The organism is Pseudomonas sp. B21-028 (genome assembly GCF_024749045.1).
GTDB lineage: Bacteria > Pseudomonadota > Gammaproteobacteria > Pseudomonadales > Pseudomonadaceae > Aquipseudomonas.
This window is the reverse complement of record NZ_CP087184.1, coordinates 2,348,175-2,463,517: the sequence shown is the minus strand read 5'-3', so window position 1 is coordinate 2,463,517 and position 115,343 is coordinate 2,348,175. Positions and strand designations below refer to the sequence as shown.

General features: G+C 56.3%; 105 protein-coding genes, 1 tRNA gene and 1 pseudogene (2 of these 107 cut by a window edge). 68 read left to right on the top strand and 39 right to left on the bottom strand.

Annotation, left to right across the window (positions count from 1 at the left end; all coding sequences use genetic code 11):
• Positions 1 to 119, bottom strand: partial view of an amino acid permease gene (locus LOY35_RS11205; RefSeq protein WP_258632489.1) — the 5' end (the start) only. The gene continues 1,366 nt to the left of window position 1, outside the view; 119 of the gene's 1,485 nt are visible here — the first part of the coding sequence; it begins with the start codon at positions 117 to 119; its stop codon lies off the left edge, out of view.
• 391 nt (positions 120 to 510) lie between these two features.
• On the opposite strand from LOY35_RS11205, the gene metC reads away from it, so the two are divergent.
• The gene (gene metC, locus LOY35_RS11200) at positions 511 to 1,680 is read left to right on the top strand and encodes a cystathionine beta-lyase (protein WP_258632487.1); all 1,170 of its coding nucleotides are present in this window, start codon (positions 511 to 513) and stop codon (positions 1,678 to 1,680) included.
• A gap of 104 nt (positions 1,681 to 1,784) precedes the next feature.
• Here the strand turns inward: metC and LOY35_RS11195 are convergent, their stop codons facing one another.
• Complete coding sequence (locus LOY35_RS11195) at positions 1,785 to 3,101, bottom strand: sigma-54-dependent Fis family transcriptional regulator (protein WP_258632485.1); 1,317 nt, start codon at positions 3,099 to 3,101, stop codon at positions 1,785 to 1,787.
• Between the two features lie 194 nt (positions 3,102 to 3,295).
• On the opposite strand from LOY35_RS11195, the gene LOY35_RS11190 reads away from it, so the two are divergent.
• The 3 genes from LOY35_RS11190 to LOY35_RS11180 are packed head-to-tail and all read left to right on the top strand — an operon-like array spanning position 3,296 to position 6,735.
• Complete coding sequence (locus LOY35_RS11190) at positions 3,296 to 4,180, top strand: MBL fold metallo-hydrolase (protein ID WP_258632483.1); 885 nt, start codon at positions 3,296 to 3,298, stop codon at positions 4,178 to 4,180.
• Between the two features lie 44 nt (positions 4,181 to 4,224).
• A complete protein-coding gene (locus LOY35_RS11185) occupies positions 4,225 to 5,901 on the top strand; it encodes a bifunctional protein tyrosine phosphatase family protein/NAD(P)/FAD-dependent oxidoreductase (RefSeq protein ID WP_258632481.1) in 1,677 nt (558 codons plus the stop codon).
• Positions 5,902 to 5,904: 3 nt separating this feature from the next.
• Positions 5,905 to 6,735 carry a sulfite exporter TauE/SafE family protein gene (locus LOY35_RS11180; RefSeq protein WP_258632480.1) on the top strand — a complete coding sequence of 277 codons (831 nt, stop codon included), beginning with the start codon at positions 5,905 to 5,907 and terminating at the stop codon, positions 6,733 to 6,735.
• Positions 6,736 to 6,774: 39 nt separating this feature from the next.
• On the opposite strand, the gene LOY35_RS11175 is transcribed toward LOY35_RS11180, so the two are convergent.
• Complete coding sequence (locus LOY35_RS11175; protein WP_258633562.1) at positions 6,775 to 6,996, bottom strand: fumarylacetoacetate hydrolase family protein; 222 nt, start codon at positions 6,994 to 6,996, stop codon at positions 6,775 to 6,777.
• Between the two features lie 341 nt (positions 6,997 to 7,337).
• On the opposite strand from LOY35_RS11175, the gene LOY35_RS11170 reads away from it, so the two are divergent.
• From LOY35_RS11170 to LOY35_RS11150, 5 genes are all read left to right on the top strand, one after another.
• Complete coding sequence (locus LOY35_RS11170) at positions 7,338 to 8,477, top strand: succinylglutamate desuccinylase/aspartoacylase family protein (RefSeq protein ID WP_258632478.1); 1,140 nt, start codon at positions 7,338 to 7,340, stop codon at positions 8,475 to 8,477.
• A gap of 117 nt (positions 8,478 to 8,594) precedes the next feature.
• Positions 8,595 to 9,371: an ABC transporter substrate-binding protein gene (locus LOY35_RS11165; RefSeq protein WP_258632476.1), complete on the top strand. Its 777-nt coding sequence runs from the start codon at positions 8,595 to 8,597 to the stop codon at positions 9,369 to 9,371.
• 83 nt (positions 9,372 to 9,454) lie between these two features.
• Complete coding sequence (locus LOY35_RS11160) at positions 9,455 to 10,417, top strand: ornithine cyclodeaminase family protein (RefSeq protein WP_258632474.1); 963 nt, start codon at positions 9,455 to 9,457, stop codon at positions 10,415 to 10,417.
• A gap of 42 nt (positions 10,418 to 10,459) precedes the next feature.
• On the top strand, positions 10,460 to 11,578 hold the full coding sequence (locus LOY35_RS11155; protein ID WP_258632472.1) for an aminotransferase: 1,119 nt from the start codon (positions 10,460 to 10,462) through the stop codon (positions 11,576 to 11,578).
• Positions 11,579 to 11,720: 142 nt separating this feature from the next.
• Complete coding sequence (locus tag LOY35_RS11150) at positions 11,721 to 12,335, top strand: transcriptional regulator (RefSeq protein WP_258632470.1); 615 nt, start codon at positions 11,721 to 11,723, stop codon at positions 12,333 to 12,335.
• 74 nt (positions 12,336 to 12,409) lie between these two features.
• Here LOY35_RS11150 and LOY35_RS11145 read toward each other — a convergent pair whose 3' ends face one another.
• Entirely contained in the window at positions 12,410 to 14,041 is a 1,632-nt protein-coding gene (locus LOY35_RS11145; RefSeq protein WP_258632468.1) for a GMC family oxidoreductase, read from the bottom strand.
• Positions 14,042 to 14,370: 329 nt separating this feature from the next.
• On the opposite strand from LOY35_RS11145, the gene LOY35_RS11140 reads away from it, so the two are divergent.
• The 5 genes from LOY35_RS11140 to LOY35_RS11120 all read left to right on the top strand — a co-directional run bounded on the left by LOY35_RS11140 (position 14,371) and on the right by LOY35_RS11120 (position 19,534).
• Positions 14,371 to 14,886 (top strand): VOC family protein, encoded by a 516-nt coding sequence (locus LOY35_RS11140; protein WP_258632466.1) that lies wholly within the window; start codon positions 14,371 to 14,373, stop codon positions 14,884 to 14,886.
• Positions 14,887 to 14,959: 73 nt separating this feature from the next.
• Positions 14,960 to 15,739: a class II aldolase/adducin family protein gene (locus tag LOY35_RS11135; protein WP_258632465.1), complete on the top strand. Its 780-nt coding sequence runs from the start codon at positions 14,960 to 14,962 to the stop codon at positions 15,737 to 15,739.
• Positions 15,740 to 15,940: 201 nt separating this feature from the next.
• Complete coding sequence (locus LOY35_RS11130; RefSeq protein WP_258632463.1) at positions 15,941 to 16,696, top strand: class II aldolase/adducin family protein; 756 nt, start codon at positions 15,941 to 15,943, stop codon at positions 16,694 to 16,696.
• An 89-nt stretch (positions 16,697 to 16,785) separates the two neighbouring features.
• Positions 16,786 to 18,123 (top strand): D-serine ammonia-lyase, encoded by a 1,338-nt coding sequence (locus tag LOY35_RS11125; protein ID WP_258632461.1) that lies wholly within the window; start codon positions 16,786 to 16,788, stop codon positions 18,121 to 18,123.
• 34 nt (positions 18,124 to 18,157) lie between these two features.
• Entirely contained in the window at positions 18,158 to 19,534 is a 1,377-nt protein-coding gene (locus LOY35_RS11120) for an FAD-binding oxidoreductase (protein ID WP_258632459.1), read from the top strand.
• Positions 19,535 to 19,567: 33 nt separating this feature from the next.
• Here LOY35_RS11120 and LOY35_RS11115 read toward each other — a convergent pair whose 3' ends face one another.
• From LOY35_RS11115 to LOY35_RS11025, 19 genes are all read right to left on the bottom strand, one after another.
• Positions 19,568 to 20,977 (bottom strand): MFS transporter, encoded by a 1,410-nt coding sequence (locus LOY35_RS11115; RefSeq protein WP_258632457.1) that lies wholly within the window; start codon positions 20,975 to 20,977, stop codon positions 19,568 to 19,570.
• 200 nt (positions 20,978 to 21,177) lie between these two features.
• The gene (locus LOY35_RS11110) at positions 21,178 to 22,044 is read right to left on the bottom strand and encodes an alpha/beta fold hydrolase (protein ID WP_258632456.1); all 867 of its coding nucleotides are present in this window, start codon (positions 22,042 to 22,044) and stop codon (positions 21,178 to 21,180) included.
• Positions 22,045 to 22,143: 99 nt separating this feature from the next.
• A complete protein-coding gene (locus tag LOY35_RS11105) occupies positions 22,144 to 23,124 on the bottom strand; it encodes a YCF48-related protein (RefSeq protein WP_258632454.1) in 981 nt (326 codons plus the stop codon).
• A 16-nt stretch (positions 23,125 to 23,140) separates the two neighbouring features.
• Positions 23,141 to 25,540 (bottom strand): RND family transporter, encoded by a 2,400-nt coding sequence (locus LOY35_RS11100; RefSeq protein WP_258632452.1) that lies wholly within the window; start codon positions 25,538 to 25,540, stop codon positions 23,141 to 23,143.
• A gap of 8 nt (positions 25,541 to 25,548) precedes the next feature.
• Positions 25,549 to 27,159: a DUF1302 domain-containing protein gene (locus tag LOY35_RS11095; RefSeq protein WP_258633560.1), complete on the bottom strand. Its 1,611-nt coding sequence runs from the start codon at positions 27,157 to 27,159 to the stop codon at positions 25,549 to 25,551.
• 130 nt (positions 27,160 to 27,289) lie between these two features.
• A complete protein-coding gene (locus tag LOY35_RS11090; RefSeq protein WP_258632450.1) occupies positions 27,290 to 28,690 on the bottom strand; it encodes a DUF1329 domain-containing protein in 1,401 nt (466 codons plus the stop codon).
• A gap of 449 nt (positions 28,691 to 29,139) precedes the next feature.
• Positions 29,140 to 29,865: a hypothetical protein gene (locus LOY35_RS11085; RefSeq protein WP_258632449.1), complete on the bottom strand. Its 726-nt coding sequence runs from the start codon at positions 29,863 to 29,865 to the stop codon at positions 29,140 to 29,142.
• Between the two features lie 46 nt (positions 29,866 to 29,911).
• Entirely contained in the window at positions 29,912 to 31,213 is a 1,302-nt protein-coding gene (locus LOY35_RS11080) for an NAD(P)/FAD-dependent oxidoreductase (protein ID WP_258632448.1), read from the bottom strand.
• A gap of 106 nt (positions 31,214 to 31,319) precedes the next feature.
• Positions 31,320 to 32,864, bottom strand: a complete 1,545-nt coding sequence (locus LOY35_RS11075) for an acetolactate synthase large subunit (RefSeq protein ID WP_258632446.1) — start codon at positions 32,862 to 32,864, stop codon at positions 31,320 to 31,322.
• Positions 32,865 to 33,437: 573 nt separating this feature from the next.
• Positions 33,438 to 34,268 carry an NAD(+) diphosphatase gene (nudC, locus tag LOY35_RS11070; RefSeq protein ID WP_258632444.1) on the bottom strand — a complete coding sequence of 277 codons (831 nt, stop codon included), beginning with the start codon at positions 34,266 to 34,268 and terminating at the stop codon, positions 33,438 to 33,440.
• Positions 34,269 to 34,379: 111 nt separating this feature from the next.
• Positions 34,380 to 34,772 (bottom strand): ACT domain-containing protein, encoded by a 393-nt coding sequence (locus LOY35_RS11065; protein ID WP_258632443.1) that lies wholly within the window; start codon positions 34,770 to 34,772, stop codon positions 34,380 to 34,382.
• Positions 34,773 to 34,830: 58 nt separating this feature from the next.
• Positions 34,831 to 36,042 (bottom strand): M20 aminoacylase family protein, encoded by a 1,212-nt coding sequence (locus LOY35_RS11060; protein ID WP_258632441.1) that lies wholly within the window; start codon positions 36,040 to 36,042, stop codon positions 34,831 to 34,833.
• 29 nt (positions 36,043 to 36,071) lie between these two features.
• The gene (locus LOY35_RS11055; RefSeq protein WP_258632439.1) at positions 36,072 to 36,830 is read right to left on the bottom strand and encodes an ATP-binding cassette domain-containing protein; all 759 of its coding nucleotides are present in this window, start codon (positions 36,828 to 36,830) and stop codon (positions 36,072 to 36,074) included.
• The gene (hisM, locus tag LOY35_RS11050; RefSeq protein ID WP_258632437.1) at positions 36,827 to 37,591 is read right to left on the bottom strand and encodes a histidine ABC transporter permease HisM; all 765 of its coding nucleotides are present in this window, start codon (positions 37,589 to 37,591) and stop codon (positions 36,827 to 36,829) included. Before hisM ends, LOY35_RS11055 begins: the two co-directional genes overlap by 4 nt.
• Complete coding sequence (locus LOY35_RS11045) at positions 37,588 to 38,277, bottom strand: ABC transporter permease (protein WP_258632435.1); 690 nt, start codon at positions 38,275 to 38,277, stop codon at positions 37,588 to 37,590. The genes hisM and LOY35_RS11045 overlap by 4 nt, the downstream gene beginning before the upstream one ends.
• An 89-nt stretch (positions 38,278 to 38,366) precedes the next feature.
• Positions 38,367 to 39,140 carry an ABC transporter substrate-binding protein gene (locus tag LOY35_RS11040; protein WP_258632433.1) on the bottom strand — a complete coding sequence of 258 codons (774 nt, stop codon included), beginning with the start codon at positions 39,138 to 39,140 and terminating at the stop codon, positions 38,367 to 38,369.
• 97 nt (positions 39,141 to 39,237) lie between these two features.
• On the bottom strand, positions 39,238 to 40,764 hold the full coding sequence (gene hutH, locus LOY35_RS11035) for a histidine ammonia-lyase (protein WP_258632431.1): 1,527 nt from the start codon (positions 40,762 to 40,764) through the stop codon (positions 39,238 to 39,240).
• A 37-nt stretch (positions 40,765 to 40,801) separates the two neighbouring features.
• Entirely contained in the window at positions 40,802 to 42,310 is a 1,509-nt protein-coding gene (locus tag LOY35_RS11030; RefSeq protein ID WP_258632428.1) for an amidohydrolase family protein, read from the bottom strand.
• 27 nt (positions 42,311 to 42,337) lie between these two features.
• Positions 42,338 to 44,029 carry a urocanate hydratase gene (locus tag LOY35_RS11025; protein ID WP_258632426.1) on the bottom strand — a complete coding sequence of 564 codons (1,692 nt, stop codon included), beginning with the start codon at positions 44,027 to 44,029 and terminating at the stop codon, positions 42,338 to 42,340.
• Positions 44,030 to 44,225: 196 nt separating this feature from the next.
• Here LOY35_RS11025 and LOY35_RS11020 point away from each other — a divergent pair, with 196 nt between their 5' ends.
• The 3 genes from LOY35_RS11020 to LOY35_RS11010 all read left to right on the top strand — a co-directional run bounded on the left by LOY35_RS11020 (position 44,226) and on the right by LOY35_RS11010 (position 47,881).
• Positions 44,226 to 45,596, top strand: coding sequence for a dihydroorotase family protein (locus LOY35_RS11020; protein ID WP_258632425.1), 1,371 nt, complete (start codon positions 44,226 to 44,228; stop codon positions 45,594 to 45,596).
• Position 45,597: 1 nt separating this feature from the next.
• Positions 45,598 to 46,857 carry a Zn-dependent hydrolase gene (locus LOY35_RS11015; RefSeq protein WP_258632423.1) on the top strand — a complete coding sequence of 420 codons (1,260 nt, stop codon included), beginning with the start codon at positions 45,598 to 45,600 and terminating at the stop codon, positions 46,855 to 46,857.
• Positions 46,858 to 46,948: 91 nt separating this feature from the next.
• The gene (locus LOY35_RS11010) at positions 46,949 to 47,881 is read left to right on the top strand and encodes a LysR family transcriptional regulator (protein WP_258632422.1); all 933 of its coding nucleotides are present in this window, start codon (positions 46,949 to 46,951) and stop codon (positions 47,879 to 47,881) included.
• A 1,107-nt stretch (positions 47,882 to 48,988) separates the two neighbouring features.
• Here LOY35_RS11010 and LOY35_RS11005 read toward each other — a convergent pair.
• Positions 48,989 to 49,612 carry an alpha/beta fold hydrolase gene (locus tag LOY35_RS11005; protein WP_258633558.1) on the bottom strand — a complete coding sequence of 208 codons (624 nt, stop codon included), beginning with the start codon at positions 49,610 to 49,612 and terminating at the stop codon, positions 48,989 to 48,991.
• Between the two features lie 752 nt (positions 49,613 to 50,364).
• Between LOY35_RS11005 and LOY35_RS11000 the strand changes: the two genes are divergently transcribed.
• The 10 genes and pseudogenes from LOY35_RS11000 (at position 50,365) to LOY35_RS10955 (ending at position 60,294) form a co-directional block, all read left to right on the top strand.
• Positions 50,365 to 51,117, top strand: coding sequence for a hypothetical protein (locus LOY35_RS11000; RefSeq protein WP_258632420.1), 753 nt, complete (start codon positions 50,365 to 50,367; stop codon positions 51,115 to 51,117).
• A gap of 417 nt (positions 51,118 to 51,534) precedes the next feature.
• Positions 51,535 to 51,765 carry an AlpA family transcriptional regulator gene (locus LOY35_RS10995; protein ID WP_258632419.1) on the top strand — a complete coding sequence of 77 codons (231 nt, stop codon included), beginning with the start codon at positions 51,535 to 51,537 and terminating at the stop codon, positions 51,763 to 51,765.
• 4 nt (positions 51,766 to 51,769) lie between these two features.
• Positions 51,770 to 52,612 carry a ParA family protein gene (locus tag LOY35_RS10990; RefSeq protein ID WP_258632418.1) on the top strand — a complete coding sequence of 281 codons (843 nt, stop codon included), beginning with the start codon at positions 51,770 to 51,772 and terminating at the stop codon, positions 52,610 to 52,612.
• A 306-nt stretch (positions 52,613 to 52,918) separates the two neighbouring features.
• Positions 52,919 to 54,498: pseudogene (locus LOY35_RS10985) on the top strand (ParB family protein).
• Positions 54,495 to 55,043 (top strand): DUF2857 domain-containing protein, encoded by a 549-nt coding sequence (locus LOY35_RS10980; RefSeq protein WP_258632417.1) that lies wholly within the window; start codon positions 54,495 to 54,497, stop codon positions 55,041 to 55,043. Before LOY35_RS10985 ends, LOY35_RS10980 begins: the two are co-directional and overlap by 4 nt.
• Positions 55,040 to 56,227 (top strand): STY4528 family pathogenicity island replication protein, encoded by a 1,188-nt coding sequence (locus LOY35_RS10975; RefSeq protein ID WP_258632415.1) that lies wholly within the window; start codon positions 55,040 to 55,042, stop codon positions 56,225 to 56,227. Before LOY35_RS10980 ends, LOY35_RS10975 begins: the two co-directional genes overlap by 4 nt.
• A gap of 142 nt (positions 56,228 to 56,369) precedes the next feature.
• Complete coding sequence (locus LOY35_RS10970) at positions 56,370 to 57,125, top strand: PFL_4669 family integrating conjugative element protein (RefSeq protein WP_258633557.1); 756 nt, start codon at positions 56,370 to 56,372, stop codon at positions 57,123 to 57,125.
• Complete coding sequence (locus LOY35_RS10965; RefSeq protein WP_258632413.1) at positions 57,122 to 57,637, top strand: DUF3158 family protein; 516 nt, start codon at positions 57,122 to 57,124, stop codon at positions 57,635 to 57,637. The genes LOY35_RS10970 and LOY35_RS10965 overlap by 4 nt, the downstream gene beginning before the upstream one ends.
• Positions 57,637 to 58,107, top strand: coding sequence for a single-stranded DNA-binding protein (locus LOY35_RS10960; protein ID WP_258632412.1), 471 nt, complete (start codon positions 57,637 to 57,639; stop codon positions 58,105 to 58,107). Before LOY35_RS10965 ends, LOY35_RS10960 begins: the two co-directional genes overlap by 1 nt.
• Positions 58,108 to 58,326: 219 nt before the next feature.
• On the top strand, positions 58,327 to 60,294 hold the full coding sequence (locus LOY35_RS10955; protein WP_258632410.1) for a DNA topoisomerase III: 1,968 nt from the start codon (positions 58,327 to 58,329) through the stop codon (positions 60,292 to 60,294).
• A gap of 44 nt (positions 60,295 to 60,338) precedes the next feature.
• Here the strand turns inward: LOY35_RS10955 and LOY35_RS10950 are convergent, their stop codons facing one another.
• On the bottom strand, positions 60,339 to 60,596 hold the full coding sequence (locus LOY35_RS10950) for a FecR/PupR family sigma factor regulator (RefSeq protein WP_258632408.1): 258 nt from the start codon (positions 60,594 to 60,596) through the stop codon (positions 60,339 to 60,341).
• Positions 60,597 to 60,804: 208 nt separating this feature from the next.
• Here LOY35_RS10950 and LOY35_RS10945 point away from each other — a divergent pair, with 208 nt between their 5' ends.
• The 12 genes from LOY35_RS10945 (at position 60,805) to LOY35_RS10890 (ending at position 70,345) form a co-directional block, all read left to right on the top strand.
• A complete protein-coding gene (locus LOY35_RS10945; protein ID WP_027912505.1) occupies positions 60,805 to 61,146 on the top strand; it encodes a helix-turn-helix domain-containing protein in 342 nt (113 codons plus the stop codon).
• A gap of 869 nt (positions 61,147 to 62,015) precedes the next feature.
• Complete coding sequence (locus LOY35_RS10940; RefSeq protein ID WP_258632407.1) at positions 62,016 to 62,597, top strand: STY4534 family ICE replication protein; 582 nt, start codon at positions 62,016 to 62,018, stop codon at positions 62,595 to 62,597.
• Positions 62,598 to 62,669: 72 nt separating this feature from the next.
• Complete coding sequence (locus LOY35_RS10935; RefSeq protein WP_258632406.1) at positions 62,670 to 62,927, top strand: hypothetical protein; 258 nt, start codon at positions 62,670 to 62,672, stop codon at positions 62,925 to 62,927.
• A 99-nt stretch (positions 62,928 to 63,026) separates the two neighbouring features.
• A complete protein-coding gene (gene radC, locus LOY35_RS10930; RefSeq protein ID WP_161904295.1) occupies positions 63,027 to 63,521 on the top strand; it encodes a RadC family protein in 495 nt (164 codons plus the stop codon).
• Between the two features lie 55 nt (positions 63,522 to 63,576).
• The gene (locus tag LOY35_RS10925; RefSeq protein ID WP_258632403.1) at positions 63,577 to 64,341 is read left to right on the top strand and encodes an ABC transporter substrate-binding protein; all 765 of its coding nucleotides are present in this window, start codon (positions 63,577 to 63,579) and stop codon (positions 64,339 to 64,341) included.
• 89 nt (positions 64,342 to 64,430) lie between these two features.
• Positions 64,431 to 64,973, top strand: coding sequence for a PilL N-terminal domain-containing protein (locus LOY35_RS10920; RefSeq protein WP_258632402.1), 543 nt, complete (start codon positions 64,431 to 64,433; stop codon positions 64,971 to 64,973).
• Positions 64,970 to 65,641, top strand: a complete 672-nt coding sequence (locus tag LOY35_RS10915) for a chemotaxis protein (RefSeq protein ID WP_258632400.1) — start codon at positions 64,970 to 64,972, stop codon at positions 65,639 to 65,641. Before LOY35_RS10920 ends, LOY35_RS10915 begins: the two co-directional genes overlap by 4 nt.
• Positions 65,642 to 65,650: 9 nt before the next feature.
• Complete coding sequence (locus LOY35_RS10910) at positions 65,651 to 66,370, top strand: TIGR03759 family integrating conjugative element protein (RefSeq protein WP_258632399.1); 720 nt, start codon at positions 65,651 to 65,653, stop codon at positions 66,368 to 66,370.
• The gene (locus LOY35_RS10905) at positions 66,352 to 66,900 is read left to right on the top strand and encodes a lytic transglycosylase (protein ID WP_231808343.1); all 549 of its coding nucleotides are present in this window, start codon (positions 66,352 to 66,354) and stop codon (positions 66,898 to 66,900) included. The genes LOY35_RS10910 and LOY35_RS10905 overlap by 19 nt, the downstream gene beginning before the upstream one ends.
• On the top strand, positions 66,897 to 67,412 hold the full coding sequence (locus LOY35_RS10900) for an integrating conjugative element protein (RefSeq protein ID WP_258632397.1): 516 nt from the start codon (positions 66,897 to 66,899) through the stop codon (positions 67,410 to 67,412). The genes LOY35_RS10905 and LOY35_RS10900 overlap by 4 nt, the downstream gene beginning before the upstream one ends.
• A gap of 9 nt (positions 67,413 to 67,421) precedes the next feature.
• Positions 67,422 to 69,524: a type IV conjugative transfer system coupling protein TraD gene (traD, locus tag LOY35_RS10895; RefSeq protein ID WP_258632395.1), complete on the top strand. Its 2,103-nt coding sequence runs from the start codon at positions 67,422 to 67,424 to the stop codon at positions 69,522 to 69,524.
• A gap of 89 nt (positions 69,525 to 69,613) precedes the next feature.
• Entirely contained in the window at positions 69,614 to 70,345 is a 732-nt protein-coding gene (locus tag LOY35_RS10890; RefSeq protein WP_258632394.1) for a TIGR03747 family integrating conjugative element membrane protein, read from the top strand.
• A 94-nt stretch (positions 70,346 to 70,439) separates the two neighbouring features.
• On the opposite strand, the gene LOY35_RS10885 is transcribed toward LOY35_RS10890, so the two are convergent.
• Positions 70,440 to 70,811, bottom strand: coding sequence for a histone-like nucleoid-structuring protein, MvaT/MvaU family (locus tag LOY35_RS10885; RefSeq protein WP_258632393.1), 372 nt, complete (start codon positions 70,809 to 70,811; stop codon positions 70,440 to 70,442).
• A gap of 304 nt (positions 70,812 to 71,115) precedes the next feature.
• Here LOY35_RS10885 and LOY35_RS10880 point away from each other — a divergent pair, with 304 nt between their 5' ends.
• From LOY35_RS10880 to LOY35_RS10835, 10 genes are all read left to right on the top strand, one after another.
• Entirely contained in the window at positions 71,116 to 71,448 is a 333-nt protein-coding gene (locus LOY35_RS10880; RefSeq protein ID WP_258632392.1) for an RAQPRD family integrative conjugative element protein, read from the top strand.
• Positions 71,445 to 71,684 (top strand): TIGR03758 family integrating conjugative element protein, encoded by a 240-nt coding sequence (locus LOY35_RS10875; protein WP_258632391.1) that lies wholly within the window; start codon positions 71,445 to 71,447, stop codon positions 71,682 to 71,684. The genes LOY35_RS10880 and LOY35_RS10875 overlap by 4 nt, the downstream gene beginning before the upstream one ends.
• A 17-nt stretch (positions 71,685 to 71,701) precedes the next feature.
• Complete coding sequence (locus LOY35_RS10870) at positions 71,702 to 72,073, top strand: TIGR03745 family integrating conjugative element membrane protein (protein WP_060738069.1); 372 nt, start codon at positions 71,702 to 71,704, stop codon at positions 72,071 to 72,073.
• A 7-nt stretch (positions 72,074 to 72,080) separates the two neighbouring features.
• A complete protein-coding gene (locus LOY35_RS10865) occupies positions 72,081 to 72,494 on the top strand; it encodes a TIGR03750 family conjugal transfer protein (protein WP_258632390.1) in 414 nt (137 codons plus the stop codon).
• The gene (locus LOY35_RS10860; protein ID WP_258632388.1) at positions 72,491 to 73,132 is read left to right on the top strand and encodes a PFL_4703 family integrating conjugative element protein; all 642 of its coding nucleotides are present in this window, start codon (positions 72,491 to 72,493) and stop codon (positions 73,130 to 73,132) included. The genes LOY35_RS10865 and LOY35_RS10860 overlap by 4 nt, the downstream gene beginning before the upstream one ends.
• Complete coding sequence (locus LOY35_RS10855) at positions 73,129 to 73,941, top strand: TIGR03749 family integrating conjugative element protein (protein WP_258632386.1); 813 nt, start codon at positions 73,129 to 73,131, stop codon at positions 73,939 to 73,941. Before LOY35_RS10860 ends, LOY35_RS10855 begins: the two co-directional genes overlap by 4 nt.
• On the top strand, positions 73,931 to 75,448 hold the full coding sequence (locus LOY35_RS10850; RefSeq protein WP_258632385.1) for a TIGR03752 family integrating conjugative element protein: 1,518 nt from the start codon (positions 73,931 to 73,933) through the stop codon (positions 75,446 to 75,448). Before LOY35_RS10855 ends, LOY35_RS10850 begins: the two co-directional genes overlap by 11 nt.
• Positions 75,411 to 75,827, top strand: a complete 417-nt coding sequence (locus LOY35_RS10845; RefSeq protein WP_258632383.1) for a TIGR03751 family conjugal transfer lipoprotein — start codon at positions 75,411 to 75,413, stop codon at positions 75,825 to 75,827. Before LOY35_RS10850 ends, LOY35_RS10845 begins: the two co-directional genes overlap by 38 nt.
• Entirely contained in the window at positions 75,827 to 78,583 is a 2,757-nt protein-coding gene (locus tag LOY35_RS10840) for a conjugative transfer ATPase (RefSeq protein WP_258632381.1), read from the top strand. Before LOY35_RS10845 ends, LOY35_RS10840 begins: the two co-directional genes overlap by 1 nt.
• A 119-nt stretch (positions 78,584 to 78,702) precedes the next feature.
• Positions 78,703 to 78,975, top strand: a complete 273-nt coding sequence (locus LOY35_RS10835; protein ID WP_258632379.1) for an HU family DNA-binding protein — start codon at positions 78,703 to 78,705, stop codon at positions 78,973 to 78,975.
• 131 nt (positions 78,976 to 79,106) lie between these two features.
• Here the strand turns inward: LOY35_RS10835 and LOY35_RS10830 are convergent, their stop codons facing one another.
• On the bottom strand, positions 79,107 to 79,379 hold the full coding sequence (locus LOY35_RS10830; RefSeq protein WP_258632377.1) for a LasR-specific antiactivator QslA: 273 nt from the start codon (positions 79,377 to 79,379) through the stop codon (positions 79,107 to 79,109).
• A 168-nt stretch (positions 79,380 to 79,547) separates the two neighbouring features.
• Here LOY35_RS10830 and LOY35_RS10825 point away from each other — a divergent pair, with 168 nt between their 5' ends.
• The 5 genes from LOY35_RS10825 to LOY35_RS10805 all read left to right on the top strand — a co-directional run bounded on the left by LOY35_RS10825 (position 79,548) and on the right by LOY35_RS10805 (position 84,107).
• Positions 79,548 to 79,802, top strand: coding sequence for a helix-turn-helix domain-containing protein (locus tag LOY35_RS10825; protein WP_258632375.1), 255 nt, complete (start codon positions 79,548 to 79,550; stop codon positions 79,800 to 79,802).
• A gap of 105 nt (positions 79,803 to 79,907) precedes the next feature.
• Positions 79,908 to 80,864 (top strand): TIGR03756 family integrating conjugative element protein, encoded by a 957-nt coding sequence (locus LOY35_RS10820; protein ID WP_258632374.1) that lies wholly within the window; start codon positions 79,908 to 79,910, stop codon positions 80,862 to 80,864.
• Positions 80,861 to 82,243: an integrating conjugative element protein gene (locus LOY35_RS10815; protein ID WP_258632373.1), complete on the top strand. Its 1,383-nt coding sequence runs from the start codon at positions 80,861 to 80,863 to the stop codon at positions 82,241 to 82,243. The genes LOY35_RS10820 and LOY35_RS10815 overlap by 4 nt, the downstream gene beginning before the upstream one ends.
• A 3-nt stretch (positions 82,244 to 82,246) precedes the next feature.
• Positions 82,247 to 82,555: a hypothetical protein gene (locus LOY35_RS10810; RefSeq protein ID WP_258632371.1), complete on the top strand. Its 309-nt coding sequence runs from the start codon at positions 82,247 to 82,249 to the stop codon at positions 82,553 to 82,555.
• A 10-nt stretch (positions 82,556 to 82,565) separates the two neighbouring features.
• Entirely contained in the window at positions 82,566 to 84,107 is a 1,542-nt protein-coding gene (locus LOY35_RS10805; protein ID WP_258632369.1) for a conjugal transfer protein TraG N-terminal domain-containing protein, read from the top strand.
• On the opposite strand, the gene LOY35_RS10800 is transcribed toward LOY35_RS10805, so the two are convergent.
• Positions 84,096 to 84,494, bottom strand: coding sequence for a DUF3742 family protein (locus LOY35_RS10800; RefSeq protein ID WP_258632367.1), 399 nt, complete (start codon positions 84,492 to 84,494; stop codon positions 84,096 to 84,098). The genes LOY35_RS10805 and LOY35_RS10800 overlap by 12 nt on opposite strands.
• 449 nt (positions 84,495 to 84,943) lie before the next feature.
• On the opposite strand from LOY35_RS10800, the gene LOY35_RS10795 reads away from it, so the two are divergent.
• Both LOY35_RS10795 and LOY35_RS10790 read left to right on the top strand, forming a co-directional pair.
• Positions 84,944 to 85,273, top strand: a complete 330-nt coding sequence (locus tag LOY35_RS10795) for a hypothetical protein (protein ID WP_258632365.1) — start codon at positions 84,944 to 84,946, stop codon at positions 85,271 to 85,273.
• Positions 85,274 to 85,403: 130 nt separating this feature from the next.
• Positions 85,404 to 86,366, top strand: coding sequence for an ArdC family protein (locus LOY35_RS10790; protein WP_258632364.1), 963 nt, complete (start codon positions 85,404 to 85,406; stop codon positions 86,364 to 86,366).
• Positions 86,367 to 86,500: 134 nt separating this feature from the next.
• Here the strand turns inward: LOY35_RS10790 and LOY35_RS10785 are convergent, their stop codons facing one another.
• Entirely contained in the window at positions 86,501 to 86,695 is a 195-nt protein-coding gene (locus LOY35_RS10785; protein ID WP_025214500.1) for a hypothetical protein, read from the bottom strand.
• Between the two features lie 231 nt (positions 86,696 to 86,926).
• On the opposite strand from LOY35_RS10785, the gene mobH reads away from it, so the two are divergent.
• The gene (gene mobH, locus LOY35_RS10780; RefSeq protein WP_258633556.1) at positions 86,927 to 88,651 is read left to right on the top strand and encodes a MobH family relaxase; all 1,725 of its coding nucleotides are present in this window, start codon (positions 86,927 to 86,929) and stop codon (positions 88,649 to 88,651) included.
• A gap of 331 nt (positions 88,652 to 88,982) precedes the next feature.
• Here the strand turns inward: mobH and LOY35_RS10775 are convergent, their stop codons facing one another.
• Complete coding sequence (locus tag LOY35_RS10775; protein WP_258632362.1) at positions 88,983 to 90,293, bottom strand: FRG domain-containing protein; 1,311 nt, start codon at positions 90,291 to 90,293, stop codon at positions 88,983 to 88,985.
• Between the two features lie 828 nt (positions 90,294 to 91,121).
• Between LOY35_RS10775 and LOY35_RS10770 the strand changes: the two genes are divergently transcribed.
• The 4 genes from LOY35_RS10770 to LOY35_RS10755 all read left to right on the top strand — a co-directional run bounded on the left by LOY35_RS10770 (position 91,122) and on the right by LOY35_RS10755 (position 95,522).
• Positions 91,122 to 92,282 carry a dsDNA nuclease domain-containing protein gene (locus tag LOY35_RS10770; protein WP_214509120.1) on the top strand — a complete coding sequence of 387 codons (1,161 nt, stop codon included), beginning with the start codon at positions 91,122 to 91,124 and terminating at the stop codon, positions 92,280 to 92,282.
• Entirely contained in the window at positions 92,279 to 92,764 is a 486-nt protein-coding gene (locus LOY35_RS10765) for a hypothetical protein (protein ID WP_214509119.1), read from the top strand. Before LOY35_RS10770 ends, LOY35_RS10765 begins: the two co-directional genes overlap by 4 nt.
• Positions 92,754 to 94,544: an AAA family ATPase gene (locus LOY35_RS10760; protein ID WP_214509118.1), complete on the top strand. Its 1,791-nt coding sequence runs from the start codon at positions 92,754 to 92,756 to the stop codon at positions 94,542 to 94,544. The genes LOY35_RS10765 and LOY35_RS10760 overlap by 11 nt, the downstream gene beginning before the upstream one ends.
• Positions 94,545 to 94,634: 90 nt before the next feature.
• Positions 94,635 to 95,522 (top strand): abortive infection family protein, encoded by an 888-nt coding sequence (locus tag LOY35_RS10755; protein WP_258632359.1) that lies wholly within the window; start codon positions 94,635 to 94,637, stop codon positions 95,520 to 95,522.
• A gap of 231 nt (positions 95,523 to 95,753) precedes the next feature.
• Here the strand turns inward: LOY35_RS10755 and LOY35_RS10750 are convergent, their stop codons facing one another.
• The 6 genes from LOY35_RS10750 to LOY35_RS10725 form a co-directional block, all read right to left on the bottom strand.
• On the bottom strand, positions 95,754 to 97,592 hold the full coding sequence (locus LOY35_RS10750; protein WP_258632357.1) for an integrase arm-type DNA-binding domain-containing protein: 1,839 nt from the start codon (positions 97,590 to 97,592) through the stop codon (positions 95,754 to 95,756).
• A 222-nt stretch (positions 97,593 to 97,814) separates the two neighbouring features.
• Positions 97,815 to 97,890 (bottom strand) — tRNA-Gly (locus LOY35_RS10745).
• A gap of 63 nt (positions 97,891 to 97,953) precedes the next feature.
• Entirely contained in the window at positions 97,954 to 98,514 is a 561-nt protein-coding gene (gene pgsA / locus LOY35_RS10740; protein ID WP_047703598.1) for a CDP-diacylglycerol--glycerol-3-phosphate 3-phosphatidyltransferase, read from the bottom strand.
• A gap of 32 nt (positions 98,515 to 98,546) precedes the next feature.
• The gene (uvrC, locus tag LOY35_RS10735; protein WP_258632355.1) at positions 98,547 to 100,370 is read right to left on the bottom strand and encodes an excinuclease ABC subunit UvrC; all 1,824 of its coding nucleotides are present in this window, start codon (positions 100,368 to 100,370) and stop codon (positions 98,547 to 98,549) included.
• Between the two features lie 2 nt (positions 100,371 to 100,372).
• On the bottom strand, positions 100,373 to 101,014 hold the full coding sequence (uvrY, locus tag LOY35_RS10730; protein WP_024781217.1) for a UvrY/SirA/GacA family response regulator transcription factor: 642 nt from the start codon (positions 101,012 to 101,014) through the stop codon (positions 100,373 to 100,375).
• A gap of 127 nt (positions 101,015 to 101,141) precedes the next feature.
• Positions 101,142 to 101,576, bottom strand: coding sequence for an N-acetyltransferase (locus LOY35_RS10725; RefSeq protein WP_258632352.1), 435 nt, complete (start codon positions 101,574 to 101,576; stop codon positions 101,142 to 101,144).
• 743 nt (positions 101,577 to 102,319) lie between these two features.
• Between LOY35_RS10725 and LOY35_RS10720 the strand changes: the two genes are divergently transcribed.
• Positions 102,320 to 103,390, top strand: a complete 1,071-nt coding sequence (locus LOY35_RS10720; protein ID WP_258632350.1) for a 3-deoxy-7-phosphoheptulonate synthase — start codon at positions 102,320 to 102,322, stop codon at positions 103,388 to 103,390.
• Here LOY35_RS10720 and LOY35_RS10715 read toward each other — a convergent pair.
• Positions 103,369 to 104,472, bottom strand: a complete 1,104-nt coding sequence (locus LOY35_RS10715; RefSeq protein WP_258632348.1) for a hypothetical protein — start codon at positions 104,470 to 104,472, stop codon at positions 103,369 to 103,371. The genes LOY35_RS10720 and LOY35_RS10715 overlap by 22 nt on opposite strands.
• Before the next feature lie 323 nt (positions 104,473 to 104,795).
• Here LOY35_RS10715 and LOY35_RS10710 point away from each other — a divergent pair, with 323 nt between their 5' ends.
• Positions 104,796 to 105,674: a triacylglycerol lipase gene (locus tag LOY35_RS10710; protein ID WP_258632346.1), complete on the top strand. Its 879-nt coding sequence runs from the start codon at positions 104,796 to 104,798 to the stop codon at positions 105,672 to 105,674.
• Between the two features lie 18 nt (positions 105,675 to 105,692).
• On the opposite strand, the gene LOY35_RS10705 is transcribed toward LOY35_RS10710, so the two are convergent.
• Both LOY35_RS10705 and LOY35_RS10700 read right to left on the bottom strand, forming a co-directional pair.
• On the bottom strand, positions 105,693 to 106,361 hold the full coding sequence (locus LOY35_RS10705; RefSeq protein ID WP_258632344.1) for a GNAT family protein: 669 nt from the start codon (positions 106,359 to 106,361) through the stop codon (positions 105,693 to 105,695).
• Positions 106,358 to 108,916, bottom strand: a complete 2,559-nt coding sequence (locus LOY35_RS10700) for a pyridoxal-phosphate dependent enzyme (RefSeq protein WP_258632342.1) — start codon at positions 108,914 to 108,916, stop codon at positions 106,358 to 106,360. Before LOY35_RS10700 ends, LOY35_RS10705 begins: the two co-directional genes overlap by 4 nt.
• A 551-nt stretch (positions 108,917 to 109,467) precedes the next feature.
• On the opposite strand from LOY35_RS10700, the gene LOY35_RS10695 reads away from it, so the two are divergent.
• The 5 genes from LOY35_RS10695 to LOY35_RS10675 form a co-directional block, all read left to right on the top strand.
• Positions 109,468 to 109,749: a peptidylprolyl isomerase gene (locus LOY35_RS10695; RefSeq protein WP_258632340.1), complete on the top strand. Its 282-nt coding sequence runs from the start codon at positions 109,468 to 109,470 to the stop codon at positions 109,747 to 109,749.
• A 134-nt stretch (positions 109,750 to 109,883) separates the two neighbouring features.
• On the top strand, positions 109,884 to 111,752 hold the full coding sequence (locus LOY35_RS10690) for an extracellular solute-binding protein (RefSeq protein WP_258632338.1): 1,869 nt from the start codon (positions 109,884 to 109,886) through the stop codon (positions 111,750 to 111,752).
• On the top strand, positions 111,752 to 112,810 hold the full coding sequence (locus LOY35_RS10685; protein ID WP_258632336.1) for a microcin C ABC transporter permease YejB: 1,059 nt from the start codon (positions 111,752 to 111,754) through the stop codon (positions 112,808 to 112,810). The genes LOY35_RS10690 and LOY35_RS10685 overlap by 1 nt, the downstream gene beginning before the upstream one ends.
• Entirely contained in the window at positions 112,810 to 113,832 is a 1,023-nt protein-coding gene (locus LOY35_RS10680; protein ID WP_258632335.1) for an ABC transporter permease, read from the top strand. Before LOY35_RS10685 ends, LOY35_RS10680 begins: the two co-directional genes overlap by 1 nt.
• A gap of 7 nt (positions 113,833 to 113,839) precedes the next feature.
• Positions 113,840 to 115,343, top strand: the 5' portion of a protein-coding gene (locus tag LOY35_RS10675; RefSeq protein ID WP_258633553.1) for an ABC transporter ATP-binding protein. 77 nt of this gene lie beyond the right edge of the window; the window shows 1,504 of its 1,581 coding nt (coding positions 1–1,504); it begins with the start codon at positions 113,840 to 113,842; its stop codon lies beyond the right edge, outside the window.

Below are 115,343 nucleotides of genomic sequence, written 5' to 3'. Positions count from 1 at the left end.
TGACGTTTCTTTAAATGCTTTGAATATCCGCTTTCATGGGAATCAAGCCAGTTCGATTTATCTTTTAGTTCGTTGCCGCACTGAACTGCTGAGAGAGTTTGTATTTTTTGTTTTTTCATGTTCCACCCAAGCGATTAATTTGCAGTTTTTGTTCTTACCCCTTGCAAACTTAACTTTCTTCTTCCCATTCCAAGCGGGAAGTGCGAGAGAAGCCTTGAGCTCCCATGTCGTCAAAGACACTAAACCTCTCCTGCTCAACGCCACAGCACGCTCAGATCATCGCTTCTCGATCGACCAGGTAGCGAAACCCCAAGACACAAAAAACCTACCATTCACATGGTAGCCATGCAAACTCTATTTTTTAATTATTTACAATATGTTGTTTTTGAAAGGATTTTTGTTACACGCCAACCTTGTAGTAGACATTTAACAAAAATGGCACTTTAATCTGGAATCTGCGGTAGCTAGTGCGTAGCCAAATCTCACCAAACGCAAGGATTGGAAGCCGGTATGAAAAAATATAAAAACGTACAAACCCTACTCGCCCACGCTTCTATCGAGCCTGATCAGCATCATGGCTTCGTGAATACACCGGTTTACCGGGGTTCCACTGTGGCGTTCCCTACGTGTGAGTCGATGCGCGAGGGACGCCAAAAATATACGTATGGCCGTTGGAACAACCCTTCGACGGAAGCATTGACTCAGGCCCTCCAGCAGCTGGAGGGAGCGGAAGGCACGGTTCTTTGCCCCTCAGGGCTCTCCGCATGTACGACTGCCATACTGTCGGTGGTGGGAGCTGGGGATCACCTACTTATTGCCGACAACGTGTATTCGCCGATAAGGGCTTTTTGTGAGCAGGTGGGTCAACGCCTTGGAATCGAGGTCTCGTTTTACGACCCGACAATTGGTGCCGGTATCGTAGATTTCCTCAAACCAAACACTAAAGCCATCTATACCGAATCTCCTGGCTCCTTGACTCTGGAAATACAAGACATCCCTGCGATAGCCAAGGTTGCCCATGAGCATGACATCCTGGTTATTGCAGACAACACTTGGGGTACCCCGCTTTACTTTCCATCACTGGAACTCGGTGTCGATCTATCCATCATGGCCGCAACGAAATATATCGTCGGTCACTCGGATGCCGTTCTTGGCACCGTATCAGCCTCCAAGCGAGCGTGGGATAGCCTCAAGCAATTCCATTTCAACATGGGCCTGTTTGCTAGTCCAGATGACGTGACGCTGGCGCTTCGAGGGATGAGGACGCTAGATGTGCGACTGGAACGTCATTACAAAAACGCTACGATTGTCGCCAAGTGGCTGGAGACACGCGAGGAAGTGGAAGCAGTTTATTATCCTGCATTAGAGTCTCACCCTCAGCACCAGTTATGGAAAAGGGATTTTAAAGGAGCATCAGGTTTACTGTCCTTCGTGACCAAACCTTCCACACAAGCAGCGGCAGATGCACTCTTGGATAGCCTATCGTTGTTTTCAATTGGCTACTCTTGGGGCGGTTTTGAAAGCTTGGCGATGATCGCAGATCCCAAACCCGTCAGAACTGCGACGTCTTGGGAAATTGATGGGCACCTTGTGCGGCTGCATATTGGTCTTGAAGACCCATCTGATCTGATCGAAGACCTCGAACAGGGCTTTGCGAAATCCAATAGGTTACGCGGCTAATCTTCAAGCTAATTATGCACAGTCCTTAATTGGGCTGTGCTTGCTTGTCCGCCCGAAGGTATTATCTCAAGATAAACATCTTCGACACTGCTCGTCGATAAGACTCATCTATTTCCTTCTAACACTTGAATTCGACGATAAAGCGTTCGTTCACTAATCCCCAATTCTTTGGCTAAATCTGCTCGTGACCCCTCGAACCCATTAAGCACCTGGGCAAGGTTTTTTAGGAACTTGCTATTTTTATTAGTTTTTTTGTACTGGGAGACGTGACCAGTCACATTCGTAGGCAAATCTCTTTCCCGTATAATCCCGTCCTCACTGAACAGACGCGCCCGTTCAAGAATATTTTTTAGCTCCCTGATATTCCCCCGAAATGAATACAGCGAGAGGCGCTTCAATGCTTCCTCGTCAATCTCAGCCCGACTGCTAGGTGCAATTCGTTTTAGATGACTTTCTATCAGCAGCGGCAAATCGTCTATACGCTCTCTCAACGGCGGAAGCGTTATAGGGAAAGCACTGATTCTGTAGTAGAGGTCTTCGCGAAAAGTGCCAAGTTCAACCATATCCTTCAAAGGCTTATGAGTTGCAACAACGAGACGGAAATCGGAATGGATCGTCCGTAAACTACCCACAGGTCTAAAACTGCCCGATTCAATTAGACGCAACAATTTGACTTGCATGGAGAGAGGCACATCGCCTATTTCGTCCAGAAAAAGCGTACCGCCATGCGCAGCCTCTGCAAGCCCAATTTTCTTACTGAGCGCGCCTGTGAATGCTCCTTTTTCATGGCCAAATAATTCACTCTCGAACAGCGACTCTGAAAGGCCAGTGCAGTCGACTACAACCAGAGGTGCCTTTGAGCGCGGACTACCCATATGGAGTGCCCTAGCGAACAGCTCTTTACCGGTTCCCGACTCCCCCTGCAAAAGAACGGGGATCGGGGAAGGCGCCGCTCGCTGCAGCGCGCTCAACGCCTGTTTAAAAGACGGCGACACGCCCACTAGCCCCTGCTTTTGCGGCTGCGCAGACGCTATGTCTACGGTGATCAATCTTTCAACGTAAGCAACCACCTGGCCCTGGCGATCCAAAATGGGACGGAGCTCAACATCAACGTGTTCTGGCCCCCGGGGAGTGTGGTGAATATGCAGTACCCTTTCCGCAGCATGGCTATCAAAGGCCTTTCGCATTGGACAAAGCTCACCCGCCTGATCGCAGGGAACGGCATAGCCATGCGAAACCTTGAAGCATTTGGAGCCAACGTGTGGTTTTCCCTCAACACCAAAATGCCTTTGATAGGCCTTGTTGGAGGCAATGACGTTGTACTCGACATCCAGGACGATGGTGGGTCGATCGTCATGCTCAAGGTAAGAAATCAACGCTTGAACATCTACATTGCTCGAAGCGATTAGCCCACTACTCATAATCTTCTCCCGAACAGTATTCCTGCTGCCAGATACTGCCACAGACTGCCATATGACTGCCAAAATAAATGGCAGATATGAATCTCTGGATATCGGACACCCCGCAATCACACGGCTTAGAGCGGCTACCGAAAGCGCCTGTTTTGGCATAGATCTTGAGACTGCTGACATAGCAGCTATTCAGGAGCTATCTAATGTATTTCGGCGAAAAAATATTGGTCGAAGAATTCTTTGACGAAGCGACATCGACGTTCAGCTATCTGTTGCTTGACCGCTCAACCATGCAGTGTGCGCTCATCGATAGCGTGCTTGACTACGATCCGAAATCGGGCCGCACAAAAACTGAATCCGCCGACAGAATCGTTGCGCGCGTGACGGAGCTGGGCGCGTCCGTTGAATGGATCCTCGAGACTCATCTACATGCCGACCACCTCACTGCCGCACAATATTTGAAACAACGGCTAGGCGGCAAGATAGGCATTGGAATCAGAATAAAAGACGTTCAAAAAGTCTTTAGCCACTTGTTCCATACGGAAGAAGAACTCAGAAGCGGTTCCGACCAGTTTGATATTTTGTTTGATGACAACGATACATTTCATATCGGTAGTTTAACCGCCAAAGCGTTACATACACCTGGGCACACACCTGCCTGTATGACCTATCTTATCCAGGATGAACAAGCAGGTCTCGCGTTCGTGGGTGATACATTGTTCATGCCCGATTACGGCACAGCAAGGTGCGACTTCCCAGGAGGGGACGCCAGAACACTCTTTCGGTCAATACATAAAATTTTGGTGCTTCCTGAATCAACCAACATTTTCATGTGCCACGATTACCGTCCCAATGGTCGACCTCTTGCGTTTATTACCAGTGTGAAAGCACAAAAGCAGGAGAACATTCATGTTCGCGAAGGTACAAGCGAAGACACATTCGTGAGCATGCGAGAAAAACGAGATGCAACACTGGATATGCCAGTTCTTATATTGCCATCCGTCCAAATTAATATGCGAGGCGGAAACATGCCAGAACCAGAGACGAATGGCATCCGCTATCTGAAAATACCACTCAACACGCTTTAACGCTTTAACGCTTTAACCTTGCGTAGTTATCAACGGAAAATAATATGAATACTTATAACTTAAGTTCGGATTTTTCTATTGCGCCGCAACTCACCGTGGTCGATGTGAAGCAACTGGCTGAGCTCGGAGTTCGTACTCTCATCTGCAACAGGCCGGATGGCGAGACACCCGATCAGCCAACACATGTAACGATCCGCCAAGCAGCCGAAGCAGAAGGCATGACGTTTCACTACCTGCCCACCCAAGCATCGGCCATCGCTGATGAAACGGTAGATTCCTTCGTCGAAATTTTAAAGGAAGCGCCAAGACCTGTGGTTGCCTACTGTAGAACTGGCACCCGGGCGGCGATGCTGTGGGCGCTCTCTGAAGCAGGCAAGCAGAGTCTGTCCGTCATACTCGCAAGAACCAAAAGCGCACAGGTGGATGTTTCTTCAATTATGCGCAGAATCAGCAATGGTGGACGCACCATCAATGCAATGGCTACAACTCACCACCAAATCGTCATTGTTGGTGCCGGTTCTGCAGGCGTTGCCACCGCAGCCAGCCTGAAGTCACGAGAACCGAATCTGGATATCGCACTAATCGACCCTGCTGACGCGCACTACTATCAACCTGGGTGGACTATGGTCGGCGGAGGCATCTTCGAGGCTGAATCTACTGTAAGGACGATGGCTTCTGTCATGCCTCGAGGTGTGACGTGGATCAAAGCAGCGGTAACTGCGTTCGACCCACAGGCCAATGCAGTCGTCCTCGATGGAGGGAGAGTTATTCAGTACGACCAGCTTGTCGTCTGCCCTGGCTTGAAGCTCGATTGGTCAGCTATCAAAGGACTGACTGAGACATTAGGCTCCAATGGCGTAACCTCTAATTATCGCTACGATCTTGCGCCTTATACCTGGAAACTTGTCCAGGAACTCAAATCAGGCAAGGCCCTCTTTACGCAGCCGCCAATGCCAATCAAGTGTGCGGGTGCGCCTCAGAAAGCGCTCTATCTCTCATGCGATCACTGGTTGAAAAACGATCGCCAAGCGCAGATAAAGACGCAGTTTTTCAATGCCGGCGGCGTGCTATTCGGCGTGGCCGACTACGTCCCTGCCCTCATGTCGTACATGGAAAAATATTCCGTCGCCTTGAAATTCAGCCACAAGCTGGTCGCCGTGGATGGCCCCAACAAACGGGCAACTTTCGAATGCACCGATAAAGATGGCAACACCCAGACCGTGATTGAGTCGTTTGACATGCTCCACGTCGTGCCCCCGCAGGTTGCTCCTGACTTTATTCGCTCAAGCCCGCTAGTGGATGAAGCGGGATGGGTCGACGTTGATCCAACGACCTTGGCTCACCGCAAATTTTCCAATGTTTGGGCATTGGGAGATGTGGTGAATACCACAAACGCGAAAACCATGGCGGCTGCACGTAAACAAGCGCCGGTCGTAGCGAACAATGTCCTGGTTAGCCTGGGGATGAAGCAGGCTCAAGCTACGTATAACGGCTATGGCTCCTGCCCTCTGACGGTTGAGCGTGGAAAAGTTGTCCTGGCCGAGTTTCTCTATGGCGGAAAGCTGGCGCCGACGTTTGCTACCTGGTTTGTGGATGGGCGCAAACCCTCTCGTTTGAGTTGGTTTCTTAAAGAGAGAATTCTCCCGCCGTTCTACTGGCACTGCATGCTGAAAGGACGTGAATGGTTCGCTGACTCGCAAGTAAGTCAGACGGAGCGTTAAAAGATGGATGAGCACAGCATGCTGGCCGTCGTTCTTGGCGCGGTCATTGGAGGTGTTCTGGCCATGACCGGCGCAGGCGGAGGAATCCTCGCCATTCCGGTATTAGTTTTCGGACTCGGTTTATCCATGACTCAGGCGGCCCCGGTCGGGTTGTTAGCTGTAGCGTTGGCGGCGAGCGTGGGTGCCGTGCTGGGATTGAAGCAGGGAGTGGTTCGCTATAAGGCAGCCGCTTTCATCTCGTCGATTGGTATCGTCGCTGCACCCATAGGTTTACACCTTGCGCAGCGCGTTCCCAATAAGCCACTCGCGTTGGTATTTTCGATAGTGTTGGTATACGCAAGCGTGCGCATGCTACGCAATGCAACCCGGGAAATCCGTAATGGCGGCGCAGCTCCGCGAGGCGAGGTATTGCCCTGCGTGCTGAATCCGGCAAAGGGACGGTTACGCTGGACTTTACCCTGCGCTCGGGTATTGGCGTTAACCGGGTTTGTGTCAGGTTTATTGTCAGGCTTATTAGGCGTCGGAGGGGGATTCGTTATTATTCCCGCCTTGATGCGATACACCAATCTCGAAATGAAAAGTGTTGTCGCAACGTCTCTTGCGGTCATTGCCTTGGTTTCAATCGGTGGAGTAACTGCGGCGGCGATTAGCGGCGTCATGTATTGGCAGGCAGCGGTACCGTTTGCCGTCGGTGCGGTTTTAGGGCTGGTCGCCGGAAGGCAGATAGCTCATAAGTTAGCCGTTCCTCGTTTACAACAAGCGTTCTCGATCGTCGGAATTGTTGCTGCCATCATGCTGGGAGCCAGTGTCTTCGGTTTAGGTTTGCGATCATGACAATCCAAAGTAACTCTAATCTCAGCAAGGCGGATTTCGTCACCAAGACATGGCGGCTGCGGCTGCGGCTTCATTCCCACACGGCGGCGCACCTATGCAAATCACATCACCGAGCTGCGATGTCATGTAACAGCTCCAACATATGACGATTTGAGCGACCGAGAAAATCATGGTTCGCGAGTTGCCGATCTGGCGCCGCAAGCAATTGAGCTCCAGCCACACGTTCAAATTTTTCGGATCAAGGACCTCACCCCGGGTCACCAGCCAAGGGCCGGTCGGGTCGAAAAATGTCACAGCCCTTGCCTTTATCCCGCCCCAATCCAGCACGGGTCAGCCAGACCCTTGGTGTGAGTGCAGAACCGGCGGCACGCTCATTGGGAAGTCGACAGCTGGCGTCCTTGCCTGCTGCGCTCACCCGACAAGCTTCTGCCTGTCAGTCTACGCAGGGCAGCGATGAAGCGCCTAAGTGGCTATTGATTTCGACCAATTGTCGTACATACGCCGATCCTTGGCTGATATGCGACGGCACACCACAAGCCGCTTGCGACTAATAGACAATAAGTCCATTGTAGACTTAAATAATATGATCAGGCAGCACAGTCATGGCCGATACCGCAGCAATTACCCTGCCCTCCCAAACTCCCGGCGTGGTGCACACGCTCTACAAGCACACGTTCAGCGGCGGCCAGGGTCAGCGCAGTGCCTATATCCAGGCCGGACTGCACGCCGACGAACACCCTGGGCTGTTGGTGATCCAGCATCTTCTGGTACAGCTCCATCAACTGGAGCTGGAAGGTCGGTTGAACGGCCGTATCGTCATCCGCCCCTTCGCCAATCCCGTAGGTCTGGGCCAACAGGTATTCGGCCAATTGCCAGGGCGTTTCAATCTGGCCAATGGCGAAAACTTCAACCGCAACTTTCCCAACATCAGCACCAGGCTTGAAAGTGTGCTGGCCACAGCACGTCCTGCACACAACGACACCGAAGCGATGAAGTCCTTGCTGCTCAGTGCACTGGGCAATGCAGTGCCTGCCGAAACAGTAGCCGCCAACAAGCATCTGCTGTTGCACGAAGCGCTGCACCACGATCTGTTCATCGACCTACATTGCGACACATCCAGCATTCTGCATATTTACGCCAATCTCATTCAGCGTGAACGCGCCATACGTCTCGCTACCAGCATGGGTGTCGAAGCCGTGTTCCTTGAGGAGGATGCCGGCGGCTTTCCCCTGGATGAAGCCTACTCCAAAGCCTGGAAAGCCTTGTATGGCAAAGCGCTGGTAGACGCCGAGCACCTGGGATTCTCCGCCACCGTCGAGCTACGCGGCCAAAGCGATGTAGAAGACGAAATCGCCTGGCAGGACGCTCAGGGTCTACTCCTCTTCCTGCGTTCGGAAGGCTTGATTCTGGCCGGTAACGAGGCGCAGCCGCCTATCAACGCCGACACGGTCACTGTTTATCCGCTGGAAGGTGTTGCTCATCTAGAAGCAAGCGCCACCGGCGTTATCGCCTGGAAAACGACCCTTGGTTCAAGCGTGACGCGCGGTGAAGTCATCGCCGAAATACTGCCGCTGGACCAGCAGTTGGGTACACCGCGCGTACCAGTGTTGAGCCCTGTGCAGGGAATTCTGGTGGCTAGGCACCACATCAGGCTGGTGCGCGCAGGACAGCGTATCGGTATGGCCGCCGGCACTGCCCCTCTCCCCGGTCGCATTACTGGGCAGTTGATGAAGGATTTCTAAAAAACAGGCGCGCACACCTGTCGACAAAACCACCACCATTCACTTCGAAACTGCCTTGGCAAGCAGCGCTGTGTCGCTTACCCAATAACACCAACAATCAATCAGAGGCACGAAAAAATGAGCATGCATTTCCTGTACGGCGCCCTGGCATTGGCCCTGGGCCTGTCCACCGCCCAGGCTGCTGACCAGCCGTTGAAAATCGGCATCGAAGCGGCCTACCCGCCCTTTGCATCCAAATCTCCCACTGGCGAAATTACCGGCTTTGACTACGACATTGGCAACGCGCTATGTGTCGAAATGCAGATCAAATGCGTATGGGTCGAACAGGAGTACGACGGGCTGATTCCTGCTCTCAAAGTAAAAAAAGTAGACGCAATCCTCTCTTCAATGTCGATCACGCAAGAGCGCAAGAAATCGGTCGATTTCACCGATAAGTATTACCAGAGCCCCGCGCGGCTGGCGATGAAAAAAGGTGTAGCGATAGACGACGATCTCTCCGGCTTGCAGGGCAAGCGCATCGGCGTGCAACGTTCGAGTATCCATGATCGCTTCGCCACCGACGTGCTGGCGCCAAAAGGTGTCGAGATCGTGCGCTACACCTCGCAAAACGAGATCTATCTGGACATGAACGCCGGCCGTCTGGATGGCACCGTGGCTGATCAGATCATCCTTAGCGAATCGTTCCTCAAACTCCCTACAGGCCAAGCATTTGCCTTCGCCGGGCCGCAATTGACCGACCCTAATTATTTCGGAGACGGCATCGGCATCGCGTTGCGCAAAGGCGATGCGTTACGGGTCGAGCGTTTCAATGAGGCGATCAAGTCGATCCGAGCCAAAGGTATCTATCAAGCTATCAATGCCAAGTATTTCGACTTCGACGTGTATGGGAAATAGCTGACTTCCCATCAATCACCCTTTTTCAACGCCCATCCTGACATCGCGTTCACTTGCTGTGAACGCCTTGGAGAGCAGCACTTATGTCGCGAATTCCTGATACGCCTTTCATTCTTCAAGCACCTGACGTGAAGGGAATGCTGACCCAGTTGGACATTACGGCTGCGATGCGCAGCCTGTTTGAATCACTGGCGGCAGGCACCGCCGTACAGCCCCCGCAACAACAAGTGGATTTTCCCAATGGCCAAGGTGATTTCATCAATTACCTAGGTGTCATGAGTGATCAAAAGGTTTACGGCATCAAAACATCGCCCTACATCAAAACCGAGGGCAAACCGCTCGTCACGGCCTGGTCGATACTGATGTCCATGGAGACCGGTGCGCCGTTGCTGATTGCCGACGCGGGCCTGCTCACCACCTTGCGCACCGCAGCCACCACCGCACTGGCCATTGACTACCTCGCCCCCAAAGGCTGCAAGCGACTGGCGGTGATCGGTAGCGGCCCGATCGCACTTGCGCACATTGAAGCAGTGAAACACTTGAGGCCATGGGAGAAAATTTCCATCTATTCCCTAGGCATAGCTTCCCTAGAGGATAAGCAACGCGAGGCGATCCTGGCACTCGACCCGCGCATCAGCGTGTGCGAACTGCAATCGCAGGCCCTGTCCAACGCGGACGTAGTGATGCTCTGCACATCCTCGCCCAAGCCCGTATTGAACATCGATACGCTTGGCCAGCCGACCCTGATCACCTCAATTAGCACCAACGCCTTGCGCGCCCATGAAATTGATCCCGGTGCACTGGCCAAAATGGATGTGTACTGCGACTACCGACAGACAACACCCCAGGCCGCCGGTGAGATGGTGATCGCCGCGGAGCGCAAACTATGGTCGGCACTAGATCTGGCCGGTGACTTGGCTGAGTTGTCAAACTCGACAGCTCCCTTGCCTGCCTATGCACGTCATGTCTTCTTTCGCTCCATCGGACTGGGCCTGGAAGACGTTGCCGTTGCACTGCAACTGTACAAAACGCTGACGCAACGTTAAGCGCCATTCAAAACCAACCCTCCTCAAACCGCAGGCTCCGATATGAAAATCAAAGAATTTGGCGTTGAAATATGGATGAACGCCTACGAAACAAAATGCGCCTACAACCTGGCGGAAACCTGCGTCGAGTCATTGACCCTAGAGCAACTGCTGGAGATGGCAGGGAAGAAAGACAGCATTCTCGCCGAACTGCTACCGATGAAAATGACGTACGGAGCCATCGAAGGCTCCGATCGCCTGCGCGATAACGTGGCGGCGCTGTATACGCGCCAAAGCAAGGACAACGTCATTATTACCCACGGTGCCATCGGGGCAAATGCGTTGGTGTACGAAACCCTCGTTGAACCGGGTGATCACGTGATTTCCGTCGCTCCGACCTACCAGCAGCATTATTCGATTCCCGAAAGCTACGGCGCCGACGTCTCGATTCTTAATCTGCGCGAAGAAAACGCGTTTCTGCCCGACCTGGAGGAATTTCGCGCACTGGTGCGGCCAAACACCAAAGTGATCGCCATCAACAACCCCAACAACCCCACCGGGGCACTGATGGACCGAGCCATGCTCGAACGGATCGTGACGATTGCCCGATCGGTCGGTGCCTATCTCCTCAGCGACGAGGTGTATCGCGGTATTGATCAGCACGGCGACGGTGTCACGGTCTCCGTAGCCGACCTGTACGAAAAAGGCATCAGCACGGCGAGCATGTCAAAAGCCTTCTCCCTGGCAGGGTTGCGGCTGGGCTGGATCGTCGGTCCCGTCGAGCTGATTCACCGTGTTTCCATCCATCGCGACTACAACACCATCAGCGTAGGGATGCTCAATGATTACTTCGCCTGCATCGCACTGGAAAACAAAGACAAGATTCTGACACGCAATCAGGCAATCACCCGCACTAATCTGGCGTACCTGGATCAATGGGTGGCGAAAGAGCCCAAGGTTTCCTATATCAAGCCAAACTCGGGCACCACGGCCTTACTCAAGATTGACGTCGACTTGTCCTCTCGCGACTTGTGCGTCCAATTGCTGGAAAGCAAAGGAGTGATGTTCACGCCGGGCAGCGCGTTGGATATCGAGGGGTATGTGCGCATTGGTTACGCCAATAACCTCAGCGTATTGAAGGAAGGCCTGGACAAGGTCTCGGAGTTCCTCGCCAGGATGTGACTGCGTATACACTCTGCCTGCGCATCCGGCGCAGGCAGGGCTCGCTGCGAAAGCTCCCCCAGGCTTTACGCGTCACGGCTCGTAGTCACTGCGGGCAACTGCTACATTCCCCCTTTAAACGGATATCTTGCGATCGCCCAGCATGAAAAAACTCGCCAATTACAAAGCCATTGCCGACGGCATCGCGATGCTCTACTTCCCTCATGCGGAAGTGATCATCCATGACATAAAAACGCAGACCATCGTCCACATCGCCAACAACATTTCCAAACGACAGCTTGGAGACGATTCCGCACTGCACGAACTACCGGGCGATTTCGAGGCGCTTGATAACCTCGGCCCTTACGAAAAGCTCAATTGGAATGGACAGCGTATCCGCTCCATCACGAGCGTCCTGAGAGATGACGCTGGTGAGCCGGAAGCGCTTTTATGCATCAACATGAACTTCAGCGTGCTCGAAATGGCCCGCGACGCCTTGAATAATTTCTTCGAGCCTGGCCGGCTGATACCGCAACCCGAGGCCTTGTTTCGTGACGATTGGCAGGAGCGGATCAATACCTTCCTCCACACCTGGCTTAAAGACCGTAACCTGTCCCTGCAAGGACTGACGCGCAACGATAAGCGCCTACTGGTCGAAGCCTTGTTCGCTGAAGGCGCTTTCGAAGGCCGCAGCGCCAGCGACTACATCGCCAATGTCCTGTCGATGGGTAGGGCCACTGTTTATAAGTATTTGAAGCGCTTGCGTGATGGACCATGATGGACGCATAAATGAAGTAGCCTTAAGCAGACGCAATTCAGCCGGATGGATTGCCTGAGAAAAGCTACGGACGCCTAAAGAGAGAACTCTTTCTTTACGCTCATCCACATCGCTGCCACCTTGGCCGCAATCATCATGATCGGTACGCTGGGATTGCCTGAGATCAGTGTTGGCATGACCGACCCGTCCACTACGCTGAGCCCTTCCAGCCCTCGCACGCTCAGATCCGAATTGACCACCGCTCGTTCATCATTGCCCATCCGGCAGGTACCGGCGGGATGGTATTGCTGAAACGCCTGATCCCGAATGAACGCATCAATCTCAGCATCATCATTGAGCGCACGATCCGGTAAAAGACGCTGGCTGCGATACATTTTCAACTCGTCCGTACTCAACAGCGCACAGGCCCGCTTGAAGCCTTCACGCATCACTTCGATATCCGCCGGCGCGGACAATGAATTATATGAAATGCGCGGGCGATCATTCGGGTCCAGCGACCTGAGAGTGACTTCGCCCCGACTCTGAGGACTCATCAATTGGACCTTGACCAGCAGGCAGTCCTGATAAGGCTTCTTCCATCCTGGAAACCAGGCATCCGCTTCCGGCGGCGGGAGCTGGATATAAAGTTGCAAATCAGGCTGCTTCAGCGATGCACGGGACTTGATGAACCCAATGATCACACCAGGCAACGAGGACGACGGGCCGCTTCGAAACGCAATCGCGCGGATCATATTGATCAGTGCTCGATCAAGCCTCAACGAACGATGGAGCGCACCAGGTTTTTTTCGCGCCCACATGACCGAGAATGCCAGGTGATCCTGCAGGTTTTTCCCGACGGGGAGATCGACGACAACTGGAATGCCCATCGAGCGTAAGTGCTCTGCCGGCCCCACTCCCGAAAGCATCAGTAACTGAGGGGTATTGATTGCGCCGAGGCATAACACTGTCTGGGCGGCAAGCACGACACAACACCGACCTTGTGAAAGATACTCCACGCCGATGACGCGCTTACCGTCGAACAGCAATCGGCTCGCCATCGCGCCGGTTCGCACGGTCAAATTGGGGCGTGCGAGTACCGGGTGTAAAAAAGCTTTGGCCGCCGAGGACCGCTGGCCATTCTTGATGCTGTACTGCAGCACGCCCATGCCTTCAGGCTTCTCACCATTGTAGTCGCTGGTTATCGGGTAACCGAGCGCTCGACAGGAGGCAAACCAGGCGTCATACACAGGGTCATCAAGCTTGCCGGCGATCACGCCCAACTCGCCCGCGTCACCCCGCCAAGCATCTCCACCGCCCACCCAGGCTTCACATTCCTTGAAAAAGGGCAACACCTCGCTGTAGCTCCACCCTGTTGCCCCGTTCGCAGCCCAACTATCGTAGTCGGAGGGATGGCAGCGTGTGTGAGCCATATAGTTGATCGATGATCCGCCCCCGATCACCTTGCCATGGGGAACGTAATTCCTGCGGCCATTGAGGCCGGCATCCGGCTCCGACATGTCGTTCCAACGATGCAACTGCTTGGCGGTCATAGGCTGTATGCCCACGGGCACACCGATCATGGGGTCTTTATCCCAACCACCGGCCTCCAGAAGGAGGACCCGATTGGCGGGATCGCGGCTGAGCCGATTGGCCAAAACGCAGCCCGCCGATCCCGCGCCGACAATGACATAGTCAAACTTCTCCAGCCCCTGCTGATCTTGGCTCACTTGGCACGCTCCCGGCTCATAGTGTTTGTGATTGTTCTTATGAGTGATGAAAACTTTGGTGGGCTGAAAACGTCAGCACCAGGCAGCCACCCGTCGTCAACAGACTGCCGCAATAATTAGACATTAGTCAACTATAAGGCATTAAAACAACCCTTATGCTAACCGAGCCATACCGCTTTCCCAAGCATAAAACCCAAACAAGCACCAATTTAAGCACCATAACCCTCTCGAACGGCGTGTTATCTGCACGCTTGCCCAGGCAATCACATTCTGGTAAAACCTGACTAACAACCGTTTTCACACACAACGAAGACATGGGAGTTAACAAGGTGAACAGAATCGGTCCAGTGATGCAGATCGCATACGTGGTAGAGGACATCGACAGCGCCGTGGCGCATTGGAACAAGCTGGGCGTAGGCCCTTTTTTTATCACGCGTCACCCGAAGTACGCGCAGCAGACGTACCGAGGCACCCCTACCGATTGCGATATCAGCGCGGCCTTTGCGTTCACGGGTGAGTTGCAAATTGAACTGGTGCAGCAACACAACGACGCCCCCTCGCCGTTCAAGGAGTACGTGGACGCGCAGGGTTTCGGCATGCAACACATGGGTGTGCTGACTGAGGATCTCGAGGCGGATACCGCCACGCTGACAAGCCAGGGTTTTTCCCCATTTCACCGGATGATTTCGGCAATAGGCGTTGAAACCGTGTTTTTCAATAGCGATCAGGCCGGCGGTACTGTTCTGGAACTGATCAAACAAACCCCCGAGGTACAGGCCGGTTTTTCATACATGAAATCCCAAGCACACGCCTGGAACGGCGAGCCCGCCTCAATTGAGTTTTGACCCCTCCAACCCTCACACCTGGCGAGCGCCGGACCGGAACTCGTCGAATCATAAATCTTCGGAGAATAAGAAAATGATGCTGACAATCGGTGATACCTCCTACCCCTCCCTAAAAGGGAAGGTGTCTGACGAGGAATGGGACATCCGTGTGCAAACGGCTGCGCTTTATCGACTTATCCCATTGATGGGATGGGATGACTTGTCGATGCAACTGGTCTCGTCAAGAGTTGGCGAGCACTTTCTGTTTAGCCCGGCCGGCCCTCTCTACGAAGAAATAACCGCTTCGAGTCTGGTCAAAATCAACCTTCAGGGCGAGATCGTTTCCGACACACCCTTCCAGATCGTTCCCACTACGTGGTACCCAATGCGGGGCATTCACGAAGTACGCCCGGACGCCAATTTCATCATACATACCCATGACGATTTGATCGCCGCCGTGGCCTGCAATGCCGAAGGCCTACTGCCGATCTCTCAATCGGCAGCTTTCGCAATGGCCGATGGTCTCGGCTATCACTCGTACGAAGGGGTGGAAACCTACGAGGACAAAATCCCGTCGCTGCAGCGTGCGCTGGGCGAAACCAATAACGCGTTGATTTTGCGAAATCATGGTCTGGTCACCCTGGGTCCCCTAGCGAAAATGGCATTTTTGCGCCATTACAACGTACGCAAGGCTTGCCGCGTTCAATTACTGGCGAGCAGCGCGAATAACGGCGAGTTGATCAAGTTCTCTGAACCCATGCTGGAAAGTTTCCGGTACGAGCTTTTCCGTATCAGCCAGGGGGAAGGAACAACCGATCCATGGGACGGCTTGCTTCGTAAACTGGTCAAACTTGACCCGAGTTTCATGGACTGACGGCGTCTCCTTCAGAGCAAATCCTGGCTTCACGGCGGGTGGCCATAACACTGCCCGCTTTGAAACACCCCGCCATCGACTTGCTTCTAATTCACTATAAAAGCGCTCAGTGATGTCAAAGCGGACACCGTCCCAGCTACCTGTCGGGTACACGGTGTTTGACCGAAAGCGTTCAGGGCCGACCGTTGCAGGAATACCCAGATGCAAATTCAATCACTCAAAGACCGCGTAAGTCCTGAAGAGTGGGCGCTGCGCTGCGATCTCGCGGCCTGCTACCGGCTCGTGGCGCTCTATGGCTGGACAGACCTGGTCTTCACCCATATCAGCGCCCGCCTCCCCGGGACCGCGCACGAGTTTCTGATAAATCCCTATGGGCTGATGTTTGAGGAAATCACCGCGTCCTCGTTGATCCGTATAGATCAAGACGGCAACAAGATTGGTCAATCGCCATTTGAAGTGAATCGAGCAGGTTTTGTAATCCATAGTGCTGTTCACGCCGCGCGCGACGACGCTCAGTGCGTCTTGCATACCCATACCCGTGCAGGGATTGCCGTCAGTGCCCAGCAATGCGGCCTACTCCCTATTTCACAACAGTCAACGTTCGTCCTCGGCTCGCTGGGTTATCACGCCTATGAAGGGGTAGCGCTACATGATGAAGAGAAACCACGACTGCAAACCGACTTGGGAAACAATCAATTCCTGATCCTTCGCAATCACGGTTTGCTCACGGTGGGCGCCAGCATCGCCGATGCATTCATGCACATGTATGTAATGGAAACCGCTTGCCAGATTCAACTGTCGGCGCAGGCCGGCGGTGCATTGATCATGATCCCGCAATCCATTGAAAACACCGCGATGGCAGCCGCCAAAACCCAAACCTCGGGCTTGGGCGGAAAATTCGTGTGGCCCGCCCTTCTGCGAAAAATAAACGCGGCGAACCCTGGTTACGATGCCTGAAGCGAAGCCGCAACTATGTTGGGGTAATTGACCAGCCACGCCTGATGGGTACAAGCCAATCAGGCACCGGGCGTTTTTTGGATAACGGTATGAACGACTTCTCAGCAGACGATGCAACTGCACTTGATGCCATACGCGATAAGCAACCACAGCTGTGGACTAACGGAAATAGAGGCGCGCTCGGCTTACCAGGCGATACCTGGGGCGGGCGCGCCATCGGCATGGACGATATCCAGCAGGCAGTGGATCGTTTCACACGTTTTCGCCCGGTCCTGCTGTCACTGTTCCCCGAGCTTGTAGTGTCTGGCGGGGTTATCGAATCACCTCTGCTGCTGACACCCGGGTTGCAGGCGGCTCTCAAGTCCCCACGTTCAGGGCAACTGTATGTGAAGGCTGACCACGGCCTTCCCGTGGCGGGCTCCATCAAGGCCCGTGGCGGTATTCATGAAGTGATTGAATACGCCGAACGGTTGGCCCTTGAGCATGGATTTATCACACCCGACGATGCCACAGGCATCACCACGGCGGCCGCACGAAAACTGTTCAGTGAACACCAGATTGCGGTCGGTTCTACCGGCAATCTGGGCTTAAGCATCGGCGTCATTGCTTCCGCACTGGGGTTTAGGGCGACGGTGCATATGTCCGCCGACGCCAAGGAATGGAAAAAACAGCGTCTGCGAACACGCAACGTCACGGTTGTAGAACATGAAGGCGATTACGCAATGGCGGTAGCGGCAGGACGCCGCGAAGCGCTCAACGATGAAAAATGCCATTTTGTGGATGACGAGTCCTCCCTTTCGTTATTTATCGGTTACAGCGCCGCAGCCCTGGCGCTGAAAGCACAGCTGGATGCGCACGGGGTGGTGGTGGATGAACAACACCCACTTTTCGTTTATCTGCCCTGTGGTGTAGGCGGAGCGCCTGCTGGTATCGCCTTCGGCTTGGCCCATGTGTTTGGCCCGAACGCGCACTGCTTTTTCGCCGAACCCATCGCCTCATCCTGTTTTCTGGTATCGATGCTGGATAAAAACGGCCAGTACCCAAGTGTTTATTCGTTTGGATTGGACAACCGCACGGAAGCTGACGGGCTGGCGGTGCCTCGCGCGTCCGAGCACGCGGTAGACATCATGCGCCCCGTTGTTTCAGGGATATTCACGGTAAAGGACGACGATTTATTCAAGCATTTGTATACCGTCGCGCAGGTTTCACTGCGCATTGAACCTTCCGCCGCTGCAGGATTTGACGGGCCGAACTGGCTTGAGTCATCACGACAAGGGCAAGCTTACTGCGCACGTCATCATCTCTCTGATTATCTGGAACACGCCTGTCATATCGTGTGGACAACCGGAGGGCTTTATGTACCGGAAGAGGAATATCAGGCCTTTGTCGAGCGCGGCGCCAGGTTGACGATGAAAGTGTCAGCTTAACAATTATTAAAGAGTGACTCAGGACGCCAAGATCATGCATGGCAATCTATCTTATTGGTTTAATTCAGCTGAACCCTATGTACCCAACGAAGCGCTGAGCACATGTATAACGGCCGATGTTTGCATAATCGGTGGTGGCGTGACCGGACTCTCCAGCGCTTATCACCTGCGTAAAAAAGATCCGCACGTCTCGGTCGCGCTATTGGAAGGGCACGTCATCGGCTACGGAGCCAGCGGCCGCAACGCAGGCCAAATGATTGTGGCCGTCGGGGATAACAATTTCAGGGCACAGCTTAAACGCTATGGTGCGGATAAACTTCGCGAGCTCCATACCTATACACATGAGGGCATCGACGTCATCGAAACCATGACGCGCGAGCACAACATAGCCTGTGATTTCAGCGCCAGCGGCTATCTGTTGATGGGGCTTGAATCTGAGGGCGATGAAAACCTGAATAGCTATATGAAGTTCAGTCAGAGCATCGGTCAAGACCGGTTTCTTGAGTCAATTTCAGCACGTGATATCGCCGCTGAATTTAACAGCGCGCATTTTGGCTCAGCGATATTTGATCGGCGTGGCGGGCAATTTAACCCGCTAAAATTCATTCGCGGTTTAAAACAGGCCGCTATGACGCTGGGCGCCAATATTTATGAGCACAGCCCGGTCGCGAGTATTGAGCGCAACGTCTCGCATATCACCGTGCGTACGGGGCGCGGCGTTGTCCGTTGCAGTAAGTTGGTGATTGCGACCAATGCCTACTCACATCTTTTGGATGGGCTGAAGGACTTTGCATTTGAACGCAATCAAACGCCAATCATGGTCTACGCGAACGTGACGGCACCGTTATCGCCAAGTCAATGGCAGCAATTGGGTTGGGCAAGACGCTGCGGCGTTAATGTGTTGTCGGACTTGTTTTTTTCGTTTGCCCCCACCGCGGACGGCCGCCTTTTGTACGTGGGCGGTTACTACACCCATGCGCCATCCGGCAATGAAATGTCGCCGGAAATCAGCACTGGCTTTATGAACAACGGCCCGAAACAGCTGGCGGCGTTCTTTCCGAACCTGGCCGGCGTGCCCACCACGCAAAGTTGGGGCGGGCCTATCTCGGTTACCCGGGATTATATTCCGCACATAGGCGTGCTTTCTGACCCGAGGATATCGTATGCCAATGGCTGCTGGGGGCACGGGATGCCATTGGGCGCACGTAATGGACAGACACTGGCAGACCTGGCATTAGATCGGCAAAGCGCGGACACACAGGCTTGGCTCATCCGTCGCGACAAGTCCAATTGGCCGCCACGCGCGATGACTCCCTTCATCGTCCAAAGCGTCTCATCCGTACTGCGTTACGGCGTCCGAAGAAAAGCCGCAAAATTAGGTATGGGGTTCGATCCCGAAGAATCTGTATAACTTTTCAATCGAGGGGACGCCCCCTCGATATCGTCATGCCGATGGCCGTGTCGCGGAACAGCCCGCGACATCCCCCCCAAACTCTTCTATTCGTAGGTCGCTTTCTGCGGCGCTCGCTGCGACACGCCGGTCAAATCCCCGGTAGAACCACAGCATGACCAGTGACAGCGCGTTCAAACCCGCCGGTATCAGCGAAGCGGCCAAAGTAATTGCCAGCACTGCCGAGTCTGGCTGCCTGGTAACGCCTTCCTGCGTCTCGATCAAGCCGGTGAACGCCAATAGCCCACCGGTGACCAAGGCCCCGAGCGTTAAGCCAAGACGCTCCATCGCGATGAAGATGCCGCTCAGCAGCGCCTCGGGGGCCTGCTTGTCAGCTCGGCTATCGCCCTGCCTGATGCAGTCGGTCAACATTGAATAGGAAAAGACCTGGTTGCCCCCTTCACTCATCCCCGCAAGTATCACCACGCTTAATACGATAGCCACCGGCGTTGAAGCATCAAGCAGAATATAACCGCACCCGGCAATGGTCGACACGAAGAGTGCGGTCGAGAACGCACCATACTTGCTCACCCGTTTTCCCAAGTAGAGAAACAGGGGTATGGCCAGCACCGAGGAGCCAAATGAGAGAAGGAACACCAATGAAAGAAACTCCACGCCCTGGTTCAACACATACGTCACGTAGTAAGCCAGAGCGGCCGTGACCACACCGGCCCCCAACATGTGCAACAGCCAAACCGAGCACAAGATCAGGAATGGGGGGTTATGGGTAAGCGCGAACCACAACTGCGACGTGTCTAATTTCTCCGTCACAGATTTGCGAACGGGCTCTTTCGACGAAAAAAAGGTAACCAGAATACACAGAGACATAATGGCGCCCATGATAGCGCCCATCGCAAGATAACCGGCTTTCCCACCGTTGAATAATTCAACAATCAACGGGGCTCCCGCACCAGCCAACAGGCACCCCAACATTGAATACACGCCTCGATAAGAGGTGAGCGCAGTACCCTCCTGATAGGTCGCAGCAATTTCGGTATTGAGGGCGCAATAGGGAACGAGAAAGGTCGCGAAGCAAAATGAGCATAGGCTGAACATCAAAGCCACAAAGATGGCCGACACCAACGGCGAGCTTGTGGGAGCCGCCCAGATCAGAAAGAACGTCGGCAGCAAGGTCAGGCCGGCGAATAAAATGAAGGGACGGCGACGCCCCAGGCGCGTGCAGGTGCGATCTGACATGCCGCCGACCAGCGGGCTCGCGAGCAAGTCGACCAGTTTTGGCAGAACCGTAGCGGCGGTAGCGATGCCAACGGAAATGCCCAGGATATTGGTCATGTAAAACATCAGAAGAATGCCCGGCGCGACGGCATAAATGCCGCTGGATAAATCACCGAGGGTATAAAAAAGATAATTGACGGGACGCGACAGCTTGGTTCTTTTATTCATCTTATTAACGCTCCGCAGAAGTAACCACTGAACGACGCAGCTCGACTGATGCGCATCGCCCAGGCACAAATTCGGACGACACCCCCATCGAATCCATCGATTACGTGCTCCGTAACCGATGAAACACCGCCGTGTCGTCCTGACGAATGTAGTGCCCCTGGCAGGCCGCGGCCGGTTGCCCGGTCAGCGCCGGCACCGGGTTAACGCGATGAAGCGCGTTCCAACAAGGCTTTAATCGCCGCCAGGGCTTCAGGTTCATCCATGAGAGGCGGATGACCACGCCCTTTGACCGTGGTCAGCGTGGCGTTGGGGTGTGAATCCAGCATCCGTTCTGCACAATCAGCGGCAAAATACTCGGACAGTTCCCCTCTCAGTATGGCCGTCGGTACGTCGCGCGTAGCCCGAAACTGTGGCCAGTTGTCTGGACGCTCGGCCTTGAGACGCGGGACATCGGCCAGGGAAAGCGGGTCCACGTCGCGAGCGAATTTACCGGGTTCGATCTCCCGGTAGGCGCGCAGGGTCAAGTCCTGCCAACGCTCGTGCGTGAGGCCCGGATAGGTGTCGCCGAAGTGCAGCTGCATGCGGCTGACAGCTTCCTCGAATGAATAGGCATGAGTGTCGAAGTTACCGGACATTTTGTTGCTGGCGCTTTGGTTGATTTCCGTGCCCTGGTCGTTCAATACCACGCCCTTGATCCGTGCCGGGTTTTCAACGGCCATGTCCATTGCCAGCAGCGCGCCCAGTGCAATGCCGAGCACCGCGACTTTGTCGATGCTCAGGTGGTCGAGCAGATCCCATACATCTTGTTTGATGAGATCGTAGTGGTAGTCGGCCGCCGAAGCGAATGTCGCCGACAGGCCACGACCGCGCAAGTCAGGCACGATCACCCGAATGCCCTGGGCCGAAAGGACGCGGCCGAGCTCAGAGAAGTCCCTGGAGGACCGCAGGAAACCGTGCAGGCACAAAAGCGGCACCGTGGTTGCGCCCTCAATAGGTCCAAAATCCCGATAGAACAAATCCGCCCCTTTCGACGATATGAAACGACCCTCTTGATAGCGCTCAGACATCACTTAACTCCGGTGGTGTTATTAGTTTTAACGGATGATTGACTGCAAGACCGCCGTGTCGCTCAGCTTCATGTTCCACGACACGTTTCAAGCCATAAACTATTCAGCCCCGGATATAAGCCCGTGGCGTGAAAACAGTGCCCACTTTCCCGTGGGCGTCGCTAGCGCGGCGGTCAGTGATTCGTGAGCATCCTCAGTGACCGCGACGAACGTTCGACCACCGTCGCTGCTGCGTCTTTGCAGGCCGTCCAACCCCACTACCAGTACGTCAACGCCATCGCTGACTATGGAGGTTATTGAGCTGGTGGTATCAAGATTCAAACGTTTCCACGTCAGTCCAGCATCTTCACTGCGCAGCAGTGTTCCACGCTGTCCGCCCGCAAGCAGCGTCTGGTTGTCCAGAGAAAGCCCGCACCACAGCGACCCTGCGTATCCGGTATCCAAGTAACGCCACGAGCTTCCCTGGTCGGTGGAATACAACAGGCGCCCCTGTTCGGCAGTGGCATAAACGCCGCCGCTTTTATCCGCAAACAAACTGGTCAGATTAAGGTCCGCAAGGCCTTTTACGTCAGGATTTGTTGCCTGCTCGACCCACGTCATTCCAGCGTCCTGAGTCACCAGTACGAGCGACCACAAACCCACCGCAACGCCGTGCCGCGCATCGAAGAAATGTACCGCGAACAGCGGTCGATCCTCTTCCGTGACCAATCGTTGGACCTGCCAACGCCGCCCTCCATCGACGGTTGCCAGAATGGCGCCCCAGTGCCCGACGGCCCAACCATGGTTGGCGTCGACAAAGCTCACGTCGGTCAAAGTAGAGCTAACCGGCACGTCATCCGCCTGGTGAAAAGAGCGAGTCTGATCATCCGAAAGCAATACAACCCCATCCGAGCCCACGGCCACCGCTCGCGCACCTGCCCATGTCGCCGCCAGAATGGGCGAGCGCAGTGCCTGGAGCGAATGCGCGGCGGGCGATGGTTGAAGCGGCCCCACCGCCTCAGCTGCAACGACACATGCAACCTGCAGCCCGATAGCAGCCGTGACGAACGCGCAGAATGAATACCTTGATAGTGCTTTCATGAATGCTGCTCCGTGTTCAATGCGAGAGAAGCCCAAGGGCACGGACGGGACGCTTGCGTGGGAACCACCGCTCAAGCCATACCGCAAACGCGGGAAGCACAGTCATGGCCATAATCATGTTCACCAGGAACATGAACGCGAGCAATTTCCCCATATCGGCTTGAAACTTGAGCTCTGAAAATGACCATGTCGCTACGCCTACCGCCAGGGTTATCGCGGTAAATATCGTGGCGGTCCCCACTTCCAGAATCGAGTGTTCCAAGGCACTGACGATAGGAATGCCGTTAGCCATATGAAGCTGCAGGCGATTGTAGATGTAGAAGGCGTAATCCACGCCGATGCCTACGGCAAGTACCATGACCGGTAACGTCGCCACCGTAAGCCCGATTTGCAGCTCCTTCATGAACCAATAACCAATGAAGGTACCAATGGTTAAAGGCAAGCAACACGCCAGCACCGCGCGCAGGTCTCGATAGGTCAAAAACACCAGAAAAATTATCGTGGTGTACACATAGAGCATCATCGGAAATTCGCTGTGCTCGATCTCCTCGTTCACCGCAGCCAGCACACCGGCATTTCCTGATGCCAAGCGGATGGTCACGCCCGGCAACGTGTCATTGGCACGAAATGTCTTCACTGCGTCAATCACGCGGTTAATCGTGGTTGCCTTATGATCCGCCAGATAGATGTGCACGGCCGTCATGCTGCAATCCTTGCGCATGATGCCGGGCAGCCGGCCTATCTCAACACCCAGGGCGGCATAGTTGGCCGAGTCGATCGGGACCACCGACATCTTCGGATTGCCCTCGTTATAGCCTTCGTTGTACTGACGAATCAGCGACGCAAACGAGAGAATCGACATGACGCCTTCGACCGGTTGGATAGCGAAATCGAAGCGGTCCTGATAAACCCCAATCTGAACCTTGTCACAAGACCCAGGCGGCGCTTCGAATACAACTGTCAACCAGTCGAGCCCCAGGTCGTAACTGGAGGCAATCGACACCGCGTCTTTATTGAACCTGGCGTCCGGGCGCAGTTCGGGAGCCCCCGCCTGCAGCGTTCCTACCACGCGATCCTTGCTCTGCCAGATCGCGGCGACCGAAATGACCATTGCCACGCAAAGCACCAGGGCTGCGTTGCGCGGCTCGGCGACCCGCGCCAGTGTCCTTAACCAGCGTGCTCGTTGTGCGGCTTTCAGCTCGACACCTTTTGCGTAACCCTGCCCCATCCGTAGCAGGGACGCCGCCAGCGGGAGCATGATCAAGTTGGTGACTATTTTAAACGCAACCCCCAGCGCCGCCGTGATAGCAAGCTCCCTTACCATGGGAATAGGCATCAGAATAAGCGTCACAAACGAAACAAACGCGGTGACCAAGGCCAGTGATCCCGGTATGAATAAACCGCTGAAACTGGATCGCGCGGCGGCTTCCATAGTCTTGCCGTGCGCCAGTTCACGTACGATAAAATTCAGTTGCTGCACGCCGTGTGAAACACCAATAGCGAACACCAGAAAAGGCACAAGCACGCCCAACGGATCCAGCCCGAAACCCAGCAAGTGCAACGCGCCGAATTGCCAGACCAGGGATACCAGCGAGCAGGCCAGGGGCAAAAGCGTGAGCTTGATTGACCGGCAATACCAATACACAGCCAAGGCGGTCAGGATCAGCGCGATCACACAGAAATGCAGAACGGAGGCAGCGCCCTCGGAAATATCTCCAATCTGTTTGGCGAACCCGATTATCTGTATTTCGTAGTCATCGTCCTCGAACTTGGAGCGGATGTCCGCCTCAATTCCACGGTCGAACGCCGCATAATCAATGTGCTGGCCCTGGGCATTGATTTCGTCCAGATCGGCAGTGATCATCGCACTGGATTGATCCCGCGCGACCAGATTGCCGATAAAACCACCCTGCATGACCGACTGAGAGATCGCTCCGATACTGTCGGCGTTCAGGTTCTCCGGCGTGATGGTGCCCGGGATGATCGGCTCCGCCCTGAAGCCCTCCTCGGTAATTTCCGTGACAAAGGTATTGGGCGTCCACAGTGACTGAACTGAACCACTTGCGACATTAGGCAGGAACGTGAGGGCTTGGGTTACGTCGTACAGTTTTCTCAAACCCTGCGGCGTCCAAATCGTCCCGTGCCTGGCCTTGACGACTACCGTCAGCCGATTAGCTCCCAACAGATCAGCGCGGTATTGCTTAAACGTCGCGACATACTCATGACCTATCGGAAGTTGCTTTTCAAAACCTGCGTCCATCCGGAGCTGGGCGGCAAACCAAGCCATCACCAGCGTAAACAGAACCAGCCCTCCAAGCACCGCGCACCGATGACCGAATAACCCATTTTCGAGCAACTTCAATACCCGAACCAACACGCCCGCGCGTGCCGGTTCGATTTTAGACGGGACGTTCATGGGCGACCTCAGAAGTTACGAGACACGTTCAGGCCAATAAAGTCACGATCACGTAACGGGTTCGTCAAAGCATCGGAAGGTCCGAAGAACGACGTGTAATTGAGCCCAACTTGCCAATCCGCCGGGTTTTGTATGAAGTTCACATACAGGTTTACCGATGTCACACCTTCCATGAACTGTTCATTGATATTAGGTGTGTAACCAAACATGCCACGGCGCACGTACATGCCGGGAATCACCTGCCATCCGCTGATCAGCGAGCCGTCATAAACCCAGTTGAAATCGACGTCGATCCCTCCTGAATACTTCGTGCCCTTGGCATCGCCAGGGCTGTTGAACGCGCCCGTCTGCAGCAGATCGTTTTTCTGGTTGCCCCACAGCCATCCTCCCGCCGCGATGGGAGAGCCGTCATAACTGTCATGCAGGCCCGGGTACGCGATGACGACGGTTTCGGTGGTTAATGTGGCAGAGTCCGCGCCGAGGAAATTCAGTACGCTGGCGGCGTTGGACGGTTGCAGAGCAAAGAGCGACGTGAGGTGCCATTGAAATTTCTTCTCATCGACCCAGCACTGTCCGCCCTGGGCCACGCAGCCACTTGAGGCATTCAACGGAACGGCATCCCTGGGGCGGTAAGAAAGTTCTGTACCGATGGCCCAATCCCCCACGGGGAAATTGGCGCTGACGCCGTACATATGCCGATCTTCGGGGAATCGATAGACCGTTGCACCATTTGCATCGAGCGTGGTCTGTGGAAGCTTGTCATGGTAAGTAATTGCATATAAACCCAGATTCAGATCGGTACCTTCGGGTTTATAGCGCAACGCGATCCCGTACTGACCGCCGTCTCGCGCATCCTTGGTTTCCGCCCCATAGGCGCGACTCCCCTTGCCTACAATGGACGTTGACCAGTAACTGCCGGTGGGTGGCAGATAACTCTCATTCCATTTGGTTTGTATATAAGCCTCGACATTGAAACCGCCGCCGATCCCCGTGGCAAAACTCACGATAGGCGCCGGCAGCACGAATTCCTTGACCTGGGCACCGGGCTGCGACGCGCGGTTGACGTCGATGGCGTTGGTGGCGTTTATGCCGCCCACCTCATAGATGTTCTCTCCCCAACTGACTACCTGGTTGCCCACCCTGAGTCGGCCCTGCTGGTCGCCGATGTCAAATGTCTTGCTCACCCACAAATCAAGCAATTGGGTTCTGAAACGCAGGTCATCGCGGGCGCTTGAAGCCAGGCCGTCATTGATGGCCGGCGCAGTGGAATTGAACGCATCCTGGCCGCTGAGGTTACCCGTGGTTTCAGTGGCAGAAAAATCGCGCAGCCATGTAGCACGCGCCATAAACGCCATGTCATATGCTGGCATTTTCAAAAGCAACTCATGACTGCCTTTGAGGTACGTGGTAAATGGATCACCTTTATCGTAATTGATATCACCTTGATCACTCACGCCACTGATTTGACCCAGCTTCCCGCCGCCCGATTGCGCGCCCGTTGAGGCATTGTAAGTCGGGGACACCAGCGCGCTGCTGGGCGACTGAGTGCGGATACCCGTTCCCGCCGAGATCGTCGAATCGAAGCTTCCCCTGATCGTGTCGCTGTCGTTGGAGAACATAAAAGCGCTCGCACTGTTGCCGGTGACGGTGAATACCGCCGCCAATGCGACACCCAGCGGCTTGCCGAAATCATTATCGCGGCGTATCGAAAAACATTTCATGTCTGAATCCCTCACCGTCTTATTGTTATTAACGTTCGCTCATTGCGCGAAGATTTTCGGGATTGTAAAAGTTCGCTTTCATATGTGGATTGCCGGCGCCGTCGACGATCCACTTGATGTCTTTACCGCTAGCAAGCGGCGAGCCATCCATGACGTAGCGACCACTGGACAAGTTATATTGAATAAATGCATAGGAATCGCATGAGCCAGTCTCAAACACCGGAATTACTTCGCCTTCGCGAACTTTCGAGATATTACCTTGCGCATCATAGTCAACTGCACCGAGCAACGACCAACTGTCTTCATCTATATAAAAGAGGCGCTTAGGCGCGGAGTGGCGCATGCCTGCCTTGATAGTCGCCTCGACCACCCAGACACGATGCAGCTCATAACGACGCTGTGTCGCTGCGACAAAATCTGGCTGCATGACATCTTCATATTTAGCCTTGAAGTCATACATACCCAATGCATTGTAAGGCACAATTAACTCTTGCTTCCCTACCAACTTCCAGTCGAACCGGTCCATCAGCCCTGCAAAGACGTAAGACTCATCAATATTGTATTGATTTTCGTAACCAAGTTGCGGCGCATCGTAGGAATAGGAAGGCATACGACGCGTACGCCGTTGTCCCGGAAAGTAGTAGTAGGCTTCTGCAGGTTTGTCGGCTGCGCCCGTAAAAGTTGCCGCCTGCCCCGCCATAGCAGCGGGTTGCAGAAAGCTGAAGTACAGCATGGCCTCCACGCGACTCACATCGGCAAACGTCGTACCGCCCTTAACACCCCACGGATAATAAGTATATTGATCAGCCGTTATCTTGATCCAATCCGAGCTGCCCTTGCGCGGCGATGCAGAGACGATCAGGCTATATTGCTCAAGGCCAACACCGCGATATCGCAATTTGGCGTTCCACATGGCTTCTGCGCCGGTTTTAGGCGCTGGAAAAGGAAAACCAGGCACATGGGCATCAATCAATGAATTATCTTTATCATTGATTTGTGAGAAGCCGATATTCTTTTGAGTGTTTTGCGCCACGAAATCCGGTACGCCGCATGTACGACGCGACGGATAGACTGGCATGCTGTAACCCTTGATGCTCTTTACCAGTGCCACCTGCCCCGGGTTCAATTGCGCTGCATATTTTTCGACATTGCTCGCATCAATGGAAAATAGTGGCATGTCGTTTTTGTATTGGAAGAAGTCTTTTCGGGGTTGTCCGTAAGTCCACCCCGGCAACGCCGGTTGAGGTGCCTGCCATTCCGGAATACCGCTCGCGGTGCCGGCTTGCTCCGCCCCTGAGGGAGTCAGCCCGGCGGCCTGCAGTGACGCACAGAAACCTGCCAACAATAGAGTAAAGGAGGCCAAGGTAACGGTAGTGGCTTGTTTAACGTGTGCGCTTTTAGAAGCAGGCTTATAAGCTATTGTTATCACGGTAAAATCCTCTGAGCGGACTGGCTTGCGACCTCCAACACCGGCATGACCGGCGGAAAAGGTCAGTAGGAAAGCATTACGACCCTAACAAATTAGACATAAGTCAACTTTATCAGTCGCCGCAGCTCCCATCAAGCAGCTTTCGTGCCCGAATTCATCGAATATATAGGGTGATATTTGTAAAAGCGCGTCACACCCAAGATAATTTGCTGACTAATATCAGTTTTTATCAAAAAATACAGCCTTACCGCCAAGGTGGAGGCAAAAAGGCACGGCTTTGCTTACCGGATTGGTGCGCAAACAATTTTTTTGCCCTATGGAACAGCAAAAACGCTGATGAGGATTGCCTGAAGTAATAGCTCGCGGAAGGCCACTCGCGACAGCAGTCATCAGCGGGCTAATAAAGGCGCGCTGTCCTGCTGCCCGGGGTATGGAGATGGGAACTACGGTTACACGTTACGCGTTTGCATGTTTTCCGGGAAGTAACAACGCAAATAGGCGATGCAGGCCCTGACCGACTCTTCAAACGTCTCGTCATCAATTTTACCGAAACGAGAATAGGCACCCGCCCATAGTCCGTCTGCAATTTCGGCCGCATACATCAGGTAGGTGGCCAGTTTCGGAGCATCCGGGACAACGAAAAATTGATCAAATAACGCCAGTGACGCAGAGCCATGATAGCGATTCGTTTCCAGGTTTGTAAGCCGCATGGAACGATGCATCACCGGACCAAGCATAATTTCCGACATTGCCCTATTACTGTTCAGCTGCTCTTTGGCAATGGTCATCGCGGACCGCGTCAATTCCTGCCAACTGTTGACATGGGCAAAGCCCTGATTTCGACTATGCTCGAGAATAAGCTCGGTCAAGTAGCTATTAAAATTCTTGTTCAATACAATGAAAATAGACGTCACCGTATTAAACAGATAATGCACAGAGGGTGGAGGAAGCTCTGCGACCTTACCGATATCGTGCAGACTGATATTTTCGATATCAGTACTCTGAAGTATATGCAGGGTCGCATCCAATATAGACTGATAGCGCTTTTTACTTCGCTCCTGCGTAGGAATACGTGCTGAGCGCACGACTTGCGACGTGCGCCCCTTTCGTTGCGAGGACTTTTCTCTTACCAGGGCTACATCCGCTTTAGCTGGCTCGTTATCAATCGGCTTCACTTAAGGTCTACACTTCATAAGGAAAATAGCGAGTTCAGCCAGGGGGCTAACGACCTCGAATCACCCGTTCAGCCGCCCTGACACCACTTTGCACAGCAGACTCCATGTGCACACCGTCATAATCATTGCTGGCAAATGACACCCCGCGCAACTGCTCGGCCTGCTGCTTGAACCCCAGGATCTTAGCATGCGTACCGGGCGAAAGTCGTGCGAACCCCCAAGGGTGCCGCTGAATCTTGACCTCATCAACCATACCGGCAATGCCCGGAAAAAAGAGCTGCATATCTTCCAGCGCTTTAGCCGTTACAGCCTCGTTGCTCTGTTGCGCAAGCCCCAATGAATCGGGATAGCAAGGCCAGGCGGAAACAATGCCTTTGCCGCTGGGAACAAGATGCGGGGTCTTGACGGTATGGTTCAACGCCATATTGAACGTGGTCGTCCGATGGCCATGCCCCATATAGACATACGCTTTGGTGTTAAGCGGCTGGTTCAAAAAAAAGTACACCAGTGTCAAGGGGACATTGGGAAAGTCAGTTAGAAATGCCCGCTGGACGCCGAGCGCTTCAGGCATGAGTTTGGCCGCAGCGTCGATCGGGCACGCAACGATGACATGCGCCGCTTTGAGAACCTCTCCGCTGGTCAGCAATACGCCAGTTACTCGCCCTTTCTCGTACAGTAATTTCTCGACCGGGCACTCGTAACGGACCTCAAGAGACGCTGCGATTTTTTCCGCCAGTGAGGCATTCCCACCGCGTAGCGTCATCACCTTGGTCGTGAATATCAACTTGATCAAGTTCAGAAAGTGATAAAGATTGGTGTGTTCTATATTAGTGCCCACCATGGCGTGGGCGGCGGGGTGCAGGAAATAGTCCTTGAAGGCGTCGCCCGCCCACTGAAAAGCTTCGGCGATGGAAATATTGTCGTACTCAGGAATGTCACGGTGCGTTTCATACAGCGAAAACCGCTTCATCATCGACACATAGCGCGCTAGGAACCAGGACAGCTCGGCGGTGCCACGCAAACCCAACAGCTTGCTCATGCCCAGTATTCCAGCTGGATACACCTGGCGGCCCGATCTGTCCAGGTAACACGCTTGTTGATTGGCTTGCGGTACCAGGTCAGCGGTCAACCCGTGGCGTTCGACCAACTCCAGCAATCGCGTATAACCGGTATGGATACCTTGGGCGCCGGCTTCCGCCGCGTCGCCGTGGTGTGTCATGAGCACGACGCGCCCCCCAGGGCGCGCCGTGGCTTCCAACACAGTCACCGAACGCCCTGCTGCCCGCAAATCGCTTGCAGCGGAAAGGCCTGCGAGACCGGCCCCAATGACGATGGTGTGGTCATTCATTAAGCTTCCCCTGAGCTGAACTCAATAAAAAAACTTCGATAGCGCTCGACAATATCTGACTTATATCGATTTATTTAGCTATCTAGTCCCGTTCGCAACGTCGATTTCAAATCATCGCTTCGATGAGTCGGGGTCCCCGACTGCGCATGGCTGAACGGTATTGGTCATTGAACGCTTCGGCGGTGGTAGCGCGACTTGCTTCGACACCCAGGCCCTGCGCAATCTGTACCCAATTCATCTCAGGGTTATGCAGGTCCAGCATCGACAGAGCTTTACTGCCTGAGGCTACTGCACCGACCCGCTGCAACTCGATGTTGAGAATCCCATAAGAGCGATTGGCATAGATCACTACTGTGATATCCAGATTTTCCCGCGCCATCGTCCAGAGCGCCTGCATCGAGAATGCGGCGCCGCCATCCCCATGGGGGCAGATGACTTTACGGTCGGGTGCCGCCACGGCAGCGCCGACCGCTAGCGTCAGGCCGGAACCGATCGAGCCCCCGGTGAGGGGAATATGGGTATGAGGGCGCGCTGTCGCCATCGTGCTGAGGAGGGCAAAACCGGCGGTAGTAGACTCGTCGGCGAAAATAGCGTTTTCAGGCGTATATTCGGCCATAGCTTGGGCGACCGACTGAGCCGTCAACTGTCCAGACCCGAGCCCTGCGAGTACCAGCGGAACCCGTCGCTCGGCTTGCGCTGGAGCCTTTAACGCATCTGCTACCGCTTGCAGCGCTTCGACGGCATCCTCGTGGGGATGCGCCAGATAACTGATCGAGCACTCTGCCGGCGTGCACCAGCTGGACTTACCGGGGTAGGCAAAAAACGACACCGGCGGCCGCGTACCTACCAAAATCAATTGCTCGACGCCCGCGAAGGTGCTGACGATCTGCTCGGCGAAGTAAGGCACGCGCTCTACAGGAACCCGCCCGGCGCCCAGCTCGATATGGGGCGCAAAGGTGTCGCACATTAACCGGGCGCCGCAGGCAGCCTGTACCCGCCCCGCCGCTTCCAGCCCTTCGCCATACAGCGCTGCACCACGAAGCAAAAGCACCGTCTTCTTGCCGTTGCCCAATAAGGAGGCTATGTGTTCGACCACACGACTCGAGATGCTTGCAGGGTTAGCGTTCGGCAGAGGATCAGCCGCATGATCGGCTTCGTTCCATGCATTATCGGCCGGCAGAATCAGCGTAGCGATCGCACCCGGTACGGAGCGCGCCGCCTGAACGGCTCGAGCGGCATCGCCTGCGACGGTCTTGGCAGACTTGGACTCGTGAATCCAGGAGGACACGGGCCGAGCGAAGCCTGCGATATCGGAGGTTAAGAGCGAGTCATATTGCAGGTGGTAGGTCGCGTGGTCGCCCACCACATTAACGATGGGAGTGTTGGCACGACGGGCATTGTGGAGATTGGCCAGACCGTTCGCGAGGCCCGGGCCAAGGTGCAGCAACGTGGCTGCGGGCTTTCCTGCAATACGCCCGTATCCGTCAGCGGCACCTGTGGCCACGCCCTCGAAAAGGCAAAGAATACTGCGCATCTTCGGAACGGAATCGAGCGCAGCCACGAAGTGCATTTCCGAGGTGCCCGGATTCCCAAAACACACCTCGACATCACAGTTGACGAGTGTTTGTAAAAGGGACTGAGCGCCGTTCATTTTTATTGTCATTGCTGCACCTATTCACACTGTAGAGGAGCAGAAGCGTCCAGCCCCGTGCCCGTTTTCGCGGAAAAAACCGCGATTGCGCCTTCGATAGCTAGCACCTTCCATCGGAGATGCCTAGCACAAAGCTGACGTTAGTCAGATTAACCGCTGTTGAGTGCTTAACGCAATAGCTCCGCCCGGACAAATAAAACCCTTCGATAACCACGGGATTGAATCCCTCTTCAAGGGGGGACGACTGCGCACACCACCAAGAAAAGCTAAGCAGCGGTCGCCGCAAAGACTAAATCTCGCTGGTTCTACATGAACGGTTAATCAAACGGGTAGAGGAGGAGTAGCAACACCGCAGATGGATGACTGTGATACTCAGGGCTCAGGAGCCGAGCAGTGTGATGGGCAGCACTAACGAACCATCTTAGGTATTCGTAGGGGCTGGTTGGTTGCTGGCCCAACCGGTGAGAGCAGCGATGACATTCCGATTTTTGCTGCTGAAAAACCTGGAAAAGGGTCTTGGTGACTCACCGGGGCCGACCACGCCAGTAAACATGGTTATATTTCTTCCCCTGGTCACCTTGGCAACGCAGGATCTGCCATGGAGTTCCTTCGAGCCAGGTAGAGCTCGATCAGGTATCGCGAAATAGAGCGTTGCGACGAAAGCTGCGGCAAGGCACCAATATTGAACCAGCGCGCGTCCTCGATCTCCTCTGGCAGCGGAACAATTTCACCCGTCGAATATTCGGCATGGAAACCAAACATCATCGAATGGGGATAGGGCCAGGACTGGCTTGCTATATACCTGATGTTGCTGACTTCAATCCCCACTTCCTCTCGAATCTCACGGATAACGCACTCCTCCATCGACTCTCCGGGCTCGACGAAACCTGCCAGTGTGCTGTAGAGCCCAGGGGGAAAGCCTGGCGAACGAGCGAGCAAGACCTCATCGCCACGGGTTACCAACACGATCATGCAGGGTGAAATTCTCGGGTAATAATACAGTTCGCACGTAGCACAATAACTGGCCCTTTCATTTGCCAACACTTGAGTCGGTGAACCGCAAGCGCCACAGAAACGATGATGCCGTGCCCATGTACCGATTTGAGCCGCAAACCCAAGCATTCTGAATGTCTCAAGATCGCTCTCCAACATCAACGGACGCAGTGCTTGCCATGAGCAACCCGATACAGCATCACAGTGGCTGACTTCCAGCAGATGCACCGGCTGGCCATCGTAAAAGCCTATGCCGTGTTCCGCGAAAACCTTCAGGCCTTGCGTGCAGGCCCACTCGTAACTAAACAACAATCCCTTCGACCCCACCAAAAAACCTTCGGGGCCATGCACGAGCACCTGGCGTAGCGCCATTTGAGGATCAAGTAAAGCCGGTGTCCAAAGACGCGACATGGATAGTTCTCTGTTGGTCCGTTGTAGCTAACGAAGCTCAACTCATGTCAGTTGAACACTTATGTGAGAGTGTTCGGCTGACATGAATGGCCCGGAATATGCGAGAGGGGATCAGTCCAGAATCTGATGTCCGGCGTCACGTAGCACTGCCAGACCCTCGGCGAACCGGTCTGCTTTGAGCAACAAGAAATCGCCATCGAAGGTGGACACCACGAACACGCCAAAACCTGCCTCGGTCAAAGGGCGAACAACAGATAGGACAATCCCGGTCTCATCAAATGCAAAGGGGCCAACGAACTGCATGCAACTCCAGTCGCGATCGATTTTTACGCCCTCAGGCACGCGACTTTGATGGCAAACGATGGACAGCTCATCGGCAGAGCGCGCGATGTTGACGAAACCCTCACCATCCGCCCAGGCAGGGATAGGGGCTTTGCTGTCCAGTCGAGAAATCGAGTAAATCTCGGGCATTACTTTCAGGCGGATACTTTTTACCAGTTTCATGGGTTCTCCAAATGGATTGGGTTTACAGACGTGCCGCGGTTGATCAACACAGTGGCCTCTACGGTATTTTCTGGGTGCCGTCCGTGAGCCAGGCTTCAGCCAAGCGAACCCAGTAAGTTGCTCCGATTGGCAAGATATCGTCGTTGAAATCAAAACTCGCATTGTGCAGGACACAGGGTCCAGCACCATGGCCGACGCCCCGATGAGCCCCCTCGCCGTTGCCGATGAACACATAACATCCCGGTTTATGTTCGAGCATGTGGGCAAAATCTTCGGCGGCCATGGTGGGCTTGCCATCGGTGATGACTTGATCTTCACCGACCAGTTTGCGCAGAAGCTCAATGCAGATGTCTGTCTCGCGTGGGTGATTGATCAGGGGTGGGTAGTCAGATTTAAACGAGGTTTCCACGCGGCAACCGAAAGCGACGGCGACGCTGTTGGCGATCTCGCTCATGCGCGTTTCAATCAAGCTCATGGCATCACGGGAAAACGCCCTGAACGCCCCTCCCAACCAGGCGTCATCCGGAATGACTGTCAGACTGGCATCACTGCCTGCATGAATGTTCGTGACGGAAATGACTGCTGGATCCTGGGTGTCCAAATTGCGCGTGATGATGCTTTGGAAAGCTTGGGCAATGTGCATCAAGGGCTGCAAAGGATCAATGCATTGCTGCGGCAACGCGGCGTGTCCACCCTTGCCCAACAGTCGGATACGAAACTCCGTATCGGATGCCATCATCGCCCCTGGACGAACAGCAAACTGCCCCGCCGCCAGGCCGGGCCAGTTGTGCATGCCAAACACCGCATCCATGGGAAACAGCTCAAAAAGCCCCTCTTCGATCATCCGCCGGGCCCCGGCGTCACTTTCTTCAGCAGGCTGAAAAATGAAATACGCAGTGCCGTCTATCCGTCGGGTACGCGCGAGTTCAAACGCCGCAGCCAATAACATTGCACAGTGTCCATCGTGGCCACAGGCATGCATTTTCCCCTCATGAACGGAGGCATGATCGAACTGATTGAGCTCCTGGATCGGCAATGCATCCATGTCCGCCCGTAAGCCGATGGATTTGTTGCTGGTACTACATCGCAAAATACCCACCACCCCAGTATCCGCAAGCCCCCGATGGACCTTCAAACCCCACGACTCGAGCATGCAAGCGATCAGGTCTGAGGTTCGTTGCTCCTTGAAGGCCAACTCCGGATGGCGATGGATATCTCGCCTCAGGGCATAGATCGCCTCAGGCACTTTGATCCAGTCTCTGTTCTTCATGCCCGCTCTCCGGCCGATTGAATCATCGATCACTTGAGGTCTAACGCAAGAAACTGGCGCAGACGTGCACTTTGCGGGTTATCGAAGAGTTGCTCAGGTTTGCCCTGTTCTTCGATCTTGCCGCCATGCAGAAACACCACTTGAGTTGATGCATGCCGGGCGAAACTCATTTCATGCGTCACAACAATCATGGTTCGGCCCTCTTGTGCGAGCTCCTGCATGATTTTGAGCACTTCACCGACCAGTTCCGGATCCAGGGCAGAGGTCGGCTCATCGAACAGCATGACCTCAGGCTCGACCGCCAAAGCACGAGCTATCGCTACACGCTGTTGTTGACCGCCGGAAAGGTGTGCCGGGTAGCTGTCATGGAAACGGGCATCCAGTCCCACCTTCTCAAGATAGGTAATGGCTCGGGCACAGGCCTCTTCCTTACTGACATTGAGCGCATACACCGGCGCCATACTGACGTTCTCCAACACCGTCATGTGTGCCCAGAGATTGAAGTGCTGAAACACCATCGCCAGCCGAGTGCGTAGCCCCTGCAAGGCACGGCGATCCGGGCGGATCGGTTTGCCCACGCCAATATCAATGGACAAATTGTCCAGGCTGACCCGGCCGCTATCAGGCTGTTCGAGAAAATTGATGCAACGCAGAAAGGTACTTTTACCGGAACCGCTCGAGCCAATAATGCTGATGACTTCGCCGCGCTTGGCACTCAATGAAACCCCATGCAGCACTTTATGGTTACCGTAGGATTTGTGGATGTTTTCAACGGTCAGGGCATTCATACCAGGCTGCCTTCTTTCATCAGTGGGACGGAGTGTTCAACGGCTGTTTTGGTCTTGCGTGGCTTGAGATGCCGGAGCCAGCGTTTCTCGGCGCGGTTGAAACAGGCGATGATGCAGAACGAGATCATCAGATACAGCAGGGACGCGAGACCGTAGGTGGTGAACGTCGCATAGGTTTCAGCGTTAACGTCACGGGCGACTTTGAGGATGTCCGGCACCGTGGCGGTGAACGCCAGCGTGGTGCCGTGAAGCATAAAGATGACTTCGTTGCTGTAAGCCGGCAGCGCCCGTCGCAATGCGCTGGGCAGAATGACCTTGAAGTTAAGTACCGTTGCACTCAAACCAAAAGCCCTGCCTGCTTCAACTTCGCCCCGACTGCTGGCACGAATCGAGCCGACCAGTATCTCCGTCATGTAGGCGCATTCATTGAGCACGAACGCGAACAACGTGCAGCAGTAGGCATCGCGAAAAAAGTCGTTGAGGACGGCGGTGTTCTGGATGAACGACAGACTGTACAAGCCGCTGTAGATAATCAGCAACTGCACGTATAGCGGTGTGGTCCGGAACGTGTAGGTGTACAACCAGATAACCGCACTTAAGGTACGCGAGGACGACACCCGGCCCAGCGCCAAAGGAATCGACAAGGCAAAGCCGCCGAGGGTTGAAACGATCAACAGCATCAAGGTGACAGCCACCCCGCTCCACTGCTGGCCATCAGTCCAGAGAAAACTCTGCCAATAGGCCTGAAAGAGATCGATCATAGCTCCGCCTCCCGTACCCAACCGGCAGAACGGTTCTTGATCCAGTACAAGAGCAAGCTGGAAAAGCCCGACAGGCAAAAATAAACGCCACCGGCCAGCACCATGAACATCAGCGTGTTGTGGGTGCTGCGACCCGCCTCCTGAGCTGCCATCACCAGATCGCTGAGCCCGATGATCGAGACCAGCGCAGTCGCCTTGACCAAGACCTGCCAATTGTTACTGATACCGGGTAACGCGAAGCGAATCAGCTGTGGCAGCAGTACTTTCTGGAAGGTTTGCCGAGACGAGAGTCCGTAGGCACTCGCGGCCTCGGCCTGGCCACGATCGATGGCCAGAAACGCGCCACGAAAGGTTTCCGAAAAATACGCGCCGTAGATAAAACCCAGGGTCATGACGCCGGCAACAAAGGGGTCAATGTCGAAACGACCCAACGCAAGTTTGTCGGTAACCTGATTGATCCCGATCTGGATGGTGTAGAAGATCAGCAACATCAACGCCAGATCCGGAACACCCCGGATCAGGGTGGTGTAGCACTGGGCCGGAAAGATCAGCCAGGGTTTGCCTGACAGCTTTGCCAACGCGCTAATCAACCCAAGAGACAGAGCCAGGACCAGCGCTACCAACGCCAGTTCGACGGTGCTCAAGGCGCCTTTCGCAATCAAGGGTAGATACTCAAGCCATTGCATGGCGCATCACTCGTAAGAGATGTACAGAACAGGTCGACGCAGGGCCGGCCATGACTTGAGGAGCCGTCATGACCGCAGAGCGCATGCCGTCAACCGCCGTAGATATCGAAGTCGAAGTATTTGCTGGCGATCTTCTGATAGGTGCCATCCGCCAGCATTCCAGCAATGGCTTTGTTGATGTTGCGCTTGAGGTCTTGGTCTTCCTTGCGAATACCTATTGCCGTACCACTTCCCAAAACCTTGGCATCAACAATGATTGGGCCGGCAAAGTCATATCCTTTGCCCTGGTCGGTTTTCAAGAAGGCATAGCTCGCCTGCACCTCATCCTGCAACGAGGCGTCGATACGGCCATTCAACAGGTCGGCATAAACCTGGTCTTGACTGGCATAAGCCTGAAGCTTGATACCTGAGACTTTCCAATAGGTGCGCGCATAGGACTCTTGAATGGTGCCTTGCTGATAGCCCACTGTTTTGCCCTTGAGCCCAGCGGGTGTCGGCAGGATCCCGGCACCGGTACGAGCAACGAGGCGTGTGGAGGGGTTGGAGAGTTTGTCGCTGAAGTCGATCTGCTTCAGGCGCTGCTCAGTGATGGACAAACTCGACAATACGCCGTCGAATTTGCGCGCCAGCAGACCCGGAATCAAACCGTCAAAGCTGCTTTGAACGTACTCGCACTTGACGGCCATTCGTTTACAGATTTCGTCACCCAATTCGATATCGAAACCGATCATATTGCCTTGCGGATCACGGTACTCCAGCGGTGGATAGGTCGGGTCCACGCCCAGGCGTAACACGTCTTCGGCCTTTGCCCCCGTGGCGCAAAGGAGCAACACCACACACGCTACAACGAGATTCTTATTCATGATTATTTCTCTATGAGGTAGTTGGCAGACTTCAAGAAGTTTCGGTTTTTGTTGTTATCCATCGCCGGCCGGTTCTAGCTGGCGATGGGTGATGCACTCAGAACAGTGTTTTCAGATCCGGGCAACCCTCGACCAGCTCGCTGCTACGAATCAACTCGGCAACGCTGGCCATGTCCGGCGCGATTGGCCGGTCCACATTCATTGCCGGTACTTTGCTGCGGATGCTGGCAATCACCGGTGCCAGGCGCGCGCTGTACAACTCGCCACCGCGCAGATCCAAACCTTGGGCCGCACACAGCGCCTCGATAGAAAGAATTCCGCGCAGGGTACGAGTCATTTCCAACAGACGGCGAGCGCCGTGAGTGGCCATCGACACGTGGTCTTCCTGGTTGCCCGCTGTAGGGATGGTGTCGATGGATGCTGGGGTCGCGCGCTGTTTGTTTTCGGAGGCCATGGCGGCAGCCGAAATATGTGCCGTCATGTAGCCAGAGTGGAGTCCGGCATCCACGGTCAACATCGGTGGAAGACCTGAAAACGCTGGATCAAGAAGCAAGTTGCAGCGACGCTCGGACAGGTTGCCGATTTCGGTAATGGCGATAGCCAACATGTCCGCGGCGAATGCCACCGGCTCGGCGTGGAAGTTACCACCGGAAATCACCTCACCTGTTTCAACGAAAATCAGCGGGTTATCGGAAGCCGCGTTGCTCTCGATTTCCAAGGTGACACTGGCGTTGCGAATCAGGTCCAGGCACGCGCCCAACACTTGCGGTTGGCAGCGAATACTGTAGGGATCCTGCACCTTGCCGGAAGCTTGTGAGATGGCCCGCATCGGGCTGTCGTCGAGCAAACGCTTAAATGCAGCGCCCACGGTGATCTGCCCCGGATGACCGCGCAGTGCCTGGATACGTGGGTCGAATGGACTGGCGATCCCCGCCAGGGCCTCGGTGGTCAGGCAGCCGATCGCGATGGCGGCCATGAAAGCGTTTTCCAAAGCAAACAAACCGGTCAGCGCGAGTGCCGTGGATACCTGAGTACCATTCATCAATGCCAAGCCTTCCTTGGGCGCCAGCACGATCGGGGTCAGACCTGCACGAGCGAGGGCTTCGCCGCCGTCGAGCAGCTCACCTTCAAACCAGGCTTGCCCCATGCCGATCATCACTGCGGTCATGTGCGCCAAAGGCGCCAAGTCACCGCTGGCCCCCACCGAACCCTGAGCAGGAATGAACGGGATGACGCCGCGCTCGCGCATGTCTTCGAGCAGCTCCACAGTGCGATACTGCGCGCCCGAAGCGCCGCGTCCCAAACTGGCGACTTTCAATGCCATGACCAGACGGACAACATCGGCATCCAGCGCAGGGCCGTAACCCGTCATATGCGACATCACCAGGTTCTTCTGCAATTGGCACAGGTCCGCGTCACTGATCCTGACGTTGGCCAACTTGCCGAATCCAGTGTTCAAGCCATAGACCGCGCGGCCGCTGTCGACCAGCGTATCGACCATCTTCGCGGCCGCCTCAATGCCGGCCCGAGCGCTTTCGCAGAGTCGAGACGGAGCCCCGTTGTAAATGGCACGCCAGGTAGAAATACGCGTTTCGCCTGGGACAATTTTTTGTAGTGTGTTCATGTTTTCTCTCGCTGTTCCGTAAATGAGTTAAAGCGAACTAAACCGGTTTGGTGCCCAGCCTGAATCGATCAAACTGGTTGATTGAATGGCGCATGCCCTCCATTTGCGGGTCGTCCAGGCAATCTCGATAAGCTCCCTCGAGATAGGGCCGCAGGATTTCACTGGCGCTCTGTCCACCACGAACTCGTCCTTGCAGGGTCGGCATGCGCTCTATCAGTTCAAGCATCAACGCCTCTTCATCGATGCGGGTGATTCGCCCTTGATCCGCCAGCTTGCGCCCCCCCACGTACACGTCACGCACGGAGCCTCCCTGTTCGCAAAAGACCAATTGCGTCAAGGCATCGTTGAGCGGAGTGAACGCGCTGGTTTTAAGATCAATCAGACAGAAATCGGCTTGCTTGCCGACTTCGATCGAACCCGTCTGAGCACCTCGCCCGATGGCTTTGGCGCCACCGAGCGTGGCCATGTTGAATGCTTGCATCGCATCCACCGGGCAGGCATCGCTTTGATCAAGCAGTGCGTTGGAGAGCGCTGCCAGGCGCATCGCATCAAACATCGAATTCAGGTCATTGCCATTGTTGTTGTCCGTTCCCAGGCCGACGTTCACTTGGCGTCGTAGCATCTCGGCGATGGGCGCGACCCCACTTCCCAACTTCATGTTGCAGGCTGGGTTGTGCACGACGCTGGAGCCTCTTTTGGCAATAAGATCGAGTTCGTCAGGTGAGAGCCAAACGCCGTGAGCCAACACGCTACGAGGTGTCAGCAGACCCAAATCGTCCATGTACGCGGCCATCGGCTTACCATAGAACTTCGCTGCGGTGAGCGCCTGGATTCGGGTTTCCAGCAGATGTATCAGTACGGGGCGGTCGTATTGCTCGGCCAGGGCCCAGGTCTGTTGCAGAAAGTCGGCACTGCAGCGCTGTGGACCGGAAGGTGAGAATACGAAGCGCACTCGGCCATTCCAACTGCGTGCCAGCTCTTGCCAGTACTCAAGCATTCGATCTGCGGCCTGAGCCGGCACACTGCCCTTGAGCTCACAGGGCAATCGCTCCGCCAGGTAGGGGATACCCTCCTGGAACGGCCGATCACACCAAGCAACACTCACATCGGCACGAATACCAAGATCCGAATAAGCCTGAAACGCCGAATGCACCACCTCTGGTTCCAGGTGCCCGCCGAAGTGGATGTCATCGACCACCGTGGTGATGCCACTTCGCAGCATCTCGATACCGTTAAGCAATGTGCGCAGGTACACCTCACGGGCTGTCCATCCGCGCCGATAGGAGGGCGGGTTGTACAAGCCCATCCATATTTCCAGCGGAATCCCGGAAAAACGGCCCTTGTCAAAACGATCATGAGAATGATGGTGAGCGTTGATCAGACCGGGAATGAGTAACTTGCCCCGACCGTCCGTCCGCTCGTCGAGATTGACCGTCGACAGATCGATTCGCGGTGCCAGGCCCACAAAGCGATCGCCATCGATCAACACATCCACGACCTGGGCTGCCGCACCACCCATGCCGACCACGCTGACCTGTTCGATCAAATGAAGAAGGGCCATGACGATTTCCTCTTACCCGCGATATTGGGTAGCTTTTGGGGACCACCAGAGAGGAATTTGAATGGCGTTGTCGGTCAATGGCCCCTCTCCTTTGGAAACAGTTTTGGCCATCGGGTAACCGGCCTGAGCGTGGCGCACTACGCCAATACCTGAGTCCGTAGTCAGGCACGCATCCAATCGCAGATCCGCTTCCTCTGAACCATCGGCAATCATCGTCACGCCAGTATGCGCGGAGATACCCATGGTGCCGTTGGACTGAATCGCCACCAGATCGGCCATCGCCGAAACGTTGAGCAGCGCATTCAGGTACGGCCAGTCGGAGATCGCGTCGGAACCGTCCAGCATGTTTTCGGTTTCAAACGCCGGGTTGGCAATCGAACCGGTATCCAGGTTGTCTCGGGAGAAAGCCACCGGACCTGCCAGCTCACCAGAACGCACCAATGCATTGACGGCAAGACCGAAGGCACGGCGCTGGCCAAAACCGAGGAAGCAAATACGTGCCGGCAAGCCTTCTACGGGCAGGCGGTGACGGGATGTGGTGATCCAGCGAGTGACGAGGCTGTCATCCTTGAACATCTCCAGCGCCAAATCATCCAGACGCGTCTGGTCAGAGACTTCACCCGAAACACAGGTCCAGCGGAACGGACCTCGACCGAGAAAAAATAACGGTCGTACGTACTCCGCGATACAACCTGGATAGGCAAAGGCTTCCTCCTTGGACATCCCCGCATCCACCGCTTCCTTGCGTACGAAGGTGCCGTATTCGAATACGATCGAACCGGCCGTCTGAAAGCGCGTCATCGCACGAACGATACGAATCATCGATTCGCGCGAAGCGGCCATGTAGGCATCGCGGTCGGTCTCCAGCAACGCCGCGGCCTGCTCCAGCGTCAGCCCGGAAGGAATCAGCGCGAAGGGGTCATGGCACGGGCACATCTCGGTGACCACATCAGGGCGCCAACCGCAGTCGAGCGCCTGTTCCAGAGCATCGACCATATTCCCCAGCACCACGATCGACAGCGCTCGTCCTTCACGTTTTGCGCTCTCGGCCATGTCAATGGCGTCCTGCAGGGAGGCCGCCTGAACATCGGCATACCCGGCCGCCAGCCGATCCACGATGCTCTGCTGGCGGATTTCCACGGTCACACTGACCCCGCCGTGCATGGTCATCGCCAATGGTTGCGAGCGGCCCATGCCGCCGAGACCCGCGGTGAAGAAAATGCGGCCCTTCAGTTCACCGTTGAAATGACGATCGGCGACCAAGGCAAGGGTTTCGAAGGTACCTTCGATCACTCCCTGGCTGCCGATGTACTGCCATGGCCCTGCGGTGTAGGACGCAAACGCCGTCAGGTTCTGTGCGCTCAGGTCATAGAATTTAGGCCAATCGGCCTTGATGACGTTGCTGTTGGCCATGACCACCCGTGGCGCGAGCCGGTGGGTCTTGAAAATGGCAACTGGCATGCCCGATTGAATCGCCAGCGTCTCATCATTTTCTAGGTTCTTGAGTGACTCTACGATCGCGTCATAACTTTCCCAGTTGCGCGCCGCCTTGCCGATGCCGCCGTAGACGGTCAGGCGCGAAGCGTCCTCAGCGTTCTCCAGATTGTTTTCCAGCATGCGCAGAATGGTTTCCTGCTTCCACCCCCGACACCGCAAGGTACTGCCACGCGCAGCCGTGATTTGTTTGGCTTTTTGCTGAGTCATGTAAGGCCACTCTCGCTGAGGTTAATGCGAAAGCCTGTCGAAAGGCTTCCCCTGGTATGGCTCGAATTATTCGGGCCTGCCCCGAGGGGAACCATGCAAGAAATGGCAAGTGAGGTTGTCATTCACTGCATGGATGACGCCATACCCGCCGTCGATACTCGCTCCATGCTTATTCACCCGATGACGAGGCTGATAGATGAGTGATTTCGATCTGGTGGTGCGGGGACGCATCGTCGACAGCGAGAAGACCACCGAAAACGGTTGGCTTGCCATACGTGATGGACGCATCGCCGCGCGCGGCACCGGCGAGCCACCTGCGGCCAAAAACACGCGTGACGAGCGCGGGCAGTGGATTTTACCGGGGGTGATCGACGGTCAAGTGCATTCGGGAAGCCAGGCCAACCAGGAAGGTCTGGGTTGGGCCAGCCGTGCCGCCGCCGCGGGAGGGGTCACCGTGATGGTGGACATGCCCTACGACGATCCGGAACCCGTGGCCTGCGCTGAACAGCTGCTGCGCAAGGCTCAGGAGGTCGAGGACAACTGCCACGTCGATGTCGGCCTGTTTGCGACGGTCAATGAAACCCACGGCCTGGCAGCCATCCCTGGATTGATCCAGGCCGGCGCGTGTGCCTTCAAGTTCTCGACCTTTGAAGCCGCACCGGGTCGCTTCCCACGCATAGAAGAGGACGTGCTGGCCGAGCTGTTCAGCTTGATCAAACCGTCGGGCCTGGTGTGTGGCGTGCACAATCAAATGCAGGAATTGACACGCAAAAACATCACCCGCCTGATCGAGGCCAATGACACCGGGTGGGATGCGTTCCTACGCGCCCATCCGCCGCTGGTCGAGGACTTGGCGACTGCATTGATTTATGAAATCGGCGCACAGACCGGTGCGCGGGCACACCCGGTTCACGTGTCGACGAGCCGTGGTTTCCAGTTGTGCGAAATGTATCGACAAGCCGGACACCCGGCGAGCATCGAGACGTGCATTCAGTACCTGATGCTCAACCATGAAGAGCACACCCGACGATTCGGCGCCAAAACCAAGCACTACCCGCCGATCAGGCCCAAGGCCGAGACCGAAAAACTTTGGGAGCACATCGCCAGGGACCAGTGCACCTTTGTGTCCTCCGACCACGTCAGTTGGGGGCTGGAGCGCAAAGGACATTCCAATGTGTTTCGCAATTCATCGGGAGGGCCGGGGTTGGAGACGCTGCTGCCAGCATTCTGGACCGGCTCTATGGCCAGGAGCCTGGCACCGTCGCTGGTGGTTCGGCAACTCAGCCGCAACCCGGCAAGGCACTTTTTACTCGACGACCGTAAAGGCGACTTTGCAGTCGGTCTGGACGCCGATTTTGTAGTACTGGCTGACGAGCGCTATTGCTACGACCCTTCCACCAGCCTGAGCGCCGTGAAGTGGAGTTCATTTGAAGGCATGGCCTTCACTGGAAGGGTCAAGGCAACCTACTGCCGAGGCCAGTGTGTCCTCGATCAGGGCCAAATTCTCAACGAGCCGGGCTACGGCCACTTCCTGCGCCCTCGCGCACCGACAACAGGTACGAATTGAAATGAGCGCCCCCCTGCTGCAATTGAACATTGAACGACTGTGGAATCGGGTCAGTACGCTGTCGAGCTTTACGCTGCCAGACGTGCCATGGACCCGACGGGCCTTCTCACCCGAGTTTGAGCAGGCAAGGCTGTGGTTAAGGTCTGAATTCGAGTCGGCAGGGCTAAGCGTCACGCTGGACGCCGGTGGCAATCTGATTGGTCAGCTCAATGGCAGCGAACCTGGTCTGAAACCGCTGATCAGTGGCTCACACTGCGATACGGTGGTCGGTGGCGGCCGGTTCGACGGCATCATAGGGGTGCTGGCAGCGCTGGAAGTCGCCCATGCCTTGAAAGACGCCGGCCAACGCTTGCGCCATCCGCTCCAGGTGATCGACTTTCTCTCGGAAGAACCGAGTGACTATGGCATTTCCTGTGTCGGCAGCCGGGCATTTCCAGGGCTCCTGACTGCGCAGATGCTCGCATCACAAAACAGAGCAGGTGAAAGCCTGGCACAGGCGATGACCCGTATCGGGGGCGACCCGACGGCCCTCGGCCAGGCTCTGCGAGAACCCGGCAGCACCGCAGCGTTCGTTGAGCTGCACATTGAGCAGGGGCCGGTTCTGGAAAGTCGTGGCCTGCCTATTGGATCAGTCACCAACATCGTAGGTATTCGCCGAGTCGGAATCACCGTGCATGGCTTGCCGGATCATGCGGGCACTACGCCCATGGACCTGCGGCGAGATGCCCTGGTCGGTGCGGCGGAGCTTATTCGCGAAGCACGCAGCTTAGCGGCCGACATGAGCGGTAACCCGCACTATGTCGTAGCGACGGTTGGCCGTCTGGATGTGTGCCCTAATGTGCCCAACGCCGTGCCCGGCAAGGTTGAAATGGTGCTCGAAGTGCGCAGCGATTCAAAACAGGTACTGCTCGATTTCCCGGAAAACTTGCTGGAGCGCTGCGCGCCTGTGCTGACGGAGCTAAGACTGACTACTTGCTCAGTACCCTTGACGTACGCCGATCCTACGGACTGCTCGAAAACAGTCATTGAGGCCATCAGTGCAGTGGCTGAAAGTTTAGGCTTACCGCACATGACCATGCCCAGCGGCGCCGGGCACGACGCCGTCTATGTCGGTGCCACCGGCCCCATGGGCATGGTGTTCATCCCCTGCCTTAACGGCCGCAGCCACTGCCCCGAAGAATGGCTGGAACCGCAACAGTTGCTTGACGGCACTCGTGTGCTGGCACAAACCTTGATCTATTTGGACGATCAGCTCGGCTGAACCAACGACTTGGTGTAAAACACTGCTAGAACTGAGCGCGCACCGCCAAACCGAGTCACGCGCGCTACTCCCCGCACCTGGAGTACATGCATTGAACACAGCATCGGTTCCACCCTTGCACGATATAGATTTGAAACACTGGCGACTGTTCAAGGCCGTTGTCGAGTGCGGGGGGCTGTCAGCCGCCGAAGAGGCCACGGGGATGGGTATTTCGGCCATCAGCCGGCAATTGTCCGACTTGGAGAGTCGTTTCGGCAGCCAACTCTGCCATCGTGGGCGCAGTGGTTTCCAATTGACCGAGGAAGGACAGGTCGCCTACACGGCGGTGCTGCGTCTGCTCGATTCGATCGATGAGTTTCGCGACACTCTGGCTAGCTCGAAAGCAGAGATCAAAGGTGATCTGAGCCTGTGGCTTATCGATCACAGCGCCTTCACGCCCAGCAACCCGATCGCCAACGCGCTGCAAAATTTTCGTCACAACTATCCGTTGGTCAACCTTAGTATCGGGGTTGCGCCACCGGATGCGGTGGAACGTGCTGTTGCCGAAAAAAAAGCTGGCGTGGGCGTGACTATTTGCAAGTCCGACCTGCCTTCTCTGAGCTATCAGGTGATCGGCTCCGAAGCCTCGGCCCTATACTGCGGCCGGGATCATGAAGCGTTCGGCAAAAGCGAAGCACAAGCCCGCCGGATTGTTGAGCAGACAGCGCATTATGTGCGTCGTGGCTACCTAGTACAGGACACTGCGCCGGCCAACTTCCTGCAAAACGCCAGTGCCCTCGCCCATCATGTCGAAGGCACGGTACAGCTGTTGCTCAGCGGCGGCTTTGTCGGCATCGTGCCTGACCATATTGCCCAACCCTGGGTGGAGCGCGGCGCCTTGTTTCGCCTGCCGTTGCCGGAGTTCATCGTGGAACGGCCGGTGTTTGTCGTTGCGCGGGAAACGCAAGGATCGAGTCGAACAGCCAGTCTGATGCTTGAAGCCATCATTCATTCTTTTCAGGAAGCTGCAGCCGGATCTGCTTGAAGGTGCTGGTGCATGACGGCGTCGGTATTTGGCTGGCGGGCGCAAGCGGTTGTGCAACTCTTATGGCCTCAACCACCGAGGCTCAAGATCCCGCCGGCAAATTTTCCTGGGGCCTCTTGGGGCAGGTTATGGCCAACGCTTTCCAAGATCTCTCGGCGATACGGCCCGGTAAAATGACGTGCGAACGGGTCGTCCTTGGAAGGTGGATCGACTGCATCCGCCCGACCCTCCAGAACCAATGAAGGCATAGCGATCCTCGGTTGTGCGGCAAGCCGAGATTTTATGCTTCGATAGGCTGGATCTCCTTCAACAATCCGAAACGATGACGGTACGAGTGTGTTGCCACCTCAACAAAGTCGTCGTTTTCAAACGCTGCGGCGGGGCCTGCAGCCACTTCACGGCCGCAAAGACACCATTGGCGAGGAAGCCAGCGAGCAGCTTGAAACCGTGCTGGGCCGGCACGGCATCGATATCCCTCGTCAGACCTTGGCACGTATCGCCCTACGCCTGGCTTCCGCGAAGCGATCCTATGCCGACCAACACACACTATCCAAGCCTATCAAGCTGCCCTACCACCTCGATGTACTATAGCTGCCGGTTGGCATGCTAGCCGGCTGCTCACTGGCCCCGTCGTACTAAACGCTGCGGCATCGGTGCCGGGAGACCGGCGAGGCGCACCTGTAACCGGCGCACCGTCCTCCATAACCGACACCGTGAAGACGCTTTCCGAAAAGGAGAAACAATTGCTGACCGATCTGGATTCATCAATGCAGTCTCTACACCTGGTCAATCAAGCGCTGAAGTACTACCCCCACATTACAAGGAAATAAATGCACCCAACCAAAAACAATCAAAAATCTACCCACCAAATACCCAATAACCAAACAATCGCCCATCCGCCAACCCCAGTTAGTACAACCAATATGCAACATATCCAGTCCCCTACTTGATTCGCTCCGCCGGCTATTTTCTTCGAAAATAAATTACTGCAAAATATAGGTCTATTTTTTTGGCGCTTTATACTTGGACGCACTGACCAACCCTCCAACCAATCACTTATAATAATTGTTATTATTTTATAACCACCAATCCGAGAGACTAAAAAGATCAGTTACTTTTAAAGTCACCAGCGGACAATTCCCGGGCGTATCGACCAGGCCTAATTTTCCGATAAGCACGAAGCATCAGACAAATCCAATCATCTTTACCAAATCCCGGATAGATCGTTTCGTTGTGCTCCTTAACCCGTGCGACAGCCTCCTCAAATGAGTAATCCGCGTTCCCTGCATGACCGGCCGTCCGCTTAAGCGCCGGCAATGGAATTCCTGCCCCAATGTCATTTACAACAATTCCAGCGACTCGTTCGGGTTCCTTGCCTGCCATTTCAATAGCCATCAAGCCACCTAAAGTTGTCCCGATGACCACCACGCGTTCGATATGCAGATGATCGAGAAGCGCCCACATATCGCTGATCAATAAGTCAAAGTGGTAATCAGTCGCCTTCGTCATTCGAGCGGAGTGACCATGCCCATGGAGGTCGGAAGCAATGACACGTCGACCCACAGCCAGCCGAGGAGCGAGCTCTTCAAAATCCCGAGAGTTACGCATAAATCCATGTAAACAGAGGACTGCCGATCCTACTCCCTGGGATACGTAATCTCTATAGAACAGCTCTAGGCCGGACCGATCAGCGAATATCGCCTCAGGAGATTCCACCTCGGTTTTAGTCATCACACCTGTCTCCTTTCTTGAGATCTAGCCAAAACGCCTATAGATACGGCCTCGAAACTGTCGGTGAATACAAGAACCAGACTCACCCAAAATCTGACGTAAGTCAATTTTAGAGGAGGGTTATCACATCACGCACCGCCATTTGGCGGTTGAGGGATCCGATGTGAGCAAACACGTTCATGCTGATGGAAACTGGATCAGTAAGCTGAAGGCGGCGCCCATCTGGAGCTTAAGCGCTCATGAGCAATGGCTTTCTGAGCATCGCTTTGGAGGCAAAGTCGACACTACTCTTCCACTGTGTCCTAAGGGTCTTCTCGCAAGCCCATCCCAGAAGAGCTGGTTTGTTACGTGTCGAGCGTCTAAAGCACCGATAGAAAGGTCTTCAAGCCCATCATCCATCGACCTGTTTCATAGGAAGACTTGCGAATCCGATTTGAAAGCTATAAATTGACTTAAAGCGGGTTTTATTTCATCACTCAAACCAACGCTTTACGGGCATTTGAACCATTCGAATTTGACAGTTGCGGCTACAGGATCATCTAGGATTTACTGCGATGGCGACGAACTCTCAGCGAAGGTCAAGGTACCTTAACCTGGAAAAACAAGATGAAGCGATAGGAGATTAATGATGCAAATCTGTTCAGATCCGGTTCACCCAATCGTTGAACGTTGAATAACAATACGGAAGCTATGTGATTGATCGACAGTAATTAATCACCTAGCGGGCATGTCTCTAACAAAGGCTACCCCACATGGATGCTAATAATGATTTTAGTTCAGTAGCAAAACTATTCTACAGGCCAATTGAAGCAGCAATCCGCTGGTGCAATTTAATTGCTTTCGAAGCCCAAATACTTGAATCGATATGGGACCACGTAGACCTGCTTCCCACTATGTTCCCTCAATGGCCTTGTCTATATACCAGTACTGAAAAAATACTAGACGCTATCCGCAATAACGAACTGCGATATGGCGTCTTCGGCAAGTCGGTTGCTCCAGGCACACCCATTGATATCAATATACTTACGGTTAGACATTCAGATTTGAAACAATGGATGGCTCAGTACTGGCCGGACCAGCGACCTGCGTTTCTTTTTGGCACCTCTTCCGACGTGGGAAGTATCTGCTACGAAACCTACCTGGCATTGCAAGCAGACAGGGATGCATTGCAAATACAGCTGAAAGCGTCCGAGGCAGCGCTCCGAACTCTTACAAACGAACTCACCGCAGCAGGTTTGGATCGCGAAAATTTACGCAGCCTAGTCGAAGGCCAAAAACAACTCACTGATCAAAGCAAAGCCAGCTTTCTGAACGTGATAGGCGCTCTAGTTAATACTTTACTAGGTTCGTCCGAATCCGGACGAAAGCATTCGATATTTGATAGCCAAGCGTCCATCGTCAACTCTATTACCGCGCACTACAGCGGCGTCGCCGGTCTAAGCAAACGCTCATTGGACGAAAAATTCGCGGCCGGTAGACGCAGTCTTTCCCAAGCGAAGCAATAAACTCTGCATTCCGCTCATCTGGGTGATTTCCCCTAGCCTGTTAGTGGGTGTAAGCCATTGGCTTCATGCCCATTAAATTTCAAGACATGGTGCGTAGCCAACCACAGAAATTATCAAAAATGCCACATCCAATCGCGATCAGCAGAACGAAAATTAGCTTCTGCTCGACAATATATGAAGGAGTGCCTCGTTGGGTAAGCTCATCGAGTCGCAATGCATCAGCTCCTTTCTTACCTGACTGGCATTCCATAGCATCTATTGGACATCCCATTCGCCGCTGGAAAACGTGCGTTGCCAATCACCGAATATTGTTGCACTGCAATACGAGCGATTGCATTGCAATGACTAATCTAAATTTCTGTTTTTCAATGCACCTCACTTCCCACCACGTGCCAATTAGCGCTAGGAGTGACCAACATGCCCAATCAATCCTTTCCCATCGTTGAAGTTTCTCAACCATATACCGAACGCCACGTCATGCGGCGCGATGAGGTAGAGCGAAAAACCGGCTTTAAACGTGCGCACATTTACAACCTGATGAAGCAAGGGAAATTTCCGCAAGCCAAGCGCATTGGATTGCGTGCTGTAGGTTGGGACTCGCTGGAAATCGAGCAGTGGGTCGTTGAGCGCTTGGGCCAACAGGCCTGATGCCATGCATGTGTTATCGGTGGTTTCCACGAAAGGTGGCGTAGGCAAAACCACAGTAGCCGCCAATCTCGGCGGTCTGCTGGCGGACGCTGGTCTACGCGTCCTACTGCTCGATCTGGATAGCCAACCCACCCTCTCCAGCTATTACGACTTGAGCCAGAAAGCTGTTGCTGGGGCGTACGAGCTCATTGCACTCAACTTAACAACGCCTACACAGATAGTATCCAGGACCGTGATCGCTGGGCTCGACCTGATCATCTCCAACGACGCTCAAGGCCAGTTGAATACGTTGCTGCTGCATGCCCCTGACGGACGATTACGGCTGCGCAGTCTACTCGACGATTTCCGCCCCCGTTATGACCTGCTTTTGATCGACACCCAAGGCGCACGCAGCGTGCTGCTGGAGATGGCCATCCTCGCTTGCGATACTGCCCTCTCCCCCATCACACCGGAAATGCTCGCCGCCCGCGAACTGCGCCGCGGCACTTTGAGGCTGTTCAGTGAACTCGAACCATTTCGTCACCTGGGTATTGCACCGCCACCGTTGAGACTGCTGCTGAACCAGGTAAATAGCATCCGAGTAGACACGCGAATGATTATCCGTGGCCTGCACGAGGCCTTCGCTGGGGCTCCCAACATCTCAGTTCTAGAAACCGTAGTTCCAGACCGAGTGGCTTATCCCAATGCCGCCTCCCTTGGTCTACCAGCCCACCGAATCGAGACTCGCCAGTCACGTGAACGACGCTCGCACTCAGCAATGGAAACCATGCAAGCGCTGGCCATCGAGTTGTTTCCGGAATGGCGCGAAGCGATTTCTAGGGCGAGCAGATACGCAGAGGTCCGATGAGGCGAATTCCGTAGACGGTATTTCGCGCCAAGTCATTTTGTTGTTCAACCTTGAGGCCAACAGCGTTTGGCGAGGAGTCTTTGATGTTGGATCGGTTTCCCATCGTCGTTCAGCCATCCATTCGACAAGATCATCCAACTAGCGAGGAATACTGCACCGTGGTCTTTCGCCTGCAGCGTGGACGCTCGGCCATGGGTTGGTTTCTCGCGGAACTGTGTCGGTATTTCGAATGTTCGGGAACTGCCGAGATCGTAAAATTCGAGGTTGGTGACCATTTGCGTAACCGGCGTTGCTGAGGTTGTTCCAATGAAGAAGCTCAGCCAGCAGGAGATTACCGACAAGCTGCACCAGGACCACTTTCCTCAAGGTCCAGGGCTAGAGAGCCTGTCAGATCCACTCATCGACACACCCATGTTGGTCACTCTGGAGCAGCTGCGACCCTACGAACACAACCCACGCTTCATTCGCAATCCGCTTTATGACGACATAAAGGCCTCCATCCGTGAACGCGGGCTGGACCAACCTCCACCGATTACCCGCCGCCCGGGTGAAACCCACTTCATCATCCGCAACGGCGGCAATACGCGCTTGGCAATTCTCGGCGAGCTGTGGCAGGAAACCCGCGACGAGCGATTCTTCCGCATCCATTGCCTGTTCCGACCCTGGACCGATGAAATCAGCGCCCTACTCGGCCATCTGGCTGAAAGCGATCTGCACGGCCAACTCACCTTCATCGAGCGTGCTCTGGCAGTGACCAAACTCAAGGCCATGCTCGAATCAGATGGAGCACCACTCTCGCAACGTGAGCTGGCACGACGTCTTGCCGCTGGAGGCTATCCGATTTCGCAGTCGCACATCAGCCGGATGCTGGACACCCTTGAACATTTACTGCCCGCCATTCCACAAACCCTATACGCCGGGGCAAACCCAAAATAGAACGCCTGATCGGTCTGCGTAGCCAGGCTGAACGAACCTGGAATCGTTATCCAACCGACGCCATCGCTTTTCCCGAGTTTTGGCTCGACACCTTAGGGCAATTTGATGCCGCCCCAGAGTCCTTCGACCTTGAGCAAGTCCAGGATGAACTGCTCGAACGCATGAGTCGCTTACTCGGACAGACCTACCGCATGTTGGCCCTGGAGTTGGGCGATACCCAACGGGTTATCCAGACGCCCGGCGCGGTCGTCACGCCGCCGCAGAACAACCTTCTGCCGAGCGTCGATGAGCCCACGGACGAGCCTCCCCCTTCCGAGCCGCATTCCAAATCAGCTGAAACTAGGACGCAGACCGGAACAGAGCGAGAGGAGCAGCTCACGCTGCCCGAAACGACCCTGGTATCTGCAGCCAGCCCTCCGTCACGTGTCCAGCAGATCCGCGAACAGATTGATCGCGCCACTGCATCCGAACCAGGACAGACCGTCGCAACCTGCCCGATCGACGACATCTGGATCATCGCACCGACACTGGATACCCCCGAACAACTGCGTTTAGCCATTGCCGGCTTGGCTCGGGAAATGGCGGCCTATGCCGGACATCCCGAGAGCATCATCGACCAAAAGCACGGCCTGGGTTTCGCCCTCAGCATCGAGCAACTTGATCTTGCAGCCCCTCGGGCGGCCGGCGTTCACCTGTTGCTCTTGGCCCTGCTGCGTGCCCAAGACGAAGTGAACTGGGAGGATCGCAAGCAATTGCCCTCAGCTCTGTTCGGGCAGCTGTTGTTGGGGGTCTATCAACTCCCGCTGACAGATCGTCCCGCCGTGGACGTAGGGCTGGAGCGACTGCCTGATTATCTGTTGATCAAACTGTATCGCCTCATTCGCTTAGCCCGGCGTCTGATTGACCTAACGCTTACTCATGAAGACGATTCAATGAAGGAGTTGCCATGAACCTGTCCTTCAATGTGCTCAACCAGGCCATGCTGACTCAAGTCCTTCACGAGTTGCGTCTGGGTAATCTGCAACGCTGCAAAGCACTCGGACTGGGTGAAGACGACATCTACCTGTTGCAATCCTTACCACCCACCACACTGTCACGTCTGGCCCATGCCACCGTCCCCTGGGTTGAAGTCAAGATTGATTCGCCGGTGCTGCATCGGTTGATCGACCAGGCCGAACGCGACGAACAGAACGAGCGCCTGATCAACCGAGCGCTCAAGCTCGGTGCCAGCAGTACCATCATGTATCAGTGCTTCGGCTTGGCGCATTCGGAAACCGCCCTGCGCCGACGGTTGCTCAAGATAGAAACCCGTAAGGGCCGCCCTCAGAACTTGAGCGAAGCGCAGGAACATGCGCTCTGGCAGCGTTGGTGCCAATTACGCGATCAGGAAGGTGCTGAGGATCAGCTTGACGCCATGATGATGCTGGCCGAGGAGCAACAGATCAGCTTGACCATCGTTTGGCAGCAGATCGACCATTACAGCAACGGAACATGAACACTGCCCCTTCCAGTCGCTGGCAGCGTGTTCTGCAGCAATGCACCCAACAACTAAGTGAACGTTGGCCCGCACGCCCCACCATTGAACCTCCTTCCAACCAGGCCCTGCAGGCGGGCTTTTTGTTCAGTGGCCAATCTCACGAAGTCGTGCCGCGTCGGCTGCTGCTGGATAGTCGGCTGACGCCATTGGAACGGAATGCCTGGCAAGTATTTCGACTCATGCTGCAAGGTCAGGGCGTGGTCACGCCGCGCTATGAAGATCTGCAGCCTTACTTGTCGAGCGTGCCCTACGGTGCGTCAGCCTCCCGTGAAACCATCGCTCGCGTCTTGACGATGCTCAGGTTGACGCGCTGGCTCAGTTTGGTGAGTCGTGGCCGCGATCATCTCAGCGGGCGCTTACAAGGTTCTCTGTACGTCCTGCACGATGAACCGTTAACGCCCGCCGAAGCCATGGAGCTGGATCAGGATTATCTGGAGCTGGTCGGACATGCCCTCTCTCACGCGACCAAGGCGGTGCGAATTGTCGCTCGGCATGTTTTGGAAGAAATTCGTCAGGACACCGATATCGATTTGGATCGACTCCCCACCCGGCTCGACAGTTGGGGCGACCATTGGACGCAGCAAGGATTGGATCTCGCAACCGATGAAGCGTTACACGATTCCGAACTGGGTGGCGCCCACCGCGTTCGGAATCGTGCGGGGCCTAGTTCGGAATCCGAACCGGGTCTGAACGCCCATGTTTCCGGCAGCGTTCGGAATCCGAATGCCGCCTGTACTGTATTAAAAGAAAGTATATGTACTGTACCGCGCGCGACCCCGGCGGTGGATAACCTGCACTGGCCTGATCCGCTGCACCTGAGTCCGAGCGAGCGGCAAGCCGTCACCGTAGCGCTGAACAAGCTTAAACCAGCAGATCGGCAGGCGGTGCTCAACGAAGCGGGCGCACGCTGTGCGGCAGGACGCGTCCGCAAACCCGCGGCGTATCTGATGGGCCTGATCCAGCGGGCGCTGAAAGGCGATTTCCACCCTTGGGCAGGTCAGGCTGAATCGTTACCCATTGCAGAACCGCCACCCGCTCCCCCGCGCCGGCTTAGGAAAAAGGGCGAACCCGCCTCTGCCCTCGCCCAAGCGTGCCTGGATGAACTGCGCCAGCTGCGTAGCAAACGCCCTGGACGTCAGTAGATTTGATGCCACTGGCATCATTGTCAAGCGTATCGAAATTCAACCATCAAACCAAACCGAACAGACCGCATTCAGCTTTTCGGCTGTCCTTGACCATCATCTGTCGCAACGTTTCCGTCCAAGCCTATGCGAGGACAACACCGTGGCCGATCACTATCAGCTCAACCTGGGTTCATTGCGCAGCAGCATCACGCTGACCCTGCACACCCACCACGCCGCCCGGATCTGGCAAGGCCGGACCGCACGCGAAGGCGTCCATTCGATTATGGGTATGGCCGGTTACATCAGCGTCACTAACCTGATCAAACAAGCCGCAGCGCAGGACGATCCCTATGCCGACTGGGCGATCGTGCAGCTTGAAGAAAAATTGATGCAGGCCAAGGCTGGGATGCTGGAACTGACCCAGCAGTTGGACCGGATCAGACAAGAGCTGCCGACGCAGATCGACATGGGCGACAACCTCAACATCCATCCCGTCACCTTACCGTTGTACATCGGCAGCCAGCTGGGCTTCCTGGCCGTCTACCTGCTGACTGACTACGACACGCTGGTGCGGCATACCCTGTTGGCCCATCACACCGCCTTGATCGGTCGCCGAGACATGGAAGCCTGGATCGACGACGGAGCCCATCTGCTGCGCAGCCTGTTCGGCCAGGCCCAGCGTTATCGGCATGCTGGCGTCACCCGTGATGACATGGCGGCGAACAACGCTCGTGCTCTGGCGGCCATGGAGAAGTTTGGTCTCCCTCCTATGGACATCCTTGAGGGGCATCGCCGCTCCCAGTTCGCACCACCCATCGTTCGTCGTGGTGCTGTGGCAGTGGATGGCGCTGGCGCGTTGGCAGAGGAAGCGGTCGAGCCATCTGCAACAGTCGATGAACCGGAGGACGAAGTATGAGGCCCCTAATCCCGACTCAACCAATGCCCCTCGAAACACTCACACCGGATGCCTATCGACAGCTCGAACACGCTGCCTCCCTAAAAGGCCTTTTAAAACCTTTTAAGGGTAAGGGGGAGCTGGAATACCTGGCGCAGGTGGCGAGGGAAATCGAGGCGCAGTTATGTCAGCTGATGGAGGCTGCGGCGCAGCAGGCCGGACAGCCCCCTTACTCACTGCTGGATATTCGACTGGTGCTGCAGAACACCAGTGCGGGTAGCACCTTTTTGCGATGGCGCACCCGAGACTTCGCCCGTATGGGCGTTGCGGTCTGGGAACGCCAGGTCTCCAACAAGGCCTTGCCCCAAGCCGTACGCGAGGAATTGCACCGTTTCGAATGCGAGCGTATCGCACTGAACTTGCAGATGAGCGTGGTGCATTCGCTCTACCGTCAGGCTTCAACCTGCGCGATCAAAATGGCCAGCGCCGAACGGCTGCTGCGTCCGTTCACACCAGCAGTGGAGATATCGTGATGAGTACCTTTTTCGTCGGCGAAGGCAACATCGGCAGTGCGCCAGAGTTCCAGGAGTTCCCATCAGGTAATGACGAGCCACGGCGTTTGCTGCGCCTGAATGTGTACTTCGACAACCCCGTGCCACGCGATGGCAGCTATGAGGATCGAGGCGGCTATTGGGCGCCGGTCGAACTCTGGCACCGCGAGGCTGAGCACTGGAGCACGCTGTATCAGAAAGGCATGCGCGTGTTGGTCGAAGGCCGCACCGTGCGCGATGAGTGGGAGGACAGTGAAGACAATGCGCGGGTGACCTTCAAGATCGAGGCGCGTCGTGTCGGCATCCTGCCTCATCGCGTGCAGAACGTGGTCATGCGGGAGCGCTCCAGTGAATCAGCCTCGTCTGCGGCTCCCGTCGGGCAGGTTACAGACCAGGCCAGCTCGCCTGCGTCGAAGTCCAAAAAGCGCAGAGGGCAGCCACCATCGGCATGACTAACTTGAGGCATAAATATTGCGCCTTTGCGCGAAGTGCCTGGCCTGTCATTACTCGCTGCTCGTGAAGCACCGTCGTCCACGCGACGACAGGGTGGCCTCGCCCCCATTCAAGACCGCGCTCACCGACTAATATGAGGAACCTGTCATTCAGGTTTCTCATATCTCGCCACTGCTGTTTCCAACAACGCTGCTCCGAACTCAATACGGAGCAGTTCTATGCGTCTCTTTCTCTGCGAGAAACCCTCCCAAGGTCGTGACATCGCCAAGGTTCTCGGAGCCAGCCGACGTGGCGATGGTTGCTTGATCGGACGCGAGACAACCGTCACCTGGTGTATCGGTCACCTACTGGAAACGGCCCCACCTGAAGCCTATGGGGATCAGTACAAAACCTGGTCGTTGGATCATCTACCGATCATTCCCGCGCAGTGGAGGGTTGAGGTCAAACCCAAGACTGTCGTGCAGTTCAAAATCATCAAACAGCTGCTCAACGAAGCCACCACCGTCGTCATCGCCACCGACGCCGATCGAGAAGGTGAAATGATTGCCCGCGAGTTGTTAGAGCTCTGCAACTATCGTGGTTCTGTTGAGCGCCTTTGGTTATCCGCACTCAACGAGGCGTCGATTCGCAAAGCACTGTCCTCGCTGAAGTCTGGTCAGGAGACCTTCCCGCTCTATCACTCAGCCCTCGCCCGCAGCCGCGCCGATTGGCTGATTGGTATGAATCTCAGTCGTTTGTTTACCCTCCTAGGACGGCGGGCGGGCTATGACGGCGTGCTGTCGGTTGGACGCGTCCAAACGCCTACTTTGCGTTTGGTGGTTGAACGAGACCGCGCGATTGCCAGCTTCGTCTCTGTGCCGTACTGGGTGGTGGAGGTGCACCTGTCTTCAATGGGGCAATCCTTCATCGCGTCGTGGATACCGCCAAGCTCAGGACGTGACGAAGCCGGTCGCTGCCTGCAGCAGGCGCTTGCCAGCCAGACCGTCCAAGCGATTTCTAGCAGCAAGACCGCCACCGTAGCCTCGCTGCAGACTGAGCATTTGCGCGAAGCGCCACCCCTGCCCTTCGACCTGAGCACACTGCAACAAGTCTGTTCACGCAAGTTGGGACTCGGCGCTCAGGAAACGCTGAACATCGCTCAAGCATTGTATGAAACCCACAAAGCCACCAGCTATCCGCGCAGCGATTGCCGCTATTTGCCAGAGAGCATGTTTAACGAGGTAGCCGCGGTATTCGATGCCCTGCTCAGAATGGATCCCGCGTTACGCCCAGCGCTCGGAAGCATCGATCGATCATTGCGCTCACGAGCATGGAACGATGCCAAGATCACCGCGCACCACGCCATCATCCCCACCACCGAGCCGGCGAACCTTGGGCGGATGTCAGAACAAGAGCGCCAAGTCTACGAACTGATTCGTAGCCACTACCTCGTACAATTCCTGCCGCATCACGGGTTTGATCGAACCGAGGTCGAACTGGAGTGCGGCGAAGAACGGTTAACCGCTGTTGGCAAACAGATCCTGGCTCAAGGCTGGAAAGGCTTACTCTCCGACAACGCCGAAGACGATGAACCCAGTCAAAAGTCCCAGGTATTGCCCGTCCTACAACAGGGTACACAGTGCGCAGTGGACGACGTCGAACTCAAGTCCATGCGCACCACTGCTCCCAAACCGCTCACCGAGGGCGATCTGATCAAGGCGATGAAAAATGTGGCCAAGCTGGTCAACGACCCGCGCCTGAAACAGAAACTTCGGGACACCACCGGTATCGGCACCGAAGCCACGCGAGCCGGCATCATCAAGGGATTGATTGATCGCGGTTATTTGTTGAAGAAAAAGCGTGCCTTAACGGCCTCCGCAGCGGCCCATACCCTGATCGAAGCCGTACCCGCTGCAGTCGCCGATCCGGGTATGACAGCAATCTGGGAGCAAGCTCTGGATGAAATCGAAGCAGGACGTCTGACTTTGGATGCATTTGTTGCCAAGCAGGCGCATTGGATTACGCAGTTGATCGCAAACTGCGGAGCGCTCAGCTTGTCGGTACCGGTCGAAGCCGGGCCTGTCTGCCCCATTTGCAACGCCTCAATGCTTAGGCGGAAGGGAAAATCAGGACCGTTCTGGTCATGTTCCCACTACCCGGACTGCAAAGGCACTGTGCCGATCAGCAAAGGTACGCGACACCCATGACGCGTCATGGGTGATCATCAAAATCTTGGAGTTGATGTACAGGGTCAGTGCGTCATCAACGGCGCCTGATCCTTATCCAAGTTGTCTAGCGGCTGTCCGATTTCACGGGCCAAGGCGATACCTGTCGCGATCCATATCTGCCCCAGTTCATTGAACGCTTTCAGGTGAGCAGGATCTTCGTTGAGCCAATGAACAAGGTCGTCGCGGTGTTCGGGGTTATCAGGGCAGTCATGGATCTTGATGAACAGCTCCAGTGTTCGATCCCAGATCAGGTCCATGACGTTCTCGCGCGGCTCATCCATGGTCAACCTTAACTCCCTCTGGCCCTATCAGGCCGCTCAGTCTCGCTGCTCACTCGGCCTCTGATTCCTGGAGGAATAGATATCACGTCGCGACAAACAGCTATTTCAGTCAATATAACAACCCCATAAGTCGATACTCAACCGTTAAGGATGTTCATGTCAATGGGTCTTTGCTCAACCATTCGGGTTGAATTGGAGAACTCATCACTTGGCACATAAACATCCAACCCAAGCCCAAATTGGGCGCATGATCGCGAAGCACCGCACTCAGCGTAATCTGACCCAGGAAGAGGTGGCTGAACGCCTGGGGATCGGCAGCGAAGCCATTTCCCGCCTTGAGCGGGGTGTGGTGGAGCTTTCCGTGGTCAAGCTGATGCAACTGGCGGACATCTTCGACTGCCGGATGGATGAACTGCTGACGGAGTCGAGCAGTCGCCCCAACGACCAGGGCCAGATGATCGCGGGCCTGCTGAGCGGCCTTCAAGAAAGCGACCGTGCCTTTATCCTGACGACCGTCGAACAGCTGGCCGCTCATCTCAGTAGCAAATAACCTCTTAGCACACTGGCTTGACGTCCTCCCCCCCCTCTGCTGTAGTGCCTCAGGATCATCGCTTACGGCGACCCAAGACCGATTCGCTCCGGGCAGCTCGGTCGGACTCCTAGAGTTCGGGACCTTCTCTTCTGCGGAATTTCATTCCCGCTTTGTGCTCGACCGGATCAATGTGGCGGATGACCACTGTTGCCTCTGCCAGGTAGCAGCGGTCATCCGCTACGGCGATCGCATTCAGTCCCGGAGCCCGCCGGGGAAACACTGGGCACCCTTTGTGCGCGGATGCGTGCCAGCATGTTCCGATCCAGGCCACGACAAGGGTCGGTTGGCGAATCATGGCGCAGTCAAACCAAGTTTTGCGAGGAGCTTGTCGACTGCGTCAGACCGCCTAAGGTGGCTTTTCTATTCCTCGCCTGGCACCCCGCCAGGCCCACTCTTCACTTTCTTCCGTCCAGTGACTGCCACTGAATTCCGGCCATAAAAAATCGGGTTGCGGCGCCTTGACGCTCCCCTGTGACAGGCTTATATAAAGGGCGTGGTTCGCTGTCGTTGACAGCCCAGCCCAGGTAGCTTGAACCTTCAAGGCTACGCCACGCTTCGTGGTGGTTTACCCAAGTGCGATCAGCATTCGGAGGCTCGCACGATTACCGCTTCAGCGGTGATGAATGCCCACTACCCCAAGTCCGCAAATCACTGCTGCAGATTCTCTTCTGCTGCATCGCTATTCCCCAGGCGCATCGATCTGATGGTCATCGGCTTGCCGGTGGCGTGTCTTTCATCGCTCGCCTTCATCTTACCCACCCTGACGGGGCTCACTTCCCCGTCAGGGGCTGTGCGTCGCCGTTTTCCCGTGAAATAGGAGAACCACCATGGCCCACGCCAACCAATCCCAAGAAGCGACCACTTACTTCAATCTGCACACTGCCGGTATCGGCTACCTCAACCGTGTTCGTGAAGTACAAGTCCGCCGCGGTCAGCCGTTCATGGCCTGCGATATCGCGGCTCTGCACGGTGCCACTGATGCGGTCGAGTACACCCGCTTCGACTGCAAAGTCGCTGGAGGCGAAGCTGAACGCTTGATTCGTCTCTATATGGACGCCGTCAGAGCCGAGAAAAAGGTCTTGCTGTCGTTCCGTATCGGCGATCTGTGGATTGACCCATTTCTCTATGAGAAAGGCGATAAACAAGGCCAGCCGGGTGCCAGCCTGAAAGGTCGTCTGCTGTACATCGACTGGATCAAGGTCAACGGCACGTTCGAATACAAAGCGCCTGCCAGGCAGGAGGCAACAGCACCTGCTGAGCAAACGCCAAACAGTGAGCCATCCCCAACGTCGGCTGATGCCGAAGCTGAGGATACCGACAACCCAACAGAGACCAGGAACAAACCTGAATCTGCACCCACTCCCCGCACAGCCCGCCGTGTTACCACACGTACTGTTCAGTCCGCCTGAACACAATCCCCGATGTTTTACATCAAGGCGCTCAATCGAGCGCCTTTCTTCAATCCGAACAGGAGAACCCACATGGAATCCTTCTGGCTTTGCGACGATTGCCTGTTCGCTGCGGCTTACGAGGACTACAGCACGTTATCGCTCTTCTACACGACGGATGACATCGAGAAACGCATCGCCGGTCTCCATCGCGGGCTGGTTCGGCTAATGCCCATCAGTGCCGACTTCGACCCCGAAACTGGCCGTGGAATACGAACCTGCTCCCCATTGACCTGCGACGGTTGTGATTCACACCTGCACGGACAACGACACCGATTCACTCGGCTGTAAACAGCGCGTCATCGGGCAATGTCCCTGACTCTATATCCACCTCGGGGACACCACTCCCCTCGGGTGTGTACCCCCGGATTGTTCCCTTCGGAGGTACCCATGAGCACCCAACTCACCCTGATTGAAACCTCGGATGTCGAGGCCGGTCGTATCGCCCAGGAAAACCAGGTGATCGACGAAGCGCTGCACATTCTGGATCGTCGGCTGTTCACCCGCGGACCCAACCTGACGTCACCTGACGTCGTGGCCTCATACCTAAAACTGCATATTGCACCTCAAGAGCATGAGGTTTTCGGTGTAATTTTTCTCGATGCTCGCCATCGCGTTCTGGCATTCGAGATCCTTTTTCACGGAAGCATCGATGGCGCCAGTGTTTACCCTCGCCAAGTCGTCAAGCGCTCCCTCGCACATAACGCAGCTGCTGTGATTGTCGTTCACAACCACCCCTCCGGTTGCACGGACCCCAGCCTGACGGATCGCGCCTTGACCGCACGGTTGAAAGAGGCGTTGGACTTGATCGAAGTGCGCGTACTGGATCACTTCATCGTCGGCGAAGGTCGTCCTCTCTCCCTTGCTGAGCATGGCTGGCTTTAATCCCCTCAATAGGCACCTTCGGGCGCCTTGTTCATTTTCATCCTGGAGAATACTCATGAATTCCACTACCCAAACCCCAGCGATGCTGGGGGCCTCAAACCCATTCGTTCGCGGCTATGACAATCTATCTATCGAACGGCTGCTGCTGATCACCTACGCGAACGACTGCCCTCCCTGTTTTCGCTCCGTACACGACTCACAAACTCATCTGCCCGACGATGCGTTAGAACTGTACCCGTGCCTGTTCAATGACGATTTCGCTCTGATTAGCGAGGGTCAGTCCATCCCGGATGAATTGGATGAACGCTTCCAATCCACCGGACTGGTGCGGCAAGTGACCTATGCCGTGACTGGCGAAATGCTCAACGAGCGACATCACGTCGGTGACCTGTACTCCCTGGAAGAAGCCCAAGTCATGATCCATCGCTTGAACTTCGACACAGGACACTACAGTCGAGCCTGGGAGATCAGTACCGCACACCTCACTGAAGAGGCGTTGCGCTACTTGGAACGCCGGGCTAGCGATTTCAACTCCGGACCAACCGGTCTGCTGTTTGAACCCTTCGCCCTGACAGACGGCAATGGCCTCGGATGTAAGCTGATCGGCACGCCCTGGACCGACGAAAATCTGATGAAGATTGAGGGCGGTCTTTACACATCGCTGAGGCAGGAGCAGCTCGACGCTGGCACACCGGAAGCCCTGGTCAACGTACTGTATCTGGCGGCATTGGCGGATGTGAGGTTGTTGATTTTCGACCCCGACGCTGCCGTCTTGGATGGGCTCGCCATTTATGACGAAATAGCAACGCGTTCAACTTAAACACGACCCGTCTTGAATCAACTTACTCACTGAATCGCTCCTTCACCTCATGTCAGGTTCTGCACTGAATCTGACATGAGGTTTTTTCCATGGAGCGTTTTTTCACGCCTGTCTGTCTGCTGGGCTTGTTGAGTGCCTGCACCGCGCACATCCCAACCCCATTGCCGACTAGTCCAGAGAATGCCGGTGGTTCCAATCGGGCCCAGCTTTCGAGGAGTACAGCCGAAGAGAGTCATCCGTCAGAGCTCCGCTATGACCGCTATACGCTGGTCAGCACCGAGCCCACCCCGGATCAACGTGATCTTCTCGCTCAAATCATTGACGTGAACATTCCGTCCAACCTGAATCCTTCGGTACAGGAGGCGATGCACTACGTGCTGCAGCGCTCAGGTTATTCGCTCTGCCCCGCCACCGAACCAGTAAAGGTATTGTTTACCCGGCCTCTGCCCGCCGCCCATTACCGGCTCGGCCCGATCTCACTACGCAACGCGCTACAAGTACTGGCTGGCCCCGCCTGGCAACTCACGATCGATGAGGTCAGCCGTTCGGTCTGCTTCGAACGGCTAAAAAAAGATGCTGTCGTCGTGCGGCTCGCACCCAGCGCGGCCCATCAGCCGGAGGCACGCCCATGAAAGCCACGACGTTTCAAACCCTCATTGTCGGCTCACTTTGCCTGGCGGTCTCCGGGCTGAGTGGTGGTTTGTATAACCAGTATCAACGCGTGACCGAGCTGGAAAATGCGAACGCCCAACGCCTACAAACCCTGGATACCCTGCAACGTGATTCAAGCACCCTCTTGGATGCACAGGAGAAGCTGCAGTACGCACTGAAAGACCTGAAGCAGATGGTCGATTCCGGTGAGCAACAGGCCAATACCCTCGATCCGATGTTGGATCAATGGGCGCAGGAGATACAGGAACTGCGCGATGGTCTGGCAGCCCGTGCTACCGAAGCCGACATGATCGCGCTACGCGCACGACTCGAGCACGTCGAGCAGCAACTTCTGGAACTCAAGAGCCAGCCACCACTCCCACCACCGACGCCTTCCTCGGCCAAGCCGAAAAAAACCGCTCAGCCCAAGCCTGCCCCGCTCCTGCCGCCATTTTCAGTGTTGAGCGTCGAGTACCGCGGTGGCGAGCGCTTTCTGGCGGTCGCACCTCCTGACAGTCGCTCGCTCAATGATATCCAGTTGCTGCACAACGGCGAGCAGTTCGGCACATGGCAACTGAAGGTGCTGGAGCCGAACGCGGCTATCTTCGCGGTGACCGCTCACCCAGACCAGACCGTGCACCTCCCTTGAGAAGCGATCATGAACAGAGCTCCGCTGAACCCCATCGTCTGTTTCATTTCATTGCTGAGCACGGGCGCTGCGCTGGGCAACCCCGTCACGACACCGTCACGGACCCAGGACACGCAGTCTGCTCCGCTGGAGCGTTCGCACTCTGAACAGGCGGCAAGCTGGGGTCTGACGGAGCAGGAGTGGACACGCTTCGAACAGATCCAAGCCGGCCCACGTGGTTTCTGGAGCCCGAATCTCGATCCATTGACCGCACTCGGAGTCGAAGCCGAGAACGACCAAGAGCGCCAGCGCTATGCCGAATTACAAGTAGCGCTGGAAGCCAAACGCGCCGAGCGCGAGTTGGCTTACCAAAACGCCTACACCGCAGCTTGGGCCAAGCTGTTTCCTGGGCTGTTGCCGATTCAGGGTATGGCATCCCCGCCCACTGCTAGCTCACCGGTAGAGCCGCGCCGCGCTCTGTTTGTCGAAGACCATTGCCCTGCGTGCACCGCTGAAGCGCAGCGTCTGCAAAGCAGTGATACAGCGTTCGATATCTACCTGGTGGGTAGCCAAGGTGAGGATGAACATGTCCGTGGCTGGGCGCGGCAAGCAGGCATTGATGCGAGCAAGGTCCAACACCGGCAAATCACCCTGAACCATGATCGCGGGCGCTGGTTCAGCCTGGGAGCCCCGAGACCGTTACCCGTCACATTTCAGCAGGTGAACGGACAATGGCAACGTCTCGATTGATTGCTATTGCGCTCCTGCTGACGGTGCACGCCGTCCGGGCAGACGAACTTCCGCCTCCGGCTTATCAACTGGCAGCGCATGACGCCAACGTACCTTCCACGGTGTTGTTCGCGATTGCCCTGCAGGAGAGTGGCGCCCGCCTCCGTGGTCGACTGCTGCCCTGGCCCTGGACGCTGAATATTGCCGGTAGCCCTTACCGTTTCGCCAATCATCAGACCGCCTGTCACGCCTTGCTTCAGGCGCTTGCTCGGTATGACGCCAAGCGCGTCGATGCCGGGCTTGGGCAAATCAACCTGGGTTATCACGGACAGCATTTTTCCAGTCCCTGCGAAGCCCTCGAACCCTACCGCAATCTGGCCGTAACTGCCGCGCTGCTGCAAGAGCATCACGCCGTCACCGGTGATTGGGTGTCAGCTGCTGGCCGATATCACCGCCCGGCAGGAGGAACGCCGGCCGCGCGTTACCGCGCCGGCTTTTCTCAACAACTCGAACGACTGCAGGTTTCCTTTAAACAGGGCACACCACCATGAAGCGAATTCCCAGTGCGTATTACTTCGCCGTGCTCTTGGCTGCGCTCGCCGAGCCGGGACTGTCGTTTGCAGAAGTTCAGCCTGGCGGTGTCACCCGCCCCCAGTTTGAAGCTTCCAGGCCGCCAATAAACAACAAGACCCAGCCTACTCGGGCCATACATGCAGACCTATCTGCATTTGCCGATGAAACCTGGATACTGCCCGTGCGCAGCTCTCACTTGAGCCCAGGCCAAATCACAACTCGTACCCTGGACATGCCGGGCTTGCAGCCATTTTTCCTTGTCGGGGAGGATCCCCAATCGTTGGCTTGGCTGCATCAGCGCGCGACTGAACTGCAAGAAATGGGGGCGGCCGGCCTCGCCGTCGAAGTGACCGATACTGAAGCCCTGGCCCGAATTCGAGCAGCCGCGCCGGGCATTACCATCCTACCGGTCAACGGCAACGACATCGCCGCTCGCCTGAAAATTGAGCACTACCCTGTCTTAATCACAGCCACCTCACTGGAACAGTGAGTCTGGGTCATGGCCGAGCATGCGATGGAGTCCAAACTCCGGCCAGCAGTTGAACTGTATACCGTGGCGATCTGCGTCGCCGCGGCGGTGTTATGCGTGTATTCGCCCTGGGCCGTGGCCCTATCACCCGAGATCGGACTGATTGCGGCGCTGGCCTATGCCCTGTTCGGTTTGATCCGCCTGCGACAAGCCTGGGAGGTGTTGCGCTATCGGCGCAATATCCGCCGGCTGCCTCGCTACGAGCTGACCAGCCGGCAGATTCCGGTGAGCCGCAAACGTCTGTTCATGGGCCGCGGCTTTCGCTGGACCCGCCTGCACACCCAGCGCTTGGTCGAGGCCCAGGATCCGACCGTCGCCCACTATGTCGACCAATCGACCAGCTATCGTCTGGCCCGTGAACTCGAACGACGCCTGGAACATGCACCGTTTCCGCTCTCGACACTGGCCCGTATCACGGCCTGGAACAGCGCCTTTAATCCGTTGCGCCCTTTACCTCCAGTCGGTGGCTCACCGCTGTTGCATGGGGTTGAGCCCGACGAAACGGAAGTCAGTCTGCCGTTGGGTGAACGAGTCGGACATACCCTCGTGCTGGGCACGACCCGTGTTGGCAAGACGCGGCTCGCCGAGGTGTACATCACCCAGGACATTCACCGCGTCGAACATGAAGTGGTCATCGTCTTCGATCCGAAGGGCGATGCCGATTTGCTCAAACGCATGTACGTAGAAGCCAAACGCGCTGGTCGGCAAAAGGAGTTCTATGTTTTCCATCTAGGCTGGCCGGAGATCTCCGCCCGCTACAACGCCGTGGGACGTTTCGGGCGCATCTCGGAAGTGGCGTCGCGCATCGCTGGGCAGCTCAGTGGTGAAGGTAACTCGGCGGCGTTTCGCGAGTTCGCCTGGCGTTTCGTCAACATCATCGCCCGCGCCCTAATCGAGTTGGGCCGACGTCCGGACTACCTGCAAATTCAGCGACATGTGGTCAACATCGACGCGCTGTTTATAGAATACGCCCAGCAGTTTTTCGCCAAGATCGACCCAAAAGCGTGGGAAGTGATTGTCCAGCTTGAAAGCAAGCTCACCGAGAAGAACATCCCCCGGCATATGGTGGGACGAGAAAAGCGCGTGGTCGCCATCGAACAATACCTGGCGGCGAAACGAGTATTTGACCCGGTGCTGGACGGATTGCGCTCAGCGGTGCGCTACGACCGTACTTACTTCGACAAAATCGTTGCCTCGCTACTGCCGCTGCTGGAGAAACTCACCACCGGCAAGACCGCCCAATTACTGGCGCCCAACTACACCGATTTAGATGATCCGCGGCCGATCTTCGACTGGATGCAAATCATCCGAAAACGCGGCATCGTTTACGTCGGCCTGGATGCGCTGACCGATGCAGAGGTGGCCGCCGCCGTGGGCAATTCCATGTTCGCCGACTTGGTCTCGGTTGCGGGCCACATCTACAAACATGGCATTGACCACGGCCTGCCCGCAGGCAGCAGCAGTGAGAAGCTACCGATCAACCTGCACGCCGATGAGTTCAACGAGTTGATGGGCGACGAGTTCATCCCGCTTATAAACAAGGGAGGTGGCGCCGGCATTCAGGTGACGGCCTACACCCAGACCCTCAGCGACATCGAAGCGCGAATCGGTAACCGGGCCAAGGCCGGCCAGGTGATCGGCAATTTCAACACCCTGCAGATGCTACGCGTGCGTGAAACCGCTACCGCGGAGTTACTCACCCAGCAGTTACCCAAGGTCAACGTTCTGACCAAGACTCTGGTCTCAGGCGCTACAGACACCTCCGATCCTGAGGCCAATACAGACTTCACTTCGTCTTCGCAGGATCGCGTCAGCAGCACCAGTGTGCCACTGATCGAACCAGCGAGTATCGTCAGTTTGCCAAAGGGGCAGATGTTCTCCTTCCAGGCCGGCGGCCAGCTCTGGAAAGTCCGCATGCCATTGCCAAAACCCTCCAACAACGATGCCATGCCCAAGGACCTGCAGGAGCTCACTCAGCGGATGCGAGCCACTTATAACGAACAAGCAGGGCAATGGTGGAGCGCGAGCGGAAGCGGCCCAACAACCAACTTCGATCTGGATCAGGTGGGGTAGCCCGCCCCGTTACAGGTTTTGATTCAGCAAACAGGTATTCGGCAGGCGCCGTGGCAGCATCAACTTAACGGTGCGCAATGGAGTAAAGGATGGCGACTTCCGTACAGAACACGCCGCCACAACCGATCCAGCGCCCGGGATTGATCGTCTCGGTTATTGGCTTGGTCTTACGCATTATCGGTTTGCTGATCGCCTCGTTGCTGTTCTCGATACTCATTGAGTACGCCGGTTTGCTGCTGTTCTGGGGCGATCAGGGTTGTCGGCACAGCCAAGCCATGTTGGCGAACGAACTGGGCTGGCTGAGTGAGCACTTCAAATCTTCTCTAATCCTCCAACAACCTGGACAGACGATTGTCCAGTGGCTGGATTTTCTCAATCAATGGTTATTGGTCAAGACTGGCTTCGCGGACTTCGCACGGCAGGCGCGGGTGTCGAGCCAGGGCAACGGCTTCTGGAGCTGGATCAACCAGCTCTACGTAAGCATCGAGGACTTCGTAATGGCCGCTGTGTATGTGGCCTTTACCTTCGTGGTGCGCCTGACCATTCTGGCTCTGGCCACACCCTTGTTTCTGCTGGCCTCTCTCACCGGTTTTATCGATGGTCTGATGCGTCGCGACCTGCGCAAATTTGGTGCTGGACGAGAGAGTAGCTTCGTCTATCACCGCGCTAAACGAGGAGTGATACCGCTATTGCTTGCGCCCTGGATTATTTACCTATCCCTGCCCTTTTCACTCAATCCTATGGTCGTATTTTTGCCTTGTGCCGTAATGCTTGGTATTACAGTAGCAATCACGGCAACTACATTTAAGAAGTATCTTTGAGGATTGGTGAAGAAGTGGGATCAAGATTCGCACTGAGAATTCAGCATCCTCAGTAGCAAAAAAGGGCCCTTGCAAAGCCCTCGTCAAGCCGATCTTACTGAGTACGCCACGACTCTACAACGTCCGCGCCAAACTCGACTTTCCATTCTTTCAACTGCCGATGGTTACCTCCCTTGGTTTCGATCAGCTCACCAGAGTCCGGTTTTTTGTAAATTTTTACATCGCGAGCTTTACGGGCTGCTTTTACAGGGGCTGCTATCGGTGCCGAGGAACGACGGCCAGCCTCTAGGTCCAGGATGCTGATAATGTTCTTCAAGCTGAAGCCGTACTCGCCAAGCAACGCCCGCAATTTGCTCTCAAATTCCATTTCTTTTTTCAAGCCGGAATCACTTTTCATCGACTCAAGCTCTGCGAGCTGTTCGGCGAGTTGTTGCTCAAGCTTACGAAATTCAGCCAAACGAGACATATGAAAACTTCCTTCAGGAGAGATTATTGAGAAACGAACATTCCAATGCTAAGCGATGATTCGCTCTTCGTCACCCATACTGCCTCATGCATGAGCCGACCCACTCATTGCCTCATGAAAAACACATCTTTTTTGGACTGAGAGCTGTCTGAGCCTTCTTTTGCACCGAATCGATTGCCTATGTATATGCGTGTAAACCTATTCGGTTCTCCTCCAAAAAAGCGATACGTCCCACCTCGCGTTTAATGCTGAATAATTCGCCCGCTGACTTGATTCTGTTCCCAGCTCCATACGGGACAACATCATGCCGACTACCGTCTTTCGCTGCTTACTACTCTCGCTAGCTATCGTTCACGGCAGCAGCGATGCCGCCTCGGCTCATGAGCAGGATCATTTCAGCCTTATCCAGCGGCAACTCGACACTATCGAACGTCTTGCGACGCGAGCTGAGGTAGCCCGCACGGCTGAACCCGACGATCGCTATCGCTTCGACTATCCCCGCCTAACTCAAGACATCCAGCGCATCCGCCAAGGTGTGCGAAGTTACCTATCCCCGTCCCGTGCCCAGCCCCGCGATCCCCATGAAATGGTCGGCGATTACCGCCTTGATACCCCGCAAGCGGAGGCTTCGCCATGAGCATGACTGACGCTCAAACGGCTGCCTTCCATAACGCCTCCGGCTTTTCGGCACAGAGCAGCTCGACGCTGTGGATCTCCATGGTTCTGGTCCTGGCTTTGCTGTGGTGTGCCTGGGTGATGTGGACGGCTTACCGGGGTTGGGCCGCGGGCAGTGTGCGCTTCGGTGCCTTCGGTGGCAGCACTGCACGCGTGTTGCTCGCGTTGTTGGTTCTGATGTTCTTCACCCTTTCCTAAACCAGGAGATCGCCGCCATGCTCAAGTGCCTTGCCCCCCTGAAAAACAACCTGCGTGATCGTGCGAGTCAGCGCTTGATCGGTCTGCTGTTGGTACTAGGTCCAAGCCTGGCTTTTGCCGAGCTTCCCACCATGGAAGCTCCTTCACGTGGCGAAGGTTCCGGATTGATCGAGACGATCAAAAACTACGCTTACGACGGCGGCATCTTGCTCGGTCTGCTGATCGCCCTGCTCGCTTTTCTTGGTGTGGCTTGGCATTCGTTGACCGTATACGCCGACGTGCAAAACCAGCGCAAGACTTGGAAAGACCTCGGCGCCGTAGTCGGCATCGGAGCCCTGCTGGTGGTGATCATCATCTGGTTCCTGACGAAGGCTGCCGCAATTCTGTGAGGTCGACATGAACGACACTATCGAACGCCTTGTCGATGGCACCTTGGTTTTTCTGCCCGAGCGACTCAATCGTGATCCCGCCGTGTTGCGCGGTTTGACCAATGATGAGATGTGGGTAGCGCTCGGTGTCGGCGCATTCATCGGCTTGGTGCTGGGTGTCCCTTTGGCGATTGCCACCTCCTCCATTGCTGTGGCGCCGACCAGCATGATCGCAGGCATGGCGGTGGTGTTATTTGCCGGTGGCGCGCTACTGCGTCGGGCCAAACGCGCCCGCCCCGAGACCTGGTTGTACCGCAAGCTGGAGTGGATACTCGCCAGCCGCTGGCACCTGGGTCGCGGAAGTTTAATTCTCCATTCCGGCGCTTGGACGGTTCGCCGTTCGCATCGGCCGCGCCCTGCCCTGTCCCGGTGGCAACAATGAGTCGCTTTCGAAACAAGGTGGACGCCCAACAGGCCCACATTTTCAGCCTACGTCTAGCGGTAATGATCCTTGCCTTGCTCTGTGCCGGACTCTGGTATGGCTGGCGCTCGGCACCGACCGATCTGACTGTGCATGTCCCGCCGGATCTGCGCTCGGGCAGCACGCGCAAGTGGTGGGATATCCCCTCAGAGAATGTCTATGCCTTCGCCCTATACATCTTCGGTCAACTTAACCGCTGGCCTTCGGATGGCGAACAGGATTACCGCCGCGCTATCTACAGCTTGCAGTCCTACCTGACACCCGCCTGCAAAGCCTTCCTCGACGGCGACTACGAGTACCGCAAGGCCGCTGGCGAACTGCGCCAGCGGGTACGTGGTGTCTACGAAATTCTGGGCCGAGGCTACAGCGAAGATCCGGAGCTCAGGGTCAAGCAACTCGATCGCGATAGCTGGCTGGTCACCCTCGACCTCAACGCCGACGAGTACTACGCGGCCGAACCGGTGAAACGGGTGGTGGTGCGTTATCCACTGCGCGTGGTGCGTTTTGATCTGGATCCCGAGCGCAATAAGTGGGGGCTGGCACTGGACTGTTATCAGGGCACGCCGCAAAAAATTGCTCTGCCTGGAGGTGAGCCATGACGCGGGTTTCTACCCTGGGGCTCACCATCGCACTGATGCTATGGGGAGTTTCAGCGCAGGCCGTCGAGCTGATGCACTGGGAGCGCCTTCCCCTTGCGGTCCCGCTGGTTATCAATCAGGAGCGAGTGGTCTTTGTCGATGAGGCTGTTCGAGTCGGTGTGCCCTCAACCCTGACGGGCAAGCTGCGCGTGCAATCAACCGGCGGCACGCTGTACCTGCGAGCGTCGGAAGCCATTGCTCCGACCCGCCTGCAACTGCAATCGGTCTCGACGGGAGAGATTATCCTCCTGGATATCGCGGCCACGCCCGGCGATCAGCCTCTGGAGCCCGTGCGTATTCTCAAGAATGCTCAGGTGCAAGCTACCGAGGCTGAATCTAGCACCGCCCCTGTTCCAGAACGTACGCCGATCCCGGTCGCTTTGACGCGCTACGCCGCACAAAGCCTGTACGCACCTCTACGTACCGTTGAGCCTCTGCCCGGCATACGTCGCGTCCCGCTCAAGCTGCGCACCGCACTGTCGACCCTGCTTCCGACTGAAAACGTGTCCAGCACGCCCATCGCCGCATGGCGACTCGGTGATTACTGGGTAACGGCGGTGAAGTTACGCAACCGTGGTGTAGCGATGGTGCAACTCGACCCGCGTCAGCTTCAGGCCAAGTTGTTCGCCGCGTCCTTCCAGCATGCTTTCCTCGGGCCTGTCGGCAGCCCTGAAGACACCACGGTTGCCTACCTCGTCACCCACGGTGCCGGCCTCGAACACGCCGTGCCGCTCCCGCCCGTTGCACGAGGTGCTGACGATGAAAGCTAACGCCTTGCTCAAATGGCTGGTACCGGCTGTGCTGCTAGGCGTGGTGTTCATCATCCTGAAAACTTGGGTTGCGGGTGGTACCTCGCCTTCGTCAGACAGTCTGCCTGCTCAGGACAACCTCCAGTTATCCGCCGAGCAGGCCAAGTCGCTCGGCATTGCGGGTGATACCCCACGTGACACGGTTGCCACCTTGGTCGGCCAGGTGAAGGCCATGCGCACCGACATGCTCGGTCTGAAAAAACATAACGACTCGCTGCAGACGGAGAACAACCGCCTTCGCGAGCGGGAAAACAGTGTCGATTCGCGCATCCAGACCGCGCTTGGCAGCGTAACCCAGCAGGTCGATGAAGGCCGGCGCCAAGCCAACGAAGCGCGACTCAAAGCGGAACAGGACAGTCGCCAGGCCCGTGGTCTGCTGACACAATTGCAGGAACAGCTCTCGGGGCTGACCGGCAAAGACAAGGACATGCCGATCGGATTGGGGCTTGAGCCAAGCGACGGTGCTCAGTTCGAAGGGCAGCATTCTGCCGATGATGCGCTGCAGTGGATTGAGCCCTCGGATACTCCGTCCACCGACGGCCGAGGCAAAACCAAGACCTCCTCCGCACTGAGTCTGCCTACCGCCTTCGACTCATTGGAAGGTTTGAAAGATAACGTTATTGATCGCAGCCAGAAGCCGCTAGGTGCGGTCACCAACAATAAGCACGACCTGGCGCGATCCGTCGATCGTGCCGAAGGCGCGAAGCCGATCTACACCATTCCCGAAAACGCGACATTGATGGGTTCGGTCGCCATGACTGCGTTGATCGGCCGAGTCCCAGTGGACGGCACCGTGAATGATCCCTACCCCTTCAAGGTACTGGTTGGTCCGGAGAACCTGACGGCTAACGGCATCGACCTGCCAGACGTCGCGGGCGCCGTGATGAGTGGCACAGCGTCCGGTGACTGGACGCTATCCTGCGTTCGCGGGCAAGTCGAGTCGATCACTTTCGTGTTCACAAACGGCACCATTCGCACAGTGCCTCAGCCGAAGGCGGTAGCCAGCCGCAATGCCTCCACCACCCAAAGCTCGAACACCGACAAGATCCGCGGTGGACTCGGTTACCTGTCCGATCCGTATGGCATTCCTTGCATTGCCGGTGAGCGCCGCTCAAACGCTCAGCAGTACCTCGGCAGCCAAAGTCTGATCACGGCAGCTGGCGCCGGTGTCGCCTCCTTGCTCGGGGATGGACAGAACAACAGCAGCGTGATCAGTTCGGGCGGCAGTACGCTCGGAATCACCAGCAGCAGTGGTAATAGCGCGCTGAATTCAATTCTCAGTGGCGGGGTCAGCGACATCCGTGAGTGGATCAACAAACTCTACGGCGAAGCCTTTGCTGCCGTATACGTGCCGCCGGCCGCCCAAGTCGCGCTGCACCTCGACCATGAGATCACCATCGACTACGAGCCCAAGGGCCGGAGCGTTCGCCATGAAAAAGACCATGCCTCTTTGCCTGACCTGGATTAGCCTGTTCTGCTGGGGCCTGGCGGGGTGTTCCACCGACAAGGAGACGCTTCTGCCCCATGGCGAGCAAACCATGCTGGACATCTGGAACGGTGCCGGTTCGCAAGGAACCCAGCAGCAACTGCTGAATGCTCGGCAGCAGCTACGCCGTCCGCTGGCTCAGGCAGACTTCTCCGCTTCTCTCCAGGAACCGTATACGCGCACCGCAGCGAACGAGATCCACAGCCTGTTCCCTCGCCTGCCCAATCCCGATCTGGTACTGTACGTATACCCACATTTGAGCGGTACCGAGCAGGCACCGGTGCCGGGTTACTCAACTGTCTTTCCGTTCTACCAACGGGTGCAATACGCACTGCCTGGTGAACGACAGGAAGACCTGTAGTGCGTACCCACAATTCGGGCAACTGCACTGCCGCGTGGAAGGCCTGGCGCCACTCAGCGCGCCCTCGCGCCACCTTGGCCGATGAAGCTGCACTCTATACGCACAATCCCAGCTTCACTGATCACCTGCCTTGGGTCGAATACCTCGATACCGAGCAGTGTTTTCTGCTTGATGACAATCGCTCAGTGGGCGCGGTGTTTGAACTACTGCCCATCGGCACCGAAGGGCGCGAACCCGATTGGTTGATGGCCGCCCGCGATGCCCTTGAGGACGCCCTGCAGGATAGCTTTGACGAGCTCGATCAAGCGCCTTGGGTGGCGCAGTTTTTCTGCCAGGACGACAACGACTTCATCCCCTACCTGACCCAGCTCACCAATCATATTCAGGACAGCGCGCGAGGCACGGTCTTCACCGAAGCTTACCTGGAACTCAGCCGCCGCCATATGCAGGCCATCGCCAAACCCGGTGGCCTGTTCGAAGATAAGGTGGTCACGCGCCTACCCTGGCGTGGCAATAACCGCCGGGTGCGCCTGGTGGTCTATCGCTGGCTTGAGTCTGGCGCCGACGAGACGGGACTCCCCCCTGTTCAATCCCTGCAGCAGGCTTGCGAACGTATTGCGGCTTCGTTGCAGGCGTGCGGCGTGCAATCGGCACGCGTTGATGGCCGCAGTTTGTATGCCTGGTTATTGCCCTGGTTCAATCCGGCACCCAGGCTCACGAATGAAACGCCCGAGGGCTTTTACCAACGTGTTGCCTATCCAGAGCCTGCTGATGGCGGGTCGCTGGAATTGCCCTTCGATCACGACTTCGCCGAACGGTTGTTCTTCAACGAACCGTGTTCGGATGTGCAACGAGGACTCTGGTACTTCGATGGGCAACCCCATCGGGTCATGGTGGTGGACAAACTGCGACGGGCACCGTCGATTGGTCAACTCACCGGAGAAACCCGTAAGGGTGATGCAGTCAATGCCCTGTTCGACCAGTTACCCGAAGGCACGGTGATGAGTCTGACCTTGGTGGTCAACCCGCAGGATGTGCTCGAAGATCAGTTAAACCGATTGGCGCGCAAAGCCATCGGTGAAAACCTAGCCTCGACCCAGACCCGTCAGGATGTCGAAGAGGCTCGCGCGATCATCGGTCGCCAGCACAAGCTGTACCGCGGCACCCTGGCGTTCTACGTGCGCGGCCACGATGAACAGCAACTGCACCAGCGCTCGGTCAGCCTGGCCAACGCGCTGTTGGGCGCGGGGCTACAACCGGTACGCGAAGGCGATGAAGTCGCCGCCTGCAACAGCTACCTGCGTTGGTTGCCGATGGCCTATAACCCGGCCCGCGACACGCGCAACTGGTACACCCGCCTGATGTTCGCCCAGCACCTGGCGAACCTGGTTCCGGTGTGGGGCCGCAGCACCGGCACCGGTCACCCGGGTATCACCCTGTTCAATCGTGGTGGCTCGCCGTTGAGCTTTGATCCGCTGTCACGCCTGGACCGGGCCATGAACGGTCATCTGCTCTTGTTCGGTCCGACCGGTGCCGGCAAGTCGGCCACCCTGGTCACCCTGCTGATGCAGGTCATGGCGGTGTACCGCCCTCGCCTGTTTATCGTCGAGGCCGGCAATTCGTTTGGTTTGCAGGGCGACTACTTCGCAACACAGGATCTGTCGGTCAACAAGGTCCAACTGAAACCTGGCACCTCGATCAGCCTCGCCCCGTTCGCCGATGCCCGGCGCCTTGTCGAGCAGCCGGATCAAGTGGCGAACCTGTCGATTGATGAGTGGGACGATGAGGCGGTAGCCAGTCGCGAAGACCAACGCGATGTGCTTGGCGAATTGGAAATCACCGCTCGCCTGATGATCACCGGCGGCGAGGCCAAGGAAGAAGCTCGTCTGAGCCGGGCTGATCGCAGCCTGATCCGCGAGTGCATTTTCGATGCGGCACAGGCATGTGTCGCGGCGGGTCGCCAGGTACTGACCCGCGATGTGCGTGACGCCTTGCTGCGCACCGCCGTCGACTTGCACTTACCGGAGAAGCGTCGTGAACGTGCCCAGGAAATGGGCGAGTCCATCGACCTGTTTTGCCAGGGATTCGAGGGCGAACTGTTCGATCGCGAGGGTACGCCTTGGCCCGAAAGCGATGTGACCGTTGTCGATCTGGCCACGTACGCTCGCGAAGGCTATGAAGCCCAGATGTCCATCAGCTACATCAGCCTGATGAACACCGTGAACAACCTTGCCGAGCGCGACCAGTACTTGGGTCGACCAATCATCATGGTCACCGACGAAGGCCATATCATCACCAAGAACCCGCTACTGGCGCCATTTGTAGTCAAGGGGACGAAGATGTGGCGCAAGCTCGGGGCCTGGTTCTGGCTGGCGACGCAAAACCTTGCCGACTTCCCCACTGCCGCGCAGACCATGCTCAACATGATCGAATGGTGGATTTGTTTGAACATGCCACCTGCGGAAATAGAGGAAATCGCCCGCTTCAAGAAGCTCACGCCGGCACAGATAGCTTTGTTGCTCTCCGCCAGTAAGGAGCCCGGGAAATACACTGAGGGGGTCGTGCTGTCGAAAAAACTCGAAACGCTGTTTCGAGCCGTACCACCCAGCCTCTATCTCGCCTTGGCCATGACGGAGCCGGAGGAAAAAGCCGAGCGCTGGAGGTTGATGCAGGAGAACGGTTGCTCGGAGTTGGAAGCGGCTTTCCAGGTAGCTGAGCGTATTGACCAGGCCCGAGGAATCGGGACGTTAGGATAGACTTGAAGACCAAATAGCGTTACGTCTGCGCAGGGCTGGAGTGCGGTTTTGTGGTAGATATCCAAGGACTATCTGAGTAGATTACTCGTCGACACTCAGCCAAGCGGAAGGAGTCACACATGAACAAAAACGATCTAATCGAGGCCATAGCGAGCTCCGCCGACCTGCCGAAGTCCACCGCCGGACGCGCACTGGATGCCCTCACAACCATCATATCCACTGCGTTGAAAGGCGGTGAAAACGTCACTTTGGTTGGATTTGGTACCTTTGCGGTCAAGGCGCGCGCAGCGCGCGACGGACGTAACCCTCAAACGGGCGCCACCCTCAAGATCGCGGCCTCGAAGACGCCTAGTTTCAAAGCCGGTAAATCGCTGAAAGACGCGGTTAACTAGACGCTGGTGGCGATTACCCAATACCAACTCTGCAAGAGCGCTGGTATTGGGGTTTCAGCAGCCGAAACGCTGGCTGAACTCTGGGAGCGGTTCGAGCTTTGTGTTTGAACGCGTCTTTAGGGAAGTTCTTTTCAGCCTTGATTTGGGCTGGGTGGCACACTGCTTAGCCGCTGCTGAATCCTCAACAAAAAACCTGCTTCAAAAGCATCCTGGCAGTCACCGACAGGAAAGGTTTTGCGCGTTTGCGCCAATTCCCACCACAGTGGAATCTCGCCGGACGTATCAAGCCAAGCCTGGGCGCATTGCACGCCACGTTCGATCATTGGGGCAAATTCGTTGCCCCAAGGTGTCAGAAGACTCGAGCAACCATCCGCCGCAGGAATTGAAACGTAGTTTTCGTCCATACACACCCTAGATTTCTGATTTATTGTTAGACGCGCAGTCCAGCCTCGAAATCTTAACGACACCAAATGAGCGCTCGATAACAGGCAAGGGCATCAAATAGCCTAGATCAATGCCAATGTAGACTATATCCCGTGGATTGAGAGTCCCTCAAGGCGCAATTTGCGCGCATGACTCAAGACTTCGAACAGCTCCGTCTGCAGTTGGCGGAAAACATCCGCTTGATGCGACGCGTGAAAAACCTGACCCAAGAGCAATTGGCGCTCATGGCCGAGCTGGATCGTACCTACGTCAGTCAAATCGAACGATGCACGGGCAATCCGTCATTGCTGGTCCTATGCAAACTCGCCAATATTTTCGAAGTTACCGCAGATCAGCTACTTGTAGAACCCGATATCCTGCGCAGCACCCTTCACGTCAAATAATAGTCTCACGTCTCACAAATCCGGCAGATCCGCCTTCATAATACCCGCTGACATTCTTCAGTCCCTAACCGAACCTGCCCAGGCCATACACCGAGAGCCTGGATCATGCCCGTTGCCTGCTCGTCCATCCCGCCCACAAAGCTACGGCCATTGGCGCTGAGCGTGCTGCTAGCGTGCGGCCCAAGCATGGCGCTGGACACCGGTAGCATTACGTCCTCTGCACTTTCGCCAAGCTGTCTCGAATACAGGGTCGTCGCTATTTGTTTCTGGCTCCTGTGCACACCCCTCGGCTGCACAGTCAAAACCTCGACCAAGGTGCGTCATTTCATTCCTGAGCTGGTGGTTTCGAGCTACGCCACTACCGGCAATAATCCATGGACCGAGATGGCCACCCTCTCCGTTCCCATCAATGGTGCGGAAGGTGGCGGTAACCTGATCACGCCGAACACCCAGCGCGACAACCTACCCCGCTTCAAGAACATCGATGGCATCGGTCACCCTGGTGGCTGGGTCGCCACACAACTGGCTTCGCAATCCGGCTACGCCTGCGCCAGCGGCGCTACTGCGTTCATGCCCTACTACCTGAGCACTCTGGACTCGCTGGCCTGGCGCCTGGGCATACCGGAAAGCCTTTACCCCGAGTCGCTGATACCGGGGGTCCGTGAGATCGGTCATCAGATCGCGGGAAACATGTGGGGCAACGTCTATCCCCGGCAAGGATTTCTGGTACAACCCGACGACTTCAAAGCCGCTGCGGTGATGGCGCAACGGGCGGGTGATTTCATTACTCGCAACTGGCAGCCACATGCGTACTTACCGCTCACACCTGTTCCACGCGACGGATACTGGCCGCCCGGTCCGATCATGGAAAATGACGCTTCGACCCACAAATGGCAATTGCTCTCCCCCCGGGTTCAACCCACATGTGCCATCTTCCCCAGTGAACCGGTGCAGAGCGTGGATGGCGGCTACTCCTGGTCGCTGTGGCGTCCCTATAGTTGCTGCAAGCGTGAGGGACAGACCCTCCTGTTCAGCATCGACTTCGAAGGTGGTACGTCATGAGTCGACTTCTCGCAGGATCATGGTTGGGCCCGATGAGCTTGTTGCTCTGCGGGCTGCTCGCCGTGGCCACGCATGCCCATGCCGCCGAGGACGATTACCGTCTAGGCACTCAAGGCGAAGTGCTCGACGACCGGGTGATGTACACCATCGGTGGCGGCGCGGCAGCGGGCTCGCCGAGCTCGCTCTATCGCCCCAACGGACTCGGTGTCGGCGGGTCCTGGCAGGCGAACATGATGTGCGGAAACATGAGCCTCACCAACACCTTGCAAAACCAGTTGAACGGCGTCACCGAAGGGTTCCAGCAGATCATGGGCAGCATTGTGCAGAACGCGACCCAAGCGGTGATGTCGCTGCCTGCGTTGATCATCCAGCGCGCCAACCCCGGGCTTTATGAGCTGTTGAGTAACGGGGTGATGCAAGGGCGCATCGACTTCGACCGTTCCAAACTGACCTGCCAGGCCATGGCCGAGAAGATGGCTGACAAGGTCGGTCAAGCCGGCTGGGGCGCGCTGGCCAAGAACCAGGAGATGCAGGGCAACCTGGAGCAGACCGGCGGTGATGCGGTGGCCGCGGTGAAAAACACCGAGGCCCATAACGGCAACAATGGGGTGTCCTGGGTTGGTGGCTCAAAGGCCGGAGGTAACGGGCAGACGCCCATTAGGGTGACTTCCGACGTGGTGCGCGCCGGCTATAACCTGCTGCATAACCGTACGGTGGATGACAACTCCTCGATTAGTAGCAGCGACTGCTTAGGCGGGGCTATTTGCCAGACCTGGGCTTCGCCCCAGGAGGAGTCCGAATGGGCCGTTCGGGTATTGGGCGAAAGCGAAGTCGCGACCTGCGACACCTGCGAAACCCTGCGTGCGACCGCAGGCAGCGGGTTGACGCCGTTGATCCAGGAGGCCTACAGCGAACGCCTCCAGGCCCTGCAAGGGCTGCTGTCGGGTTCACTACCGCCTACCCCAGACAACCTGGCGAAAGCCTCCAGCCCGATGCTGCCGGTCACCCGCGGTGTGATCGAAGCCCTGCGCGACGATCCTGATCAGGAACTCCTGGCGCGGCGCCTGGCCAGTGAGACGGCCCTGTCCAGCGTGCTCGACAAAGCGCTCCTGCTATTGCGCACGCTGCTGGCAGGCAGCCACGAACCGAACATCGCTTCCGCTGAGCCGGCTCAGACCGCCTTGACGAAAAACATCGACGTTCTGGAGCGCGAAATACGCCTGCTGCAGACCGAGTTGCAGGTCCGGCAGATACTGGCCACCAATACTGCCAGCCTGGTGCTTGATCGGCATGCCGGTGGTGCCGATGCTTCGCGCACCGTCGAGCAAGGCGACCCCGAGCCCGGCCGACTCAACGACGCTGACGCCCGGCGCAAGTGAGCCATGAAGCGCTCACCGCTATTCACGTTGCTTTCCAGTCTGGGGATTGCCGTGCTGATGATCCTGACCGCCGCACTGGTGGCCTGGATCGGCCGTACTGCGCTGGGTAGTTTCGAGGCATGGCAGCAGGCAATCGAATCCGTACGATCTTATCTGCGGTGGTGGCGCGCCCTGCTCTACGGCGCCCTCTTTGCGCTCTGGTGGGATCTGCTTCGGGGCTACCGACATCGACCCCAGGATCGACTGCGCGTGAAACGCATCGGGACATTAGGGCTCTTGCTCTTTACCTGCGTCGAGCTCACTCGATTGTGAGGTCACCACCATGCTCATGAGCACCAACAGCTACTTGGAGTTTTACCTCTCCCTGCTGGCATGGATCATCAACAACGGTATCTGGAACGTCATGTCCGATACTGGACTATTCGCTGCGCCCTTCGGCGCGATCATCTTGCAAGAGTGGTTGTCGGCCCGTCAGCAAGGCGCTGATGAAGGCAACAAAGGATTGCTCTCGGTACCTCGAATCGAGAACCGGCTTTGGCTGGCCTACATTGTCGTATTGTTCGGCTGCGCGCCGGTCTTTCCGCTAAACCTCGCTTCAATGGCGTTCGACGATGCAGCGAGCCAACGCTGCGGTGTCAGCGTGGCCAAGCCAGCGGAAACCGCCTGGGGTACCACTTTCAACACCATCGGAGAGCGCTCTGCCAACGTGCCAATCTGGTGGTTTCTGGTGCACGCCTTGAGTAAAGGAGTGACTGCAGCGGCCACCGCCTCCATTCCCTGCGCACCGGACATCCGACAGATGCGCATGGAGATCGACAGTTCTCGCATTGATAACCAAGTGTTGCTACAGGAAGTCGCCGATTTTACTCGCGACTGCTACGGCTATTCCCGCTCTCGGCTGTTCACCAATCGTCCGCAGCTGGACAAGGCACAAAGTCATGATGCGTCCTGGATCGGCTCAAGCTATTTTCTAGACACTCCGGGCTACTACGACACTGATCGCTCACGGACACCGCGAGTCAGTTGGCCCTATGAGGAAACCCGAGATACTTCCTTGCCACGGTTGGAGAATGGCGCGGGCTACCCCACTTGCAGACAGTGGTGGAGTGACAACGGTGTCGGGTTGCGCGAGCGCTTGATCGAGCAAGTCGATCCTTCGCTGCTGACTCAGCTAAAAGGTTGGTTGACTGGCCGTTCGAGTAACGAGATTGAGGATGCCACCCTGCGCGAACTGGTCAGCCCGCGCCAACAATCGATGTCCATGTCGCCCGGACAGGTGTATCAGGACTACGGCTCCAGTGCTCGCGGTGGGTCGATCAATCAGGGGCTCAATAATCTGGCGACCAACACTGGGCTGGCCCTCGGCTCCTTCAGCAACTTCCCGGCGATGAACGCGCTACGCGCCGCTCTGCCGATGGTGCAGGCTTTCCTGATCATGGGTGTCATCATCAGCTTGCCGCTAATCCTACTCGTGAGTACCTATCAGCTAAAGACCGTCATGACGGTGACGTTCGCGCTGTTCACGCTGCATATGCTGACGTTCTGGTGGGAGTTGGCCCGTTGGGTTGACTCCAGCATGCTCGACACTTTGTACAACCAAGTGTCGATTTCCAATCAGGTGCTATTGTCGCTGCCGACATCCGGATTTATGGATGGAACGGTCACGGCGCAGGTGATTGAGTATGTGATGGGGGCAATGTTCATCGTACTGCCTATGCTGTTCCTTGGAGCTATGAGCTGGACAGGATATGCAATAGGAAACGGGATTCAAGGCATGTTGGCGAACGGCAGCAAAGCAGCAAGTGATTCAGCAAGCAAAGGTACGGATCAAATAGTGGGGGCGGCTAGCCGCTCAATTAGATGATTTGCTGTCGCCGATGTAATGCCCGTTGTCGTCGAAGTCACCGATGTAGAGGTCGGCACCAAGGTAGTCTGGCCCGGGTGCCGCCTCTTTAATATCCGCATCAATGGTAGTCTTGGACACCAGAAGTCCAATCACAGCGATCATCGTCACCACAGAAGCGACCAACCAGAAACCGATAAAGAGCAACCCAAGGAGCAATGCCAGCTTCGTAACCAGAAAGCCCCCACGAACCAATAGCCCACCTGCAGGTATGCCTGTCGCCACCGCACGTTTAACTACGCGGGACTCAAACCCTTTTAACTTGCGATAACCACGTTTTGCGCACATACCGCATGCATATGCCCAGCGGTGTGTGCGGGAGATTTGAAGTGGCTGCTGAGCCGGCATGATTGCGCCCTCCTCTGAGCGTGTTTCTGTGGTAATCGAGACTACAGACTACTACTGAAAACCGCCCTTGCTTAACCGTTTATCAGCTTGCTCGGTCGAAAAACTCTTCACTGGAAGACAGAAGACGCAGCTTGTGCATCCGCGCCTGTATGGCCGTTGACCCATCCACATCATCCAGCTACATAGAGGGTACGGATCGCTGTTATCAACAGCACCTTCCCAGGTAGCCAGAGCCTTCAAAGCTACGTCACTCCGGTGATGGTTCGCCCCAAGTGCGATTAGCGTTCGGTGGCTCGCACGGTCACGCTTCACGGTGATGAACGCCTACTGCTCCCCAAGCGTCTTTCGAGCTCGGCTCGTCCTAACCCATCTTGTTTTTCTTCAACCACCGCGGGGAAATTCTTTCCCCTATGGGGCAGGTTTCTTCGCGCTATAAACGGAGGCACACCATGTCCGACTCACTCACAAGCGAAGCACTGAACACTCTGCGCTTGCCCGTTGTGTTCACTCCAGACGCGTGGCAACACGCAGTATTGCTCGATGGTTCAAGTCATCCTGAAAAGCTGCAGCTCGATAGGCTGAGCAACATCGTACGCGCAGCCTTCAAAGCTCACCTGGCCGATCCAACCGCACCCTACGTGGCGTTTGAGGTCGTCAAGTTCGTCTCAGCGAGCAATGCAGAACATGAACCATTGCTGCGACTGAGCCTCAGCCTGCTTCAGGCATCAGACCAGCCTAACGCCTTACTGATAGCGCTTGCGGAAGAGCCGCAACGCTAAACGCAAACGGCCATACCCGGCCACTGATCCAACTCAGGCTATACGCAGTCCTGCACCAATCCAATCAATACCCACCGGGGAACCCTCCCCGACGGGCAAGGCGTTCCTCCGGTTTTTCGAGGGAAATGCCATGCGCAATATCTACCAAGACGTGACAGACAAGATCGTTACCGCGTTAGACCAAGGCGTAGCGCCCTGGATCAAACCCTGGTCCTCAAATGGCTCAACTGCCGTCGCTCATCATCAGCCCTATCCCATCAACGCCATCACGCAGCGTCCCTATTCGGGCATCAATTTACCGTTGCTCTGGGCCGAGGCCCGATTGCAGGGGTTCACTCAAGATCGTTGGCTAACCTTCAACCAAGCCAAAAAAGCCGGCGGGCACATCCGGAAGGGTGAGCACAGCACCCTGGCAGTGCTCTACAAACCGATGGAACGCGAGGAACAGACCGAATCAGGCCAACCCGTACTCGATGAAAACGGTCAACCCAAGGTTGCTCATTTCGGGATTCTCAGGACGCATTTTCTGTTCAACATCGAGCAAACGGAGGGGCTCGAAACGCTCAACGAAACGGTGCTCGATACGGAATCGAGCGATCCCTTCTTCCCCAACAGTACTGCCGAAAGCCTGTTGCTAAGTTCGGGCGCGAATATCATTCATCGATTTGCCGACGAAGCCTTTTACCACCCGATCAGGGATCTCATCCAACTGCCGACAAAATCGCAATTCAACGATCAAGGTGGATACTACGCCACTGCACTTCACGAGCTGACGCACTGGACCGGACACCGCTCTCGATTGCAGCGCGAAGGCGTGACCTCTCCGTGTCCATTTGGCTCGCCAGGCTATGCATTTGAAGAATTGATCGCCGAAATGGGCGCCGCTTTTTTATGTGCCTACGCCGGTATACGGGGAGAGCTTCGGCACGAGGGCTATATCGACTCCTGGCTCGGCCTGCTCAAGTCTGACAACCGCGCGATTTTCCGCGCCAGTGGCCAGGCCCGATGCGCCTCGGAGTATGTGCTCGACCTGGAGCAGCAACAGAAGCAGACGGTAATGGATAATTCGCGATGCATGAACGATGGAGCTTGATCGTTACCTCACTGCTGCAATCGCTTCACAGGGTCCAACACGAGTTGGACCCTTTTTCTGTGCCCAGAAAAATCCCCACACTGCGGAGCTCTGACGCAAAGAACATGAGGTAATCCCGTAACCGCAGTACACCGTTACGTATCCAGATTCTCAGCCAGGTAATCCACCAGCTCGAGTGGACTTCGGCTGTCGATCACCTTGTAGATCAGATCACGCTTGCTGCGCGGAAGCTTCTTGACCACGCTTTTCGCCGAGGCCCTGACGGCTTCGTCTGTTCCATGGATACGTGCCGCGAGCAGCAGCACGAGCGTGGCGTCAGTGAGGTTCATGGCAAGACCCAATAAAATTCGCACCGCAGTGTACCGACACTTTCCTTTTTCGTACCAGCATGCGCATCCAACAAAACGGCACCAGGACAAATCGATATTCCAATTGCCGCACAAAGGGAACCGCGTCAAAAGGACCGGTAAGGGTTGGAAGGGAATGGGGAGTCAAGGGTAAGAGCCCTATCCGAAAAGGCTAAAAGGCAACTGACTTTGCCAGTTCCCGGGAGGACCATGATGCTCAGTCTGTTTCGGCAAAAAAGGCAAAAGCCTCCTCCGCCACCAACCGTAAACGTCGCCGATGGGTACCTGCCCATCGAATCGTCCCAGAGCTTGTTAGCAGCCGAGCATCGCCGCCAGTTGCTCGATCGCATCTGGCAGTACACCGCCCTCTCCCATCAGCAGTTCAGGCAGCTCTATTTAAATCCGATCCATCGCTACGCCGAGCTGGTCCAGCAGCTTCCAGCCAGCGAGACGCACCACCATGCTTATCTTGGCGGCATGCTCGACCATGGGTTGGAGCTGGTCGCTTGTAGTTTGAAGTTGCGTCAGTCGTATCTGCTTCCCACCGGCGCCGCACCCGAAGATCAAGCCGCCCAGACCGATGCCTGGTCCGCAGGCATCGCCTATGGTGCACTGCTGCATGACATCGGCAAGATCGCAGTGGACCTGCTGGTCGAACGCCAAGACGGCCATCTTTGGCATCCTTGGCAGGGAGCCCTGGATCAGCCCTACCGTTTTCGTTACATCAAGGGCCGTGACTACCACCTGCACGGTGCCGCCGCAGGCTTGCTCTACACCCAAATTCTCGACCGTCCAATCCTCGATTGGCTCAGTGGATTTCCGTCACTGTGGGCCAATCTGCTTTATGTCCTGGCGGGCCAGTACGAACGTGCCGGCGTGCTCGGTGAGTTGGTGATGCAGGCCGACCGCGTTTCCACCACACAGAACATCGGTGGTAACCCGAGCAAGGTGCTGCAAGCACCGATTCATTCGCTGCAACATCACTTGATCAGCGGACTGCGTCATCTGGTTCAGCACGAACTGAAACTCAACCAGCCAGGTGCCGCGGGATGGCTGACCCAGGACGCGCTCTGGCTCGTCAGCAAGACGGTCACGGACAAGCTGCGAGCCTATCTGCTGTCGCAATCGATTGAAGGCATTCCCTCGTCCAATCTCGCGGTGTTTGACGAGCTGCAGTCACATGGATTGGTTGAGTCCACGCCGGAAGGTAAAGCCATCTGGACCGCGCTTGTGACACAGGGAACCTGGCAGCAGAGTTTCACTTTTCTGCGCCTTCAACCGGCGTTGATTTGGGGGAACAAAGACCGGCCCGAGGCTTTCAGCGGAACAGTGAGCATTGCAGCCCATGACCACTCAACTGACACCCAGATACCAACACCTGCGCCCGAGACAGTCAGTGCAGGATCAGCTCAAAGCCAACCGCAGCCGGATCTCATGGCGCTCGAGGAGGCCGATTACCTCGGCACGCTGCTGGACATGTTCGAGTTGGAAGAGCCTGAGGCCGGTGACGCACCGTCAGAAAATGCTGGCGAGACTTCAACGCTTCAATTGGATAACCCAGGCCAGGAATTCCTGAAGTGGGTCAAGGAAGGCATCCTGAGTCACAAGCTGATCATCAATGACAGCAAGGCCAAAATCCATACGGTGAGCGGTACTGTATTTCTGGTCACGCCCGGCCTTTTTCAGCGCTACGTTCAGGAGTTTCCGGGCATCTCACTAGGGGCCGATTCCGCAGGTGAGGAATGGCGATGGGTGCAGAAGCAGTTCGAGAAGCTGAAGATTCACCGGAAGCGAGACAACGGTCTGAATATCTGGACATGCCAAGTGCAAGGCCCTAGGAAGAAAACAACCTTGAAGGGCTACTTGATTGAGGATCCGAAGCTATTTTTTGAATTGACGCCACTTGATAATCCTTTTCTTAGAATCGAAAAAAATTAAATTTCAACGGCCCCCTTGGTGGGAATCGAAATGCAGAGATGACTCTGAAGTTTACATTCGCTGCTTTACCGCTTCATTATCCATCCTGAGGCGCTGTCCTTCTGTTCGTCAACGGCACCCCTGGGTCGAAAAAATTCCTTCGCGACAGGCACCAATCAGTCAGAAATAGACGATCAGATCTCAAAGGCTGACAACGTCCCATGAGCTCCACCGCAATTGGATTAGCAGGGCTAGACCTCCCCCAAATCACTAGTTTGCGATGGTATCGTGCAAGTAACGGATCGAGGCAGATCCAGCATTCAATATTTAGCATGGATTGACAGAAGATATACTACGGCAACAGATCAGCTTCCCGAAACGCAAATTTTTGTGCGATGTACTTAGCTGAGTTTTCAATATAGGGGAACACAGTACTCTCGTTGATGTTCAGTTGATCTAGCTCCTGAAGCACCTTCTGTTTGTTCGTCACGGCGATGCGATTGACCGTAATGTCAGGTGTCCCGCCCTCGTCCAGAATAGCCTCATCTCCGAAAAGCAAGAATGCACCGGACTGAAACGCGATGCGGCTATTGGTGTGCTTACCTTTAACGCATATAACGGATCGCAGATGACGGGGTTCCAGCCGTCCTTCAAAGAAAGGCTTCTCTTCTTTAATAAAATGCAACAATTGTTTGATTGGTTTCTGCTTGTTAAACTTACGGATATCATTAGTGCTAAAATCTATGGTGTCCTTCGAGCCCTTCGAAACTCGAGTTAGGTTCGCAATACAGCTGGCAGTATCTGAATCAAAATACTTGATCTGATCTCGATCCATGGAGAACACGATGACTTCCCCATCTTGGTCAAGGTGGCTCTTACAGGCAAAATATAAACCGATCAACGGGTTGGACGTGATGTCGAGCAGTCTGGACGGCAGAGAGTAATGCTGCATCCGGACGAGACGATCAAGAGTGTAGATATCACCACCGAAGTCCACAGAGTTGGAAACTAGTAGCTCCCTATACATCCGGTCTTCCGCATCTCGGTAAATAAAATTTCCACGCTCGTCTTTTCGAAAAATCGAAGGCTCAAGCCGATATTTCTTACTATTAGAATGACCTCGATAGAACACCTCTCTTCCGCCATGGTTAAGACGGAAAACGTGTTCAATAAATGCACCAACGCTGTTTGCCTGGACTTCGGGGGACGACGCAGGCGGGAGGTCAGCTTTGACGACCTTTGAGCTTTCTGCATGGGCTGGAGCGAGGTTTGCCCGCCTTAAGACCTCAAAGAGATCCTCGTCCTTGATAGCCCAGTGGGTACGATTGATCTCCCAGTCGCGAATATCCAGAGCAGGTTGCAGGGGTTTAATCAGCTCGAAATCTATGGGGGCTATGCTCTCATCGAACACCGGCTCGACATAAAGCGATCGCCCACCGTTGCGCAATTTTACCTTCAGTCGGCCAACACGCATGGCCTCTTGGGTACCTTCATAGGCGAACAGGCATGGTAATTCCATCAGGGCCTTTAACTGCGGTTCCTTTAGCTCCTGAAAGCTCGCAGCAATGTCATCGCTTGTGTACTCGAGGAAGCGGCTTCTATCGTATTCGTAGCCGGGGTAATCCCAGGCGCCGTCTAAAGAAGTAACAAGGAAATTGAACATACGGCTGGAAATCCTGAAGGGATCAGCGACGCATTCTATCAGATCTGAATCGCCTCTGATTTTCCACGTACGGTCCGCTATGGTCGGAGCAGCAGATGAACAATCGTTTTTTCGCGGATGTCTTTGATCAATAGGGTAGCGATCTGCAGTTTTGACACTGCGTGTTGGTTTTCGCTGACCGGCATTCTGCTTTGACGGTATCTGTTAAAGCATATTTCTGGGTCGTCGAGGTAGGTCAATGAACTCCGTAAGACGGGGTCAAAATCGCACAGCGCCAACAGAACAAGATCAGGTGCAGCAGAGATTTCCATCGCAACACCCTGCAATCGCTGTATCGCAAGGCTCAAGAGCAAGGAAACTCCACGCATAACTGAGCATTTGAGAATGCCTCGGCAAGCCGAGAGCTATCTGTTTGCGCCTGAGCTTCGCCCAGACAACGAGGAAAATCCTTCAAATCTGACTTGCATTATAAGTGGCCTCCCGCCACCATCAGGGAATCCAAAAAGGAATCCTCTCACGGGCGAGAGACGGCAATGGAAGGTGGCATGGACAGCATCACCCAAAATGATAAAGCATCGTGCCCGCCACCCGCGCGCAACCAATTCAAACGCTCTGCGACATGTTGCGTAGCACGTGAGCATGCGTCCCAAAGAGAAGCTGGCAACGGGCATAAATTCCATCTACCACCAAATAGATGTATCCACGTTATCGCCAACGTATCGCTCAACGGCTCGACAGTACCCGACGCAAAGATTTTTTCTGCATTACATCTAGAAGCTCAGCGTGCTCTAGGGCGCTCATATTTCAGCATATGCAAAGATAATCCAAATGAAACTTCATGAAGTCAGCCCTAGGGAACAAAGCGGACGAGATACGATCGACCGCTTCCGAGCACAGTTCAAAGCCGCCAGCTTAGAAAGCTTGGCTCTATTAGAAAATGGGGAAATAGATAGAGTGTACTGCGACGTACACGAAGACTATGTCGTCAAGCACATAGTCAACTCAAAATCCAAGTATCGGTTTGTTCAAGTAAAAACTAAAAGCAAGCTCAATCATCAATACACCATAATGGAAATTTTCGGCCTGAAGAAAAAGCCGAAAAATAGCCCGGTTCATGACTTGGCAGGCAGCTTCGCAGGAAAACTGCTACTTCACGTTGAAGAATTTGGCGAAGCTTGCAGCTCAATTGAAATCTGTACAAACGTAAACTTCGACGATGAGGTCGAGCAGATTTGCCAAGAAGTTAAAGGCAATGTAAGCCCAACCAAAAATACCGCAAGCCTGATCGACGAGACTAAGAAACTGATACCTTCTCTCGCCACCAAAAGTGACGGCGATGTGATGGCTTTCCTGTCACACTTAGCATTGGCACCTCGAAAGCAAATCCTCAATGAAGAAGAGGATGTTTTCGTTTCCCAGGCATCGAACCAGATATTCAAGTACAGCGAGATCAATCTTAACCCACTTGAGGTTAAGAAAATAATTATCCAGCTACTGTCTTTGATTGAGGACAGATCTGCCGTCCCGCTTTCCAGCGGTATCACCGAAAAAGAACTGGATGCAAAAGCGAGTGTAAATCTAAATGACATCCTAGACATTCTCTGCATCTCCAGATCCGCCTATCATGTTCTCAAGACAGGAGGTGATGATAAAGCCATAAAATCGGTTTCTATCCTACAGCGAATGCTCAAACGCTCAGGCTTCTCAGACGGCACAGTGGACACATTTGCGGGTTTCAAATGTAACTGGGAAGCTTGGTACCGGACCAATAGGCATGCGCTGTTGGAGTTTCGCTTGGCCGTAGCAAAGAACAAAATTATACAAGTGGCGAGAAAGATTGCCATCGGTCAGATCGACATGAACTTGATCACCGAAGAAATTTCAAACTTGGCATTCCAAATCAGCAAAGACCTTGAGCGATCAGACATCACCGAAGAGCTGGCTTTCGGCGCAGTGCTATCCGAATTGGTGAAAGGAGAGGCCCAATGAATTTCCGCGAGGCCGTCTCGACCGCCAGGGCTGAATCGATAGCGTTGTTGACCGAAAGCACCCCCCGGGGACGTCAGGATGTACTGGGGAATGAGAGTCTATTCCATACCCCGCTGATTGCGCTTACCATCATTCTACTCGCGCGTTCCAGAGCCAAGCCCAAGCAAGACGAGATCGGAATGTTAGTAGGCGCTTGCTTTGAAAAAAGCCTTGCAGGTTTCAAGGGATCGAGCCAAGAACTGGGCTGGTCTGCAAACCTGAGAATCCGCACCGTGAAGGCTTTTACATTTTTGGAAAATACGGGTTTTATCATCATCGACAAGAGCACTTCCCGGATTGAAGCAACGGATTCCGGGAAAAAACTTATCGATAATATCCTAAAAGATGAAAGCAGGCTCTGTATTGCATTACTGATGATAAAGCGCGCCTACCGCAACATCTGTAAAGAACGAGCAGTTGAGGTTAAGTTAAATGAAATTTGAATCGCTTGAAATCATTCAGAACAACCCAGATGGTTGGCGCTCAGGCGAGCTAGAGTTCGGCAATGTAATTACTCAATTATACGCAAAAAATGGTAGTGGCAAGACCCCTTTGATCCAAGCGATGATGTTCTGCCTTGGACTGCATGTTCAATTCAGAGACGATATCGTCCGAAACTGCAAAATGGCGCGATTGAAACTGTTCATCAACGGAAAACGATTCACCCTAGATCGAATGATGGGAGATTCTTTCGATTTAACGGTGAGAGTTGACGATAAGACCGAGGATCGTTTTTACAATGAAGATGTTTTTTCAAAATTCATGCTGAAATCACTCAATCTCCGAAGTGACAGGCTTGTAACAAACGGCAACACCCCAACCGCCCCCTATTTTTCCGCGCTGCTGCCTCTCTTTTATCTGGATCAGGATCAAGGCTATTCCGAATATTATGCCCCTCCTCGCCCAGGCTTCATAAAAAATCAATTTTCGGAGATGGTCAGGCTAGCGGCTAATTTTCCTCCGCAGAACTCTTACGATAAAAAGAAAAAAGCGATTGAGGTAAAAAAAGACCTAGCCTATTTGGATACCACTATCGTTGATAGCCGAAAACTGATGGAGCGCATTGCTCAGGAGCTTCCAGCACCGGTTCGAAAGATCGAAGATATTGATAGACTCATTGCTGAATTAAAATCACGCCTCGAAGACCTTAAAAAATCCAAAGACATAAAAAGCGATTCACTTTCTAGCCTAGATCATGTTATTGGCAACCTAAGAAGAAGGCATCGCGAACTGCAATCGGAAGAGGCTGCACTCGACTCAAAAATTTCCAGTGCAACACAAATACGTGAAGAGATACAGAGCGAGATTGAGACACTCAATCTGAATGAAGAAGCCAAGCGAGCCTTTATTTCGTTCTCTGACATATGCACCTCGCCATCGTGTGGAATATTCATGGTGAGCGCAGACTCGTACGGAAAAAGCTTGCTTTACCTAAAAGACCAGATTAAGGATCTCGAAATATCCACTGCCTCGAATATACAGAAGTCAGAAGCGATATCCACCGAGAAAAAATTTATTGAGTCGCAAATCGCTCAACTAGCGCAGCAAAGAGGTTTGGCAGAAAGGGAAGCTGGCATTGAAGTTTTCATTGAAGCTATCAGCAGAATTGCGTCAGACATTTTTGAACTCGGCTTAGAAAAAAACAAGCTAGAAAAATCCGAACAGCAGAAAAACATTCACCTTGATTTATTAAGAAGAAGAGATATCGCTCTTACGCTTGAGGATTCGCTACAGACGTCACGTGAGCAATCCCCAGACATTCTTCAGTTCAGGATCGAGCTGGGACAAAAAATGGCAGAGTGGCTCGACGTCCTCAACTCCAAGAACATTTCGAGGGACATCCGAATCGATTCGGACCTCAAACCCATATTGGGCACTGAAAAGCTTGGAATCATCAAAGGCAGCTCAAAAGCTCGAACAGTGCTGGCGTTCCACGCTGCGCTATTTGAACTGTGCACTAACGACCCACTCTCTCCCTTCAGAGTGCTGGTGTTCGACACACCTCGCCAGCAGGAAATTCACTGGGAGGATTTAGATGCCTACATTAGGGCACTAAAAGCTGTTGCCCTACGTAACAATGCCCAGGTCATTTTCTCAACCACCAGCTATCAGTATGAGATCGATACCAAAACAGACAAGGAATGGTTGCCAACATTTGCTGGCGCCGAGCAGCCCATGTATCTCGGCAAGGTTGGTCAGCCTCCCATCAATGGAGCACCTTAACGTAAGCGTGATGCCGCTGAATGAAGGCTTACAGAATTGGAATGGTGATCTACATTCTAGAAAATCTGAAAGAACGGATGAGTTCAGAAAATGAGTGAAGATGGATTTGCAGAGCTGGCCGCTCGATCAGCAAGGGTAAAAAATGAGAACCTACAGTTACTGCATGGGTTAAGAGCTTTCGAGCAAAAGCTTTTAGATTTAGTCGAAGGTCTTGGCTGTGGTGGCAATAGTGAAACTATCGCTTTTGATGAGATTCTTGACCAAGAAGCTGTGCCAATTGGGCACACAGCTTGCTATCTCGCATTTACCGGTCGGGAGCTAAAGATTGGGTGGAAAGAGGTGCCTCGTCCCAGCGAATACGACTACTGGACTCTATGTTCGTTGGAGGAAGCTGGCACTGATATGCAGAGACGCGTCAGTGATCCAAAAGTATTGAATTCGCTGGTAGCTGATTTGCTCCAGAGCCTCGACAGGGATTTTTTGAAAACTGCTTCTGTGGTTCAGTCCCTTGCTCAATTCGTGACTGTGGAGAAAGCTGAGATTGATGCAGAGCTCGACAATCTGTTCAGTAATAATTCTACGTTGCTGAATTCGTGGTTGAAAGCACGGAGACTGGTGCTACCAGATCCTGACCAATCGATTTCTCTCAGCTGCACGCATATCGAAACCGTGCTCAAAGGTTGCCTAAAAATACTTGGGGAGGAAGGTTACGATAGCTATCCAGTTGAGAAATTGATGAAGCGATTGCTAGGTGTTCTTCGTGACTCCTCCACCATTGGCCCAGCCGCTTCGGAAATGCTTCAAGGTGTAGGCACGATGTTTCACGGAATCGGTACCCTACGCAATGAAACTTCACACGGAAAGGATGAGGGCTATGTAGCACATCCTCCTGAACTGGCGCAGACGGTGAACCACCTTGCCGGTGTCGCCTCGGTCTTTGTGATGAAGCAGACCGACCTTATTCGGAAGGCCAAATGACTTGGCTGTCGTCTGTTTGGTCGAATATCAATTGCCCTAAATTTTCTAGAATCCGTCAAAGATATTCCGATTTTTGCCAACAACGGAGAGGCAGAAATCAGCAAAAGCTGCCCCCCTCCCCCCCCCCGCAAAGCTATCCAACATAATCGCCGGCGAATTTTCACTAATAAACTCAGATTCAAGACCACACCCTAACGGCAGTGGGTTCGTAACGCGCAAGCTGCGCTGGTATTAGCTCGAACCCAGCGCACTGCAAACGATTCGTGCAGTCACGTCGAAATTCTCCGGTGTGAGCACATCGATTGGCGAACGATCCTTCAGTCGTTCATGAGGCTCACAGACAGCCCGATAAAGCCTCCACGCATCGACATCTGGAAATTGCGCTAACGCCGCTAGCACCAACTTGTGCCGCAGTGGATCAAGCTGCCAATCGGGAATGCGCTGACCGCGATTCCCCAGACTCAGGGACAGCAGGCGCCGAGCCTTGATATCGCGATTGATCTGATCTCGGGATTTGCCTGCCAGTTTGGCGAAGATAAGCAGTGGCAAATTACTCGCAGCTTCATAGATGGCTAGCATCTCGGCGCGCTGGCGTTGTATGTCGGATACTCGGGGTTCGCGCAGCTGTTCAGTCTGCATTGGAACAGGTAGGACAGGTGAATACTGAGCCGCGTTGACCGGTTCGTTGCTGACGGACGTTTTGGAGGCTGGGACCGTCGTCTCTGGGAAGCCACTGCTGTACAGAACGGCGTTTGCATTCGCGCTTTCCAACGAAGGTAACGAAGCTGCGCCCTCTAAACGAATGGTCAGCGGAGAACTTGCCGCTTTCAGTTGGCCCTGCCCCCAAAGGTCCAGACGATTCGCCCAGTCCTGCATCATGGTCCGGCGCTGTTCAACGTACTCCGCGTGGTTGTAAGCCGCACTCACCTTATCTGGATCAGCATGAGAAAGCTGAGCATCCACCCACACCTTCGGGTATCCGATCTCGTTCAGCGCCGTCGAAATCGTCGCCCTCATGCCATGACCGGTGAGTTGATCGGCATACCCCATCCGACGTAACGCGCCATTCAGCGTGTTCTCGCTGATGCGCTTGCTCAGGTCGCTTCGATGCGCAAACAAGTAGCGTTGCGCAGGGACCACCTGGTCCAGCAAGTGACGCACGATCTCCAGCGCCTGGACCGATAGCGGGACAATGTACGGCGGTACATTTTGGGTCTGCTTACCTGGCTTCCGCATCGCTAACTGGAGCTGCTTCACCACCTCCGCCGGTATGACCCACAAACGCTTCGCCAGATCGAACTGGTCGGGCGTCGCCAGCCGCAGCTCGCCCGTGCGGACACCGGTCAGCAGCAACAACCGAAGGCCAAGCCGAGTTTGGTTGGCGCCACCGTATTTTCGAAGAGCAGCCATCAATGCCGGCAGCTCGTCCATGCGGAGAAACGGATTGTGCGTAACCGGAGGTTTGGGTAGTGCAACTACATCAAGGTCTGAAGCTGGGTTGTGTTCCAGCCCCTCGATCTTCACCAGCGCATAGCGGAACAATTGGTTGAACCAGGTCCGGCATTTTTCGGCAGTCGTTAAGGCCTTGCGCTGTTCGATCCTGCTCAGCAAATCCAATAGATCGTGACGATTGATATCGTAGATGGAGCATCCGCCCAGCGTGGGCAGGACGTCCTTATTGAAGATTCTCAAGATCTGCGAGAGCGTGCTCTGGCGCCCTTCCTTCAGGCTTAGCCTGCGGAACTCTACCCACTGATTGAACACGGCCTCGAAGGTGTGCTCCTTCGCAGCATGAACAGCAAGTCGCTGTTGTTTACGATGCTCATAGGGATTGATGCCCTGGGCAACCAAGGCGCGCGCCTCGTCACGTCGAGTACGTGCATCTTTGAGGGAGATTTGCGGGTAACAACCCAAGGACATGCGCTTCTGCTTGCCCGCCCAGTAGTAGCGGAAGAGCCAGACTTTTCCACCTCTGGCCGTCACGTTGAGCGTGAGACCATCACTGTCACCGAGGGTGTAGTCGTTACCAGTGATTCGGGCATGCCGAACTGTCATTTCTGAGAGTGCCATCGCGAGCTCCTGAACAGAGTCAGGGCCAGATGCTCGTCTCGCTACACAATCTGTTCCAGCATAAAACCGATTCAGTACTCGTCAGAATCCTGGACTCAATTCTGGACTTAAACGCACCGGATAGTGCTGGATTTCAGTGGTTCCCGCTGGAACGAAAAAAGGGCCTAAAGGCCCTGATTTCAATCACTTACAGAATTCAGTGGAACTCTGTAGCGCAATATTTGGAGCGGGAAACGAGACTCGAACTCGCGACCCCGACCTTGGCAAGGTCGTGCTCTACCAACTGAGCTATTCCCGCGTCTTGGTGTGGCGCATTCTATAGATTCAGATTACGCCGTCAACCCCTTGATTCAAAAAAGTTTTATTTCTGCTCCACGTCAGTCCGCAGATGCGGCCAGGCGGCGCGCAGGTACTGGACCATCGACCACAGTGTCAGGCCGGCGGAAATCAGCAGCAGTGCATATCCCAACAGCACCCAGAAGCTGAAGTCCGAGGGATTGGCCAGCAGGATGACCAGGGCGAGCATCTGGGCGGCGGTTTTCCATTTGCCGAGGTTCGACACCGCGACCTGGGCACGGGCACCCAGCTCGGCCATCCACTCACGGAGTGCCGAAACGACGATCTCACGGCCGATGATCACTGCCGCCGGCAAGGTCAGCCAGAGGTTGCCGTGTTCCTGCACCAGCAGCACCAGGGCCACTGCGACCATCAGCTTGTCGGCCACCGGATCGAGGAACGCGCCGAACGGTGTGCTCTGCTCCAGGCGGCGGGCCAGGTAACCGTCCAGCCAGTCCGTCGCGGCGGCGATGGCAAAGACTGAAGCAGAGGCCACGTAGCTCCAGTGGTACGGCAAATAGAACAGCAATATGAAGATCGGAATGAGCAGGACGCGTAGAACGGTAAGCAGATTTGGGATATTCATCGGCACAACTGGCTGCGAGGTTGACGGGCATTCTACTCGCTATGCAGGTTTGCATAAATCGACTCTGCGAGCTTTTTACTGATACCGGGAGCTTTGGCGATCTCTTCGATGCTGGCACGAGACAGCTCCTGCAATCCACCAAAATGTTTCAACAGATCGCGCCGCCGGGTCGGCCCGACCCCTGCCACGCCTTCCAGGGTGGAGGTGCGGCGAGTCTTGCCACGGCGGGCGCGGTGGCCGGTGATGGCGAACCGGTGGGCTTCGTCACGGATTTGCTGGATCAGGTGCAACGCCGGGGAATCCCCTTTCAGGGTGAACTCATGGGCCGCATCGTTCAGGTACAGGGTCTCGAAACCGGCCTTGCGCGTGGCACCCTTGGCCACGCCCAGCAGGATCAGATCGGGAACCATCAGTTCATTGAGCACGTCGCGGGCCATGGACAGCTGGCCCTTGCCACCATCCACCAGCAGGATATCCGGGAGTTTGCCCTCCCCGTCCTTCAACTTGCCGAAGCGTCGCATCAGTGCCTGGTGCATCGCCGCATAGTCGTCGCCGGCGGTCACGCCTTCGATGTTATAGCGGCGGTAATCGGACTTGATCGGGCCTTCCGGACCGAACACCACGCAGGACGCCACGGTGGCTTCGCCGCTGGAATGGCTGATGTCGTAGCACTCCAGCCGTTGCGGTGGCTCGTCCAGGTTGAGGACATCGGCCAAGGCATCGAACCGCGCCGCAACATGCTGGCGGTTAGCCAAGCGCGCCCCCAGGGCCTGTTCGGCATTGGTGACCGCCAGTTGTTGCCAGCGCGCGCGAGTGCCGCGCACGCGGTGACTGATGGTCAGCTCGCGACCGCGAAGCGTATGGATGGCTTCAATCAGGGTTGGGAAGTCCTCGTGGACCACGTTGACGATCAATTCGCTCGGCAGGTCGCGTTCCGGACTGCTGACGTAATACTGGCCGAGAAAAGCCGACATGACCTCGGCCACGTCTTCCTCGATACCCACCTGGGGGAAGAAGTTCTTGCTGCCGAGCACGCGGCCGCCCCGCACGCTGATCAGATGCACGCACGCACCGCCCGGGTTGATGAACGACGCGATCACATCGACGTCACCGCTGCCACCTTCCATGCTCTGCTGGTCCTGCACACGACGCAACAGACCAATCTGGTCGCGCAACTCGGCGGCTTTTTCAAATTCGAGGTTGATCGCCGCCTCTTCCATCGCGGTCGACAATTCATCGGTCAGCGCATTGCTGCGACCTTCCAGGAACATCACCGAGTGGCGCACGTCTTCTGCATAGACTTCGGGCTCGACAAACCCCACGCAAGGCGCCTTGCAGCGTTTGATCTGGTATTGCAGGCAGGGTCGGGTGCGGTTTTTGTAATAGCTGTCTTCACATTGGCGCACGAAGAAGGTCTTCTGCAGCAGGCTCAGGCTTTCACGAATCGCACCGGCGCTGGGGTAAGGACCGAAATAGCGACCCTTGGCCTTTTTCGCGCCACGGTGAATGCTCAGGCGCGGGAACGCCCCATCGGACAGGAACACGTAGGGGTAGGATTTGTCATCCCGCAGCAGAATGTTGTACGGCGGCCGCCATTCCTTGATCAGCGTCTGCTCGAGCAGCAGCGCTTCGGTTTCATTGGCGGTGATGGTGGTTTCGATCTGCGCGATGCGCCCCACCAGCGCGGCGGTCTTGGGGGCCAGGCCGGTCTTGCGGAAGTAGCTGGCCAGGCGCTTCTTGAGATTCTTGGCCTTGCCCACGTACAACAGGCGCGCGTCGACGTCGAACATGCGATACACGCCAGGACGGCCACTGCATGTGGACAGGAAAGCACTGGGATCAAACAGTTCGGTCATTATCAGGCGCTGGCATCGACCATGCCGTGGCGCACTGCCAGCAGCGTCAACTCGACATCACTGCTGATCGAAAGCTTCTCGAAGATACGGTAACGGTAGGTATTGACGGTTTTCGGCGACAGGCACAGCTTATCGGAGATGATCTGCACCTTTTGACAACCGACAATCATCAGGGCGATCTGGATTTCACGCTCCGACAACGCATCGAAGGGCGACTCATTGGTCGGCTGGAATGATTTGATCGCCAGCTGCTGGGCAATCTGTGGGCTGATGTAGCGCTGCCCGGCGAACACCAGGCGAATGGCCTGGACCATCTCGTTCAAGCCGGCGCCCTTGGTGAGATAACCCGCCGCGCCCGCTTGCAACAACCGGGTCGGAAACGGATCTTCTTCACAGACGGTTACCGCGACCACCTTGATGTCCGGGTGACTGCGCAGCAGTTTGCGCGTGGCCTCAAGACCGCCGATGCCAGGCATCTTCACGTCCATGAGGACCACGTCGGGTTTCAATTCACGCGCCTTGATCAGGGATTCTTCCCCGGATTCGGCCTGGCCAACCACCTGCAGACCGTCGATGTCAGCCAGCATTCGTGTAATGCCCGTACGAACGAGATCATGGTCATCGACCACCAACACCCTAATCAAGCAGACACCTCACCATTTGGTCTTATATGGACTGCCCCACACCTTAGCAAAAAGCTTCCGGCAGACCTAGCGCCAAGAGGCATTAAAAAGTTACAGCGAATCTTCCCGGGACAAGCTATCCGAGGCCTCAAGCATCGGCGTCTCGCTGCATCCTCAGGAAACACTCATCCTCGCCCGCGACGTATAGCCCCATGCGTTCATAGAGCTTCCTCGCCGGATTGTCCTTGAACACCGTCAGACGCAATGCCGGACGCCGTTCCAGCGTCACCATGCCCCAGACCTGTCCGATTGCCCAGGTACCGGCGCCCTGCCCGCGGAATGCCTGATCGATCTGCAATTCCCGGATATACAGCGCCCGGGCATCACGGCTGAGGCTGACAAAACCCAGCACCTGTTCCTCGCGACAGATGACCCAGTTCTGGCGAATGATCCACGCCAGGTCGAACGCCTCGTCCTGCCAGAGCAAATCATGGCGCAGGTAGTACGGCAGCATGTTGGTACAGGTCAGTTGCCGGGCGAAACCGATGTCTGCGGTCGTGGCCGCACGCCACTGAAAGCTCATGGATACCTCGTCAAAGCAACGCCTGTAGGAGCTGTCGAGTACAACGAAACTGCGATTTGCCGCTACCAGCTGAATCGAGAGCGAAAAATCAAATGATCACAGGCTTCGCCAGCTCCTACAGAACCGAGCGGGAGTGGGCTCTCTCGCCACATCAGGCCAAGAACCGAAGTTTGTCATAATGCCAGCCGGATTCAACGCCGCGAACAATTGCATCCTGCTGATAGAAACTTCTTATTGAACCGGTGCCCCAGCGTCGAGTAAGCTCGGAGCCATTCATCGGAGACAGACCATGTTCAACGCCCTCTCACCGCTTCAATCCGTCAGCGCCCCGCGCTCGGTTGCGGCTGTCCGGGCGAACGGCGCTGCTGCCCCGGTCAACTTTTATTTTGGGTATTGGTTTAGCCACTGGCGCGCCTGATACCCAACCGGCGCCCACTTTAAACGGGTCGCCTTCCAGAGTTCATAAACCCCCGGTCGGCCTCCCGACCGGGGGTTTTGTTTTTTCAGCCCTGTATTTTTGCGACACCGACAACTTTGAGGATCAAGCCATGAACTACGCCACTTATTACCGTTACGACTTTTGCGCCTGGCGATTTACCAGCCTCCGCTCGGGACAGCCTGCCGCCTCCGATCGGTCACCTATCGGTGGCATGCCAACACTTAAGGCCAGTACGGCCAACTGTCGAACACCCCACTAGGGCCGGCGCGGGAACGAACCCGCTGCTCGTCCAGGAAGCCAGATCATGAATTCGTCCGTCTCCGCTTTGCCGCTGTCCACGCTCAACCCTGCCAATGAAGCCCTGACCCTGCGTCTGCCCAGCTCGTTGCAGCTCAAACACCAATTGCCCCTCAGCCATGCGTTGAGCCAACAAGTCGACGCTCATCGCCAGGCCATCCGCGCCATCCTCGACGGTGAGGACGCTCGCCTGCTGGTCATCGTGGGCCCGTGCTCCCTCCACGATCCGAAATCCGCCCTTGAATACGCCACTAACCTGGCGCGCCTGGCCCCCGAGGTGAGCGACAGCATGCTGCTGGTGATGCGCGCCTACGTGGAAAAGCCCCGCACCACCGTGGGCTGGAAAGGCCTGGCGTACGATCCCGACCTGGATGGCAGCGATGACATGGCGGGCGGCCTGACGCTGTCCCGGGAACTGATGCGTGAGATGCTGCTGCTCGGCCTGCCCGTCGCCACCGAACTGTTGCAACCCATGGCCGCCAACTACTTCGACGACCTGCTCAGTTGGGTCGCCATCGGCGCACGTACCACCGAATCGCAGATCCACCGGGAAATGGCCAGCGGCCTGGGCATGCCGGTCGGCTTCAAGAACGGCACCGACGGCGGCGTCGGGATCGCCTGCGACGCCATGCGCTCCGCCGCCCACCCTCACCGGCATTTCGGTGTCGACAGCCAGGGGCATCCGGCAATCATCCAGACCCAGGGCAACCCCGACACCCACCTGGTGCTGCGGGGTGGCCACCGCGGCCCGAACTACGACCGCCAGAGCGTCGCGCAGATACACAATGATCTGAGCCGCTTGAAGATACCGGCCCGGATCATGGTGGATTGCAGTCACGCCAACAGCGGCAAGGATCCTTCGCGTCAGCCGGAGGTATTCAACGATGTGCTGGCGCAGCGGCTGCAAGGGAATCGCGCGCTGATCGGCATGATGATCGAGAGCCACCTGTTCGAAGGCTGCCAGCCCATCAGCCCGTCGATGCGCTACGGCGTATCGGTAACCGACGGCTGCCTTGGCTGGGAATCCACCGAGCGACTGCTGCGCCAGGCCCATCGTCAACTGCGCTCAGCCACCTGAATGTCGTGTGCGCCCTCCTTCGGGAGGGCGTTCCTGGGGCGCACATGAACATCGAGCCCGGCAAAATGCTGGCTCACGTCATCCAGGCGTTCGATCTGATAGCGGACGCGCACCGATCTGCCCCGTTGACTCTGCCAATAGTCCGCCGGAATCACGAAGGTCATCGGCTGGCCGACGTTTGACGGGACGATTTCGCGCTCGTCGACATAGGCGTAACTGCCATCGCATTGTAGCCAGACCAACTCGCCAACCTCGAATCCGGCATTGTCGATGATAATGGTCACCCCTTTCTCCTGCTCGTCGATGTCCAGTCCACCCGCCTTCAGGCCCGGGATCCGGGGCGCCTTCAGCGGCGGGCGGACCAGGGCGCCGATGTGCAGCGACAAGGATTCGGCGCGGCGTACGGAATGTCCGCGCCTGACGACGTAAGCCAGGTCCAGGTGATGCCCCAGGTGCGGGGCGATCTGCGCGTGATCTATCCAGAACGAGACCTCGCGGCCGACGGCATGGGCCTCGATGTCCAGCACATCGCGCCAGAGCGCCTTGGAATCCCTGCTGCCGATCAGGATCAGCCGATCCCCGACAGCCATTCTTGAATACGGCCGGATGCTCACGCAGGTGCCCTCGGGGACACGCTTCGGATCAAGACTACCGCCCACCGCATCGGTGGCAATGGCCGGCAGCAGTTGCGGCGCTGCATCACCGATCACCAATTGCAGGGGCTCCGAGTGCATCGGGGCCGGAAGCCGTTTACCGGTGACTTGATAAAAGACCTCCAGCGAGCCGCCATCCAGCTCGGCGATGTGGGGCTCGCGCACGACGAAGATGACGTCCCGGTCGACCTGTCGCTGCGTGACGGACCGGCGGACCTCATGCCGGTACGGCTCGCCGTCCGAATTGAGCCCATGCCAGAACAGCAGCACTTCATCGCCGCACGTCATCATCGGATAGGGTTTGAGAGTGATGGCAACCTTGCTCCAGGCGGGGTTGATCACCCCGCCCTTTGCCGCCGCCAGGATGGGAGCCCGGAGTTTCGTCCGAGCGCTGAGCCGGGCTCGCCGGCCAAATGGGTCAGTGGTCATGTATGGATTCCAGTCCTTGGATGAAGGCGCCATCTGTAACGGCGCCCGATAGAGCCATTAAACCTTGCTCCTCGCAAACCCGCAGTCAGACAAGACGACAGCGCGGGTGGTCCCTTGCACTTGAGGCTGTAGCTGCATGCAGCCGGGCCTATCAGACGCATCCCGAAACCAAACCCATCATTCGGCCACTTTTCTGATTCTTCCTGCCTTCTCTAGTCCGTTTTCGGTCGGCCACAGCGGTTTCTTCCTACACCCCGGCGCAGGACGCTGCATTACAGTGGTGTCGCAAATTCAACATGAACCTCTTCGAAAAAGGTACGAACATGCAACGGAATGCAACCACTCAATTTCCTATCCTGTTGGTACATGGTTTGTTCGGGTTTGACAGGGTCGCGGGCTCCGAACTTTTCCTGGGCATCAGGCAGGCACTACGCAGCGCAGGCGCCCGGGCATTCATTCCCTACCTGTCGGCCACCTACGCCAATGAGGCTCGCGGTGAAGAGTTGCTGCTCCAGATCGATCGGGTCCTGAGCGGAACCGGGGCCACCCGGGTCAACCTGATCGGGCACGGCCAAGGTGCATTGGCGTCCCGCTATGCCGCTGCGCTGGCGCCCGGGAAGGTCGCCTCGGTGACTTCGGTCAGCGGGCCCAACCACGGCTCGGAGCTGGCCGACTTCCTGCGCAAGGCCCTCACGCCCGGACGCCTGCCGGAGCACGTCGCAAGCAGGGTCGCCACATTGTTTGTCGACTTCATTTCGTTGCTCAGCGGCCAGGCACAACTCCCACACAACGCCATCGCCGCACTGGCGGCACTGACCACCGAAGGCGTTGGCGCATTCAACGACAAGTACCCGCAAGGCTTGCCCAGGAGCTGGGGAAGCAAGGGGCGGGAGCTGGTCAACGGCGTGCGCTACTACTCTTGGAGCGGCACGCTGCAAGACACCCCTGGCGAAGGGCCCAAGGCAACGGATTCCTTCCAGGGGTTCTGCCGGGCCTTTTCCGAATACTTCATCACCGAAGCCGGACAGAACGATGGCCTGGTGGGTCGTTTCAGCTCGCACCTGGGCAAGGTCATCCGCTCCGACTATCCGATGGACCATATGGAAGCCATCGATCAAACGGCCGGGCGGATGCCCAAGGGTACAGACCCGGTAGCGCTGTACGTGCGACATGCAGAACGCTTGCGCAAGGCGGGTCTTTGAACGGTCATGCTGGAAGGATTATGTCTCGCCGCTGAACGCTGCTAACTCCCGTGCCCGCTCCCGAAAATAGTGACGCTGTTCCTGACGGACATATCGGACATGAAACTCTCCGGGTGCCGAAAGTCCATCGGGCTTCTCGAAGTGACAGGTTTCGGACACAGGAAGATAGAGGTCCAGCGCGCGGTTGATCGAGCGGTTACGGGTACGCGTCTGGATCACTTGACGAGACATGCCAAATGTCTCGAAGTGATGCGCGACGATCAAACCGATCAGGCAGGCGGCGATACCACCGCCTGCGTTCTTCGATGCCGGCCGTCTATCGAGTGCAAGACGCAATGCTTTGCGATAGGTGTGCAAGTGCCCGTAGTTTTCCAAATCGTCGTAGCGATTGATGTTGGTGTAACCGATCAAGACGTCATCCAGATAGAGTGAGTAGATGACGCTGGTCTGCTCCAGTAGCGTAGATGACGGCATGTTGCGCAGGAAGCGTTCACGGATCTGCCCCGCGTCGCCCAGGCGCGACGTATCCACACCCAAGGTCGCCAAGTAAGAGGGCGGGCTCTCGGTCCAGTACTCGACAAAGGCATCCGCATCTTCCGGGCAGGCGGAACGAAGGCTTACCAGGCCCGCGCGCATCGGCAGGCTGGCATGGATCAGCGGGGAATCATCCCGAGGATTGACATTCATTCAAAAGTCTCCAGAAAGATATCTACCGACTGGACAATGCAGCTGACCAGTTTTTTCAGTTGATGGTCGGTTTCTTCACCCATCGAGAACCGTAGAAATGGATCAGTCGACTCAGCTATCGCCGCAGCCGCAGAAACGCGTGTGACGCCGAAGCCGAAGCTCACCCCCTTGGTGATGGCCACGTCTGCCGCACGACAGCGAGTGATGATGATTTCGATCAGGCTTTCCAGGCAGTGGCGGTTGTTGAGACCAGGCTCACTGAAGGTGATAGCAACGACCCCGCCGCCATGGGCCCATCGGCTATCCCGCCAATGGTCGGGGTAAGACACGCACAATCGGCTGCGCGGATGCTCGATTGCACGCAGGGCCGCAGTCAGGTACTCGGCATTGCGCGTGAGGCGCTGCATGCGCTGCAGTAACTGTTCGCGGTCGAACAGTGGAACACGTGCCACCTGACTCTGATAAAGCCCACTCCCCAGATTTCGTCGGTGACGGGCAAGCGCGGGCGCGTGCTGTTCGCTGCAGACGATAACGCCGAGCATCTGCAGGTCCAGGCCCAGTTGCAGATACTTACTGCCGCTTTCGTAGTAAAGCACCTGGGGATGGTTGGGGGCCTCGAACAAGGTGAACGGGTTGAAGCCGCCGGAAACCATCGTGCCATCGATCACCAGCCACCGGTCCTGCCATTGGCGCGTTTGCAAAGCGCTGGCCAGGCCCTGGAAGTCGAAGCAAGGCAGATCACCGATATTGGCCATCGGGTCGACAAACACTACCTGGCTATCCGTGCGCTCCACGCAGTCGATCAACGCGTCGACACCCCAGTCCTGTGCCGTTGCGACGCAAACCTGGGGTAATGCCTCCAACTGTTCCAACGCCTCGAAGTAGAGGTACGGCACCCTGGCGACCCGGGCTTTTCCGGGGTGCTTCGGGAACACCTCGCGCAACAGAAAGCTTTCCAGTGTCGAGTAGGCGGCCTGCCCGCTTGATGTCAACAAGGCTGCCTGCGCCCCTCCGTCAAATCCAATCGCCCGTACCAGGTTCAGCTCCAGCTCGCGCAAGGCGATCGAGCCGTAGCGGTCATAGTTCACAGAGCTGGTTTGCAAGTCTGCAGGATCGAAAAACATGATCTCCGCACTCTGGTCGGTACTTGCGCTGCACCAGCTCAGGGCTGAGCGGGCAAACCCGAACTGCTGGATCAGCAATCGATAACGCTGCGCGACCTGCCGTCCATCCAGGCCCTGCTGACGACAACTGTCGATCATTCGACGCGTACTGTTCAACGCTTCGTCCATAAAGCGTTCAATCGTGGCATCCACTGACAGCCGTTCCTGCCGGGCGAAGGACAAGTGTTGCGCCAGGGTCGCGTCCAGGCGATTCAGCTCCTCCTCGATACGATCCACCAATTGCAACCACATCACCCGCAACGTGGCTTCCCCCGTCAGGGGCGCTGCGCTGGCCGAAGGTTTGTCGCTGGCCTGAGTCGCCGGATGCGGCGCGGCATCCCGCAGCTCGATGCCAAGCGTGGTCGCTCTCAAACCGTTGATCTTACGCAGCCGAGGGTCCTCGATGACGGTGCTCATGGCTTTGCTCAACAGTGGAACGGAAATGTTGCCACCGCTGACCATGACCAGGATGTCCCCTTCCAGCGCCGCACCTTCTTCAAACAGCAAGGGCACCAGGCCAATTGCACCCGCCCCCTCGGCCAGAATGCTTTCCTGATGCAAGAGGGTCATCATGCCTGTCTTGATCTGCTCCTCCGACACGGTATGGAACCTGGGCTTCAGTTCCCGTATCAGCGGCCACAGCCAATTGTCTTGATCGTGCTCGATGGCAAGCCCGTCAGCGAGCGTGGGCATGACACTCTTGAGCATCTGCTGCTCATCGAACCCTTGGTCCAGCTGACGCCCGAACGCCGCCGGCAGTACACCATGCAGGCGAGCTTCGGGCCAGAGTCGGGCGGCCGCGCAGCCAAACCCGGTGAGCAACCCTCCTCCGCCAAACGGCAGGACGATGTGATCAAAATGCTGGTCAGTTTGTTCGGCGATTTCCAGGGCCAGGGATCCCTGCCCGGCGACCACGGCCGGATGGTCGAACGGAGAAATGTAATGACCGCCGTTTTGCTCCGCTTCGTGACGGGCTGCGATATACGCCTGCGCCACGTCACGCCCCACCTGGACGATTCGCGCCCCCGCGGCACGCAGCCTGCGAATCTTTATTTCCGAGGCCGTCAGTGGCACGAAGATATTGGCTTTCAAACCTAGCTCACGGGCCAGTGTGGCTATCGCCAAGCCGTGGTTACCCGCCGACGCGGTGTAGACAGCGGCGCCCGACGGCAGCACGTGAAGAGCGTTATAAGCACCGCGTAATTTGAATGAGCCGGTACGCTGTGAACACTCCAGCTTCGCCCATACTCTTCGTGTATCCGAACTGAGCCATGACAGTTCCACCAAGGGTGTTCTAACCAGGTTGCGAACCAGGGCCGGATAATCTGACTGAATAGTCCGAAATAATGTAGTAAGCGAGAAGTGATCTGAACTTTTAAAGCCCGAAAACATAATATGGAGCCTTCCTGAAATTCAAACAATGATGACAATCCGCCACACAATGCCTTTCTAATGGCAATTGGCTTAGTGTTGGATTTGTCCCGAACAATGATGCTTTTTTTAACCCGCCCATCCCCGGCCGGGCGGGTGTTTCCTTGAGATGTACTCTTCAAGCTGCCCGTTTAAGGCGGGGCATAGTTACCACAACTCTTTTTGGCTGTCCGTGAACTTTTATTGGATGTGTCCCCCTAAAACAGGACACCGCCTTCTATTGACCGGACCTGTTCGAGCAGGCCATATCCCGTCAAAGGACCGCTCTTAAACCGCCGCCAGCTTGAAATATTTTGCATTAAGTTGTTTTCGTTATTCAGCGGATAAGTAGCGAGAAAGATAGATGCCTAACAAAGGGTCGAAACGATGACATCCGTCGGCGCTTTCGCATCGAGGCCGGCTTCATGACTGCTGATGCCAGGAGCAGCGTCTTGGCGAACTTTGCCAGGCAATGAATGACTGTTTCCGGTAGGCTCTGCACTTTGAAATCATTACCTGCAAGGAGTTATCCCATGGCCAAAGCCACTGCCCGCCACATCCTGGTTTCCAGCGAAGACAAGTGCAACGAACTCAAGGCCCAGATCGAAGCCGGTGCCGATTTCGCCGAAGTGGCGAAAGCCAACTCCACGTGCCCGTCCAGCCGCCAGGGTGGTGACCTGGGTTCGTTCGGCCCGGGTCAGATGGTCAAGGAATTCGACACCGTGGTATTCAGCGCTCCACTCAACGTGGTGCAGGGCCCGGTCAAGACCCAGTTCGGCTACCACCTGCTGGAAGTGACCAGCCGCCAGGACTGAAGGTGACGGTGGCGAGGGATTGCTCCCTCACCACCGCAATCCCCTCGCCACCACTCCTTGACCACGGGGCTGGCGATCAGCGCGCCGCTCGCGTAAAAATCGTTGTCATCGATCACCCGGCTTTAAGGCTGACAATGCGACTGGTGTTTCCCTCTCTGTTTCTGGCTGCCGCGCTCCTGCTGACAGGCGCCGCCGGTGTGTCTGCCGCACCGCAACATGCCCTGACCGTCTACGGCGAACCGGCCAAATACCCCGAAGGCTTCAGCCATTTCGCCTATGCCAACCCCCAGGCCCCCAAAGGTGGCACCCTGCGCCGCTCGGCCATCGAGATCGGCCAGTTCGATCACGTGCTGCCTTACATCGACAAAGGCATCGGGGTCAGCCAGATCGACGGCATGCTGTATTCGCCCCTGGCCCAGCGTTCGCTGGATGAGCCCTACACTGTCTACGGCCTGGTCGCACAAAGCATGGAACGCGCAGACGACGGTTTGTCCCTGCGCTTCTACCTGAACCCCAAGGCCCGCTTCGCCGATGGCAAGCCCATCACTGCCGAAGACGTGCGCTACAGCTTCGAGCTGCTGATGACCCAGGGCAGCCTGCGCTATCGCACCCAGTTCGCGGCCGTCAAAGGCGTCGAAGTCGAAGGCAAACGCACCGTTCGCTTCGATTTCAAGAACAACGAAAACCGCACCTTGCCCCTGGACATCGCCACCCTGCCGGTGTTTCCCGAGCATTGGTGGAAAACCCGCGATTTTGCCAGCGGAGGTGGCTATGAAGCGCCGCTGGGCAGTGGACCGTACCGGGTTGGCAAGGTCGACTCCGGGCGCAGCATCACCTTCGAGCGCAACGCCGACTGGTGGGGCAAGGACCTGCCGGTCAGCCGTGGGCTCTACAACTTCGATCATTTCAGCATCGAGTACTTCGGCGACACCGACGTGGCGCGCCAGGTGCTGCGCGGCGGCGCCTACGACTACAACCGCGAGTTTTCCGCCACGGGCTTCTCCATCGGTTACGACAGCCCGGCGCTGCGCGACGGACGCCTGCAGAAAGCCCACCTGGCCACCGAAGCCCCGCAAACGGCCCAGGGCTTCGTGTTCAACCTGCAAAAGCCGCAGTTCCAGGACCGCCGCGTCCGCCAGGCCCTGGCGATGCTCTGGGATTTCGAATGGAGCAACCGGCAGATGATGCGCAACCTCTATGTGCGCCAGCAGAGCTTCTTCTCCAACACCGACCTGGCCGCCCGAGAGCTGCCCGACGCGAACGAACTGGCGATCCTTGAACCGCTGCGCGGGAAAGTCCCCGACGAGGTTTTCACCCAGGTGTTCCAGGCCCCGAAGACCGACGGCAGCGGCGTGATTCGCGACAAGCAATTGCAGGCCCTGGCGCTGCTGGAACAGGCCGGCTGGAAACCCGATGGCGATCGCCTGGTCAATGCCGAGGGCGAGCCGCTGAGCTTCACCTTCCTCAACAGCCAGAACGGCATGGACCGCCTGCTGCTGCCCTACAAGCGCACCCTGGCGCAGATCGGCATCGACATGAGCATCCGTCGCATCGACCCGTCCCAGTACGTCAACCGCCTGATGAGCCGTGACTACGACATGATCGTCACCGGCTACCCGGTCAGCACCTCGCCCGGCACCGAGCTTTATAATTACTTCGGTTCGGCGGCGGCCAACGACCCGGGCGCCAACAACTACATGGCGTTGCAGAATCCTGCTGTCGACGCACTGATCGACGGGCTGGTCAAGGCCACCACCCAGGACGACATGCTCCGGCATGCCCACGCCCTGGACCGAGTGCTGCAATGGAGTTACTACTGGATTCCCAACTACTACCCACCGGGCAGCTCGACCGTATGGTGGAACCGCTTCGGCATGCCGAAGGTGCAGGCCGCCAACGACGAAGCCATCGAGAGCTGGTGGGAAGTCAGCACCACCCCCTTGACCAATGAGCAGATGACCGCCGAGCGAATCAGGCGTCGCGCCTCCGGAGGGCGTCACTGATGTGGGCCTATGTCGCGCGACGTTTACTGCTGATCATTCCGACCCTGGTGATCATCCTGCTGGTGAATTTCGTCATCGTCCAGGCGGCCCCGGGCGGCCCGGTGGAACAGGCCATCGCCCACCTGCAAGGCATCGGTGGCGCCAGTGTCGGCAGCTCGGGCAATGCCATGACCGGCAGCTCCCGGGCCAGCCGTGGCCTGGACCCGCAACTGATCAAGGACATCGAGAAACAATACGGCTTCGACAAACCAGCCCATGAACGCCTGTGGCTGATGCTCAGCAGCTACGCCCACCTGGACTTCGGCAAGAGTTTCTTCCGGGGCGCCACGGTCACCGACCTGATCCTGGAAAAGATGCCGGTGACCATTTCCCTGGGACTGTGGGCGACCCTGATCACCTACCTGGTGTCGATCCCGCTGGGCATCCGCAAGGCTGTGCATCACGGGTCGGCCTTCGATATCTGGAGCAGCACCGCGATCATCATCGGCTACGCCATGCCGGCGTTCCTCTTCGCGATGTTCCTGATCGTGATGTTCGCGGGCGGAACGTCGCTGAACTGGTTTCCGGTGCGCGGGCTGGTGTCGGACAACTTCGAATCGCTGTCGACCCTGGGCAAGATCACCGATTACTTCTGGCACCTGGTGCTGCCGGTCACATCACTGGTAATCGGCGGCTTCGCCACCCTGACCATCCTGACCAAGAACTCGTTTCTCAATGAAATCACCCGCCAATACGTGGTCACGGCGCGGGCCAAGGGCATGAGCGAACGGCGGGTGTTGTATGGCCACGTGTTCCGCAACGCCATGTTGCTGGTGGTCTCGGGAATTCCCCAGGCGTTCATCAGCGTGTTCTTCGCCGGATCGCTGCTGATCGAGGTGATCTTCTCCCTTGATGGCCTGGGCCGCATGAGCTACGAGGCGGCCGTGTCCCGGGACTATCCGGTGGTGTTCGGCTCGCTGTTCATCTTCACGCTGTTCGGCCTGCTGATCAAACTCATCGGCGACCTCTGCTACACCCTGGTGGACCCGCGCATCGACTTCGCCGCGAGGAACGCCTGATGTTCAGATTCTCGCCCCTGGGCCGACGGCGTTTCGAGCGCTTCAAGAAGAACCGCCGTGGCTGGTGGTCGCTGTGGTTGTTCATCGGCCTGTTCATCCTGACCCTGGGCGGCGAGCTGATCGCCAATGACAAGCCGCTGGTGGTGAGCTATCAAAACTCCCTGTATTTCCCCGTGTTCAAGCGCTACACCGAGCAGGAATTCGGCGGCCAGCTACCGTTCCAGGCCGACTACCGCAGCAGCTACGTGCAGAACCTGATCCACAAGGATGGCGGCTGGCTGCTGTTCCCGCCGATCCCGTTCAGCGACGACACCCCCAACTACGACCTCAATCAACCGGCCCCGAGCCCGCCCACCTCGGTGAACTGGCTGGGCACCGACGACCAGTCCCGGGACGTGCTGGCCCGGGTGATCTTCGGTGCCCGGGTGTCGATCCTGTTCGCCCTCACGCTGACGGTCATCAGCGCCCTGATCGGCATCGCCGCCGGCGCGTTGCAGGGGTATTACGGCGGCTGGGTGGACCTGTTGGGGCAACGCTTGCTGGAGGTCTGGTCCGGGCTGCCGGTGCTCTATCTATTGATCATCCTCTCCGGTTTCGTCGAGCCGAATTTCTGGTGGCTGCTGGGGATCATGGCGCTGTTCTCCTGGCTGGCCCTGGTGGACGTGGTCCGCGCCGAGTTCCTGCGCGGGCGCAACCTCGAATACGTCAAGGCCGCCAGGGCCCTGGGCCTGACCGACCGCAAGGTGATCGTGCGGCACATCCTGCCCAACGCGATGAACGCGACCCTGAGTTATCTGCCGTTCATTCTCACCGGAGCGATCTCCACCCTCACCGCCCTGGACTTCCTCGGCTTCGGCATGCCGGCCGGCAGCGCGTCCCTGGGCGAGCTGATTGCCCAGGGCAAACAGAACCTGCAAGCACCCTGGCTAGGGCTGACGGCATTCTTCACCCTGGCCCTGATTCTTTCCCTGTTGGTGTTCATTGGCGAGGCTTTGCGCGATGCATTCGACCCCAGGTCCTGATCCGGACGTGCGTGACAACCTGATCGAAATCCGCGACCTGAGCGTGGCCTTCAACGACCAGGCCGTCGTGCGCAACCTGTGCCTGGACATCCGCCCCGGCGAGTGCCTGGCCTTGGTGGGCGAATCGGGCTCCGGCAAGTCGGTGACGGCCCACTCGATCCTGCAACTGCTGCCGCCAACCGAGAGCCATACCACCGGCAGCATTCGCTATCGCGGCCAGGAACTGGTCGGGGCCCAAGCCAGCACCCTGCGGGCGTTGCGCGGCAACCGTATCGCGATGATCTTCCAGGAACCGATGACCTCCCTCAACCCGCTGCACAGCGTCGAAAAGCAGATCGGCGAAACCCTGATGCTGCACAAGGGCCTGGGCGGCAAAGCGGCACGCCAGCGCATCCTGGAATTGCTGGCCCTGGTCGGCATCCAGAAACCCGTCGAACGGCTCAAGGCCTACCCGCACCAGCTCTCCGGCGGCCAGCGGCAACGGGTAATGATTGCCATGGCCCTGGCCTGCGAGCCGGAGCTGTTGATCGCCGACGAACCGACCACGGCGCTGGACGTGACCGTGCAGCGCAAGATCCTGCTGTTGCTCAAGTCACTCCAGCAACGGCTCGGCATGTCTTTGCTGCTGATCAGCCATGACCTGAACCTGGTGCGCAGCATCGCCCAGCGGGTGTGCGTGATGAAGGCCGGGGAAATCGTCGAGCAGGCGCCGTGCGAAACCCTCTTCAGCGCGCCGAAGCACCCCTACAGCTGTGAACTGCTGCACGCCGAGCCGGAGGGTGAAGCCCTGCCCCGGGACGCGCGCGAAGACGTGTTGCAGGTCCAAGACCTGCGGGTCAGTTTCGCCCTGGGCGGCGGGTTGTTCCGGCGCAAGGAATACCTGCGCGCCGTCGACGGCATCAGCTTGAACATCCAGCGCGGCAAGACCCTGGGCATCGTTGGCGAATCCGGCTCCGGCAAGTCCACACTCGGCCAGGCGATCCTGCGGCTGATCGAATCCGAAGGCAGCATTCGCTTCCAGGGTGAAGCCCTCGACGCCCTGTCGCAGAAAGAACTGCGGCCGTGGCGCAAGCAGATGCAGGTGGTGTTCCAGGACCCGTTCGGCAGCCTCAGCCCACGGATGTCGGTGCAGCAGATCATCAGCGAAGGCCTCGAGGTCCACAGTCCGTCCAGCGCCCAGGAGTGCGAGGCCCGGGTGATCCAGGCCCTCAAGGAAGTCGGCCTCGACCCGCAGAGCCGCCATCGCTATCCCCACGAATTTTCCGGCGGCCAACGCCAGCGCATCGCCATTGCCCGGGCCCTGGTGCTCAAACCGGCGCTGATCCTGCTGGACGAGCCCACCTCGGCGCTGGATCGCACCGTACAGAAACAAGTGGTCGCCCTGCTCCGCCAGCTCCAGGAGAAGCACGGCCTGACCTACCTGTTCATCAGCCATGACCTGGCGGTGGTGCGCGCCCTGGCCCATGACATGATCGTGATCAAGGACGGCAAAGTGGTTGAGTGCGGCGCCA

Coding starts and splice junctions, on each gene's coding strand:
- LOY35_RS10845 (WP_258632383.1), top strand. CDS start 75,411: ATGAAAAAGACCATGCCTCTTTGCCTGACCTGGATTAGCCTGTTCTGC.
- LOY35_RS10805 (WP_258632369.1), top strand. CDS start 82,566: ATGCTCATGAGCACCAACAGCTACTTGGAGTTTTACCTCTCCCTGCTG.
- LOY35_RS11055 (WP_258632439.1), bottom strand. CDS start 36,830: ATGAATGCCCTGACCGTTGAAAACATCCACAAATCCTACGGTAACCAT.
- LOY35_RS10995 (WP_258632419.1), top strand. CDS start 51,535: ATGCCCAATCAATCCTTTCCCATCGTTGAAGTTTCTCAACCATATACC.
- LOY35_RS11155 (WP_258632472.1), top strand. CDS start 10,460: ATGAAAATCAAAGAATTTGGCGTTGAAATATGGATGAACGCCTACGAA.
- LOY35_RS11125 (WP_258632461.1), top strand. CDS start 16,786: ATGAACGACTTCTCAGCAGACGATGCAACTGCACTTGATGCCATACGC.
- LOY35_RS10680 (WP_258632335.1), top strand. CDS start 112,810: ATGTTCAGATTCTCGCCCCTGGGCCGACGGCGTTTCGAGCGCTTCAAG.
- LOY35_RS10955 (WP_258632410.1), top strand. CDS start 58,327: ATGCGTCTCTTTCTCTGCGAGAAACCCTCCCAAGGTCGTGACATCGCC.
- LOY35_RS11110 (WP_258632456.1), bottom strand. CDS start 22,044: ATGTCTGAGCGCTATCAAGAGGGTCGTTTCATATCGTCGAAAGGGGCG.
- traD (WP_258632395.1), top strand. CDS start 67,422: ATGGCCGAGCATGCGATGGAGTCCAAACTCCGGCCAGCAGTTGAACTG.
- LOY35_RS10790 (WP_258632364.1), top strand. CDS start 85,404: ATGCGCAATATCTACCAAGACGTGACAGACAAGATCGTTACCGCGTTA.
- LOY35_RS11105 (WP_258632454.1), bottom strand. CDS start 23,124: ATGAAAGCACTATCAAGGTATTCATTCTGCGCGTTCGTCACGGCTGCT.
- LOY35_RS11130 (WP_258632463.1), top strand. CDS start 15,941: ATGCAAATTCAATCACTCAAAGACCGCGTAAGTCCTGAAGAGTGGGCG.
- LOY35_RS10770 (WP_214509120.1), top strand. CDS start 91,122: ATGAAACTTCATGAAGTCAGCCCTAGGGAACAAAGCGGACGAGATACG.
- LOY35_RS11190 (WP_258632483.1), top strand. CDS start 3,296: ATGTATTTCGGCGAAAAAATATTGGTCGAAGAATTCTTTGACGAAGCG.
- LOY35_RS10825 (WP_258632375.1), top strand. CDS start 79,548: ATGACTCAAGACTTCGAACAGCTCCGTCTGCAGTTGGCGGAAAACATC.
- LOY35_RS11045 (WP_258632435.1), bottom strand. CDS start 38,277: ATGCAATGGCTTGAGTATCTACCCTTGATTGCGAAAGGCGCCTTGAGC.
- LOY35_RS10960 (WP_258632412.1), top strand. CDS start 57,637: ATGAGTACCTTTTTCGTCGGCGAAGGCAACATCGGCAGTGCGCCAGAG.
- LOY35_RS10685 (WP_258632336.1), top strand. CDS start 111,752: ATGTGGGCCTATGTCGCGCGACGTTTACTGCTGATCATTCCGACCCTG.
- LOY35_RS10795 (WP_258632365.1), top strand. CDS start 84,944: ATGTCCGACTCACTCACAAGCGAAGCACTGAACACTCTGCGCTTGCCC.
- LOY35_RS10710 (WP_258632346.1), top strand. CDS start 104,796: ATGCAACGGAATGCAACCACTCAATTTCCTATCCTGTTGGTACATGGT.
- mobH (WP_258633556.1), top strand. CDS start 86,927: ATGCTCAGTCTGTTTCGGCAAAAAAGGCAAAAGCCTCCTCCGCCACCA.
- LOY35_RS10700 (WP_258632342.1), bottom strand. CDS start 108,916: ATGTTTTCGGGCTTTAAAAGTTCAGATCACTTCTCGCTTACTACATTA.
- radC (WP_161904295.1), top strand. CDS start 63,027: ATGAGCACCCAACTCACCCTGATTGAAACCTCGGATGTCGAGGCCGGT.
- LOY35_RS10870 (WP_060738069.1), top strand. CDS start 71,702: ATGCTCAAGTGCCTTGCCCCCCTGAAAAACAACCTGCGTGATCGTGCG.
- LOY35_RS11080 (WP_258632448.1), bottom strand. CDS start 31,213: ATGAATGACCACACCATCGTCATTGGGGCCGGTCTCGCAGGCCTTTCC.
- LOY35_RS10720 (WP_258632350.1), top strand. CDS start 102,320: ATGAATTCGTCCGTCTCCGCTTTGCCGCTGTCCACGCTCAACCCTGCC.
- LOY35_RS10925 (WP_258632403.1), top strand. CDS start 63,577: ATGAATTCCACTACCCAAACCCCAGCGATGCTGGGGGCCTCAAACCCA.
- LOY35_RS10910 (WP_258632399.1), top strand. CDS start 65,651: ATGAACAGAGCTCCGCTGAACCCCATCGTCTGTTTCATTTCATTGCTG.
- LOY35_RS10810 (WP_258632371.1), top strand. CDS start 82,247: ATGAAGCGCTCACCGCTATTCACGTTGCTTTCCAGTCTGGGGATTGCC.
- LOY35_RS10690 (WP_258632338.1), top strand. CDS start 109,884: ATGCGACTGGTGTTTCCCTCTCTGTTTCTGGCTGCCGCGCTCCTGCTG.
- LOY35_RS10800 (WP_258632367.1), bottom strand. CDS start 84,494: ATGCCGGCTCAGCAGCCACTTCAAATCTCCCGCACACACCGCTGGGCA.
- LOY35_RS10835 (WP_258632379.1), top strand. CDS start 78,703: ATGAACAAAAACGATCTAATCGAGGCCATAGCGAGCTCCGCCGACCTG.
- LOY35_RS11095 (WP_258633560.1), bottom strand. CDS start 27,159: ATGTTCTCCAACGACAGCGACACGATCAGGGGAAGCTTCGATTCGACG.
- LOY35_RS11065 (WP_258632443.1), bottom strand. CDS start 34,772: ATGAAACTGGTAAAAAGTATCCGCCTGAAAGTAATGCCCGAGATTTAC.
- LOY35_RS10760 (WP_214509118.1), top strand. CDS start 92,754: ATGAAATTTGAATCGCTTGAAATCATTCAGAACAACCCAGATGGTTGG.
- LOY35_RS11040 (WP_258632433.1), bottom strand. CDS start 39,140: ATGAATAAGAATCTCGTTGTAGCGTGTGTGGTGTTGCTCCTTTGCGCC.
- LOY35_RS10855 (WP_258632386.1), top strand. CDS start 73,129: ATGACGCGGGTTTCTACCCTGGGGCTCACCATCGCACTGATGCTATGG.
- LOY35_RS11165 (WP_258632476.1), top strand. CDS start 8,595: ATGAGCATGCATTTCCTGTACGGCGCCCTGGCATTGGCCCTGGGCCTG.
- LOY35_RS10830 (WP_258632377.1), bottom strand. CDS start 79,379: ATGGACGAAAACTACGTTTCAATTCCTGCGGCGGATGGTTGCTCGAGT.
- LOY35_RS10765 (WP_214509119.1), top strand. CDS start 92,279: ATGAATTTCCGCGAGGCCGTCTCGACCGCCAGGGCTGAATCGATAGCG.
- LOY35_RS10785 (WP_025214500.1), bottom strand. CDS start 86,695: ATGAACCTCACTGACGCCACGCTCGTGCTGCTGCTCGCGGCACGTATC.
- LOY35_RS11060 (WP_258632441.1), bottom strand. CDS start 36,042: ATGAAGAACAGAGACTGGATCAAAGTGCCTGAGGCGATCTATGCCCTG.
- LOY35_RS11015 (WP_258632423.1), top strand. CDS start 45,598: ATGAGCGCCCCCCTGCTGCAATTGAACATTGAACGACTGTGGAATCGG.
- pgsA (WP_047703598.1), bottom strand. CDS start 98,514: ATGAATATCCCAAATCTGCTTACCGTTCTACGCGTCCTGCTCATTCCG.
- hutH (WP_258632431.1), bottom strand. CDS start 40,764: ATGAACACACTACAAAAAATTGTCCCAGGCGAAACGCGTATTTCTACC.
- LOY35_RS11025 (WP_258632426.1), bottom strand. CDS start 44,029: ATGACTCAGCAAAAAGCCAAACAAATCACGGCTGCGCGTGGCAGTACC.
- LOY35_RS10875 (WP_258632391.1), top strand. CDS start 71,445: ATGAGCATGACTGACGCTCAAACGGCTGCCTTCCATAACGCCTCCGGC.
- LOY35_RS10725 (WP_258632352.1), bottom strand. CDS start 101,576: ATGAGCTTTCAGTGGCGTGCGGCCACGACCGCAGACATCGGTTTCGCC.
- LOY35_RS10880 (WP_258632392.1), top strand. CDS start 71,116: ATGCCGACTACCGTCTTTCGCTGCTTACTACTCTCGCTAGCTATCGTT.
- LOY35_RS10820 (WP_258632374.1), top strand. CDS start 79,908: ATGCCCGTTGCCTGCTCGTCCATCCCGCCCACAAAGCTACGGCCATTG.
- LOY35_RS10980 (WP_258632417.1), top strand. CDS start 54,495: ATGAACCTGTCCTTCAATGTGCTCAACCAGGCCATGCTGACTCAAGTC.
- LOY35_RS11135 (WP_258632465.1), top strand. CDS start 14,960: ATGATGCTGACAATCGGTGATACCTCCTACCCCTCCCTAAAAGGGAAG.
- LOY35_RS11185 (WP_258632481.1), top strand. CDS start 4,225: ATGAATACTTATAACTTAAGTTCGGATTTTTCTATTGCGCCGCAACTC.
- LOY35_RS10865 (WP_258632390.1), top strand. CDS start 72,081: ATGAACGACACTATCGAACGCCTTGTCGATGGCACCTTGGTTTTTCTG.
- LOY35_RS10815 (WP_258632373.1), top strand. CDS start 80,861: ATGAGTCGACTTCTCGCAGGATCATGGTTGGGCCCGATGAGCTTGTTG.
- LOY35_RS10965 (WP_258632413.1), top strand. CDS start 57,122: ATGAGGCCCCTAATCCCGACTCAACCAATGCCCCTCGAAACACTCACA.
- LOY35_RS11100 (WP_258632452.1), bottom strand. CDS start 25,540: ATGAACGTCCCGTCTAAAATCGAACCGGCACGCGCGGGCGTGTTGGTT.
- LOY35_RS10935 (WP_258632406.1), top strand. CDS start 62,670: ATGGAATCCTTCTGGCTTTGCGACGATTGCCTGTTCGCTGCGGCTTAC.
- LOY35_RS10850 (WP_258632385.1), top strand. CDS start 73,931: ATGAAAGCTAACGCCTTGCTCAAATGGCTGGTACCGGCTGTGCTGCTA.
- LOY35_RS11000 (WP_258632420.1), top strand. CDS start 50,365: ATGGATGCTAATAATGATTTTAGTTCAGTAGCAAAACTATTCTACAGG.
- LOY35_RS10975 (WP_258632415.1), top strand. CDS start 55,040: ATGAACACTGCCCCTTCCAGTCGCTGGCAGCGTGTTCTGCAGCAATGC.
- LOY35_RS11115 (WP_258632457.1), bottom strand. CDS start 20,977: ATGAATAAAAGAACCAAGCTGTCGCGTCCCGTCAATTATCTTTTTTAT.
- LOY35_RS10885 (WP_258632393.1), bottom strand. CDS start 70,811: ATGTCTCGTTTGGCTGAATTTCGTAAGCTTGAGCAACAACTCGCCGAA.
- LOY35_RS10905 (WP_231808343.1), top strand. CDS start 66,352: ATGGCAACGTCTCGATTGATTGCTATTGCGCTCCTGCTGACGGTGCAC.
- LOY35_RS10755 (WP_258632359.1), top strand. CDS start 94,635: ATGAGTGAAGATGGATTTGCAGAGCTGGCCGCTCGATCAGCAAGGGTA.
- LOY35_RS10920 (WP_258632402.1), top strand. CDS start 64,431: ATGGAGCGTTTTTTCACGCCTGTCTGTCTGCTGGGCTTGTTGAGTGCC.
- LOY35_RS11170 (WP_258632478.1), top strand. CDS start 7,338: ATGGCCGATACCGCAGCAATTACCCTGCCCTCCCAAACTCCCGGCGTG.
- LOY35_RS11195 (WP_258632485.1), bottom strand. CDS start 3,101: ATGAGTAGTGGGCTAATCGCTTCGAGCAATGTAGATGTTCAAGCGTTG.
- LOY35_RS10900 (WP_258632397.1), top strand. CDS start 66,897: ATGAAGCGAATTCCCAGTGCGTATTACTTCGCCGTGCTCTTGGCTGCG.
- LOY35_RS10950 (WP_258632408.1), bottom strand. CDS start 60,596: ATGGATGAGCCGCGCGAGAACGTCATGGACCTGATCTGGGATCGAACA.
- LOY35_RS10890 (WP_258632394.1), top strand. CDS start 69,614: ATGGCGACTTCCGTACAGAACACGCCGCCACAACCGATCCAGCGCCCG.
- LOY35_RS10695 (WP_258632340.1), top strand. CDS start 109,468: ATGGCCAAAGCCACTGCCCGCCACATCCTGGTTTCCAGCGAAGACAAG.
- hisM (WP_258632437.1), bottom strand. CDS start 37,591: ATGATCGATCTCTTTCAGGCCTATTGGCAGAGTTTTCTCTGGACTGAT.
- LOY35_RS11075 (WP_258632446.1), bottom strand. CDS start 32,864: ATGAACGGCGCTCAGTCCCTTTTACAAACACTCGTCAACTGTGATGTC.
- LOY35_RS10715 (WP_258632348.1), bottom strand. CDS start 104,472: ATGACCACTGACCCATTTGGCCGGCGAGCCCGGCTCAGCGCTCGGACG.
- LOY35_RS10940 (WP_258632407.1), top strand. CDS start 62,016: ATGGCCCACGCCAACCAATCCCAAGAAGCGACCACTTACTTCAATCTG.
- LOY35_RS11160 (WP_258632474.1), top strand. CDS start 9,455: ATGTCGCGAATTCCTGATACGCCTTTCATTCTTCAAGCACCTGACGTG.
- metC (WP_258632487.1), top strand. CDS start 511: ATGAAAAAATATAAAAACGTACAAACCCTACTCGCCCACGCTTCTATC.
- LOY35_RS11020 (WP_258632425.1), top strand. CDS start 44,226: ATGAGTGATTTCGATCTGGTGGTGCGGGGACGCATCGTCGACAGCGAG.
- nudC (WP_258632444.1), bottom strand. CDS start 34,268: ATGTCGCGTCTTTGGACACCGGCTTTACTTGATCCTCAAATGGCGCTA.
- LOY35_RS11005 (WP_258633558.1), bottom strand. CDS start 49,612: ATGACTAAAACCGAGGTGGAATCTCCTGAGGCGATATTCGCTGATCGG.
- uvrC (WP_258632355.1), bottom strand. CDS start 100,370: ATGACCGAACTGTTTGATCCCAGTGCTTTCCTGTCCACATGCAGTGGC.
- LOY35_RS11180 (WP_258632480.1), top strand. CDS start 5,905: ATGGATGAGCACAGCATGCTGGCCGTCGTTCTTGGCGCGGTCATTGGA.
- LOY35_RS11120 (WP_258632459.1), top strand. CDS start 18,158: ATGCATGGCAATCTATCTTATTGGTTTAATTCAGCTGAACCCTATGTA.
- LOY35_RS10915 (WP_258632400.1), top strand. CDS start 64,970: ATGAAAGCCACGACGTTTCAAACCCTCATTGTCGGCTCACTTTGCCTG.
- LOY35_RS10775 (WP_258632362.1), bottom strand. CDS start 90,293: ATGTTCAATTTCCTTGTTACTTCTTTAGACGGCGCCTGGGATTACCCC.
- LOY35_RS10705 (WP_258632344.1), bottom strand. CDS start 106,361: ATGAATGTCAATCCTCGGGATGATTCCCCGCTGATCCATGCCAGCCTG.
- LOY35_RS10750 (WP_258632357.1), bottom strand. CDS start 97,592: ATGGCACTCTCAGAAATGACAGTTCGGCATGCCCGAATCACTGGTAAC.
- LOY35_RS11150 (WP_258632470.1), top strand. CDS start 11,721: ATGAAAAAACTCGCCAATTACAAAGCCATTGCCGACGGCATCGCGATG.
- LOY35_RS10990 (WP_258632418.1), top strand. CDS start 51,770: ATGCATGTGTTATCGGTGGTTTCCACGAAAGGTGGCGTAGGCAAAACC.
- LOY35_RS10860 (WP_258632388.1), top strand. CDS start 72,491: ATGAGTCGCTTTCGAAACAAGGTGGACGCCCAACAGGCCCACATTTTC.